Origin of the sequence: Streptomyces sp. NRRL S-340 (assembly GCF_000720185.1) — a bacterium.
Classification (GTDB): Bacteria; Actinomycetota; Actinomycetes; order Streptomycetales; family Streptomycetaceae; genus Streptomyces.
Genome location: NZ_JOIY01000005.1, coordinates 1 through 113,908 on the forward strand (window position 1 = coordinate 1; position 113,908 = coordinate 113,908).

At 74.2% G+C, this 113,908-nt stretch carries 102 protein-coding genes, 1 tRNA gene and 2 pseudogenes (1 of these 105 cut by a window edge); 44 read left to right on the top strand and 61 right to left on the bottom strand.

Translation table 11 applies throughout. The features are described 5' to 3' along the window. A pseudogene (locus IG64_RS04705) lies at positions 1-519 on the bottom strand (maltotransferase domain-containing protein); the annotation flags it as partial. A 63-nt stretch (positions 520-582) separates the two neighbouring features. After that, positions 583-891: a DUF5133 domain-containing protein gene (locus IG64_RS04710; RefSeq protein ID WP_037852285.1), complete on the bottom strand. Its 309-nt coding sequence runs from the start codon at positions 889-891 to the stop codon at positions 583-585. A 339-nt stretch (positions 892-1,230) separates the two neighbouring features. Between IG64_RS04710 and IG64_RS04715 the strand changes: the two genes are divergently transcribed. Both IG64_RS04715 and glgX read left to right on the top strand, forming a co-directional pair. Continuing rightward, on the top strand, positions 1,231-1,743 hold the full coding sequence (locus IG64_RS04715; protein ID WP_037852288.1) for a hypothetical protein: 513 nt from the start codon (positions 1,231-1,233) through the stop codon (positions 1,741-1,743). A 32-nt stretch (positions 1,744-1,775) separates the two neighbouring features. Continuing rightward, positions 1,776-3,893, top strand: coding sequence for a glycogen debranching protein GlgX (glgX, locus tag IG64_RS04720; RefSeq protein ID WP_234438388.1), 2,118 nt, complete (start codon positions 1,776-1,778; stop codon positions 3,891-3,893). 66 nt (positions 3,894-3,959) lie between these two features. On the opposite strand, the gene IG64_RS04725 is transcribed toward glgX, so the two are convergent. Together IG64_RS04725 and IG64_RS04730 are read right to left on the bottom strand one after the other, a co-directional pair. Next, positions 3,960-4,763, bottom strand: coding sequence for a VOC family protein (locus IG64_RS04725; protein ID WP_037852293.1), 804 nt, complete (start codon positions 4,761-4,763; stop codon positions 3,960-3,962). 129 nt (positions 4,764-4,892) lie between these two features. Further along, positions 4,893-5,684, bottom strand: coding sequence for an RNA polymerase sigma factor SigF (locus IG64_RS04730; protein WP_037852295.1), 792 nt, complete (start codon positions 5,682-5,684; stop codon positions 4,893-4,895). A gap of 386 nt (positions 5,685-6,070) precedes the next feature. Here IG64_RS04730 and IG64_RS04735 point away from each other — a divergent pair, with 386 nt between their 5' ends. The 4 genes and pseudogenes from IG64_RS04735 (at position 6,071) to IG64_RS04750 (ending at position 9,321) form a co-directional block, all read left to right on the top strand. Next, positions 6,071-6,598, top strand: a complete 528-nt coding sequence (locus IG64_RS04735) for a MarR family winged helix-turn-helix transcriptional regulator (protein WP_078883790.1) — start codon at positions 6,071-6,073, stop codon at positions 6,596-6,598. A 335-nt stretch (positions 6,599-6,933) separates the two neighbouring features. Beyond that, a pseudogene (locus tag IG64_RS04740) lies at positions 6,934-7,767 on the top strand (ABC transporter ATP-binding protein); the annotation flags it as partial. Then, positions 7,727-8,587 carry an ABC transporter permease gene (locus tag IG64_RS04745; protein ID WP_037852297.1) on the top strand — a complete coding sequence of 287 codons (861 nt, stop codon included), beginning with the start codon at positions 7,727-7,729 and terminating at the stop codon, positions 8,585-8,587. The pseudogene IG64_RS04740 and the gene IG64_RS04745, both read left to right, overlap by 41 nt. Before the next feature lie 203 nt (positions 8,588-8,790). Beyond that, a complete protein-coding gene (locus IG64_RS04750) occupies positions 8,791-9,321 on the top strand; it encodes a hypothetical protein (RefSeq protein WP_037852557.1) in 531 nt (176 codons plus the stop codon). A gap of 81 nt (positions 9,322-9,402) precedes the next feature. Here the strand turns inward: IG64_RS04750 and hemC are convergent, their stop codons facing one another. Together hemC and IG64_RS04760 are read right to left on the bottom strand one after the other, a co-directional pair. Further along, a complete protein-coding gene (gene hemC, locus IG64_RS04755; protein ID WP_037852300.1) occupies positions 9,403-10,338 on the bottom strand; it encodes a hydroxymethylbilane synthase in 936 nt (311 codons plus the stop codon). A 55-nt stretch (positions 10,339-10,393) separates the two neighbouring features. Beyond that, positions 10,394-11,377, bottom strand: coding sequence for an ATP-dependent DNA ligase (locus tag IG64_RS04760; protein WP_037852559.1), 984 nt, complete (start codon positions 11,375-11,377; stop codon positions 10,394-10,396). Between the two features lie 211 nt (positions 11,378-11,588). Between IG64_RS04760 and IG64_RS04765 the strand changes: the two genes are divergently transcribed. After that, complete coding sequence (locus IG64_RS04765) at positions 11,589-11,969, top strand: membrane protein (RefSeq protein ID WP_037852301.1); 381 nt, start codon at positions 11,589-11,591, stop codon at positions 11,967-11,969. After that, on the top strand, positions 11,966-12,439 hold the full coding sequence (locus IG64_RS04770; RefSeq protein WP_051812355.1) for a peroxiredoxin: 474 nt from the start codon (positions 11,966-11,968) through the stop codon (positions 12,437-12,439). The genes IG64_RS04765 and IG64_RS04770 overlap by 4 nt, the downstream gene beginning before the upstream one ends. Positions 12,440-12,496: 57 nt before the next feature. Here the strand turns inward: IG64_RS04770 and IG64_RS04775 are convergent, their stop codons facing one another. Beyond that, positions 12,497-13,114, bottom strand: a complete 618-nt coding sequence (locus tag IG64_RS04775) for a DNA polymerase ligase N-terminal domain-containing protein (protein WP_037852564.1) — start codon at positions 13,112-13,114, stop codon at positions 12,497-12,499. A gap of 223 nt (positions 13,115-13,337) precedes the next feature. On the opposite strand from IG64_RS04775, the gene IG64_RS04780 reads away from it, so the two are divergent. Continuing rightward, entirely contained in the window at positions 13,338-14,447 is a 1,110-nt protein-coding gene (locus IG64_RS04780; RefSeq protein ID WP_037852304.1) for a LacI family DNA-binding transcriptional regulator, read from the top strand. On the opposite strand, the gene IG64_RS04785 is transcribed toward IG64_RS04780, so the two are convergent. From IG64_RS04785 to IG64_RS04800, 4 genes are read right to left on the bottom strand one after another with little or no spacing between them, the layout of a single operon-like run. Beyond that, entirely contained in the window at positions 14,410-15,825 is a 1,416-nt protein-coding gene (locus IG64_RS04785) for a glycoside hydrolase family 32 protein (RefSeq protein ID WP_037852306.1), read from the bottom strand. The genes IG64_RS04780 and IG64_RS04785 overlap by 38 nt on opposite strands. Beyond that, complete coding sequence (locus tag IG64_RS04790) at positions 15,822-16,676, bottom strand: carbohydrate ABC transporter permease (protein ID WP_037852567.1); 855 nt, start codon at positions 16,674-16,676, stop codon at positions 15,822-15,824. Before IG64_RS04790 ends, IG64_RS04785 begins: the two co-directional genes overlap by 4 nt. A 14-nt stretch (positions 16,677-16,690) precedes the next feature. Further along, on the bottom strand, positions 16,691-17,653 hold the full coding sequence (locus IG64_RS04795; protein ID WP_037852309.1) for a carbohydrate ABC transporter permease: 963 nt from the start codon (positions 17,651-17,653) through the stop codon (positions 16,691-16,693). Then, a complete protein-coding gene (locus IG64_RS04800) occupies positions 17,650-19,059 on the bottom strand; it encodes an extracellular solute-binding protein (protein WP_037852311.1) in 1,410 nt (469 codons plus the stop codon). Before IG64_RS04800 ends, IG64_RS04795 begins: the two co-directional genes overlap by 4 nt. Before the next feature lie 187 nt (positions 19,060-19,246). Between IG64_RS04800 and IG64_RS04805 the strand changes: the two genes are divergently transcribed. After that, positions 19,247-20,827 (top strand): glycoside hydrolase family 32 protein, encoded by a 1,581-nt coding sequence (locus tag IG64_RS04805; RefSeq protein ID WP_037852569.1) that lies wholly within the window; start codon positions 19,247-19,249, stop codon positions 20,825-20,827. A gap of 186 nt (positions 20,828-21,013) precedes the next feature. Here IG64_RS04805 and IG64_RS04810 read toward each other — a convergent pair whose 3' ends face one another. From IG64_RS04810 to IG64_RS04820, 3 genes are all read right to left on the bottom strand, one after another. Beyond that, complete coding sequence (locus tag IG64_RS04810) at positions 21,014-22,525, bottom strand: metallophosphoesterase family protein (RefSeq protein ID WP_199811507.1); 1,512 nt, start codon at positions 22,523-22,525, stop codon at positions 21,014-21,016. 112 nt (positions 22,526-22,637) lie between these two features. Then, on the bottom strand, positions 22,638-23,396 hold the full coding sequence (locus tag IG64_RS04815; RefSeq protein WP_037852314.1) for a dienelactone hydrolase family protein: 759 nt from the start codon (positions 23,394-23,396) through the stop codon (positions 22,638-22,640). Positions 23,397-23,574: 178 nt separating this feature from the next. After that, a complete protein-coding gene (locus IG64_RS04820; RefSeq protein WP_037852315.1) occupies positions 23,575-24,195 on the bottom strand; it encodes an L-threonylcarbamoyladenylate synthase in 621 nt (206 codons plus the stop codon). 533 nt (positions 24,196-24,728) lie between these two features. On the opposite strand from IG64_RS04820, the gene IG64_RS04825 reads away from it, so the two are divergent. Then, positions 24,729-26,240, top strand: a complete 1,512-nt coding sequence (locus tag IG64_RS04825) for a helix-turn-helix domain-containing protein (RefSeq protein WP_037852571.1) — start codon at positions 24,729-24,731, stop codon at positions 26,238-26,240. Positions 26,241-27,071: 831 nt separating this feature from the next. Continuing rightward, the gene (locus IG64_RS04830) at positions 27,072-28,538 is read left to right on the top strand and encodes an MFS transporter (protein WP_234438401.1); all 1,467 of its coding nucleotides are present in this window, start codon (positions 27,072-27,074) and stop codon (positions 28,536-28,538) included. A gap of 27 nt (positions 28,539-28,565) precedes the next feature. Here IG64_RS04830 and IG64_RS04835 read toward each other — a convergent pair whose 3' ends face one another. The 3 genes from IG64_RS04835 to IG64_RS41470 form a co-directional block, all read right to left on the bottom strand. Then, positions 28,566-29,771: a PP2C family protein-serine/threonine phosphatase gene (locus IG64_RS04835; RefSeq protein ID WP_078883791.1), complete on the bottom strand. Its 1,206-nt coding sequence runs from the start codon at positions 29,769-29,771 to the stop codon at positions 28,566-28,568. Between the two features lie 101 nt (positions 29,772-29,872). Further along, positions 29,873-30,865 carry a Gfo/Idh/MocA family protein gene (locus IG64_RS04840; protein ID WP_078883792.1) on the bottom strand — a complete coding sequence of 331 codons (993 nt, stop codon included), beginning with the start codon at positions 30,863-30,865 and terminating at the stop codon, positions 29,873-29,875. 134 nt (positions 30,866-30,999) lie between these two features. Beyond that, positions 31,000-31,323, bottom strand: a complete 324-nt coding sequence (locus IG64_RS41470; protein ID WP_199811514.1) for a hypothetical protein — start codon at positions 31,321-31,323, stop codon at positions 31,000-31,002. 229 nt (positions 31,324-31,552) lie between these two features. On the opposite strand from IG64_RS41470, the gene IG64_RS04850 reads away from it, so the two are divergent. Continuing rightward, the gene (locus IG64_RS04850; protein ID WP_037852316.1) at positions 31,553-32,371 is read left to right on the top strand and encodes an SAM-dependent methyltransferase; all 819 of its coding nucleotides are present in this window, start codon (positions 31,553-31,555) and stop codon (positions 32,369-32,371) included. 212 nt (positions 32,372-32,583) lie between these two features. On the opposite strand, the gene IG64_RS04855 is transcribed toward IG64_RS04850, so the two are convergent. Together IG64_RS04855 and IG64_RS04860 are read right to left on the bottom strand one after the other, a co-directional pair. Next, positions 32,584-33,504: a helix-turn-helix domain-containing protein gene (locus IG64_RS04855; RefSeq protein ID WP_037852318.1), complete on the bottom strand. Its 921-nt coding sequence runs from the start codon at positions 33,502-33,504 to the stop codon at positions 32,584-32,586. A gap of 129 nt (positions 33,505-33,633) precedes the next feature. Next, positions 33,634-33,867 (bottom strand): DUF397 domain-containing protein, encoded by a 234-nt coding sequence (locus tag IG64_RS04860; RefSeq protein WP_078883793.1) that lies wholly within the window; start codon positions 33,865-33,867, stop codon positions 33,634-33,636. A gap of 440 nt (positions 33,868-34,307) precedes the next feature. Here IG64_RS04860 and IG64_RS04865 point away from each other — a divergent pair, with 440 nt between their 5' ends. The 3 genes from IG64_RS04865 to IG64_RS04870 all read left to right on the top strand — a co-directional run bounded on the left by IG64_RS04865 (position 34,308) and on the right by IG64_RS04870 (position 36,107). Next, positions 34,308-34,853 carry a hypothetical protein gene (locus IG64_RS04865; RefSeq protein ID WP_037852322.1) on the top strand — a complete coding sequence of 182 codons (546 nt, stop codon included), beginning with the start codon at positions 34,308-34,310 and terminating at the stop codon, positions 34,851-34,853. Positions 34,854-35,465: 612 nt separating this feature from the next. Then, entirely contained in the window at positions 35,466-35,708 is a 243-nt protein-coding gene (locus IG64_RS38330; RefSeq protein ID WP_078883812.1) for a WhiB family transcriptional regulator, read from the top strand. Between the two features lie 141 nt (positions 35,709-35,849). After that, positions 35,850-36,107, top strand: coding sequence for a DUF5133 domain-containing protein (locus IG64_RS04870; protein WP_037852323.1), 258 nt, complete (start codon positions 35,850-35,852; stop codon positions 36,105-36,107). 78 nt (positions 36,108-36,185) lie between these two features. Here IG64_RS04870 and tgmB read toward each other — a convergent pair whose 3' ends face one another. The 3 genes from tgmB to IG64_RS04885 form a co-directional block, all read right to left on the bottom strand. Beyond that, entirely contained in the window at positions 36,186-37,142 is a 957-nt protein-coding gene (gene tgmB, locus IG64_RS04875) for an ATP-grasp ribosomal peptide maturase (protein WP_037852324.1), read from the bottom strand. Positions 37,143-37,157: 15 nt separating this feature from the next. Further along, positions 37,158-37,349 carry a putative ATP-grasp-modified RiPP gene (tgmA, locus tag IG64_RS04880; protein WP_037852325.1) on the bottom strand — a complete coding sequence of 64 codons (192 nt, stop codon included), beginning with the start codon at positions 37,347-37,349 and terminating at the stop codon, positions 37,158-37,160. A 121-nt stretch (positions 37,350-37,470) separates the two neighbouring features. Further along, the gene (locus tag IG64_RS04885) at positions 37,471-37,821 is read right to left on the bottom strand and encodes a YkvA family protein (RefSeq protein WP_037852327.1); all 351 of its coding nucleotides are present in this window, start codon (positions 37,819-37,821) and stop codon (positions 37,471-37,473) included. Positions 37,822-37,981: 160 nt separating this feature from the next. Here IG64_RS04885 and IG64_RS41475 point away from each other — a divergent pair, with 160 nt between their 5' ends. Continuing rightward, the gene (locus tag IG64_RS41475) at positions 37,982-39,280 is read left to right on the top strand and encodes a hypothetical protein (RefSeq protein ID WP_051812356.1); all 1,299 of its coding nucleotides are present in this window, start codon (positions 37,982-37,984) and stop codon (positions 39,278-39,280) included. 76 nt (positions 39,281-39,356) lie between these two features. Here the strand turns inward: IG64_RS41475 and IG64_RS04895 are convergent, their stop codons facing one another. The 4 genes from IG64_RS04895 to IG64_RS04910 form a co-directional block, all read right to left on the bottom strand. Then, entirely contained in the window at positions 39,357-41,456 is a 2,100-nt protein-coding gene (locus IG64_RS04895; protein WP_037852330.1) for a xanthine dehydrogenase family protein molybdopterin-binding subunit, read from the bottom strand. Positions 41,457-41,668: 212 nt separating this feature from the next. Further along, entirely contained in the window at positions 41,669-42,661 is a 993-nt protein-coding gene (locus tag IG64_RS04900; protein ID WP_037852333.1) for an FAD binding domain-containing protein, read from the bottom strand. Next, a complete protein-coding gene (locus tag IG64_RS04905; RefSeq protein ID WP_037852334.1) occupies positions 42,658-43,197 on the bottom strand; it encodes a (2Fe-2S)-binding protein in 540 nt (179 codons plus the stop codon). Before IG64_RS04905 ends, IG64_RS04900 begins: the two co-directional genes overlap by 4 nt. Before the next feature lie 444 nt (positions 43,198-43,641). After that, entirely contained in the window at positions 43,642-44,889 is a 1,248-nt protein-coding gene (locus IG64_RS04910) for a hypothetical protein (RefSeq protein ID WP_078883794.1), read from the bottom strand. Positions 44,890-45,326: 437 nt separating this feature from the next. Here IG64_RS04910 and IG64_RS04915 point away from each other — a divergent pair, with 437 nt between their 5' ends. Continuing rightward, positions 45,327-45,560, top strand: a complete 234-nt coding sequence (locus IG64_RS04915) for a chaplin (protein ID WP_037852335.1) — start codon at positions 45,327-45,329, stop codon at positions 45,558-45,560. A 158-nt stretch (positions 45,561-45,718) separates the two neighbouring features. Here IG64_RS04915 and IG64_RS04920 read toward each other — a convergent pair whose 3' ends face one another. Then, the gene (locus IG64_RS04920) at positions 45,719-47,083 is read right to left on the bottom strand and encodes an FAD-dependent oxidoreductase (RefSeq protein ID WP_037852338.1); all 1,365 of its coding nucleotides are present in this window, start codon (positions 47,081-47,083) and stop codon (positions 45,719-45,721) included. A 188-nt stretch (positions 47,084-47,271) separates the two neighbouring features. On the opposite strand from IG64_RS04920, the gene IG64_RS04925 reads away from it, so the two are divergent. Then, on the top strand, positions 47,272-48,195 hold the full coding sequence (locus IG64_RS04925; protein ID WP_037852340.1) for a DMT family transporter: 924 nt from the start codon (positions 47,272-47,274) through the stop codon (positions 48,193-48,195). Positions 48,196-48,452: 257 nt separating this feature from the next. Continuing rightward, the gene (locus IG64_RS04930) at positions 48,453-50,111 is read left to right on the top strand and encodes a catalase (protein WP_037852342.1); all 1,659 of its coding nucleotides are present in this window, start codon (positions 48,453-48,455) and stop codon (positions 50,109-50,111) included. Between the two features lie 117 nt (positions 50,112-50,228). Here the strand turns inward: IG64_RS04930 and IG64_RS04935 are convergent, their stop codons facing one another. From IG64_RS04935 to IG64_RS04945, 3 genes are all read right to left on the bottom strand, one after another. Further along, positions 50,229-51,074: an RNA polymerase sigma factor SigF gene (locus IG64_RS04935; RefSeq protein ID WP_037852345.1), complete on the bottom strand. Its 846-nt coding sequence runs from the start codon at positions 51,072-51,074 to the stop codon at positions 50,229-50,231. A gap of 105 nt (positions 51,075-51,179) precedes the next feature. Next, positions 51,180-52,646 (bottom strand): FAD-dependent oxidoreductase, encoded by a 1,467-nt coding sequence (locus IG64_RS04940; protein WP_051812357.1) that lies wholly within the window; start codon positions 52,644-52,646, stop codon positions 51,180-51,182. Continuing rightward, positions 52,646-54,076 carry a polysaccharide pyruvyl transferase family protein gene (locus IG64_RS04945; protein WP_078883795.1) on the bottom strand — a complete coding sequence of 477 codons (1,431 nt, stop codon included), beginning with the start codon at positions 54,074-54,076 and terminating at the stop codon, positions 52,646-52,648. The genes IG64_RS04940 and IG64_RS04945 overlap by 1 nt, the downstream gene beginning before the upstream one ends. Before the next feature lie 259 nt (positions 54,077-54,335). Between IG64_RS04945 and IG64_RS04950 the strand changes: the two genes are divergently transcribed. After that, the gene (locus IG64_RS04950; RefSeq protein ID WP_234438389.1) at positions 54,336-55,913 is read left to right on the top strand and encodes an MFS transporter; all 1,578 of its coding nucleotides are present in this window, start codon (positions 54,336-54,338) and stop codon (positions 55,911-55,913) included. Between the two features lie 58 nt (positions 55,914-55,971). On the opposite strand, the gene IG64_RS04955 is transcribed toward IG64_RS04950, so the two are convergent. Further along, positions 55,972-57,585, bottom strand: a complete 1,614-nt coding sequence (locus IG64_RS04955) for a right-handed parallel beta-helix repeat-containing protein (RefSeq protein ID WP_037852347.1) — start codon at positions 57,583-57,585, stop codon at positions 55,972-55,974. Positions 57,586-57,766: 181 nt separating this feature from the next. On the opposite strand from IG64_RS04955, the gene IG64_RS38335 reads away from it, so the two are divergent. Further along, positions 57,767-57,940, top strand: a complete 174-nt coding sequence (locus IG64_RS38335) for a CsbD family protein (protein WP_078883796.1) — start codon at positions 57,767-57,769, stop codon at positions 57,938-57,940. 183 nt (positions 57,941-58,123) lie between these two features. Here the strand turns inward: IG64_RS38335 and IG64_RS04960 are convergent, their stop codons facing one another. After that, entirely contained in the window at positions 58,124-58,657 is a 534-nt protein-coding gene (locus IG64_RS04960) for a DoxX family membrane protein (protein ID WP_037852349.1), read from the bottom strand. Between the two features lie 237 nt (positions 58,658-58,894). Here IG64_RS04960 and IG64_RS04965 point away from each other — a divergent pair, with 237 nt between their 5' ends. From IG64_RS04965 to IG64_RS40105, 4 genes are all read left to right on the top strand, one after another. Next, the gene (locus IG64_RS04965) at positions 58,895-59,419 is read left to right on the top strand and encodes a hypothetical protein (protein WP_037852352.1); all 525 of its coding nucleotides are present in this window, start codon (positions 58,895-58,897) and stop codon (positions 59,417-59,419) included. A 371-nt stretch (positions 59,420-59,790) separates the two neighbouring features. Continuing rightward, positions 59,791-60,354 carry a hemerythrin domain-containing protein gene (locus IG64_RS04970; RefSeq protein ID WP_037852355.1) on the top strand — a complete coding sequence of 188 codons (564 nt, stop codon included), beginning with the start codon at positions 59,791-59,793 and terminating at the stop codon, positions 60,352-60,354. Between the two features lie 264 nt (positions 60,355-60,618). Further along, positions 60,619-62,223: a N,N-dimethylformamidase beta subunit family domain-containing protein gene (locus IG64_RS04975; RefSeq protein ID WP_234438390.1), complete on the top strand. Its 1,605-nt coding sequence runs from the start codon at positions 60,619-60,621 to the stop codon at positions 62,221-62,223. A gap of 261 nt (positions 62,224-62,484) precedes the next feature. Then, positions 62,485-63,558: a hypothetical protein gene (locus tag IG64_RS40105; protein ID WP_051812358.1), complete on the top strand. Its 1,074-nt coding sequence runs from the start codon at positions 62,485-62,487 to the stop codon at positions 63,556-63,558. A 20-nt stretch (positions 63,559-63,578) separates the two neighbouring features. On the opposite strand, the gene IG64_RS04985 is transcribed toward IG64_RS40105, so the two are convergent. After that, a complete protein-coding gene (locus tag IG64_RS04985) occupies positions 63,579-63,791 on the bottom strand; it encodes a hypothetical protein (protein WP_037852362.1) in 213 nt (70 codons plus the stop codon). Between the two features lie 551 nt (positions 63,792-64,342). Beyond that, positions 64,343-65,878, bottom strand: coding sequence for a PP2C family protein-serine/threonine phosphatase (locus IG64_RS04995; protein ID WP_037852369.1), 1,536 nt, complete (start codon positions 65,876-65,878; stop codon positions 64,343-64,345). Between the two features lie 46 nt (positions 65,879-65,924). Between IG64_RS04995 and IG64_RS05000 the strand changes: the two genes are divergently transcribed. The 4 genes from IG64_RS05000 (at position 65,925) to IG64_RS05015 (ending at position 69,513) form a co-directional block, all read left to right on the top strand. After that, positions 65,925-66,740, top strand: coding sequence for an SAM-dependent methyltransferase (locus tag IG64_RS05000; protein ID WP_037852371.1), 816 nt, complete (start codon positions 65,925-65,927; stop codon positions 66,738-66,740). A 33-nt stretch (positions 66,741-66,773) separates the two neighbouring features. Beyond that, entirely contained in the window at positions 66,774-67,514 is a 741-nt protein-coding gene (locus tag IG64_RS05005; protein WP_037852374.1) for an SOS response-associated peptidase, read from the top strand. 271 nt (positions 67,515-67,785) lie between these two features. Beyond that, positions 67,786-68,994, top strand: coding sequence for an AI-2E family transporter (locus IG64_RS05010; RefSeq protein ID WP_234438391.1), 1,209 nt, complete (start codon positions 67,786-67,788; stop codon positions 68,992-68,994). A 105-nt stretch (positions 68,995-69,099) separates the two neighbouring features. After that, entirely contained in the window at positions 69,100-69,513 is a 414-nt protein-coding gene (locus IG64_RS05015) for an SRPBCC family protein (protein ID WP_037852382.1), read from the top strand. 116 nt (positions 69,514-69,629) lie between these two features. Here the strand turns inward: IG64_RS05015 and IG64_RS41040 are convergent, their stop codons facing one another. Next, positions 69,630-70,070, bottom strand: a complete 441-nt coding sequence (locus tag IG64_RS41040) for a hypothetical protein (RefSeq protein WP_037852385.1) — start codon at positions 70,068-70,070, stop codon at positions 69,630-69,632. Positions 70,071-70,460: 390 nt separating this feature from the next. On the opposite strand from IG64_RS41040, the gene IG64_RS05025 reads away from it, so the two are divergent. The 4 genes from IG64_RS05025 (at position 70,461) to selB (ending at position 75,179) form a co-directional block, all read left to right on the top strand. Beyond that, positions 70,461-71,015 (top strand): hypothetical protein, encoded by a 555-nt coding sequence (locus tag IG64_RS05025; RefSeq protein ID WP_037852388.1) that lies wholly within the window; start codon positions 70,461-70,463, stop codon positions 71,013-71,015. A gap of 71 nt (positions 71,016-71,086) precedes the next feature. Next, positions 71,087-71,767 carry a hypothetical protein gene (locus tag IG64_RS05030; RefSeq protein WP_037852390.1) on the top strand — a complete coding sequence of 227 codons (681 nt, stop codon included), beginning with the start codon at positions 71,087-71,089 and terminating at the stop codon, positions 71,765-71,767. A 146-nt stretch (positions 71,768-71,913) separates the two neighbouring features. Continuing rightward, on the top strand, positions 71,914-73,359 hold the full coding sequence (gene selA / locus IG64_RS05035) for an L-seryl-tRNA(Sec) selenium transferase (protein WP_078883798.1): 1,446 nt from the start codon (positions 71,914-71,916) through the stop codon (positions 73,357-73,359). 8 nt (positions 73,360-73,367) lie between these two features. Beyond that, positions 73,368-75,179 (top strand): selenocysteine-specific translation elongation factor, encoded by a 1,812-nt coding sequence (gene selB / locus IG64_RS05040; protein WP_051812359.1) that lies wholly within the window; start codon positions 73,368-73,370, stop codon positions 75,177-75,179. Positions 75,180-75,214: 35 nt separating this feature from the next. On the opposite strand, the gene IG64_RS41045 is transcribed toward selB, so the two are convergent. Next, positions 75,215-75,307, bottom strand: a tRNA-Sec gene (locus tag IG64_RS41045). 31 nt (positions 75,308-75,338) lie between these two features. Between IG64_RS41045 and selD the strand changes: the two genes are divergently transcribed. After that, positions 75,339-76,364, top strand: a complete 1,026-nt coding sequence (gene selD, locus IG64_RS05045) for a selenide, water dikinase SelD (RefSeq protein ID WP_037852392.1) — start codon at positions 75,339-75,341, stop codon at positions 76,362-76,364. A 49-nt stretch (positions 76,365-76,413) separates the two neighbouring features. On the opposite strand, the gene fdh is transcribed toward selD, so the two are convergent. From fdh to IG64_RS05125, 15 genes are all read right to left on the bottom strand, one after another. Then, positions 76,414-79,671, bottom strand: coding sequence for a formate dehydrogenase (gene fdh, locus IG64_RS05050; RefSeq protein WP_199811508.1), 3,258 nt, complete (start codon positions 79,669-79,671; stop codon positions 76,414-76,416). Positions 79,672-79,879: 208 nt separating this feature from the next. After that, positions 79,880-80,800 (bottom strand): NrfD/PsrC family molybdoenzyme membrane anchor subunit, encoded by a 921-nt coding sequence (nrfD, locus tag IG64_RS05060; RefSeq protein ID WP_037852603.1) that lies wholly within the window; start codon positions 80,798-80,800, stop codon positions 79,880-79,882. A gap of 224 nt (positions 80,801-81,024) precedes the next feature. Beyond that, a complete protein-coding gene (locus tag IG64_RS05065) occupies positions 81,025-82,053 on the bottom strand; it encodes a 4Fe-4S dicluster domain-containing protein (protein ID WP_051812360.1) in 1,029 nt (342 codons plus the stop codon). Positions 82,054-82,176: 123 nt separating this feature from the next. Continuing rightward, positions 82,177-82,566: a hypothetical protein gene (locus tag IG64_RS05070; RefSeq protein ID WP_037852396.1), complete on the bottom strand. Its 390-nt coding sequence runs from the start codon at positions 82,564-82,566 to the stop codon at positions 82,177-82,179. Positions 82,567-82,664: 98 nt separating this feature from the next. Further along, positions 82,665-83,852 (bottom strand): carboxylate-amine ligase, encoded by a 1,188-nt coding sequence (locus IG64_RS05075; RefSeq protein WP_078883800.1) that lies wholly within the window; start codon positions 83,850-83,852, stop codon positions 82,665-82,667. A gap of 57 nt (positions 83,853-83,909) precedes the next feature. After that, complete coding sequence (locus IG64_RS05080; protein WP_037852398.1) at positions 83,910-84,362, bottom strand: hypothetical protein; 453 nt, start codon at positions 84,360-84,362, stop codon at positions 83,910-83,912. Positions 84,363-84,369: 7 nt separating this feature from the next. Next, the gene (locus IG64_RS05085; protein WP_037852399.1) at positions 84,370-84,834 is read right to left on the bottom strand and encodes a hypothetical protein; all 465 of its coding nucleotides are present in this window, start codon (positions 84,832-84,834) and stop codon (positions 84,370-84,372) included. A 196-nt stretch (positions 84,835-85,030) separates the two neighbouring features. Further along, positions 85,031-85,231: a hypothetical protein gene (locus IG64_RS05090; protein ID WP_037852400.1), complete on the bottom strand. Its 201-nt coding sequence runs from the start codon at positions 85,229-85,231 to the stop codon at positions 85,031-85,033. An 86-nt stretch (positions 85,232-85,317) separates the two neighbouring features. Continuing rightward, on the bottom strand, positions 85,318-86,556 hold the full coding sequence (locus IG64_RS05095; protein ID WP_037852401.1) for a cytochrome P450: 1,239 nt from the start codon (positions 86,554-86,556) through the stop codon (positions 85,318-85,320). A gap of 62 nt (positions 86,557-86,618) precedes the next feature. Continuing rightward, on the bottom strand, positions 86,619-88,013 hold the full coding sequence (locus IG64_RS05100; RefSeq protein ID WP_037852402.1) for an NAD(P)/FAD-dependent oxidoreductase: 1,395 nt from the start codon (positions 88,011-88,013) through the stop codon (positions 86,619-86,621). Continuing rightward, positions 88,003-88,248: a ferredoxin gene (locus IG64_RS05105; RefSeq protein WP_037852404.1), complete on the bottom strand. Its 246-nt coding sequence runs from the start codon at positions 88,246-88,248 to the stop codon at positions 88,003-88,005. Before IG64_RS05105 ends, IG64_RS05100 begins: the two co-directional genes overlap by 11 nt. 207 nt (positions 88,249-88,455) lie before the next feature. Next, positions 88,456-89,139 carry a hypothetical protein gene (locus IG64_RS05110; RefSeq protein WP_037852406.1) on the bottom strand — a complete coding sequence of 228 codons (684 nt, stop codon included), beginning with the start codon at positions 89,137-89,139 and terminating at the stop codon, positions 88,456-88,458. After that, complete coding sequence (locus IG64_RS05115; RefSeq protein WP_037852408.1) at positions 89,136-90,818, bottom strand: multicopper oxidase family protein; 1,683 nt, start codon at positions 90,816-90,818, stop codon at positions 89,136-89,138. The genes IG64_RS05110 and IG64_RS05115 overlap by 4 nt, the downstream gene beginning before the upstream one ends. 586 nt (positions 90,819-91,404) lie before the next feature. Then, positions 91,405-92,250, bottom strand: coding sequence for an ABC transporter ATP-binding protein (locus IG64_RS05120; protein ID WP_051812362.1), 846 nt, complete (start codon positions 92,248-92,250; stop codon positions 91,405-91,407). Between the two features lie 184 nt (positions 92,251-92,434). Beyond that, positions 92,435-93,163, bottom strand: coding sequence for a L,D-transpeptidase family protein (locus IG64_RS05125; protein ID WP_078883813.1), 729 nt, complete (start codon positions 93,161-93,163; stop codon positions 92,435-92,437). A gap of 156 nt (positions 93,164-93,319) precedes the next feature. On the opposite strand from IG64_RS05125, the gene IG64_RS05130 reads away from it, so the two are divergent. Then, positions 93,320-93,532 (top strand): hypothetical protein, encoded by a 213-nt coding sequence (locus IG64_RS05130; RefSeq protein ID WP_234438393.1) that lies wholly within the window; start codon positions 93,320-93,322, stop codon positions 93,530-93,532. A gap of 85 nt (positions 93,533-93,617) precedes the next feature. Here IG64_RS05130 and IG64_RS05135 read toward each other — a convergent pair whose 3' ends face one another. Further along, a complete protein-coding gene (locus IG64_RS05135) occupies positions 93,618-95,288 on the bottom strand; it encodes an MFS transporter (protein ID WP_078883801.1) in 1,671 nt (556 codons plus the stop codon). A 177-nt stretch (positions 95,289-95,465) separates the two neighbouring features. Then, entirely contained in the window at positions 95,466-95,936 is a 471-nt protein-coding gene (locus IG64_RS05140) for a MarR family winged helix-turn-helix transcriptional regulator (protein ID WP_037852415.1), read from the bottom strand. Between the two features lie 211 nt (positions 95,937-96,147). Between IG64_RS05140 and IG64_RS05145 the strand changes: the two genes are divergently transcribed. Both IG64_RS05145 and IG64_RS05150 read left to right on the top strand, forming a co-directional pair. Further along, positions 96,148-96,717, top strand: a complete 570-nt coding sequence (locus IG64_RS05145; RefSeq protein WP_037852417.1) for a TetR/AcrR family transcriptional regulator — start codon at positions 96,148-96,150, stop codon at positions 96,715-96,717. Between the two features lie 140 nt (positions 96,718-96,857). After that, positions 96,858-99,548, top strand: coding sequence for a SpoIIE family protein phosphatase (locus IG64_RS05150; protein ID WP_078883802.1), 2,691 nt, complete (start codon positions 96,858-96,860; stop codon positions 99,546-99,548). Between the two features lie 6 nt (positions 99,549-99,554). On the opposite strand, the gene IG64_RS05155 is transcribed toward IG64_RS05150, so the two are convergent. The 3 genes from IG64_RS05155 to mdlC form a co-directional block, all read right to left on the bottom strand. Further along, a complete protein-coding gene (locus tag IG64_RS05155) occupies positions 99,555-100,949 on the bottom strand; it encodes a condensation domain-containing protein (protein WP_037852422.1) in 1,395 nt (464 codons plus the stop codon). A 142-nt stretch (positions 100,950-101,091) separates the two neighbouring features. Beyond that, the gene (locus IG64_RS05160) at positions 101,092-101,934 is read right to left on the bottom strand and encodes a hypothetical protein (protein WP_234438394.1); all 843 of its coding nucleotides are present in this window, start codon (positions 101,932-101,934) and stop codon (positions 101,092-101,094) included. Positions 101,935-102,232: 298 nt separating this feature from the next. Next, positions 102,233-103,840 (bottom strand): benzoylformate decarboxylase, encoded by a 1,608-nt coding sequence (gene mdlC / locus IG64_RS05165; RefSeq protein ID WP_037852425.1) that lies wholly within the window; start codon positions 103,838-103,840, stop codon positions 102,233-102,235. Between the two features lie 328 nt (positions 103,841-104,168). Here mdlC and ctaD point away from each other — a divergent pair, with 328 nt between their 5' ends. Together ctaD and IG64_RS05175 are read left to right on the top strand one after the other, a co-directional pair. Next, complete coding sequence (gene ctaD, locus IG64_RS05170) at positions 104,169-105,848, top strand: cytochrome c oxidase subunit I (protein WP_051812364.1); 1,680 nt, start codon at positions 104,169-104,171, stop codon at positions 105,846-105,848. After that, entirely contained in the window at positions 105,845-106,213 is a 369-nt protein-coding gene (locus IG64_RS05175; RefSeq protein WP_051812366.1) for a hypothetical protein, read from the top strand. Before ctaD ends, IG64_RS05175 begins: the two co-directional genes overlap by 4 nt. Positions 106,214-106,371: 158 nt before the next feature. Here IG64_RS05175 and IG64_RS05180 read toward each other — a convergent pair whose 3' ends face one another. Continuing rightward, positions 106,372-107,055, bottom strand: a complete 684-nt coding sequence (locus IG64_RS05180; protein ID WP_037852430.1) for a GPR1/FUN34/YaaH family transporter — start codon at positions 107,053-107,055, stop codon at positions 106,372-106,374. Between the two features lie 255 nt (positions 107,056-107,310). On the opposite strand from IG64_RS05180, the gene kdpF reads away from it, so the two are divergent. Genes kdpF through IG64_RS05205 form a run of 4 tightly spaced genes read left to right on the top strand, consistent with a single transcriptional unit; the run spans position 107,311 to position 111,876 of the window. Further along, complete coding sequence (kdpF, locus tag IG64_RS37865) at positions 107,311-107,400, top strand: K(+)-transporting ATPase subunit F (RefSeq protein ID WP_037817630.1); 90 nt, start codon at positions 107,311-107,313, stop codon at positions 107,398-107,400. Between the two features lie 8 nt (positions 107,401-107,408). Beyond that, positions 107,409-109,070 carry a potassium-transporting ATPase subunit KdpA gene (gene kdpA / locus IG64_RS05195; protein WP_037852433.1) on the top strand — a complete coding sequence of 554 codons (1,662 nt, stop codon included), beginning with the start codon at positions 107,409-107,411 and terminating at the stop codon, positions 109,068-109,070. Between the two features lie 32 nt (positions 109,071-109,102). Further along, complete coding sequence (gene kdpB, locus IG64_RS05200) at positions 109,103-111,202, top strand: potassium-transporting ATPase subunit KdpB (RefSeq protein WP_037852613.1); 2,100 nt, start codon at positions 109,103-109,105, stop codon at positions 111,200-111,202. A 5-nt stretch (positions 111,203-111,207) separates the two neighbouring features. Continuing rightward, positions 111,208-111,876 (top strand): potassium-transporting ATPase subunit C, encoded by a 669-nt coding sequence (locus IG64_RS05205; RefSeq protein WP_037852436.1) that lies wholly within the window; start codon positions 111,208-111,210, stop codon positions 111,874-111,876. Positions 111,877-111,944: 68 nt separating this feature from the next. On the opposite strand, the gene IG64_RS05210 is transcribed toward IG64_RS05205, so the two are convergent. The 4 genes in view from IG64_RS05210 to IG64_RS42795 are tightly spaced (at most 12 nt apart) and all read right to left on the bottom strand, a layout consistent with a single transcriptional unit that may run on beyond the window. After that, a complete protein-coding gene (locus IG64_RS05210; RefSeq protein WP_051812368.1) occupies positions 111,945-112,568 on the bottom strand; it encodes a GTP-binding protein in 624 nt (207 codons plus the stop codon). After that, positions 112,549-112,923 (bottom strand): DUF742 domain-containing protein, encoded by a 375-nt coding sequence (locus IG64_RS05215; RefSeq protein WP_037852439.1) that lies wholly within the window; start codon positions 112,921-112,923, stop codon positions 112,549-112,551. The genes IG64_RS05210 and IG64_RS05215 overlap by 20 nt, the downstream gene beginning before the upstream one ends. Further along, the gene (locus IG64_RS05220) at positions 112,916-113,347 is read right to left on the bottom strand and encodes a roadblock/LC7 domain-containing protein (protein ID WP_037852441.1); all 432 of its coding nucleotides are present in this window, start codon (positions 113,345-113,347) and stop codon (positions 112,916-112,918) included. Before IG64_RS05220 ends, IG64_RS05215 begins: the two co-directional genes overlap by 8 nt. Before the next feature lie 12 nt (positions 113,348-113,359). Beyond that, positions 113,360-113,908: the final stretch of a nitrate- and nitrite sensing domain-containing protein gene (locus IG64_RS42795; protein WP_037852443.1), read on the bottom strand. 2,370 nt of this gene lie beyond the right edge of the window; the window shows 549 of its 2,919 coding nt (coding positions 2,371-2,919); its start codon lies off the right edge, out of view — the gene reads right to left on this strand; the stop codon is at positions 113,360-113,362.

Here is a 113,908-nt window from a genome sequence, read left to right on the forward strand (position 1 = left end):
GCGTTCGACCTGGAGGGGCAGCGGGTCGCAGGCGGTGACCAGCTCGCGCAGCGGGTGGCGGGCCAGGACCGCGTCCACCTCCGGCGTCAGCGCCGCCGCAAGCCGGGTCATCACCGGCAGCGAGTCGTCGTTCATCACCCGCACGGCCGCGAGCACGGTCTCCCGCTGCGGTCCCTCGGGCACCCCGGCCGCCGCCCGGCTGAGCAGCTCGGCGCCCTCCGCCAGCACCAGCCCGGCGTCGATGCCGGCCGGGACCTTGATGTGTGCGACGTGCCGCCAGGTGGCGACAGGGTCGCTCCACGCCTCCACGTGGTAGGTCCAGCGTCCGGTCGCGTCCGGTGTGACCTCCGCGCCCCAGCGGTCGGTGCCCGGCGCCAGCTCCCGCATCGGCGTCCACGGGCCCGGACGGCCCCCGGGATCGCGCAGGACCACGTTCGCCGCGACGGCGTGACTCGGGGTCGAACTCATGGGTGTCACCTCCACCGTGCTTGAGGCCGGGCTGACGCCCGGCCGGGAACCAGGTACTTCTCGGTCTGTCGCGGTGCGGTGGTCCCCCGCGGGGCGGGGGGACGGTGTGTGGCCCTACGCGCCGGCGGGGGAGCGCCGGTCCTTCGCCGGCCGGCGCCGGGTCCGTCCCGGGACCACGCCGACGTGCGGCCGGGCGGTGCCCTGTTCCCGCAGGTAGGTGACGAGGTTGGTGCGCAGGTAGCGCTCGGCCGCGTCCGCCGCCTCCCGCGCGCAGCGCTTGCCCATCAGCACGCACAGCGTGTAGCCCGAGTCCTCGAAGGTGGCCCGCACCCGGCGGTCGTCGGGAGACGCGAGCATCGCGCGTTCCCACACCCGGTAGTGCCGCAGATGCCGGGCTACTTCGGCTTTGGCAGGTAGCAGCATGGCGCCGTTCACCTTTCGGGAGCGCTCGATGGGCACGTTTCCCCGACGGTCGGGGCGGTGACCGCGCACGCGAGGCACGCGTCCCGTTCACGGCGCTCGAGACTTTCACTCATGGTGCACGTTCAACGACACAGCGTCCTGTTGGATCTTCAACCAGCTCACCCGCCCGGCGGACACCGGCCCGGTACCCCGTCCCACCCGCTCGTGTTGCACGAATGGCGTAGCGCCCGCACTGTGGATCTGACTCAGAGGCAACACATGCTCACGCTTCGTGCTCGGGGAACCGGCCCGCAAGGGCGGGGATGGAGCGCGGGCCTCGCCGGTGAGGAGCCAACGACGATGAAGACCGCAGTGCCCTGCTACTACCACCTCGACGTGGAAGTCAGCCCGGAACGGGTCGGACAGGTCAGGCGCATCCTGGCCGCTCACCTCCGGTTCTGGGACCTGGAGGACCTGGTCGACCCCGTGTGCGGGGGTGCCGAGATGCTGCTGAAAGCCATCGACGAGCACGCACGGGACAAGCACACGTCCATCGAGATGTGGTGGACCGGCCAGCACCTCATCACCGCGGTCGGGGAGAACAACCACGACCTGCGCCCGGACCAGGACCTGCGCACCTGCCTGGCCCGGATCGCGGCCACCAGCGACGGATGGGGCTGCTGCGCCTCCGAGACCGGCAGCAAGATCATCTGGTTCTCGCAGCGGGCCCGTGCCGGGGTGCGCGTCCCGCTGGTCCCGAAGGCTCCCGCCCCGACCCTGCGCGAGGGCCTCAAGCCGCCCCGCGCGCTGCCGGTCGCCGCGCTCGCCTCGCCGCTCAGCCGCCCCGAGGGCGTCCTGGAGGCGGCCCGGTGACCCGGCGGACGAACCGTGGAAAAGGGGTGCCCGTGCCCGTGTGGAGCGGGTACCCCTACCCGCTGGGCGCCGCCTACGACGGGGAGGGCACCAACTTCGCCCTGTTCAGCGAGGTCGCCGACCACGTCGAGCTCGTCCTCGTGGACGACGCGGGCACCCACCGCCGGGTGCCGCTGACCGAGGCCGACGGCTTCGTGTGGCACGGCTACCTGCCCGGCGTGGGGCCGGGCCAGCGCTACGGCTACCGGGTGCACGGTCCCTGGCACCCGGCGGCCGGCCACCGCTGCAACCCCGCGAAACTGCTCCTGGACCCCTACGCCAGGGCGGTGGACGGGCGGATGGACGACCACCCCTCGCTCTACGAACGCGCCCCGCACGGCCCCGACCCCTCCGACAGCGCCGGGCACACCATGCTCGGCGTGGTCACCGACCCGGCCTTCGACTGGGGCGAGGACCGTCCGCCCCGGCGCGCCTACTCCGACACGGTGATCTACGAGGCCCACGTGCGCGGCCTGACCCGCACCCACCCGGACGTCCCCCCGGAACTGCGCGGCACCTACGCCGGTCTCGCGCACCCCGCGGTCGTCGAGCACCTGACCTCGCTGGGGGTCACGGCCGTCGAGCTGATGCCGGTGCACCAGTTCGTGCACGACGGCGTGCTCCAGGGCCGCGGCCTGTCCAACTACTGGGGCTACAACACGATCGGCTTCTTCGCGCCGCACAACGACTACGCCGCCCACGGCACCCGAGGCGAGCAGGTCGCCGAGTTCAAGTCGATGGTCAAGGCGCTGCACGCGGCCGGCCTCGAAGTGATCCTCGACGTGGTCTACAACCACACCGCCGAGGGCAACGAGAAGGGCCCGACGCTGTCCTTCCGCGGCATCGACAACGCCTCGTACTACCGCCTCGTCGACGGCGACTGGGCGCACTACTACGACACCACCGGCACCGGCAACAGCCTGCTGATGCGCCATCCCTACGTACTCCAGCTGATCATGGACTCGCTGCGGTACTGGGTCACGGAGATGCACGTCGACGGCTTCCGCTTCGACCTCGCGGCCACCCTGGCACGGCAGTTCCACGAGGTGGACCGGCTCTCCGCGTTCTTCGACCTGATCCAGCAGGACCCGGTGATCAGCCGCGTCAAGCTGATCGCGGAGCCCTGGGACGTCGGCGAGGGCGGCTACCAGGTGGGCAACTTCCCGCCGCTGTGGTCGGAGTGGAACGGCCTGTACCGGGACGCCGTACGGGACTTCTGGCGCGGCGAGGAGCACACGCTCGGCGACTTCGCGTCCCGGCTGACCGGTTCCTCCGACCTCTACGCGCACAACCGGCGCCGCCCCCGCGCGAGCGTCAACTTCGTGACCGCGCACGACGGTTTCACGCTGCGCGACCTGGTGTCGTACAACGACAAGCACAACGACGCCAACGGCGAGGGCAACCGGGACGGCGAGAACACCAACCGGTCCTGGAACTGCGGGGCTGAGGGCGGCACCGACGACCGGGCCGTCCTGGAGCTGCGGGCGCGCCAGCAGCGCAACTTCATCGCCACCCTGCTGCTCTCCCAGGGCATCCCCATGCTGTGCCACGGCGACGAACTGGGCCGCACCCAGGGCGGCAACAACAACGCCTACTGCCAGGACAACGAGGTCTCCTGGATCGACTGGCGGCTGACCCGCGAGCAGCGCGAACTGGCGGACTTCACGCGGTACGTCATCGGTCTGCGCACCGCCCATCCGGTGCTGCGCCGCCGCCGCTTCTTCCAGGGCGAGACGGCCACCCGCGACGACCAGCCGCTGCCCGACCTGGTGTGGATGCTGCCGGACGGCCGGGAGATGGCGGAGGAGGACTGGCGGCGCTCCGACGCCCACTCCGTCATGGTCTTCCTCAACGGCGACGCCATCGCCGAACCCGACCCGCAGGGCCGGCCCGTGGTCGACGACTCGTTCCTGCTGCTGCTCAACGGCTACTGGGAACCGGTCGACTTCCGCCTGCCCGGCCCCGCCTACGGGGAGCGCTGGACCACGCTCGTCGACACCGCCGAGCCGCAGGGGCCGCCGGACGAGGCCGAGCACAAGTTCTCGGGCGACCTGCGCGTGGAGCCCCGCAGCCTGGTCCTGCTCTCGCGGCCCCCGAGAACGGCCCGCTGACACGCGCACCGCGGCCCCGCCCCTGCTCCACCGCAGGGGCGGGGCCGCGGTGCGCGACCGGTGCGGTCAGGCCTCCCTGCGCGAGGTCACCGTGAACTGCGCGCCGTCCGGATCACGCAGGACGGCCTCCTCGCTGCCCTCGCGCAGCACGCTGCCGCCGTGGCTCTCGGCCGCGCGGGCGCAGGCGGCGACGTCGGCCACCCGGAAGTGGATCTGCCAGTGCGGCCGGATGGTCGGGTCGGGCGCCGCCTCCAGGGCCCCGGACTCGATGCGGGCGACGATCTCGCCGTGGCTGCGCAGGACCACCTCGTTCCCCTCGTAGCGGACCTCGCAGCAGCCGGGCCGCTCCGACGCCCAGTCCAGGACCTCGCCGTAGAAGATCGCGGCGTCGAACGCGTCGCGCGTGTGCAGCCGGATGAAGGCGGGCGCGGCCTTGCGCCAGGTCTCCCAGTCGGTGAACAGCTCACCTTCCCAGATCCCGAAGGTCGCGCCGTCCCGGTCGGCGAGCAGCGCCGCCCGGCCGGGCGGCAGGGAGATCGGGCCGACCGCCGACGTGCCGCCGCGCTCCTGCACCCGGGAGACGGCCCGGTCGGCGCTCGGAACGGCGAAGTACGGCGTCCAGGCCACCGCCATCTGCCACATGGACGCCACCGCCGCGATCCCCGCGACCGGCGCACCGTCGGCGAGCGCGATGCGGAAGCGGTCGCCGAGTCTGGCCGAGCGCCACTCCCAGCCGAGCACGGCCCGGTAGAAGTCCTCCGTGGCCTCCAGATCGCGGCTGGTCAGGCTGACCCAGCACGGCGCGCCGCACACCGTGTGCGTGGAGAGGGGGCCGGTCGTGGGGCGGGCGGCTGTCGTGTCGTGGTTCATGGCACGTCCTGGTCTCGTCGACCGGTGGCCACCGGTCTGTCACCAGTGTCCGACCGGAACCCGCAAGGGCGCCTGCCGAGTACCCCCCGCGTACCGCCGAAACGGCACCGGGGGGCCTCGGCGCGCAGGTCAGCCGGTCTCGGCCAGCAGTTCCTCACGCAACTGGGCGAAGCAGCCGCTCAGCAGCCGCGAGACGTGCATCTGCGAGATGCCGAGCTGCTGCGCGATCCGGCTCTGCGTCATGCCCCCGAAGAAGCGCAGGTAGAGGATCATGCGCTCGCGCTCGGGCAGCGCCTCCAGACAGGGCCGCACCGCCACCCGGTCCACCACGAGGTCGTAGCGCGGGTCGGACTCGCCGAGGCCGTCGCCGAGCGCGTAACCGTCCGTGCCCGGGACCTCCGCCTCCAGCGACAGCGCGGCGAAGCAGTCCAGGGCCTCCATCCCGGTGCGCACGTCACTCGCGCTCAGGTGCGTGTACGCGGCGATCTCCGCCACGGTCGGGGCCCGGCCCGGCGTCGTCTGCGCCAGCTCCTTCGCCGCCCGCCGCACCCGGTTGCGCAGGTCCTGGACCCGGCGCGGCACGTGCAGCGTCCACATGTGGTCGCGGAAGTGCCGCTTGATCTCGCCGGTGACCGTCGGGACGGCGTACGCCTCGAACGCGTAGCCGCGCGCCGGATCGTAGTGGTCGACCGCCTTGACCAGGCCGAGCGCCGCCACCTGGTACAGGTCCTCCAGGGCCTCGCCGCGGCCGCGGAAGCGGACCGCGATCCGCTCGGCCATGGGCAGCCACACCTGGACCAGCTCGTCCCGCAGCGCCTTGCGCTCGGGCCCGTCGGGCAGCCCCGCCAGCCGTTCGAAGGCGGCTGCGGTGTCGGGGGCGTCGTCGTGCGGGTGGGTCTTGGTTCTGCCGGTGGTACGCATGCGCTGCGCCTCCCTCAGCAGGTGCTGGATGGACGGACACCACGGGAGGCGCGGGGCAGTCCTGCACGGAATGCGTCGGGGCCCGGCGCGCCGGCTCCCACGGGCGTGCCTCCGGTCCGAAGCACTGAAATGCGGATTCCCGGAGCCGGTCGTTCCGAAACAATTCTCCGAATGCGGTGACGGTATGCGACCGCGCGATTCTAATTCGTCGCCGCCCGGTCGGGAATTCTGTCGCGGAAAGTCAGAGACGGGTGAAAGCAAAGGCCGCTGAAATCTACGGCGGAAAATGATGTGCATTCAACCAAGGCTTGGGGCTGGTGCTCGCCGCGCTCGGTTTGACCCGCTTTTGGGGATGCTTACCTCTGCTACAGAGGTAACGTCGGACCATGGAACCGGAATCCGGCCCCGCCCCCGTGGCCGCACCCGTGTCCGATCCCGGGCCCGTGCCCGTCCCCGGGCCCGCACCGGACGCCTCCGCCGAAGAGCTGGCCGACGCCCTCGTGGCGGTGCAGCGGCTGATCCGGCGCAGGCTGCGGGCCGGGCTGACCGTGGCCCGGCTGCGCGGCGCCGAGGTCGAACTGCTGCGCCTGGTCGAGTCCCGGCCCGGCATCGGCGTCTCGGAGGCGGCCGAGGAACTGCACCTGGCGGGCAACTCCGTCTCGACGCTGGTCAACCGGCTGGTCGGGGACGGGCAACTGGTGCGGGAGACGGACCCCGCCGACCGCCGGGCCGCCCGCCTGCTGCTGACGGAGGCGGCCGGGGCGCGGCTGCGGAACTGGCGCGCGCGCCGCGCCGCCCTGGTCCGCGCCCAGGTCGACCGGCTGGCCCCGGCCGACCGCGACGCGCTGCGCGCGGCGGTCCCGGCCCTGCGCAGGCTGGCCGGGAACCTGCGCGAGGAGGCCGACCGCCCATGACGAACGACATCCCCGGCGAGCCGGCCGGCGACGCCCGCGACACCGCCGACGCAGAGGCCGGCGACACCCGCGACACCCGCGACACCCGCGGCGCCCGCGACACCCCCGACGAACCGGTCCACGACGCCCGCGACACCGCCGACGCACCGGCCCCCGGGATCAGGGACACGTCTGGCGAACCCGAACCGGCCTGCGAGGCCGAGGCCCGCTCGGCCCGAGAGGCCACGGCGCGGGCGGTCCGCGAGACCACCGCCCGGACAGTACCCGGGGCCGCCGCCGCAGCGCCCCGCGAGGCTGCCGGCGGACCGGTCCGCGACGAGAGGGCCCGGACCGTCCCCGACGCCGTCACCTGTGCCGGGCTCGTCTACGCCTTCGGCGGGACGCGCGCCGTGGACGGGCTGGACCTGACCGTGCGCCCGGGGGAGGTGTTCGGGCTGCTCGGGCCCAACGGGGCCGGCAAGACCACCGCGATCCGCTGCATCACCACCCTCCTGCCGGTCCCCGCCGGCATGGTCCGTGTCTTCGGCCACGATCCGGCGGGCGACCGGATGGCCGTACGCCGTCTGCTGGGCTACGTCCCCCAGCAGCTGTCCGCCGACGCCGCCCTCACCGGCCGGGAGAACGTCACCCTCTTCGCCCGCGTCTTCGACGTCCGGCGCCGCGAACGCGCCGCCCGGGTCGCCCAGGCGCTCGCCGCCGTCGGTCTCGCGGAGGCCGCCGACCGGCTGGCGAAGACGTACTCGGGCGGCATGGTCCGCCGCCTCGAACTGGCCCAGGCCCTGGTCAGCGCGCCCCGTCTGCTGATCCTCGACGAGCCGACCATCGGTCTGGACCCCATCGCCCGCACCGGTGTGTGGGAGCACATCGACGCCGTGCGCGCCGCCACCGGCATGACGGTCCTGGTCACCACGCACTACATGGACGAGGCCGACCAGTACTGCGACCGGGTCGCCCTGCTGCACCGCGGCCGCGTCCGGGCGCTCGGCACCCCCGCCGAGCTGCGGCAGGGTCTCGGCGAGCGGCGCCGCGCCCGGGGCGGCCCGGCCGCCGGCGCGCCGCCCACGCTGGAGGACGTCTTCCGCGACGTGGCCGGCAGCGGCCTGGACGACACCACAGGAGATTTCCGCGATGTCCGAAGCACCCGCCGCACCGCCCACCGGGTCGGCTGACCCCGCCCGCGCGGACGGCATCGGCCTGCTGGTGCGGCCCCCGCGGGCCCGCGCGGGCCGGCTGCTGCTGCCCGCCCGCGTCGCCGCCATGTGCGCCGTGGAACTGCAAAAGCTCCGGCACGACCGCACCGAGCTGTACACCCGTGCCGTCCAGCCCGCCCTGTGGCTGCTCATCTTCGGCCAGACCTTCTCCCGCATCCACGCGATCCCGACCGGCGGCCTGCCCTACCTGGACTTCATGGCGCCCGGCATCATCGCCCAGTCCGCCATGTTCATCGCCATCTTCTACGGCATCCAGATCATCTGGGAGCGTGACGCGGGTGTCCTCGACAAGCTCCTGGTCACGCCCACGCCGCGCGCGGCGCTGGTCACCGGCAAGGCGTTCGCGGCCGGGGTGAAGTCGCTGATCCAGGCCCTCGTGGTCGTCGTCATCGCCGCGCTGCTCGGGGTGGCGATGACCTGGAACCCGCTCCGGCTGCTCGGCGTCGCCGCGGCCGTGCTCCTCGGCTCGGCGTTCTTCTCCTGCCTGTCGATGACCATCGCCGGCATCGTGCTCAGCCGCGACCGGCTGATGGGCATCGGACAGGCCATCACCATGCCGCTGTTCTTCGGTTCCAACGCCCTGTACCCGGTGGCCGTCATGCCCGGCTGGCTGCAGGCCGTCAGCAAGGCCAACCCGCTCAGCTACCAGGTCGACGCCCTGCGCGGCCTGCTGCTCGGCACCCCCGCGCACCTCGCGCCCGACTTCGCCGTGCTCGTCGGGGCCGCCGCGGCCGGCGTCGCCGCGGCCTCCGCGCTCCTCGGCCGGCTGGCCCGGTGACGGCCGCCTGGCAGGCCGCCGCCGAAGTGATCTGCGGCACGCTCGCCCCGGCCCCTCCGGCCGTCCGTCCGGCGATTTCTCCAGCGCACGGCTTGATCACCGATCAATGCGAGGGAATTCCCTGTCCACGGCGCATTCCGTGCATTTGACAGTGCACTCGGCCCACAGATAGGAAGCAGCTCTTGGAAGTCGAGAGGTGCACCGTGTACGAGCCGAACGTGGTCGGGGACTGGCAGGAGTACGAGGAGCATGCCGGCCTGCGCGTCCGCGTCCACCGACTGGAGCAGGCCGAGCCGCCCCGCGGACGTGACGACGCCGCCGACGGGCTGACGTACTTCCGCATCCGGGTCACCGTCGAGAACCGCGGTACCGAGCACTTCGGCGTCCACCTGGAGGACGGCCAGATCGACGTGCGGATCGGGCCCGACGGGGAGGGCGCGTTCGTCGACTGGCGCAACTCGCAGTTCATCGAGGGCTATGACGTACACCCGCTGCGCCGTGCCACCGCCGTGCTCTACGCGGCCGGCCCGGAGGAGTTCCTGACCCAGGTCGACGTCCAGGTCCAGCTGCGCGTCGACGACGAGTGGACCGACCGCCGTCTGTGGAGCGGCGGCATCGGCGTGCACGAGGGGCCCGTCGGCGCGGGCGCGTGCTGTCCGGGCGGGCAGGGCGGCCTGGCCCACCAGATCAGCGTGTTCCTGCGCGACCAGGCGGAGCCGGGCGCCACCGGCTGACCCGGCCGCCCGGCCCGCTCCCGCCCCGGCAGTCCGGTCCTGGGTCCTGCTCCGCCCGCTCCGTGCGCCGTTGCCGTGACGTCAGTGCGGAATGCCGTCGATGATCTCGCGGGCGCCCTGACGCAGCAGGGCCACGGCGACCGACGTGCCCAGCGTCGCGGCGTCCAGCCGGCCGGCCCACTCGTGGGCGTTCAGCCGGGTCTTGCCGTCCGGGGTGAACACACACGCCCGCAGGGACAGTTCGCCGCTCCGGTCGACCTGCGCGTACCCGGCGATCGGGCTGTTGCAGTGGCCCTGCAGCACGTGCAGGAACATCCGTTCGGCGCTCGCCGCGCGATGCGTGTCGCCGTCACCGAGCCCGCTGACGGCCTCGATCAGCGCGTCGTCGTCCTCGCGGCACTGCAGGGCGAGGATGCCCGCGCCGATCGGCGGCATCATCGCCTCCGCGGACAGCACCTCGGTGACCACGTCCTGCCGTCCGATGCGCTCCAGACCGGACGCGGCCAGCAGCAGCGCGTCCGCCTCACCGGCCGCCAGCTTCTCCAGCCGCCGGTTGGCGTTGCCGCGGAAGGGCACGCACGTGAGGTGCGGGTGGGACGCGGCCAGCTGGGCGATCCGGCGCACCGCCGACGTACCGATCCTGGTGCCGGGCGGCAGCTCGTCGAGGGTGAGCCCGCCGGGGTGGACGAGGGCGTCACGGACGTCGTCCCGCTTCAGGAACGCGGCGAACGTGGTGCCCGCCGGCAGCGGCCGGTCCGCGGGCACGTCCTTCAGGCAGTGCACCGCGAGATCCGCCTCACCCGCGAGCAGGGCGGCGTCGACCTCCTTGGTGAACGCCCCCTTGCCCTCGACCTTCGCCAGGTCGCCCAGCCACTTGTCGCCGGTGGTCTTCACCGGCACCACCTCGGTGCGCACACCGGGGTGCAGGACGGCCAACTCGGCGCGGACGCGCTCCACCTGAGCGAGCGCCATGGGCGAGTCGCGGGAGACGATACGGATCAGTTCGGGCACGGACATGCGGGACACGATAGACCTTCGCCGCGCCCTGTGAGCCCCGGGCCCGGCCGCTCCCTCACGGCCGCGTGTCGTCCGGCAGGTCCGCCGCCGCGTCCTCGGGGGCGAGGTCGGGGCGCAGCCGCAGCCACGACGGCTGGCGCAGCATGCCCGCCCGGGTGCGGACGCTGTAGCGCACCTCGCCGACCAGACGGGGCAGCACCCAGTGCGCCCCCGGTGCGGCCGGTACGGGGGCGAACGGGCACACGGGGGTGGCCAGCGCGGCCAGCAGCCCGGCCAGCTCCGTCCGCTCGGCCTCGCTCCAGCCGGTGCCCACACTCCCCACGTAGCGCAGTCTCCCGCCGCCGCGCTGGCCCACCAGCACCGCGCCCGGCAGACCGGTGAGCCGCCCCTTGCCGGGCAGCCAGCCGCCCACCAGCACGTCCTCGCTGCGCATGTTGCGGATCTTGATCCAGGCGCGGGAGCGCACCCCCGGCTCGTAGACCGAGTCCAGCCGTTTGCACACCAGCCCCTCCAGCCCGTGCTCCCGGGTCGCGGCCAGGGCGCGGGCGCCGTGACCGACCACGGCGGTGGGCGTGGACCAGTACGGCCCGTGCAGAGCGAGCGCCTCCAGCCGCTCGCGGCGCCGGACGTAGGGCAGCGCGAGCAAGGGGTCACCGCCCAGGTGCAGGACGTCGAACAGCACGAGGTGGACGGGGACCCGCGCCGCCCGGCGCGCCGCGAGAGCGGGCGCGTGGGCCAGTCCCATCCGGCCCTGGAGCAACTGGAAGCTCGCCCGGCCCTCCTCGTCCAGTGCCAGCACCTCCCCGTCCAGCACCGCGGGCGTGGCTCCGAGCGCCCTGCCGAGCGGCGCCAGTTCGGGATAGGCGGCCGTGATGTCCTGCCCGGACCGGGCCCGCAGCAGCACCGAACCGTCGCCCGGCAGGTAGACCACCGCCCGCTGACCGTCCTGTTTCGTCTCGTACGCCCAGCGGGCGTCCTGCGCGGCGGCCGGCAGGGGGCCGGGCGTGGCGAGCATGGGCGCGATCAGTGGCAGGGTCACGGCTGAGGTGTCGACGCGCGGGCCGCCCGCCACGCGCCCCGCGGTCCGCTTTCCCCTGATCGGGCGCGGCCCCCGGCCGGCCGGGCCGCCCCGCCGTACCTACTGTCCAGTAGGATCGCGCCCCGGATCCGCCCGGGATCCGCCCCCGATCTGCCGTGGCCCGACGCGGACCTGCCGCGGGGCGGCGGCAGGTCTCCTGGAAGGAGGAACCGTGTCCCGGTCCCCACGCTCGCCCCTGCTGCTCGCCGGCCTGCTGGCCACCGCGGGTGCCGCCCACTTCGCCTCCCCCCGGCAGTTCGACGCGATCGTCCCGCGCGCCCTGCCGGGCAGCCCCCGCGCCTGGACCTACGCCGGCGGCGCCGCCGAACTCGCGCTCGCCGCCGCCCTGGCCGCGCCCCGCACCCGCAAGGGCGCCGCGCTGGCCACGGCCGCCTTCTTCGTCGGGGTCTTCCCCGCCAACGTGAAGATGGCCGCGGACTGGCGCCACCGGCCCGCCCGGCAGCAGGCCGCCGCCTTCGCACGGCTGCCGCTCCAGGTGCCGCTCGTGCTGTGGGCCCGGGGCGTCGCCCGGGGCGCGGAGCGCGCCGCGTGAGCGGGCGCGGCGCGGTGCGCGAGGGCGACACCGTCGAGGACTTCGCGCTGCCGGACGAGACGGGCACCACGAGGACCCTGACCGCGCTGCTGGCCGAGGGTCCTGTCGTGCTGTTCTTCTACCCGGCCGCCCTCACCCCCGGCTGCACCGCCGAGGCCTGTCACTTCCGGGACCTCGCCGCCGAGTTCGCCGCGCTCGGCGCGCGGCCCGTCGGCATCAGCGGTGACACGGTGGACCGCCAGCGGGAGTTCACCGGGCGGCACGGCCTCGGCATGCCCCTGCTGTCCGACCCGGAGGGCGCCGTCCGCGAACGGTTCGGCGTGCGCCGCGGGCTGACGCTCGCTCCGACCCGACGCGCGACCTTCGTCATCGCCCAGGACCGCACCGTCCTCGCGGTCGTCCGCAGCGAACTGCGCATGAACACCCACGCCGACCGCGCCCTGGCCGTGCTGCGCGCCCACCGCGCCTGAGCGCGGCGGCCCCGCGGCGGGCACGGCTGCCGGGGAGGGTGCCGCGGCCGGGGCCGCTCACTCCTCCCCGCCCTCGGCGGCGACCTGCGCCAGCGTACGGCCGGTGCGCACCGAGCGGGCCCGCCGCGGATCGGGGGTGCCGTGCCCGCCCCCGGCCCGGCCCTCGGCCTTCTTCACCAGCAGCCAGGCCTCCTCCCCGCCCTCGTCCCGGCCGTCCCGGAAACGGGTGAGGGCGTACTCGCCGCGCAGCTTGGAGCCGTGCAGCCGGAAGGTGGCGTGCCCGCGCTCCAGCGACTGGGCGAAGTCCACGGGGCGCCCCCTGCGGTCGTGGCTCAGCGGCTCGTACGTGCCCCGGTCCCAGACGACCACGGTGCCGCCGCCGTACTCGCCCTTCGGGATCACGCCCTCGAAGTCCTCGTACTCCAGCGGATGGTCCTCGGTGGGCACCGCGAGCCGCTTGTCGTGCGGGTCGCCGGAGGGGCCCTTGGGCACCGACCAGGATCTCAGCACGTCCCCCACCTGGAGCCGGAAGTCGAAGTGCATCCGGCGGGCGTCGTGGATCTGCACCACGAACCGGGGACCGGGTCCCTCACCGGTCCGCCGGCCCGACGGCTCCCGGGTCCGCCCGAAGTCCCGCTTGCCCCGGTACTCACGCAGCCGCTCGTCCCTGACCACCTCGGCCTCCTCACGTTCGCGCCACCCGGCCACACCGGGTACCCCCCTGGCCGGAAGGGACCCGTGCGCCTGCGTGACCGCGTCGGAACCTTCCCGCCGGTGCCCGGGGCCGCGGCCCGGTGCGTCCGGCGGCTCACGGCGGGCGGGCCGACCGCCGGGTGGCGCCGCGGCCGTCGCCGATAGGGTGAGCGGTGATCGACGGGACGGGCGGGAATCGGGGACGATGACGGCGGACGGCAGCGGCGGCGGCGCCGAGGACAGGAACGGCGGCAGGGAGGGCGCGCGGCCCGCCTCCCGCGACGTCACGCGGCCCACCTCCCGCGACGTCGCACGGCTCGCCGGTGTCTCGCACACCGCGGTGTCCTTCGTGTTCAACGGCCGGGCCGAGGGCAACCTCTCGCCCGCCACCCAGGAACGCATCCGGCAGGCCGCCGCCCAGCTCGGCTACCGCCCCGACCCGGTCGCGCGCGGCCTGCGCAGCCGCCGTACGGCGGTGCTCGGCCTGGTCACCGACGAGATCGCGTCCTCGCCGTTCGCGGGAAGGCTGCTGCGCGGGGCCATGGAGGCGGCCTGGAGCAGCGACCACCTCATCCTCACCGTCGACACCGGCGGCGACCGGGCCAAGGAGGACGCGGCCGTCGCCGAGCTCCTCGACCGGAGGGTCGACGGGATCATCTACGCGGCCATGTCACTGCGCCGGGTCCGGGTCCCCGAGGGGCTGCACCGGACCCACTCCGTGCTCGCCAACTGCCTTCCCGAGGACGGCTCGCTGCCCGCCGTGGTCCCCGCCGAGCGGGCCGGGGGCGGCGGTGCCGCCCGGCTGCTGCTCGACCACGGGCACCGCCGGCTCGCCGTGATCGGCGGCCTCGACGACATCGCGTCGCGCGAGCGGCTGCGCGGCTTCCGCGACGCGCTGCGCGCCGAGGGCGTCACCGTCCCGCCCGAGTGGGTGGTGCGCACCGGGGGCGAGATCTCCAGCGGGTACGAGGGCGCGGTCAGGCTCCTGGAGGGCGCCCCCGCCGGGCAGCGGCCCACGGGGGTCTTCTGCTACAACGACCGGGTCGCGGCGGGCGTCCTGCACGCCGCGGCCCGGCTCGGCATCGAGGTGCCCGCGGGCCTGTCCGTGGTCGGCTACGACGACCAGGAGCACATGGCCGCCTTCCTCACCCCGGCGCTCACCTCCGTGGCGCTGCCCCACCGGGCGATGGGCGAGACGGCCGCGCGGCTGCTCCTGGAGGCCCTCGCCACCGGCCGCACCCCGCCGGCCACCACCCGTCGGCTGGCCTGCCCGGTGGTCAGCCGCGCGTCGGTGGGACCAGCGCCCATCCGGTGACCTCCGCGGCGGGGGCGTCGACCGTGAGTTCCGGGACGTCGCCGGGCCGCCGGTAGACGCGCTCGGTGAGCGTCGCCCGGCCGGCGGCGAAGAGTTCCACGAGCGAACCGTCGACGAGGACCCGCACCGTCAGCCGCGGCCCGCCCGGCACCCGCACCGTGCGGGGCCCGGAGCCCTCGCGGCCCGCACGGGGGCGCTCGCCGCCGTCCAGGGTGACCGTGCCCGCGGCCGGGTCCAGCCGCACCGACAGGTCCGCGCGCCCGTCCGGGGACCGCAGCAGGGTCGCCGTCGTGCGCCCGCGGGCGGTGACCGTGAGGTCGTAGGCGTCCGGGAGCCGGACCCGGCGGCCCGGGCGCGTGACGAACGGTTCCGGTGCGCGCAGCAGGTCGAGTTCCGGGGCGGGGAGCACCCGCAGGGAGCCGTCCGGGCGGGTGCCCACGACCCGGGGGGCGGTGAGGACCCCGGCCCACCCCGCCCGTTCCACCTCCGCGGGCGCGCGCGCCTCCCACGACCAGCCCCACATCAGGGTCCGGTCCTCCTCCTGGAGGACCGCGGGCGCGTAGAAGTCGCGTCCGTGGTCGAGCCGGCCCCCGCCTCGCGCCGCGAACCGCAGCCCGCCCCGGCCGTCGGGGACCAGGTCGCCGGTCAGATGGCCGGTGGCGCACGGATCGCCGTCCCACAGCGACACGGCCAGCACCCAGGTGTCCTGCGCCGTCCGGAACAGCTGCGGGCACTCCCAGCCCACCGCCCCGTCGCCGAACACGGCGGCGGCGACCGGGTCGGATCCGTCGAGCAGGACTCCGGCGAACCGCCAGTCGGTCAGGTCCTCGCAGTCGTACAGCAGCACGGACGGCGTGCCGTCGGCGTGCCCGGCGCCGACGAGCGCCCAGCGCCGCCCGCCGTGCCGCAGGACGAACGGGTCGCGGAACATGACCACGTCCAGGCCGGCGGGCGGTGCGGACACCACGGGTCCGGGCAGCGGCCGCCACTCGGTGAGCCGGTCGTCGTCGGGGTCGGCGGCCCTGGCCAGGCAGATGGCGCCCACTCCGGCGTGCCGCTGGTCGATGCCGGTGTAGACGGCGGTGGGCGTGCCGGCGTCGTCGACCACGCACCCCGACCAGCAGCCCGCCTCGTCGGGGCCGCCGGGGACGGGGGTGAGGGCGAGCGGGTGGTGTTCCCAGTGGGCGAGGTCGGGGCTGGAGGCGTGGCCCCAGTGGATGTCGGCGTGCACCGGCGCGCCCGGGTTGTGCTGGTAGAAGAGGTGGTAGCGGCCCCGCCAGCGGAAGGGCCCGTTGGGGTCGTTCATCCAGTGGGCGGGCGGGCGGACCCGGAAGCGCGGTGCGTCGGGGCCGGTGGCGGACCGGGGGGCGGGGCTCAACGGTTGACTCCTGCGGAGGTGATGCCCTCACGCAGAGGGCGCTGGCCGACGACGAACACGGCGACGGCGGGGAGCATGGACAGCACGACACCGGCGAGGACCACCGAGACGGAGCCGGTGCCGAGGTTGCCCTGGAGGGAGACCAGCCCCAGCGGCAGGGTGTAGTTCTGGGCGGAGGTCTCCAGGATGAGCGGGCGGAAGAACTCGTTCCAGTGGTAGTTGAAGGCGAGCACGCCGACGATCGCGAGGCCGGGCGCGGCCAGCGGGGCGTAGACGGAGCAGAAGATCCGCCAGGGCCCGGCGCCGTCCAGCATGGCCGCTTCGCCCAGGTCCCGGGGCATGCCGAGGAAGTACTGCCGCATCAGGAAGGTGCCGAACGCGGTCGGGAAGGCCGGGACGATCAGGCCGAGCAGGGTGTCGGTCAGGCCCATCGACTTCAGCACCAGGAACACCGGCACGATCGTGACCTGCAACGGCACCATCATGGTCGCCAGGACCAGCCCGAACAGCGGCTTCTTGAACCGGAACTCCAGGCGGGCGAAGGCGTATCCGGCGAGCCCCGCCGTGATCATCTGGCCCACCGCGATCAGCGCCGTGACCAGCGTGGAGTTCAGGGCGAGCAGCCACACGTCGAGCTGCTCGAAGACCCCGCGGTAGGCGGCGGCGCTCGGGTGGGCGGGGATGATGCGCGGGGGCAGGTCGAAGGACTGGGCGGGGGTGCGCAGCGAGGTGGAGACGGTCCACAGGACCGGCCCGAGGGTCAGCAGGGCGCACAGGGTCAGCCCGGCGATCCGCGCCCACGGCGCGAGGAGGTGCCGGGCGCGGCTGAGGGAGGGGGACGCTTGGCTCATGGCGGTCACCGGGCTCACTGGTAGTGGACGAAGCGCCGGCTGAGCCGGAACTGGAGGGCGGTGACCGCCATGACCAGGACGAACAGCAGCACGCCCACCGCGGACGCCTCACCGAAACGGAGCTGCTCGAAGGCCTTCTCGTAGATGACCATGACGACCGTCCGGGTGGCGTCGCCTGGGCCCCCCTCGGTCAGGACGTACGGCTGCTCGAAGACCTGGAGGGCGTTGATGATGCCGACCACGGACGCGACGAGCAGCGTGGGCGACAGCAGCGGCAGCGTGACGGCGAGGTGCTTGCGCAGCCCCCGGGCGCCGTCCAGGGAGGCTGCCTCGTGGATTTCCTTCGGGATGTTGTTCAGCCCGCCGACGAAGAGCAGGAAGGAGAAGCCGAACTGCTGCCAGACGTAGACCAGGACGACCGTGGCCAGCGCCGCGTGCTCCGACGTCAGCCACGGTACCGGGGCGATGCCGGCCAGCCCGAGCAGCCAGTTGACGACACCGAAGTCCTGGTTGAAGAGGTACTTCATCACCACGGAGATCGAGGCGGCGGACAGCACCAGCGGGAAGAAGAACGCCGAACGGAACACCGACCGCAGCCAGGCGGGCATCCGCCCGTCCACGGTGAGGGCGAGCGCGAGGGCGACGGTCAGCTGCAGGGCGACCGCGAGCACCATGAAGACGAGCGTGTTGCGGAAGGAGACCAGGACGGTCGTGTCCCCGAGGGCCTCGCGGTAGTTGGCGCCGCCCGCGAAGCCGGGGGAGTCGATCACGTTCCAGTGGAAGAGGCTGAGCACCACCGAACCGGCGATCGGCACCACGGTGAAGACGACGATGCCGAGGACCGTCGGTGCCAGGAACAGCGCGGCCAGCAGCCGCGTGCCCCGCTCGCGCGTGGCGGGCCGGGCGGCGGCCCGGGCGGCGGGGGCGGCCGGTGCGGCCGCTCGCGTCCGCCGGGACGGGAGCCGGGTGTTCGTCATGCGTCACGCTCCATGGCCTTCTCCAGGTCGTCCTGCATCCGGCGCAGCGCGGGGCCCACCGCGCGCGGCGCGGCGAGGGCCGTTCCGGTGTGTTTGAGCAGGACCTGCGTCACCTCCGCGACCTGGGGCGGCGCCGGGACGGGGCCGGTGTCGGGGAACTTGTCGAGGGTGTCGTAGAAGATCCGCCAGTGCGCCGGGCCGGTCACGGCGTACCGGGCGGAGGTCAGCATCGAACGGCGGGCCGGGGTGGTCTGGTTGGCCCGGAACAGCCGGGTGAGGGTGTCCCGGCGGACGGCGTACTTGATGAACTCCCAGGCCGCGTCCTGCTTCTTGGAGGTGCGCAGCAGCGCGTAGCCGGCGGCGCCGAACTGGTGGCGCCTGCTGAGCCGGCGAGGGAAGTAGCGCACGTCGTAGGCGTCGGGCCTCATGCCCGCCAGGTGCAGCCCGCCCGCCCAGAAGCCGCCCGCCGGGGTGACGCCGACCCGGCCGGTGGAGAACACCCCGACGAGGTTGCTGCCGTTGCCTCCCTCCGGACGGGTGCACAGGCCCTCCGCGACGAGGGAGGCGAGATAGTCGTACGCCTCCTCGACCGGGGCGTCCGTGGCCTGCGGAGTGGTCCACCGGAAGCCGCCGCCCCGGCCGGCGCGCTCGGCGGCGGGGTAGAAGGTGTTCCACAGCCAGTCGCCGCCGGGTGCCCGGGACTCGGCGAGGAGGTTGGTCCCGTTCGCGAACAGCCAGGGCACGACGCCGCCCCACAGGCGGTTGGTCCAGAAGTACGGGGTGAAGTGGGCGCCGCCGGAGCGCTTCATGCGGCGCAGCAGCGCGGTGAAGTCGTCCCGGGTCCAGTCGGCGGGCGGCAGTTCGGCGCCCGCCCGCCGCAGCACCTGCCGGTTGAGGTACATGTCGGCCGCGTTGAACTCGACCGGAAGCTGGTACAGGCTCCCTTCGTACATCATCGACTCCACCAGCGAGGGGTGGACGTCGGCGAAGTACTCGCGCAGTTCCGCCGCGTCGCGGCGCACCCAGCCGTCCAGCGGGACGCCGAGCCGCTTCGCGAACAACTGGACGCCCTCGGTGGCGACGTAGACGAGGTCGGGGGCGGTGCCCGCGGCGATCTGGGTGAGGACCTTGGCGAAGAAGTCCGGCCAGTCGACGGCCTGGACGGCGTCGATCCGCACGTCGATGCCGGGGTGCAGGGCACGGAAGCCGTCGCGGAGGGCGCGCACGGCGGCCGGGTCGAAGGCGGAGCCGAGGGTGGCGACGACGAGGGAGCCGTCGTCGCGGCCCGGGATGTCGGCTCCGGTGAGGCGGTCCCAGCTCGCGGCGGTGCCGGCCAGGGCGGCTGCCCCCGTGCCGTAGGCGCCGTACCTGAGCAGCGCCCGGCGGGAGGGTAGGACGTCGGTCATCGTGGACCTAACTCGTGTTAGCAGGCAGGTGACGCCCCGATGATGAAAACCGTGCGACTCCCCTGTCAAGGGGCGCGAACGCTTGACCTTTAACGAGTTAGGTCTACAGTCCTGGACCCATGAGCCGCCGCCGGCCGGGCCCGCCGGCGGCGCACCCCTGCCCGTCCGAGGAGAGGAACCTCGCGTGGTGCGTGACATGACCAGGAGAGCGCTGTTCGCGGGAACGGCCGCGGGAACGGCCGCGGCGCTGCTGCCCGCGGCCCCGGCGGCGGGCGCGGGCCGGCCGGGCGCGGCGGTGCCGGCGGGCCCCCGGCGGCCGGACGCCGTCCCCGCCGCCCGCTACCGTGCCGGATACCACTTCACCGTCCCCGACCAGTGGAAGAACGACCCGCAGCGCCCCCTGTGGATCGACGGCGAATACCACTACTACTACCTGTACAACGCCGACTACCTGGCAGGCGAGGTCGGCACCGCCTGGCGCCTGGCCACCAGCACCGACCTGGTCTCCTTCCGGGACCGGGGCGTCGCCGTGCCCAAGGACACGACGCCCAACGGCGACCTCTGGTCCGGATCGGCCGTGGTGGACACCCACGGCACCGCGGGGTTCGGCGCGGGGGCGGTGGTCGTCATCGTCACCATGTCACCGGGCGGCGGCACCGATCACCAGGAGCAGTTCCTGTACTACTCCACCGACGGCGGACGGACCTTCACCCCCTACGGCACCGGCCCCGTCCTGCCCAACCCCGGCGTGGCCGACTTCCGCGACCCCAAGGTGATCCGCGACGAGGAACGGGGCCGGTGGGTGATGGCCCTCGCCCAGAACGACACCATCGGCTTCCACCACTCCGCCGACCTGAAGTCCTGGACGCCCGCCGGCGGCTTCACCCACCGCGGCCTCGGTGTCCTGGAGTGCCCCGACCTGTTCCGCATCACCGCCGCGGACGGCACCGCCAAGTGGGTGCTGGGTGTCAGCGCCAACGGCAAGGCCGCCGGACTGCCCCACACCTACGCCTACTGGACCGGCTCCTTCGACGGCGGCGCCTTCACCCCCGACGCCGCCGACCCGCAGTGGCTCGACCACGGCTGGGACTGGTACGCGGCCGTCACCTTCGACCGGCACCGCGCGGACGGCACCCCCGACCCGGCCGTCCGGTACGCGATCGGCTGGCTCAACAACTGGGACTACGCCCACACCACCCCCACCATCGACTGCGACGGCTTCAACGGCACCGACTCGATCGTCCGCGAAGTCGTGCTGCGCCGCGACGACTCGGGCACGTACCACCTGGCCTCACGGCCCGTCGCCGCCCTCGACTCCCATGTCTCGCGCACCGTGCGCCTGGGCGACCTGAGCGTCGAAGGCACCCGCCTGCTGGAGTACACCGGCGTCTCCTACGAGGTGAGCTGCGAGATCACCGCGGACCACCCGACGGGCGCGGGCCTGCAACTGCGCCGCTCCCCGGACGGCAACCGCCACATCGACGCCGGGATCTGGGGCGACTACGCCTTCCTCAACCGCCGCGCCACCGTGAACCCCGACGGCTCGGGCACCTGGCAGGAGAGCCGCACGCCGCTGGGCGCCGCGGGCCGCCCGGTGCGCCTGCGCATCCTCGTCGACCGCACCTCGGTCGAGATGTTCGTCGACGACGGCCGTCACGTGCACTCCTCGGCGGCCTTCCCCTACCTGGTCGACGACCGGCTCGCCCTCTTCAGCGCCGGCGGCCGGGCCGTGTTCCGGAACACCGTGGTACGGGAGTTCACGGTGTGAGGCCCTGTCGCCGTCCGCCGCGGAGCCTGCCGCGATCGGTCCGGACCGTGCCGGGCGGCCGGCGGAGCACCGGAGCACCGCGGCGCGGCCACTGGGTCCGGACCGACCCGCCGGCCGCGGCGGTCCCGCGGGCCGGGAGCACCGCGCGGCGCCGGGGCGCGCCGGACCCGGGAGACCGCCGGGCGCTCAGACCCGAGGGGGCAGCGGGATGACCACCTCGTCCTCGACCGGCGGGTCGACCTCCTGCGCGCGGTTGCCGGTCGCCGCGAAGCAGCGCAGCCGCACCGCATCCGGGCTGACGTCCAGCCGCAGGAACGACTTGAAGAAGGGCGGGCTGTAGGTGACCGAACCCGGCGAGAAGAGCTGGGTGTAGATCTTGCGCACCGGGAGGCGGAACCGGGCCCGGCGGTCGGGGCGGCGGCCGGCGCCCAGCAGGCTCGCGACCAGGCGGACCCGCCGGGTGAGACGGACCGGGCCGCCCGGCGTGCGGGTGGGCGGTATGCCGAGCCGCTCGGCGATCACGGCCATCCCCTCCGCCTCGGTGAGCGTGAAGAAGCGGCGCAGCCGCAGCCGGCGCGCGTACAGGGAGCTGTAGAACGCCAGCGAGTCGCCGCGCAGCGGGTAGCAGCGGAAGTCGGCCTCCGTCACGTTCGCGACCGACACCCGCGGGATGGTGTGGGTGGCGTGCATGAACGCGCCGCCGCCCCCGCAGACCACGTACTGGACGGTGCGGCCGTCCACGTCCACCGGATAGCGCTGGTAGTTGTGGATGTCACCGCCGATCGCCGCCACGTAGTGGTGGGCCGGGTCGCGGACGATGTCGTCGACGGTGCCCCCGCCCTCGATGGGGCAGGGGTGGTGCTCGCCGTCCACGTACAGCGGGGAACCGGTGACGAGGATCTTCGGGCGGGGCCCGCGGGACACCTCCCGGAGCCAGGCGCCCTGCTCCGCGTCCAGGGTGCCGAGCAGGCCCGTGTCGATGCCGACGATCCGCAGCGGCCCGGCGTCGATCGCCCAGTACGGGCCCGGCTGGACGGCCTGCTGTCCCGGCGCGGAACGCAACTTCCGTGCCTCCGCGAGCCGTTGCTCGTCGGCGGGGCGCGGCCGGTGCCACAGCAGCGCACGCCACCAGGCCCGGCTCAGCGCACGCGGCCGGGGCTCCGGCGGCAGCGGCGGCGCGTCGTCGCAGAAGACGCGCATGAACCCGCCGAGGTCCTCGTACCAGTCGTGGTTGCCCGGAATCGCGTAGACGGGCGCCGGATAGTCGCGGTAGGGCCGGAAGAACTTCGTGCCGTAGTCGTCCGTGCTGCCGACCGGGTAGATCACATCGCTGGCGAGCACGGCGAACGACGTGTCCCGGGACGCCTCCAGGAAGCCCGGCACGACCGCGTACTGCGACTCGCCGCCCTCACCGGTGTCCCCGATGACCATGAAGGAGAAGCGGTCCGCCTCCGTACGCCGGATCACCTTGTCCGCAGGGGCCCCGGCCGCGGCCTGCTGCGCCACCCACCGCGAACGGGTCTGCCCGGTGGGGTCCCCGAACCAGGAGGCGGCCACGCCGTTGCGCGCGGCCCACAGGGTCCGGGGGTTCAGCCACGACAGTTTCTGGACGCGGTCCGGCATCAGCCGGGCGTAGGTGCCGCGTTCGGCGCCGTTCCAGCCGGCGCCTTCGACGGTATCGCGTGAGGAGTCAGACACGCGGTGCACCGTAACAACCTGTGCGCCGCGCGCGACGGGCGGGTGGCCGGGACAGGGCCCGGCCACCCGCCCCCAACTGGCCTGCGGCGGACGGGAGCTGAGCCGCCGCCGGTCAGCCGAACGTGCGCCGCAGCAGGTCGAGCAGGGCCGTCCAGTGCCGTTCGTCCGCCTTGGCGTCGTAGGCGTCGGTGTCGGCCTGGGTGAAGCCGTGCGAGGCGCCCGGGTAGACCTCGCAGCGGTGCCGGACGCCGGCCGCGGTGAGCGTGTCCTCCAGGCGCTCGATCTGCTCGGGCGGCAGCGAGGGGTCGTCGTCGGCGTGCCCGAAGTACAGCTCCGCGGTGACGTTCGCGGCGCTCAGGTGCGGGCTGTCGGGACCGTCGGTGGCCAGCCCGCCGCCGTGGAAGCCGGCCGCCGCCGCGACCCGGTCCGGGTACGCGCCCGCGGTCAGCAGGGACAGCCGGGCGCCCATGCAGTAGCCGGTCACGGCCACCGGGCCGTCGGCGGCCGTGGGATGGCCGGCGAGCATACGGAGGTAGGCCCCCGCGTCACGCCGTGCCAGTTCCGGCGTCAGGGCCTGCATGAGAGGGATGATCCGGCCGAAGACCTCCGGGCGCTGGGAGAGGTCGATGAACTCCGGCAACTCCACGACGGGCGCCCGCCCGTGACGGTAGAACACATTGGGCACCAGCACGGTGTGACCGGCGGCGGCGATCCGGTCGGCCATGCCCTTGACGTGCGGACGCAGACCGAACGCATCCGTGTAGAACAGGACGGCCGGGTGCGGAAGTCCGTCCGCGGGGTGGGCCAGATAGGCGTCTGCCGTGCCGTCCTCGGTGGGGATCTCGACGGTCTGTCCCTGTACGGCGCTCATGGGGCTGCCTTCCTGCGCGGCCGCCGGTGAGGACGTCACCGGCGGTGAGGGGTTGCCCGGGGCGCCCGAGATCTCGGATCCGGGCGCGGGGGGTCGGGCGGATCGTGGTCATGGTGGCACGCGCCCGCCCGCCGAGGCGGAGACGGGCCCGCACGGCCCGCGACCGGGGCCGGACCCCTCACTCGAACCGTGAGGTGTCGCCCGCCCCCCGCCGCACGATCTCGGCCTCGCCGCCCGAGAAGTCGACGACGGTCGTCGGCTCCGTACCGCAGTCGCCCGAGTCGACCACCGCGTCCAGCACGTGGTCGAGCCGGTCCTTGATCTCCCAGCCCTGCGTCATCGGCTCATCCTCGTCGGGCAGCAGCAGGGTGCTGGACAGCAGCGGCTCACCGAGTTCCGCCACCAGGGCCTGGGTGACCACGTGGTCCGGGATGCGCACCCCGACGGTCTTCTTCTTGGGGTGCTGCAGCATGCGCGGCACCTCCCGCGTCGCCGGCAGGATGAAGGTGTAACTGCCGGGCGTGGCCGCCTTGATCAGCCGGAACACGTCGTTGTCGATCCGTACGAACTGGCCGAGCTGTGCGAAGTCCTGGCACACCAGGGTGAAGTGGTGCCGGTCGTCCAGGCGGCGGATCGCCCGGATCCGGTCGACGCCGTCGCGGCTGCCCAGCCGGCAGCCGAGGGCGTAGCAGGAGTCGGTCGGGTACGCGATCAGGGCGTCCTCCCGCAGGCCGTCGGCGACCTGCCGGATGGCGCGCGGCTGGGGGTTGTCCGGGTGCACGTCGAAGTACTTCGCCATCCGCCGAGCTTATGCCGTGCGCCCGGCCGCCGCCGCACGGACGGGCCGTCGGACACGGGTGCCCCGGCTGTTGTCCGGGGTGACGGAGGGGCGTTGGTGCGGGTGCGGGCGCTGTGCGCCCGCCGGCGGGGGCGAGGTCCGTGCGGCCGGCCGGTGGCGGTGCGGGCCGAGGGCGGGGCGGGGTGTGGTGGCGGTCGAGGGCGGTGGCGGGGGCCGTGCCGGTCCGCAAATTCGCCGTGTTTCCCGCGCGTACTCGGCCCGAGGCGGGGAACCAGAGCTGTGTACCGCTCGGGCGCTGTCCCCCCCCCCGGCCCCCGGGCGCGCGGCTTCGCCGGTCGCTCACCACCCCCCCGTGACCCACCGGCGAAGCCGCCCCCTTCCGTCAGCCCCCCACCTCGCCGACCTGCGCAGCCCGTACGCGCGGGAGCCTCGCACAGCGCGTCAACAGCCGCCGCTGGTAACGTCCCGGACCGAGAACGCCGAGGTCAGTGCGGTGTACTGCGGTGTACAAGGAACGGGAGGAGACAGCCGACATGGCCGGCGGACAGGACGCAGCCGTCCCGGCGCACGAGCGAGGCGGCGGGCACGCCACCTGGGCCGAAGAACTCCTGGACCATCTGCGGCCCACCGGGCGCGACGTGCGCAAGGTCGTGGCCTGGCTCGCCGACGCCGCCCACGGCACGGCCTGCCTCCTGGACGCCGACGGCACCCTCCGCGCCGGGGCGGGCGTGCCCCTGGCCGACGACGTGATCGCGGACCTCCGCGCCGGCCGGTTCGCCTCGGCGGCGCTCCAGGACGCGGGGCGTCACGTCCGCGCGGTGCGCGTGGGCAGCCCGCAGGCACCCGCGGCCGGTGTGCTCGCCGTCTCCCGCGTCACCCCCTTCGACCGGCGGACCGCCGAGATGCTCACGCGCGCCGCCGGTGTGGTCGAACTGCTGCTGCGGGCCGACGAGACCGCCGAGACCGGGCGCCGGCTCGAACAGGCCACGGCCGCCCTGCGCCTCGCCATCCTGCAGCTGCTGATGGTCGAGGACATCGTCTCGGCCCGCCGGGTCGCCGCAGGGCTGTGGCCCGGCCTGCTCGACACCGACACCGCGCACGTCTACGTCCTGGAGGCCCACCCCGACGAACGCGAGCGGCTGACCGCCGAGTGCCTGGACGCCACCGGCGGGCAGGCACTGGTCGTCCGCTGCCCGGCGGTGGACGGCCACGTCATCGTCATCGCCCCCGCCGAGACCACCGGCCGCGAGCTGCGCACGCTGGTCGGCGCGCGCCCGCAGACCTTCCTCGGCGGCAGCATCCGGCACAGTCTGGCCCGGACCGCCACGGCCTACGGGCAGGCGGTCAGCGCCCTCGCGCTCGCCAGGTTCCGCCCGGACGGCACCGCCGTGTACGCCGAGCGCACCCACCCCGAGCGGCTGATGGACCACGAGGCGCTGCACGCCTGGTCGGGGCGGCTGCTGCGGCCCCTGGACACCCTCGCCCACCACACCCGCGCGGAACTGGTCGCCACCACCCGGCTCGGGCTCGAGTTCCCCGCGGTGAGCGCGGCGCGGATCCTCGGGGTGAGCCGCAACACCGTCCGGGCCCGGATGGAACGGGTGGAGGGGCTGCTCGGCGCGGACTTCTCCCTGCTCACCGTGCGGGCCGCCGTCCACCTCGCCCTGAACACGCAGGCGGGCCTCGTCCCGGAACCGGCCCCCGGACCGGCTGCGCGGGCCCGCCGGGCCGGTCTGGGCGAGCTGCTGACCGGGCCGGCGCTGCGCACCTGGGCGCGGGAACTCCTCGGGCGCCTGGCGGCGGACACCCGGGACCTGCGCGGCACGCTGCGCGCCTGGACCGCCGCCGGGGGCAACGCCGAGCGTGCCGCGCAGTTGCTCGGCGTCCACGCGCAGACCGTGCGCGAGCACGTGCGCGGTGTGGAGCCCGTCCTCGAACGCCAGCTCCTGGCCGTCGGCAGCGACCTCTACGAAGTCGTGCTGGCCCAGATGGCGGCGGGCGACCTGGACCCGCCGGCCCTCGATCCGCCGCCCGCGGCCGGCTGACCCCGCCCGGCCCGCCCCGGCCGGCCGCCCTCCGACCGCCCGCACCGGCCGGCTGGCCCCGCACGCCCGCCCGAGTGGCTGACGGCCGGTCCGGCCTGCCCCGCCGTCGCTCCCTGTCCCGCCGACGGCCGCCCTCTGTCCCGCGGACGGCCGCCCCCGTGCTCGCCCTGCTGCCCGCCGGTCCCGGTGTCCGAGGGGTCCGACCGGCGGCGAGGCAGGGCGGCAGCAGGGCTCAACAGGGGCATTCCGGACTCACCTGTGCACGGGTGAGTCCTCCGGTTGCCCGAAAGGGCACTGACGCGGTTTTGACGCCCGTAAGCGCCACGTAAGTTCAACGGGCCGAGGGGGTCACGCGGGGGCCGGACGGGCGGGCGGGACCGGAACGGGGGACCGGTCCCGGCCCGCGCACGGCACGGACCCCGCACCCCCGGCTTCCTCGGTCCCGGCCCCGCAGCTCCCGCCTCTGTGAGCAACACCACCGCGTCGGCAACACCGGTGCGGCGAGGCAGAGTCGGGTGCCCCCGCGGACCGCGCCGGCGGCCGCGCGCACCGACCGTCCCGTCCCGTCTGTGATGATGGGCAGCCGCTGTGCCCGACCACGTCTCACCGTCGAGCCGCCCCCGGCGGCACAGCACGGCAAGCCGTCCGGTCTCTCACGCAAAGCGTCCTTCCGTGGCCTCATCCACCTCTGCTTCCTCCGCTTCTCCTGCTTCCTCGTCCGTGCCCACGGCCGCCTCCCGGCGCGTGGTCCTGCCCTCACCCCGGCGCCCGGTGCGCCGAGCGGCCGAGGAGGCGGACCGTGCCCCCTGGCGGGCCCTGCGCCACCGCAGCATGCGCTGGTGGTCGGCGGCCAACCTGGTCTCCAACGCGGGCACCTGGATGCAGCTGACCGCGCAGAACCTCCTCGTCCTCCACCTCACCGGCTCCGCCGCGGCGACCGGCCTGTCCCTGTCCGCCCAGGCCGCGCCCGGGCTCCTGCTGGGGCTCCTCGGCGGCGCCGCCGTCGACGCGTGGCCGAGGCGGTTCACCGCCTCGGTGAGCCAGGCCCTGCTCGCCCTGGTCGGCTTCCTGACCGCCGCGCTCGTCGTCACCGGCCACCTGACCGTGCCGGTCCTCATGGTGCTCGCGGCGGTCACCGGTCTGATCGCCACCGTGGACGCGCCCGCCTGCGCCCTGCTCGGCAACGACCTCGTCCCCCCGAAGGACGTGCCGTCGTCGATCGCGCTGGGCTCGGTGGTGAGCGGCGCCGGCCGGGTGGGCGGCACCGCCCTGGCCGCAATGGTGGTCAGCTGGTGGGGGCCCGGAGCCGCGTACGCGGCGAACGGCATCTCCTTCCTGGCCGTCGCCGCGGTGATCCCTTTCCTGCGCCCCCACCCCGAGGCCGGGCAGGAGGCGTCCGCCTCCCCGCCGTCCCGGCGGCGGCCCGCCGCCCCGGCACCGTCCCGGCGGGGCACCGGAGCCCGCGACGGCCTCGGCTTCTTCCTGCGCCGCCCCCGGCTCGTCGCCCTGGCCGGCATCACCGCGATCAGCAGCGTCTTCGGCAGGAACTACGGGCTGACCCTCGCGGTGCTGGTCACCGGGCCGCTCGGCGGGGCCGCCGGGGCGTTCGGCACGGTCTCCACCGTCCTGGCCGTCGGAGGCGTCGTGGGCGCGGTGCTGGCCGGGCGCCTGCGCAGTCCCTCCGTACGCCTGGTGGGCGCTCTCGCCGCGACCGGCGCGGTGCTGCAGATCGCCGCCGGCCTCTCCCCGGACCTGTGGGTCCTGCTGCTGCTCGTCGCCCCGATGGCGGTGGTGGAGTCGGTCTCCGACACCGCCGGTACGACCGTCCTGCAGACCGACCCGCCGGCGCACATGCGCGGCCGCGTGCTCGGCGTGTGGCGCACCGCGAGCACGGGCTGGAGCCTGGTCGGCCCGCCGCTGCTGGGCCTGCTGATGCAGGCCGCGGGGGCCCGGGGCGCGCTGGTGCTGGGCGGCGTCCTCATCGCCGGCACCATCGCCACCGCGACCGTCCTGCGCGACCGTCGCGCACGCCCCGCGCCCGCGTCCACGCCCGTCTCCGCGACCGCGCTCGTATCGGTTCCCGCGCCCGTCTCCGCGCCGGCACCCGAGTCCGTATCCGCGCGGCACCCGGTCGTACCGGCGGCTGCCGGGCTGCCTGGTGCGGCGCCCGAGTCCGCTCCCGTGCCCGTCCCCGTGATCGTGCCCGTGTCCGTTCCGTCGCGGCACCCGGCGGCGGCCGCGCCCGGCGAGCCCGGCCACGACGGACTGCGCGCCGCCGACTGCGCCCAGGGCGCCTGAGCGGCACCGGGACCGCCCCCGTGGCCCTCAGCTCGCCCCAGCGGTCCCACCGGCCTCACCAATCCGCCCTCGTCCCGCAGCCGCGGCCGCCGCAGCTCCCGTGCCCGCCCCCGGGCCCGCTCCCGCCTCGCGCGAGGGGCACGGCGTGAGGACGAGCATCGTCACGTCGTCGCGGATCGTCCCGCAGTGCGTGAGGAGGTCGGCCAGCACCCGCTCGGCGAGGACGGCCGGATCGCCGTCGGCGAGCCGGGGCAGCCGGTCCAGGAGCGGGTAGAACGCGCCGTCGCCGTTCCGTGCCTCGGTGACGCCGTCGGAGGCCAGGAACAGCACGTCACCGGGGCGCAGCGGCTCGACGTGCCCGTCCGGCGAGGGAAGCCCGTCGGACAGTCCGAGGCCCAGGGGCGTCCAGGGCGTCACGGCGAGCTCCGTCGCGGTCCCGTCCCGCAACAGGACCGGGGGCGGATGGCCGCACGTCACCACCCGCACCGACCGCGCGTCGCGGGCGAACTCCAGCAGCACGGCCGTCGCGAACAGCTCCGCGTGCCGCACCTCCGCCGAGTCCACCACCAGCCGGCGGTCCAGCGCCGCCACGACCTCCGTCAGACCCGGCCGGTCCAGCACCGCCTCCCGGAAGCTGCCCAGCAGCGCGGCGACCGTGGACACCGCAGCCAGCCCGTGGCCCTGCACGTCGCCCATGACCGCCCGGACGCCCCGCGGACCGCGGCGCACGTCGAAGAAGTCCCCGCCGACCAGCGTGCCGCGCTGCGCGGCACGGTAGAGCCCGGCGCAGCGCACCGGCCCGACCCGCTCGGGCAGCGGCGGCACCACGGCCCGCTGCGCGGCCTCGGCGACCGTGCGGTGCAGGTCGAGCTGCGCGTCGCGGCGGCTGCGCACGTACGACAGCAGGACGCTCAGGGCGGCGACGAAGCAGACCGTCTCCAGGTCGGTGTTGCCGGGATGGTCCAGCCGGAAGGCTGGCACGCTGAGCAGGGCCACCACGACGCCGCCGAGCAGCGCGGTCGTCAGCGGCCCGTACGACAGCACGGCGAGCGGCGGGATGGCACCGAGCAGGAACCCGATGTCGAGCGGGTTCGGGCTCAGCAGGGTCGCCACGCACACGCCGGCGGTCAGGGCGGCCGGCAGGACGCGCACCCAGCGGGGCGGCGGGGCACCCCGCAGCCAGCCCCGCCGGAGCGGGTCCCGGCGCGACACCAGGGCAGGCGGCTTCACCACACCACCACGCTGCTACGCCGCCCCGGACCCCGCACCCCGGACGCGGCGCTCCAGAAGGGCGTGTGAGCCCGACCGCACCCCCAGCCGCTCCGTCGGACCCCTCAGCGGGCCCCGTCGCCGGCGCCTTCGCGGGCCCTGACGCCGATGCCGTCACGGGTCTGGTCGCCGGTGCCGTGACGAGGCTGTCCGGCGTCCGCCGCCCCGCAGCCGTCTGCGGTGCGGTCCAGCAGTGTCTCCACGTCCGCCAGGATCTCCGTCACGCGCAGCCCGAAGGCCGCGTCGCACGGGTGCGGGCGTCCGGTGCGCGCCGCGCCGGCCAGTGCGTCCGCCGCCCGGGTGAAGGCGGTGACCGCCTCCTCGGAGCCCTCGGGCAGGACCGCCGCCCCGGCCGCGCCCCGCACCTCCACCGCCGCCCCGGCCGCCGCGGGCGGAGCGGTCAGGCTGAGGGTCAGGGTGCTGGAGGCGCCGCCGGTGTGGTCGAGGACCGCGTGCACGGTGTCCCCGGGACCGGGCGCGGCGGCCGACACCCGCCGTACGTCACCGAGGACCGGCAGCAGCACGGACAGCGCGTGCGGGCCGACGTCCCACAGGGCGCCCTTCTCCCGCCGCCAGGGCGAGGCAGCGAACGGGCTGTCCCCGCAGAACACCGCGCCGAGCCACTGCGCACGCCCGGTGAACCAGCCCCCGCGTTCCGCCTGTTCGTCGATCCACGCCTGCGGTGCCGCCTGGAACCGGGTGGTGAAGAAGACCACCGAGGCCACCTCGGACCGCCGGACGGCCTCGGCCACGGCCCGGCCGCCTGCCACCGTCGCCGCCAGCGGTTTGTCGAGCAGCAGGTGGCAGCGGGCGCGGGCGGCGCGCACCGCCAGCTCGGCCTGGACGTCCGGCGGCAGCGCGACGGCGACCGCGTCGACGTCCGCGAGCAGCGCGTCGACGTCGTCGTAGGCGCGGGTGCCGTGGCGGGCGGCCAGTTCCTCCGCGGCGTCCGTCCGGCGCCCCCAGACACCGGCGAAGTCCAGGCCGTCGTGCCGGCTCAGGGCGGGTGCGTGCACCATCCGGGCCCAGGGGCCGGTGCCGAGCAGTCCGATGCGCATACCGCTGCCTCTCCACAGAGTCGAACAGGATGACGACCGGAATCCGCAGCGGCCCGGTCCCGGCCGAGGGTGTCACAGCGCCCGGGGCGCCGGTGCGGGGGAGTCCGCCCTCGTGCGGCCGCCCCACCGGCGTCTCAGGCAGCCTTGTCCCGCCCCGCGGGCGCGCCGGCCTCCCGCCGCGGCGCCGCGCCGCCGCCCGCTTCCTGCGGCGCACCCGTCTTCCGGCGCCCGGCCACGTCATCCGGCCCGTGCGGTTCCTCCTGCTCCGCCGTCCCGGAAGCGGCGGGACCCGGGTCCCGCGCGCCCTCCCGGCGGCCGCCGGCGATCAGCCGCAGGTGCCCGCGGTGCCGGGCGGGCCGGCCGTGTGCCGGCGCGGCGCCGGACATCCGGTCCTCGATCCGGTCCATGACGAGCAGGAGCACACCCACGAGCGGCAGCAACAGAACAGCGACGACCACCACGACGCCTCCCTCTCCGACACAGGAGGCGGGTGCTCCGAACCGCGCCTTCGATGGGTCCGGCGACGTGAAGAATGTGTGACGATCGGGCCGATCGGGACGATCGGACAGGGGGTCGCGGCCCTGCGTCCGGCCATGGACTGGTTCGGTCAAACACGCATTCCCTAGGATGTACTCTCAGTCAAACCGGCCCAGTTGGCGCGGTGGATTCGGCGAATCTGGGGGATCGATGCCTACGGAGAACCAACTGTCCACGAAGATCGACGAGAACGTGCCGACGGCCGCGCGCATGTACGACCACTACCTCGGTGGCAAGGACAACTACGCGGCGGACCGCGTGGCGTGCGAGGAACTCGACAAGGTCGTCCCCAGCACCCGCAGGCTCGCCCTGAACAACCGCCGCTTCCTGCAGCGGGCGGTCAGAACGCTCACGCAGGAGTACGGGATACGCCAGTACCTGGACCACGGCTCCGGCCTGCCCACCCAGGACAACGTCCACCAGGTCGCCCAGCGCATCGCCCCCGACACGCGCGTGGTCTACGTGGACAACGACCCGATGGTGCTGGTGCACGGCCGTGCCCTGCTGCAGCAGGACGAGCGCACCGCGGTCATCCACGCCGACATGCGGGACACCGACCGGATCCTCGCGCACGAGGAGACCCGGCGGCTGATCGACTTCTCCGAGCCGGTGGCCGTGCTGTTCAACTCGGTGTTCCACTGCATCCCGGACAGTGACACCGACGGCCCGCTCGCCGTGGTCGAGCGGGTCCGCGAGCGGCTCGTGCCCGGCAGCATCATGCTGATGTGCCAACTGGTCAGTGATGATCCGCAGGTCCGTGACTTCGTCACCGACTTCATGGCCCAGGCCACCCAGGGGCACTGGGGCCGGGTGCGCCAGGAGAAGGACGTCGCCGAGTGGTTCGAGGGTCTGGAGATCCTGGACCCCGGCCTGGTCGAGGTCTCCACCTGGCGCCCCGACACCGAGGTGGCGCCCCGTCAGCTCACCCACGAGTGGGTCGAGTTCGGCGGCATCGGCGTGGTCAGGTAGCGGACCGCGGCGGCCACGCGCCGACGGCGACGCCCCCGGACCACTGACACAAGTGGCCTCCGGGGGCGTGTACTTGCGGCGCGGTACTCGTCCGTGCGCGGCACATGCCGCCACGCGGCCGGGGCGGTACCCGGCCGCGTGGCGCTTGCCCGCGTGTCCGGGCGGCGCCTGCCCGCGTGGCACGGGTCCTGGCGGCGCGCGGGTGGGTCCGGTCAGCGTCCCGCGTAGCGCTCGTCCATGGTCCTGCGGAGCAGCGCCAGCGACTTCAGGGGAGTCAGTGCCTCGTCGGCCAGCCGGTCGAGCGAGATCCGGTACTCCTCCGTCTCGTCCCGGTCCTCGAGGAAGTTGGCGCTCCTGATGTGCTCCAGGTAGACGACGTCCGGCAGGTCGAGCCCGCCGAAGCGCAGATACGTGACGGGTATCGCGGGCGCCGACGCGTTCGTCGCGTCCAGCGGAACGATCTGCACGGTCACGTGCGGACGCTGGGCCAACTCGACGAGCCGGGCGAGCTGTTCGCGCATGACGGCGTGGCTGCCCAGGACGCGCAGCAGCACCGACTCGTCCATGATCGCCCACAGTTGCGGCGCGTCCGGACGGGACAGCAGCTCGGCGCGCTTGGTGCGCAGTTCGACCCGGCGCTGCACCTCGCCCGCGGAGGCGGTCGGCAGGCCGCGCTCCACCACGGCCCGGGCGTAGGCCGGGGTCTGCAGCAGGCCGGGCACGTACTGGATCTCGAAGGTGCGGATCGCGGCCGCGGCCTCCTGGAGGCCGACGAGGCGGTCGAACCACTCGGGCATCAGCCGCTTGTCGTAGCGCTGCCACCAGCCGGGCTCCCCGGCGCGGTGCAACAGCTTCAGCAGGACCGAGGACTCGTAGTCGTCGGTGCCGTACAGCCGCAGCAGGGCGCGGACGTCACCCTCCGTCGGAGGCCGGCGGCCTTTGCCCGACTCGATGCGCGAGAGCTTCGCCGCGCTGAATCCCAGCTGCCGGGCCGCCTGTTCCTGCGACATCCCGGCGTCCTCGCGGAAACCGGCCAGCTGGACGCCGACCAGCATCTTCAGCAGAGTCGGCGCCGGCTCGGCACGGTCGAGATAGGGTTCCAGACGGGAGAGGCGATGCGGCTCGGCGGACATCCTGACTCCCCAGTGGACCGGCAGACTTGAGGCTTACACTATCGCACCGGTCCGCCGCGGAGGGCATCCGTCCGGACGAGGATCGGCAACTCGCCAACTCCCTTCCGCTTCCGCGCGGATGGGCGCGGATCACCCCAGCAGGTGGTCGAACTCGCCCTCCTTCGCGCCCGCCAGGAAAGCGGCGACCTCGGCCGGGGTGTAGACCAGAGCGGGGCCGTCGGGGTCACGGGAGTTGCGCACCGCGATGTCCCCGCCGGTCAGCGCGGCGACCTCCACGCAGTTGCCCTCGGCGTTGCTGTGCCTGCTCTTGACCCAGCGGGCGTCCAACGCACTGGCCCGCACTCCGTTCGACACTGGTGGCACCGCAGTCTCCTCGCTGTTCCCGTTCCGTCGTGAGGTGTGCACGGCTCGCCGTCGGTCTCCGGCGGCGCCCCACCGGATCCTTCCCCTCGTCGCGCACTTTCACGAGAAATTTCGCGTGCAATTGCACGCGGACGCTGACAGTGTGGATAATAGCCGGAGCGTCAACCCCTCGGTGGGCGCGCCTCGGTGACGTCGCATCAGGAGGCTCCAGTGCCCTCACCTGCGATCCTCCCGCCCGGAACACCGGGCGTGACCGCCGCCGTCGCGCCCCGGCCGGTCCCCGCGTCCGCACCGTCGCACAACGCCGCGCACCGGTGCGGCGGCGGGCCCGGACCCCGGCGCGCGCCGCGGGCCGGGCGCCCCGGACCGTGAGGCGCCGGCGCACCCGCCCTGCCGAAGGACCCTCCCCCCATACGACCGCCGCGGAAAGGCCCGACGCCATGCGTACCGCACCGACGGACCAGCCGAGCACACAGCGCACCGACCGTGCGATCTCCACGGCCGGCGCGGCCGCCACCACGCCTCTCGCGGCACTGGGGCAGGTGCCCTGGAGCGACATCAGGGACTCCACCGGCTCCGCGGCCGGCGTCCCCGCCCTGCTGCGCACGGTGGCCGGGGACGACGCGGACGCCGCCCGCGCGGCCCTGGACGAACTGCGCACGCGTGTCTGCCAGTACGGCTTCGTGGTCGAGCAGGCGACCGCCGCCACCGTCCCGTTCCTGTGGGAGCTGGCCCAGACGCCGCGGGTGACCTGCCGGCCGCAGATCATCCAGCTGCTCCGGAACATCGCCGACGCCCGCCAGTGGGAGAGCGTCGCGGCCGTCTACCCCAAGGTCCTCAACCACCGGGAGAATCCGGTGGTGTGGGAGCGGCGGGCACGCCAGGCCGTCCGTGCGCGCTCGGGTGCCCTGCGCACGCTGCTCGCGGAACAGGACGGCGAGATCACCCGGGCCACCACGGAACTGGCCGACGCGCTCGCCGGGTGAGTCCCTCCGCGACCGGTCCCGCGTCACGCCCTGCGCCGCAGCGGGCGGCCCTCCCGCGGCGGCGATCCGCCGCAGCCACGGCACGGGACGGCCACGGAACGCTCCGCGGCGCCCGGCGGAGCCGTCCAGGTCCTGTCCGGCGGCACCGGCCGGGAGAACGTAGCCTCGCGCCGCGGCCAGGCCGTCTGATACGCGAGTACGGCCAAGGGCGGGAGGGCGCGCCCCGGCTCCCGGTGCGTTCGCCGGTCCCGGAGAGGCCGCCCTGTGAGGACCCGCCGGGATCCGGCCAGGTCCGCGGAGGATCGCCGCCGGTCCTGCCCCCGTGCCGCAAACCGTCCGCCCGTCGCGGCTTCTGACCCCGTGTTCTCCGGTGTGTCCGGTGCGTGCCGCTCGCCCAATCTTGGCCGAAGGCCGGAAAAGCCCCTATATTGCGGATACCTCTGGCGGGTCGTGCGGCGTCCTGTCGCCGTCGGCGGGGGCTGCCCGCGGAGGTGCGGCCGAATGTGCAGCGGAGGCCCCGGTGAGCGTCACCCAGCGAATCGAGCGCGGCGCGCGGCCGTGCCGTCCGGCCCGCACCTCCCGCCCGGCGTCCGCCCCACCGCGGGCCCGGTCATGAACCGGCGCGAGCGCGGAGCCTGCCGCTTCGAGGCCCCCGAGCGGTGCTTCCCGCCAGGAGAAGGCGTCCGGCCGCCGCGCCGGATACGCCAGGCCCGCGCGGTGTGTACCCGGTGCCCCGTGCCGCGCGAGTGCAGGGCCTGCGCCGCGCGCCACAGCGGGTACGACGGTGTCCGGGGCGGCACGGCCGCGGGGGAGTGCCGGACCGCGGCGCGCGGTGGCGGGGACGGCGGCCGGTGACGGCCGGGACCCGCCGTCGATCCATGGGTGATCCATCGGAAATCGACTGAATCTGGTCAATCATGTGCCGCGAGGCGGTCGGCATGCATGGCACGGCGTGCCTGGGGCATACGCAGGAAAAATTCGAGAGAGGGGCGCTCCGTGCTGGTTCCGGACCCGAAGATCGTCAGAACGTTGCTGACCCGGTACGCATCACTGAAGATCGCACAGGCGGAGAGGGAGCGGGCCGAGACGGCTCGGGAACTGGAGGACGTGAGCTACACGTTGTGCGTCATGATGGGCACCACCAGCATCGACGAGGCCATCGTCCGGGCGGACGCGCTGCTGCTCGCCACCGGCCGGGCGGCGGGCGTCGCCCCGGAGGCGGACGGCGACAGCGGCCTGTCGCTGGCCGTCTGACTCCCGGACGGGGGGACGAGGGAGGCGCCCGCGGCCCTCGGTGGCACTGCGTGCCGGTCCGTGATGCGGTCACGAGGGTCACGAGGCGGCCCCGGGTGCCGCCGGCCGGGCCAGCCACTCGGCGATCGTCCGGGCGATCGGCTGGCCCGTCTCCACCTCGACGAACCCGAACTGCCCGGCCTGGTTGCACTCCAGGAACCACCACAGGCCGTCCGCGTCCTGGGCGAAGTCGAAAGCTCCGTAGGCCAGCCGGGCCTCTGCGAGATAGCGCCGTACGGCCGCGGCCACCCGCGGCGGCACCTCGGCCGGCAGCCACGGCGTCCCGGCGGAGGAGAAGCGGACGTCGACCTCGTCCGGGTCCGCGTCCGCGGGTGTCTCCTTGCGGGCGGCCAGCAGCGTGTCACCCACGGCGGTCAGACGGATGTCCGCCCGCTTGGCCACCCGCTGTTGCAGGAGGGTGGGCCCGTAGGCGACCGCCCCGAAGTCCGCCTCCGGCGCCACCCGGCTGGTCGGCACCGCCCGCGGGGGCTCCTGCGGGTGCGCCCCGGAGACCGGCTTGACCACCAGGTCGGGGTAGCGCGCGGCGAAGTCCCGGGCGGCCTGCGGGAAGGTGGTGATCAGGGTGGCGGGCACCGGCAGCCCGCAGTGCTGGGCGAGCCGCAGCTGCCAGGGCTTGACCCGGGCCCGGCGCGCCGCGTCGGGATCGTTCATCCAGCGCGCCCCGCAGCCGCGCAGCATGCCGTAGAGCGCCTGCGCCGACTCCTCGGTGAGCCAGGCCGACGGCTCGGCCGCCCGGGCCGCCGGAACGCCGGGCCTGCGCACCCAGACCGAGCGCAGCCCGCCCAGCCCCACCAGCCGTCCCGCGCACGACAGATGGCCGTGGAAGGAACCGCGCACGTACTCGCCCGACAGCTCGGCGCCCGCGGTCAGATCGGCCGGATCGAGCCGGACCACCGGGACCGAGGAGGCGTTGAGGTGGAGCACCACCATGTCCGCCGTCACGTCCTGCTCGCCCGTGAGGATCAGTACGGTCATCGTCGCCGACCGTGTTCAGTCGTCGAAGTGCGTCTTGGAGCCCGCCGTGGAGGTGGTGGTGCCCAGTTCCCTCAGCAGCGCCCGGTCGCACGCGGCGATCCTGCCGTCGGGAAGCACGTTCAGCTGAAGTCCGGAGTCGTAGACGTACGGCGTACCGGCCTCGCACTCCACGGCCGGACGTGCGTAGTTGAGCGCGAACGGTTGCATCGTCTCTCCCCTGTCGGTGCAGCCGCGATCAAGCGGTGGTCGTCCTTGCGGTCTCGCTTGGCCCGCTGACTATGTTTCGGGTTCCGGAGACTTATACGAATCGAACGGGTGAATGGTTTCCTTACGGAGCGTGATCATGCGCGTCCGGCAGCCCCCGGAACCCGGAACGCCCCGGCCGGCGCCCCGCCAGGACCCCGCCCGCCCCTGCCGCACCGGCGGCTCCGTGCAGCGTGCGCAGCGCGAGCAGCAGGACACCGATGTCGTCGAGGTACACCGGATCGGGCAGCAGGTCGACCGGCAGCACGAAGTAGAGGACCGCCGCCCAGAAGACCCAGCGCGGCCCGGTCGGCAGCCCGGCGCGCCGCAGGACACGCCGGGTGCGCACCAGCCGCACCAGCACGGCGACGGCCCCGGCGAGCACGGCGGCCGCGAGGACCGCGGCGACCAGGAGCACCTTCGTGGTGGAGTCCACCGCCCGCTCTCCTCCTCCTGCATCGTCGTCCCGGGCGCCCTCACTCAGGTGCCGCCCCCCGGTGGCGCCCCCGCGGAGCCCGCTCTATCAATGGTCAGGGTAAGTCGCGTGCCGCATTTCGGGGGCGCAGGAGCGGCCGCACCCCTGCCCTGGAGCCCAGATGACCACCCGCTCTTCACCACCCCAGCCGAACCAGTCCGTCATCGCCTTCACCGAGGAGATCCACCGGTCCGGTCCGCCCGGCGGCCCCGCCGGCGGCGGTGAGACGGACGGCGCGGACGGCGAGCCCGCCCATCGTCCGGTCCGGTACGCCGTCGGCGGCCGGCCCCTGGACGAGGTCGTCCGGCTCGTCACCCTCCTGGGACAGTCCCCGCGCTACGCCGACACGGCCGGGCGGGTACTGCGCGCCGCCGCCCTCGACCGCCCCGTGGAGGAGGTCGCCCGGCTGGTCGCCGAGCTGACCCGGCCGCCGCGCCCGGCCGAGAGCGCCGACGACACGATCCGGGCCGCCGTCGAGCACCGCCGTCTCGACGAGGTCGCCCGCCTGCTGGCGCTGCTGCACCAGGCGCCGCAGCAGCCGCACTGCGCGAGGGAGGCCGTCCGGGCGGCCCTCGGCACGCGCACGCCCGAGGAACTGGTGGACCTCATCGGCGGCCTGACCCGAAGGAGCGCCCCCGCGCCCGCCACGGGCCCGGCACCCGCCACGGCCCCCGCGGCCACCGCGGCCCCGGCACCCGCCACGGCCCCCGCGGCCACCGCGGCCCCGGCACCCGCCACGGCCCCCGCGCCGACGCCCGTGCCCGCCGAAACCGCCGCCGTGCCCACGGCGGCCGCCGCCGAGGAGCCGTACACCGTCCGAGCCGCGCTCGTGGACGGGGGAGCCGCCGCGGCCGAGCCCGTGGACGAGCGCCTGGAACTGCCGCCCGGTGATACCGGTGTCATCGGTGATGTCGGCCACACCGGGGATCCCGTCCTCCTGGACGCCGTTCCCGGCCGCGAGGCGGATGCGGAGACGGCGCAGGCCCCGGACCCACAGGACGACGGCGGCCGGCCGGCGCGGCTCGTGTTCTGGCCCGGCTGGGTCGCAGCCGCGGCCCTCGTCGTGTGCGGCGCGGCACACTTCCCGCTGCGCCGGGCCGGCACCTCCGGCCTCGTCTACGGCATCGCCCTCACGGTGTCCCTGCTGTGCGGGGCGCTGGCGCTGGCGCTGCTCGTGCGCGCCGGGGTGGTGCTCCTGGTCGCGGGATCGGTGGTGCCGGCGGCGCTGGCCGCGCTCGGCTACGTCGAGGGCAGGTTCGCGCCGGCCGGGATGTCCCGGGCCCTCGCCGTCACGGTGGCGCCGCCGTCGAGCGCGGGGCTCACCGCCGGATGCGCCGCGCTCGCCTCGCTGGCGGCCCTCACCCTGCTGCTGATGGTGCACGTGGCCGAGCGCCACCCGGTGCCACGCCCCGAGGCCTGAGCGCCGGCGCCACCGGCGGCAGCACCGGTTGCGGGACGTCTGCGGCCCGCGGGGCCGCAGACGTCCCGCAACCGTGTCAGCCGGCCAGTCCGGCGAGCACCTTGTCCGGCGTCAGCGGCAGTTCCCGGAAGCGGACCCCCGTCGCGTGGTGGACGGCGTTGCCGACGGCGGCGGCGCTGCCCACGATGCCGATCTCACCGATCCCCTTGCTCCCCATCGGGTTGAGCCGGGTGTCGTTCTCGTCGATCCAGTGCGCCTCCACGCGCGGGACGTCGGCGTGCGTCGGCACGTGGTACGACGCCAGGTCGGACTCGACGAAGTCACCGAACACGGGATCCATGGTGCTGCCCTCGGTCAGCGCCATGCCGAGCCCCATGGTCATGCCGCCGATGAACTGGGAGCGCGCGGTGCGGGCGTTGAGGATCCGCCCCGCGGCGAAGACGCCGAGCATCCGGCGCACCCGGACCTCGCCCGTCACCGTGTCGACGGTGACCTCCGCGAAGTGCGCCCCGAACGCGTGGCGCGCGTAGGAACTCTGCGCGTCGGCCTGCCCGGTGGTGTCCGCACGGGCGCTGAGCCCCGATCCGGGCGGGGGTCCGGCGTGGTCGGCCAGGCGCGCCGCCAGCCGGGTGCACGCCTCGTGCACGGCCCAGCCCCACGACGCCGTCCCCGAGGAGCCACCGGCCAGTGACGCCGGCGGCAGGTCGCTGTCGCCCACCTCGGTGCGCACCGACTCCAGCGGCACGCCGAGCGCGTCCGCCGCCACCTGCGCCAGTACCGTACGGGCCCCGGTGCCGATGTCGGTGGCGTTGATCCCGACCACGAACGTGCCGTCGGGCAGCGCCCGCGCCTGCGCGGCGGACGGCTGCACGTACACCGGGTAGGTGGCGGCGGCGACGCCCGTGCCGACCAGCAGGGGGCCCTCACGCCGCGACCGGGACCGCGGATCGCGCCGCGCCCAGTCGAACCGGCGGGCGCCCTCGCGCAGACACTCCACGAGGTGCCTGCTGCTGAAGGGCTTGCCGCTGTCCGGCTCCCGGTCCGGCTCGTTGCGCACCCGCAACTCCACCGGGTCCATGCCCAGCTCGGTGGCCAGTTCGTCCAGGGCCGACTCCAGGGCGTACATGCCGGGCGCCTCGCCGGGCGCGCGCATCCAGGACGGGGAGGGCACGTCCAGGGGCACCACGCGGTGCGTGGTGAGACTCTGCGGCGCGGCGTACATGACGCGGGCGGGGACCGCCGCCTGCTCCACGAACTCCTTGACGCGCGAGGTGTGGGTGGTGGCGACGTGGGTGAGGGACGTCAGCCGGCCGTCGCGCTCCGCGCCCAGGCGGAGCCGGTTCAGGGTGGGCGCGCGGTGCCCGACGACCGAGGGCAGGAGCCGCCGGGGCAGCGCCACGGTGACGGGCCGCCGGGTCACCCGCGCGGCCATCACCGCGAGCACCACGTCGGGGCGCGCGGTGCCCTTGGACCCGAAGCCGCCGCCCACGTGGTCGGCGACGACGGTGATCCGGTCCTCGGGTACCTCGAACATCTGGGCGAGCGTGTCGCGTACGGCCGTGCTGCCCTGGCTCGACGTGTACACGATCAGCCGGTCGTCGTCCCAGTGAGCCGTGCTGGTGTGCGGCTCCATCGGATGGTTGTGCAGCGGCGGCACCCGGTAGGTGACGTCGACCCGGACGGGCGAGGAGGCGAAGGCGCTCTCCGGATGGCCGTGTTCACGGCGGCCGGGGAAGCCGCCGTTCGCGGTCTTCGGTTCGTAGATCCCCGGGTGGTTCACCGTCAGGGTGACGTCGTGGTCCTCCCGCTCGTAGGTGACACGGACCGCCCGCGCGGCGGCCCGGGCCGCCTCCGGCGACTCCGCCACGGCGAGGGCGACGATCCAACCGCGGTGCGGCACGCCGGGTCCCTGGAGCACGGCGAGCGCCGCGTCCTCCGGCTCGGCGAGGCGGGGCGCGTTCTCGGGGGTGAGCACGGCCAGGACGCCGGGCAGGGCCAGCGCGGCCGCGGCGTCGACCGCCGTGACCCGGCCCCGGGCGACCTCCGCGGGCACGGGCCAGGCGTGGACCCGACCCGGCAGCGGGTGCTCGGCGGCGTAGCGGGCACCGCCGGTGACCTTCAGGCGCCCTTCGCGGCGCTCGACGGGAGCGCCCAGCGCGGTACCGGTGCCGGCCATGGAGTCCTCCTGTGACATGACGGTCGGGGCTGACAGGTGCGGTGCGGGTGCCGGGCCCGGTGGGCCCGGCCTCGGCGGGGGCGGCGGCCCCGGACCGGCCGTGGCGGCCGGCGGCCTCGGATACCGCGTGGCCGGGGGGACCGGTGGGCTCCGGCCGGCGGTGGCGGGCGGTCCGGGTCCCCCGGCGGTGACGGGGTGGCCCGGTGGGCCGCTCAGACCGTGGCGGGCGCGGCGAGCCGGGTGAGGACGTCCACGGCGAGGTTGCGGGCGAGGGGCACCTTGTAGGCGTTGTCCCGCAGCGGCCTGGCAGCGGCCAGTTCCAGGTCCACCGCGTCCGCGAAGGCCTCCGCGGTGGCCGGGCCGCCCACCAGCGCCTCCTCGGTGCGGCGCGCCCGCCAGGGGCGGTGGGCCAGCGCGCCGAAGGCGATGCCCGCCTGTGCCACGGTGCCCTCCGACACCCGTAGCACCACCGCGACCGACGCCAGCGCGAACGCGTACGACGCCCGGTCACGGGCCTTGCGGTAGGCCGACGGCAGATGCGCGGTCGCCGCCGGGAGCACCACGGCGGTGATCAGTTCGCCGGGGCGGATCTCGGTGTCCCGCTCCGGCTGGTCGCCGGGCAGCCGGTGGAACTCCGCGACCGGGACACTGCGGGCGCCCTCCCGCCCGTACAGCTCCACCCGTGCGTCCAGGGCGGCCAGCGCCACGGCCATGTCCGAGGGGTTGGTGGCGATGCACCGCTCGGAGTAGCCGAGCACCGCGTGGTCGCGGTGCTCGCTCTCCAGGGCGCCGCAGCCGCTGCCCGGCTGACGCTTGTTGCACGGCTTGGACAGGTCCTGGAAGTACGGGCAGCGGGTGCGCTGCAACAGGTTGCCCCCGGTCGTCGCCGTGTTGCGCAGCTGACCGGAGGCACCCGCGAGCAGCGCCTGGGACAGTGCCGGATACCGGTCGCGGACCAGGGGATGGGCAGCGAGGTCGCTGTTGCGGACGGTGGCGCCCACCTTCAGCGAGCCGTCGGGCAGCTCCTCCACCGCGTCCAGCGGCAGCCGCGAGACGTCGACGAGGAAGTCCGGTCGTTCCACGCCCAGCTTCATCAGGTCGACCAGGTTGGTGCCGCCGCCGAGGTAGCGGGCGCCGGGGTGGGCGGCGAATGCCTGCGCGGCCTCGTCCGCGCTGCCCGCCCGCAGATAGCCGAAAGGTTTCACGGGGCGATGTCCTCCACGGCCTCGACGATGCGCGGATAGGCGCCGCAACGGCACAGGTTGCCGCTCATCCGCTCCCGGATCTCCTCGGTGTCCAGCGGCACGGGACGGCCGGAGGGCACGGCGGGGTCGGTGACGTGGGAGGGATGACCGGCCGCCGCCTCGGCCAGGGCGCCGACGGCGGAGCAGAGCTGCCCCGGCGTGCAGTACCCGCACTGGAAGGCGTCCCGGTCCAGGAAGGCCCGTTGCAGCGGGTGCAGTTCCTCGCCCTCGCCGGCCAGGCCCTCGACGGTCGTCACCTCGCAGCCGTCCAGGGCGACGGCGAGCAGCAGGCAGCTGTTCGCGCGGCGCCCGTCGACCAGGACCGTGCACGCGCCGCACTGGCCGTGGTCGCAGCCCTTCTTGGCGCCGGTGAGATCGAGATCCTCGCGCAGGACGTCCAGCAGGACCCGGCGGTGGTCCAGTTCGAGGGTGTGGGGCTTCCCGTTGACCCGGAGCGTCGTTCCGGAACGGTGCCCGGTGCGGTGGTCGCTTTCCATGACCTGGATGACCTCCCGGACGGCGGGGCACGAAGGGGCGCGGACGCGCCCGGTACGGACGGGCGCGGCGCCGGTGGGCACACGGTGGCGGGCGCACGGTGCCGAGGGGGGTGGGCCGCGGGCGCCGCTGCCGTGCGGACCGCGTATCCAGACTGCGGCACCTGACACGTTCCGGCACGCCGGAGGACGCGGGATGACGCCGGACCGCGCCGTCCGGTGCCGGTCCGCTCCTGGAGTACGCCGGTCCGCGCCGGACGCCGCCGGCCCGCACCGGAAATCCCCGGAGCGCGCCGGAGCGTCCTGGAACCGGGCCGCGGTTGTCGCCCGGTCCGCCCGCCCGCGTGTGCGCGCCGCCGGAGCGGGGAGAGGGACGGCCGCCGGAGCCGGGGCGGGCTCCCGGGGAGCGGAAGTGCGGCGTGGGCCGCCGGGGCCCGCAGCGCGGAGTCAGTCCCGGCTCGGGCCCCCGCCCGTCCCGTCGGGCGGCGGGACGTCCCCGTCCCGGGCGGGGGCGGTGTCCGGCGCGGCGGCGCCCTGTCCGGTCGGGGCCGCGGGGGAGGAGCCGGGCGGCGTGGTCTGCGCGGCGGCGTCCGCGCGCCGTGACAGGGCGGATCCCTTCAGCCGTTCGAGGCCGCGCGCCAGGTGCTGGAACGGTGAGCGGCCGGAGGGGCCGGACGGCCGGCGGGCCGGCGGGGCGTTCTCGCCGGCCGACTCGCGGTAGACGGCGAGGGCCTCGTTGGCCCGCTCGGCCGCGTCGCGGTACAGGTCCCGGGACTTCGTCATCGCGTCGAGGGCCTCGGCGTACATGGCGACCAGCTCGCGCGCGTGGACGAGCTGCTCCTCGAGGGTCATCAGGTGCCACTGCTCCCGCAACGCGGTGAGCGCCTGGTCCCCGCCCTCCGGCAGCGGCCTGGGCAGCGCGTCGAAACGCCGGACGGCGTCGAGGACCTCCACGGGTTCGTTGCCGTCGAGGAAGACGCTGCGCACGGAGAACCGCTCCGCGTCGTAGCCGGGGGCCGCCGGAGCACCGGGCAGGACGACGGCGCCACCGCGGGGGACCCGGGACCCGTAGTCGTCCAGCACCCAGTTGACGGCCCGCAGCCGGTGCGGGGCGGCGCGGTGTTCCACGACCCGGTGCCGCAACCCCTCGGGCAGCAGCCGCACCAGCGCCGACCGGCCGCGCTCGTCGGGCGTCATGGCCTCGTGCACGACCAGGTGGACGCACCACGTGTCGCGCGCCGCGTGCCGCAGGACGCGCCGCAGTTCCTTGTCGTCCTCGGGCAGCGGGTTGACGTCCCCCAGCCGCAGCCCGGTCACGGCCTCGTGGGCCCAGCCGTCCGCGCCGCGCTCCTGCGGCCAGAACATGGTGACGGGCGACGGCCACCGCGGGTCCCACGGCTGCTCCGCCTCCGCCACCAGCACCCACTGCTGCTCCTCGGGGGCGCCGCGCAGGGGCGACAGCGCCAGGCGGGCCCGTACGGTCACCTCGCCGGGGGCGAGCCAGCGGGCCTCGAAGACGTGCTCGCGCGACCGGTCGACGTCGTCCGGCTCGGCGTGGCTGTGCAGGACGCCGTCGGCCGTGAGCTTCTCCAGGTGGCGCCGCACGGTGTCCGCGGCGGCAGGACCGGGGTGGCGGCCGCGGGCGCACCAGACGGTGGGCGGCGCCGCGGGGCGGGAGGCGGAAGAGTTCGACATGGGCCAATCTGCGGGCGGGGACGGCGTTCGCTCCCCAGTATCACCGCTGCGGATCAAGATCGGTGCGGCGGGGCCCGCGACCGGTGCGGCGGCCGCGTCCCGCCCGGCGCCGTCAGGCCCCCCGCGAACGGCTCCACCGGAGGTCAGGCCGCCCGCGCGCGGCCGCTTCCCCGCGCTGTCCGTCCCGCGCCGGACGTCCGCGGCGCCGGCGGCGGGCGGGGGGCGCGACGTTGACGCGGCGGGGCGGCGGCGGTGGGCGCCGGTGCCGTGAGTACGGCGCCAGGGCGGTGCGGGCGCCCGCTTCGCCTCCTCGTTCGGCCCAACCCGCACCCGGGGAGGCTGACGTGGCTACTCCGTTCGGCCGCCGCCTCCTGCCCCGGGCCGCCGGACGCCCTCACTGTGGAGGCACGTACCACTTCGAACGACAGGAGTTCTCCATGAGGATCCGAATGACGGCCGCCGCGGTCCTGGCGGGCGCGGCCCTGATGACGTGCGCGGGCACCGCCGCTGCCGACGCCGGCGCGGAAGGCGTCGCGGCCAACAGCCCCGGTGTGCTCTCCGGCAATGTCATCCAGGTCCCCATCGACCTCGACCTGAACGTGTGCGGCAACTCGATCAACGTGATCGGTCTGCTCAACCCCGCCGCCGGGAACACGTGCGCGAACAAGTGACCGCTCCTCGGCGCGGAGCGGTGCACCCCGGCCCCCCGGGGCGCGCCTGACGAACGAGCCGTGCCACCTTCGCGGTGGCACGGCTCGTTCGTGTCCGGGCCCGGGCCGCGGGCGCCGCGCGGGGCGCCCGGAGCCGTCGTCGCGGCCCGGGAAGCCGCCTAGGCGCCGCTCGCCTTCAGCATGTCCTCCCGCTCGACGATCTTCACGCGTTCCCGGCCCTGCGGTTCGCCCAGGGCCTTCTCCGCGGCGTCGAGGCGGTACCAGCCCTCCCAGGTGGTGAAGCGGACGTCGCGCTCGGCGAGGAAGGCGTCCACGGCCTCCGGCTGGGGCGAGGAGGGGGTGTGCAGCCGGCCGGCCGCGTAGTCGTCCAGCAGGTTGGCGACCGTCTCGTTGGCGTCGCCCTTGGTGTGGCCGATCAGACCCACCGGGCCGCGCCGGATCCAGCCGGTCACGTACGCCGACTGCACGTGCTCGCCGGTCTCGCCGATGATCCGGCCGCCCTCGTCCGGGACGGTGCCCGAATCGTCGTCCCAGGGCAGCTTCGGCAGCCGGTCGGAGAGGTAGCCCACCGCACGGTAGACGGCCGTGACGTCCCAGTCCTTGAAGGAGCCCGTGCCCTTGACGTTGCCGGTGCCGTCCAGTTCGGTGCGCTCGGTGCGCAGCCCGGTCACCCTGCCGTCCTCGCCGAGGATCTCCGCCGGGGACTCGAAGAAGTGCAGGAACAGCTTGTGCGGACGGTCGCCGACGTCGCGGATCGCCCAGTTCTCCAGCGTCTTGGCGACCATGTCGGCCTGCTTGTTGCCGCGCCGGGTGGCGATGGAGCCCTCGTCGTAGTCGATGTCCTCGGGGTCGACGATGACCTCGATGTTGGGGGAGTGGTCCAGCTCGCGCAGCTCCATCGGGCTGAACTTCGCCTGCGCCGGGCCGCGCCGGCCGAACACGTGGATCTCCAGCGCCTTGTTGGCCTTCAGGCCGTCGTACACGTTCGGCGGGATCTCCGTCGGCAGCAGCTCGTCCGCGGTCTTGGCGAGGATCCGCGCCACGTCGAGGGCGACGTTGCCGACACCGAGGACGGCGACCTTCTCCGCCTCCAGGGGCCAGGTGCGCGGCACGTCCGGGTGGCCGTCGTACCAGGAGACGAAGTCGGCGGCGCCGTAGGAGCCGTCCAGGTCGATGCCGGGTATGGACAGCGCCCGGTCGGCCGTGGCGCCGGTGGAGAAGATCACCGCGTCGTAGAAGGCGCGCAGGTCGTCCAGGCTGATGTCGCCGGGGTAGTCGACGTTGCCGAACAGGCGGATCTGCGGCTTGTCCAGCACCTGGTGGAGCGCCGTGACGATGCCCTTGATCCGGGGGTGGTCGGGGGCGACGCCGTAACGGATCAGGCCGAACGGCGCCGGCATCCGTTCGAAGAGGTCGATGGACACGCCAGGCTCGGCGGCCACGCCGGACTTGAGCAGGGCGTCGGCGGCGTAGATACCGGCGGGGCCGGCACCGACGATGGCTACCCGCAGGGGGCGCGGCATGATCAGGTTCCCTTCGAGCGGTGATACGACGACTCGACGGCAACCCTAAGCTAAGGCAAGCCTAAGTGAGTACACGGGTCCGGTCTATGAGGTCATAAGGGCAACTTATGGGAAGGCCAAGGTGCGGTGATGGGTGCTCGTAGGCGCCGCGGCAGGACGGGAGGCCGTCCGTCGGGCATGGTGGACCTGTGATCGGGCTGGCCGTGTTCTTCGCCGTCATGGGCGCCGCGAGCAACGCCGTGGGCACCGCCTTCCAGCGGAAGGCCGCCTCCACCGTGCCCACCGGCGGCGGGCTGCGGCTGCTCCTCGCCCTGGCCCGGCGGCCGGTGTGGCTGGCCGGCATCTGCGGGGTGATCGCCTCCGCCATGTTCCAGGCGCTCGCCCTGGTCAACGGGCCGATGGCGCTGGTGCAGCCGCTGTTCATCATGGAGCTGCCCTTCGCCCTGCTCATCGCAGGCTCCCTCATGCGCCGCGGTCTGCCCGCCGCGGGCTGGTGGGCGGTGGCGCAAGTGGTCGGCGGGCTGGCGCTCGTCCTGGTCTCGGCCGCCCCTTCAGGCTCGCACGACCAGGCACCCATGGTGCGCTGGGTCCCCGCGCTGATCGCCTGCCTGGGTGCGATGGCGGGCGCGGTCGTCCTGGCCCGCGCCCGGCGCTCTCCGCTGCTGCGGGCCGCCGTCCTGGCCGCCGCCGCGGCCGTCGGCAACGCGCTGACGGCCGCCATGCTGAAGTCGGCCAGCGGCATCCTGGACGCCGACGGCTTCGCCGCGTTCCTCGCCACCTGGCAGACCTACGGGTTCGCCGTCGTCGGGGTCAGTTCGCTGCTGCTCCTGGAGAACGCGCTGCAGGCCGGTTCGCTGGCGGCCTCCCAGCCCGCGCTGACCATCGGCGACGCGACGGTGAGCCTGCTGCTGGGCGTCACCCTGTTCGGCGAGCACATCCGCACGGGAGTGTGGCTCCTGCCCGAACTGGCGGGTGCCGGGCTCATCGTCTGGGGTGTCCTGCGGCTGATCCGGGTCGTCCCGCACGCGCAGCAGACCCTGGCCGGCGAGTCTCCGTCCGGCGACGCCGTCAGCCCGGCCGGCCGCGGCGCGCCGGGCTCCGCGGACGGCTGACCCCGGCGGGCGCCCCGCGAGGACGCGGCGCCGTGCCCCGGCGGGGCGAGGGGCCGGGCGGGCGGCGCGGCGAACGGGCTAACACCGGCCGTGCGGCAGGCACAACGGTGCAAAAGTGGGCTTATCCGCGTGGATGCGGGCAGACCGGGTATCCGTCGGTGCGTGTCCGGGCCGCCGCCCGCAGTGCGGGACGGGCCTTCCCGGCCCGGTCCGCTGCGCGACGCGGTCCCGATTCGACGTCGAAGGAGTCCACGGGCATGACGGACGCATCCAGCAGGGGGCCCGCCCCGGGCGACGACCGGAAGGTCCTCACCAACCGGCAGGGCCATCCCGTCTACGACAACCAGAACCAGCGGACCGTCGGCGCCCGGGGCCCGGCCACGCTGGAGAACTACCAGTTCCTGGAGAAGATCAGCCACTTCGACCGCGAGCGCATCCCCGAGCGGGTCGTGCACGCGCGCGGGGTGACGGCGTACGGCTACTTCGAGGCGTACGGCGCCTGGGGGGACGAGCCGATCGGCCGCTACACGAGGGCCGCGCTCTTCCAGGAGCGCGGCAGGCGCACCGACGTCGCCGTGCGCTTCTCCACGGTCATCGGCGGCCGGGACTCCTCCGAGGCCGCCCGCGACCCGCGCGGCTTCGCGGTGAAGTTCTACACCGAGGACGGCAACTGGGACCTCGTCGGCAACAACCTCGGCGTCTTCTTCATCCGGGACGCCATCAAGTTCCCCGACGTCATCCACGCCCTCAAGCCCGACCCGGTGACCTTCGAGCAGCAGCCCCGGCGGATCTTCGACTTCATGTCGCAGACGCCCGAGTCCATGCACATGCTGGTCAACCTCTTCAGCCCGCGCGGCATCCCCGCCGACTACCGCCACATGCAGGGCTTCGGCGTCAACACCTACAAGTGGGTCAACGACGAGGGCCGCACGGTCCTGGTGAAGTACCACTGGATGCCCAAACAGGGCGTGCGCAGCATGACCGAGGAGGACGCGGCCAACGTCCAGGCCCACTCCCTCGGCCACGCGACCAAGGACCTGTACGAGGCGATCGGACGCGGCGAGTACCCCGAGTGGGAACTGCTCGTGCAGATGATGGACGACCACGACCACCCCGAGCTGGACTTCGACCCGCTGGACGACACCAAGACCTGGCCCGAGCAGGACTTCCCGCCCCGGGCCGTGGGCCGGATGGTGCTCGACCGGATGCCGCAGGACTTCTTCGCCGAGAACGAGCAGATCTCCTTCGGCACCGGCGTCCTCGTCGACGGCCTGGACTTCTCCGACGACAAGATGCTGGTCGGCCGCACCTTCTCCTACAGCGACACCCAGCGCTACCGGGTCGGCCCCAACTACCTCCAGCTGCCGGTCAACCAGCCCAAGCACGCCCAGGTGCGCACCAACCAGCGCGACGGGCAGATGACGTACCACGTCGACGGCGGCGGGGCGAACCCGATCGTCAACTACGAGCCGTCGATCACCGGCGGCCTGCACGAGGGCACGTACCCGGCGCACGAGGAGCAGGGGCCCGAGATCCGCGGCCGGCTGACCCGGGCGCGCATCCCGCGCGCCAACGACTACCTCCAGGCCGGCCAGCGCTACCTGCTGATGGAGCAGTGGGAGCGGGACGACCTCGTGAAGAACCTCGTCGGTCAGCTCTCCCGTTGCGACCGCCCGGTGCAGGAGCGCATGGTGTGGCACTTCCTGCTGGTGGAGAACGACCTGGGACTGAAGGTCGGTGAGGGCCTCGGCATCCCGCCCGAGGACGTGGCAGGGCTGGAGCCGCTGGCGGGCCAGGACCTCACCGACGAGGACCGCAAACGGCTGTCCGCCCTGGGCAAGAACCCGCCGCGCGACGTCGAGGGCCTGACCATGACCCACTGCGTGTCCGACGAGCGGCACACCGTGACCCGCTGACCGGCCCGCCGCCGCGACGCGAGGGGCCGGGCGCCACCGCCCCGGAGGGAGGCGGCGCCCGGCCCCTGTGGTCTGTCCGCTCGCACCCGCACCCGTTCGCAGCGGTGCCGCGCCGCGTCAGCGCACCGTCAGCAGTCCCTGCCGCAGCCGGCCCAGCAGCCGGTTGAGCAGGCGGGAGACGTGCATCTGGGAGATCCCGAGCCGCTCGCCGATCTGCGCCTGGGTGAGTTCCTCGACGAACCGCATGTGGATGATCTGCCGGTCCCGCTCGTCCAGCTCCGCCAGCAGCGGAGCGAGGCTGTGCAGGTCCTCCACCAGCTCCATGCTCATGTCCTCGGCGCCGATGAAGTCGGCCAGGACGCTCTCGCCGTCCTCGCTGCCGCTGACGGCGGCGTCCAGGGACGCGGAGGTGTACCCGTTGGAGGCGACGCGGGCGTCGATGACCTCCTGCTCGGGCAGGTTCATCAGCTCCGCCAGCTCCTTGGTGGTGGGCTTGCGCCCGAGCCGGCTGCTCAGCTCCTCCGTGGCCTTGGCCAGCTCGACCCGGGCCTCCTGGAGCCGGCGCGGCACGTGCACCGCCCAGGTCGTGTCGCGGAAGAAACGCTTGATCTCGCCGACGATGTAGGGCACCGCGAAGGAGGTGAACTCCACCTCGCGGGACAGCTCGAACCGGTCGATCGCCTTGATCAGGCCGATCATGCCGACCTGGACGATGTCCTCCATCTCCTGCGGACCCCGGCTGCGGAAGCGGCCCGCCGCGTACCGCACCAGGGACATGTTCATCTCGATCAGCGTGTTGCGGGCGTACTGGTATTCGTGCGTGCCCTCTTCCAGGTGCGCGAGCCGGTCGAAGAACACCCGCGACAGGGCGCGCGCGTCGGTCGGTGCGACCTGGGAAGGATCGGGCACCTCCGGCAGCTCCGTCCGAGCACCAGTAGCCTTCGCCTCCGTGGTCACCGCCATCGTGCGGCCCTCCCTCTCAGCCGATGTTCTCTGCCGGACGTGACCGCCCCGTTACGCAGGGGCGGGCTTCGCAGCGTGTACCCGGCTTCCGAAGCCTCACACCTATTATTTCCCGGCCCGGCTGGTTCCACCTGTCGGGAGGGTGCCGGGAGCGGCCGTCCGCAGCCGGGCGCCCTGGCGGCCCAGCTCCTGCTGGACCAGGGCGTAGGGCACCTCCCGCGGGGTCCGCCCCAGCCGGGTGGCCAGCGCGGCGCAGACCCCGGCGGCCTGTCCGGTGGCCATGGCGATGGGCATCACCCGGTACGACGAGTGCGCGACGTGCGAGCCGGAGATGCAGCGCCCGGCCACGAGCAGCCGCTCCGTGCCGGCGGGCAGCAGACAGCGCAGCGGGATGTCGTAGAAGCGCCCCCGGGGCACGCGCCGGATGACGGTGCCGCTGCCCTCCGGGTTGTGGATGTCGATGGGGTAGGCGCCGTGCGCGACCACGTCCGGGAAGACGCGGGCGTCCAGGATGTCGTAGCCGGTCAGCCGGTAGTCCCCGAGGACGCGGCGGGTCTCGCGCACCCCGATCTGGGTGCCGCTCTGCACGGCGTACGACTCCTCGAACCCCGGCACGCGCGAGCGAAGGAACCGGTCGATCTCGGCCATCTGCCGTCGGGCCGTCCACTCGGCACGGCTGAGGTCCCACACGTCGATGCCCAGGGCGCCGGTGACCCGGGTGCTGTTGACGGAGAGTTCGTGCGGGTGCGGGGTGCCGAAGAACAGCATGTCCTCGCGCGGCAGGCGCAGCTCGCCCGCCTCGGTGGCCTCGCGGACGAGGTCCCACAGTCCGTGCACGCCCCGCCACTGGTCGGGGTGGGCCCGGACGTACTCGGCGAACCGCGGCCGCGCGAAGTCCGCGACGCGGAACATCAGGGTCATCGGCTGGACCCGCCCGTCCTCCTGGCGTCCCAGCTCGAACGGCGCCCCGCAGGAGGCGGCCACGTCACCGTCGCCCGTGCCGTCCACGACCACGTCCGCGTCGATCACCACGGGCCCCGACTTGGTCTCGAACACCACCCGCCAGCCGTCCTCCAGCGGCAGCGCGGCCGACGCGAAGGAGTGGAACAGCATCCGCACCCCGGCCTCGTCCAGCAGGTCGAGCAGGACCAGCTTGAACAGCTCCGGGTCGAACGGGACGGTGTAGCCGGTCTCCAGGGACGGCGGCACGCAGCCCCCGCACGCGGTGAGCCGGTCGAGCAGACGCCACAGGAACCCGGCGACCACCGGCTCACCCTCCCCGTGGTCGGTGGGCAGCAGCCGGTCCCCGGCGCCGTCGGCGAACACCGCCTGCCGGTGCTCGTTGTGGAAGGACATCAGCGGCATCACCAGGGCGACGGTGGCGTTGCCGCCGAGGAAGGCGTAGCGCTCCACGAGGATCACGTCGGCGCCCGCGTCGGCCGCCGCGTACGCCGCCGCCGTGCCCGCGGGGCCGCCGCCCACCACCAGCACGTCGGTGCGCCCCGCGTGCAGCGCCGGGCGGGCGGGGACGGTGACGGTGCGCGGCTCCTCGGGCCGGTGCAGGACGGGCATCACGCCTCCTGTCCGGCACCGTGGCTGGTCACCGTGCCGTCCCCGGGCCCCGCGCCGAGCAGCCGCAGACCGTGCGGCCCCGGCGCTCCCGGGCCGGCGACCGGACCCGCCGGATCCACCGGATCCACCGGCCGCACGCCCTCCCGGCCCGCGCCGCCCGTACCGCCCTGCTCCAGCGGATCGATGCCGCCCGCGCCCGTGTCGCGCTGGTCCGTCCGGTCCGAGGTTTCCCGGCCCGCGGGGCCCTGATGCAGCTGATCCGAGCCGCCCCGGCCCTGGGCGTCCCGGTCCATGGCGTCGAGCAGGGCCCCGCAGCGGGCGCAGGTCTCGGAGGCGAGTTCCCGCAGGTCCCGGACCCGGGCGGTGAGGTCCACCCGGCGCTGCGGGAACTCGTCCCACAGCCGGTCCACCTCCGCCAGCAGCAGCCCGACCTGCTCGCGCGCCACACCGACCAGCGCCGGGGCGCCCAGCCTGCGCGCGAAGTCGAACACCTTCCCGGCGTACGGCAGCGGCAGCACGGGCAGCCCCGAGACCGCCGCGAAGATCAGGAAGTGCAGGCGCATGCCGACCACCAGGTCCAGATGGCTCATCAGGCCCAGCACCTGCCCCGGCGTGTACGCGCTGTGCAGGATCCGTCCCCGGTCGGGCGCGGTCATCCGGGAGAGCACGGCGTGCGCGTGCCGGACGTCGTGGCGCTCCATCGGCATGAACACCACATGCGCGTCCAGGCGGCGCACCAGGAAGTCGGCGACGTCCGCGAGCAGCGCGTGGTAGTCGCCCTCGTCCAGCTTCTCCGCCGCCCTGCCCGGCTCGCGCACCGACATCCCGACCAGCCGCGCGTTCGCCGGCACCCCCTCCTGCCGCATCATCTCGGCGGTGAACGGCTCCGGCGGCAGCAGCAGCGCCGGGTCGGCGGTGACCACCAGGTCCCGTTCGACGCCCACCTCCTCCAGCACCAGCCGGGACTCCTGGTCGCGCACCACCACCTCGTCCATGTCCGCCAGCACGGTGCGTACGGCCTCCCGGTCGTCGCGCTCGCGCAGCGGACCCGCACCGACCGCGTAGGCGAACGTGCGCACGCCCCGCACCTGGGCCGCGCGGACCAGCTTCAGATACCGGCGCGCCTCGCCGTCGTAGAGGATGCCGCCGCCGCCGAGGACCAGCAGGTCCAGGCCGGCGAGCACGTCGGTCACCTGCTTCTGCGGCACGCCCTCCCAGTCCACCACCTCGTCGGCCGCCGGCTGGTGCGCCCGGGTGTGCTCGGCGTCGCGGCTGAAGACGATCAGGCGGGCCCGCGGCCGGTGGGACCGCAGGCAGCCGAGGACGCACTGGAGGATGGCTTCGTCGCCGATGTTGTAGCCGCCGTAGGAACCCAGCAGGCCGATGCGCGGCCCCCGCGAGCGGGGCGGCCGGGGCGGTGAGGTGGTCATCCGGAACTCCCGTTCCGTGGGGCGGGCGGAGCGCGGGCCGAGTTGCCCCCACCCCACGAGGAAAACACCTCCGCGGCCGTCCGGCAGCCGCTGCCCGTCCGGCCGTGTCGGTCACGGGCGCTGGAGTGGCCCCGGCGGCGGGAAGCGGCGATCGTGTCCGTGAGGGTGTTCCGCTCCGTGCCTCGGGGGAACGCGCCCCTGGGGCGCGCTGGACGACGAGGGCCGGTGCGCGCTCGAGCCGCGACCGGGAGGAGCGTTCGTGAACAGGCAAGTGCGGTCGGGCGGTGGCCGCGGCGATCCGGCGGGCACGCCCGACCCCAGGCGCTGGAAGGCCCTGTGGGTCACCCTGGCGACCGGCTTCATGAGCCTGCTCGACGTGACGATCGTGGCCGTGGCACTGCCGTCGATGCAGCGGGACCTGGGGGCCTCGGCGGCCTCCGTGCAGTGGGTGGTGTCCGGGTACGCCCTCGCGTTCGCCCTCGTCCTGGTACCCGCGGGGCGGCTGGGTGACGCGATGGGCCGGCGCCGGATCTTCCTGTGCGCCCTGGCAGCCTTCGTCGTGTGCAGCGCCGCCGCGGGCGCCGCGCCCACCATCACCTGGCTGGTCGTGGCGCGCCTCGCCCAGGGTGCCTGCGCCGGCTGCCTGGCCCCGCAGAACTCCGCGCTGATCCAGCAGATGTTCCGTGGGGCCGAACGCGGGCGCGCCTTTGGCCTGTTCGGCGCGGTCGTGGGCGTCTCCAGCGCGGTGGGACCGATCACCGGCGGCCTGATCCTCGCACTGGCGCACGGAACGCAGGGCTGGCGCTGGATCTTCTACGTCAACGTCCCCGTCGGCGCCCTCGCGCTCCTGCTGGGCCTGCGGCTGCTGCCCCGCGTGGCGCCCGGCCGCAGGGAACGGCTGGACCTGCCCGGGGTGGCCCTGCTGGGCGTCGGCGTGCTGGCCCTGATGCTGCCCCTGGTGTTCGCGGAGAGCGGCGGACTGGGCAGGCTGTGGTGGCTGTTCCTGCTCGGTCTGGTCCTCCTCGTCTGCTTCGTCCGGTGGGAGAGCAGGGTGGCGGGACGCGACGGGCAGCCCCTCCTGGACCCGAGGCTGCTCACCGCCACCCGCGGCTACGGGCTGGGCACGGCCCTGGGCGCGCTGTACTTCGTGGGGTTCAGCGGCGTGTGGCTGGTGTTCGCGCTGTTCTTCCAGAACGGCCTCGGCTACGAGCCGCTGCGCTCGGGCCTTGCGGTGACACCGTTCGCGATCGGCTCGGCGGCCGCCGCGGTGATCTCCGGCCGGCTGGTGGAACGCCTGGGCCGGCTGCTCACCGTCTGCGGGCTGGTGGCGGTGGTGGCGGGACTGGGCGCGACCGCGCTGATACTGCGCTGGGCCCCGTCCGGTGCCCTCACCTGGCTGGCCGCACCCGCCCTGCTCGTCGGCGGACTGGGCAGCGGCTGTGTCATCTCCCCGAACGTCACGATGACGCTGCGGGAGGTGCCGGTCCGGATGGCGGGCGCGGCGGGCGGCGCCCTCCAGACGGGCCAGCGGCTGGGCGGCGCCGTCGGCACGGCCGCGCTGCCGGGCCTGTTCTACACGGTGCTCGCCGCCACGGCCGGGGACTACCGCGCCGCGGTGTCACTCACGGTGGGCTTCGCCCTCGTGGCCATGCTCGCGTCCCTGACGGTGGCGGTCCTCGACTGGCGCCGCGACCACCACGAACGGCCTCCGCGCCGGTCGCCCGGACCCTCCGGCGGCCCTGTCCGCCCTCACCCGGACGACGAGCCCGCTCACCCGGACGGTCGTACCGGGCGGACGCGGGGACGGGACACCTGCGAGGACGCCGGCCGCGGGTGAGGCCCGGCACCCGGCCCGGTACCGCGAGCCGTACGCCCGGGTTCGCCGGCCGGCGCCGTCACGCGCCGTCGTCCCGCCACACCCCGCCCGAGGGCCGGGCGTCGAAGCGGGTGGCCTCGCGGGCGTTGCCGCTCAGGTCGTTGTCGAGGACGCGGCCGTCCGTCCAGCTGCCGTCCTCGGTGATCCGCATGCCGTGGGTCTGCGTCCTGACCGGCTGGTCGTCCCCGATCCGGTTGCCGTCCATCCGCGGCCGGAGCACGGCCGCCTCGACCGCGAGCCCGGCCCGCACCGCAGGGGCGGCGGGCAGCCGGTAGGGGGAACCGTCCCCGGGAACGCCCTGCGGCCAGGCGGTGCCCGCGCCGGGCCGCAGCGGCGCCAGGTGCAGTTCCGTCCGGGTGTTGCGGGTGACCAGGGCGCTGCGGCCGCCCACCGAGACCTCCTTGCCGAGGTGTCCGTCGGCGGGCCAGTCGGCGTTCTCGTCGGTCAGCGACAGCTCGGAGCACCGCACGCCGCCGCCGGTGCTCCCCACGGCCCCCGCGCACCGCCGGCCGTTGTCGCGGATCCGGTTGCCGAGGATCGCGCAGTCCCGCACCGCGGCACCGATACGCACGCCGTCCAGGCCGTTGTCCCGGATGTCGTTGGCCTCCAGCACGATGTCCGCCGCCGCTTCCTCGTCCCCGCCCGCGAGGTTGTGCTCCCAGTAGCCGTACCGTCCGTTGCGGCTGATCCGGTTGCCCCGGAAGGCGTACGGTCCCGGGGTGTTGCCCAGCGCCACACCGTCGCGGACGTTGCCGTCGATGACACAGCCCGTGACGATGCCGCCCCGGCCGCCGATGCCCGAGGTGCCCTGGGAGGACACGTCGAACCCCGCCTGGTGGTTGCCGAGCATGGTCGAGGACGTGACGAGGAGCCCGTCGGCCCCCCAGTCGGAGATGCCGAAGCGGTTGTCCTCGGTGTGGCAGGCGGTGATCCGGATGCCCGCGGGAGGCTCCCACTCCTCGTTCTGCAGTTCGAGGAAGATCCCGTTGGTGCCGTTGCCGGTCGAGGTGCACGCGGTGACCGTCAGCCGCTCGACCCGGCCCCAGCCGCCGATCCCGATCCCGATGCCGGCCCCGCCCATCTGCTCACCGCTGTCCTGCCGCCCGCACCGCTCGGCCAGCACACCCTCCACGACCGTGTCCTGGAGGAAGTCGCAGCCGAACCCGGTGGCCGCCGTGTCGTGGACGTACAGGTCGCTGAAGCGTCCGCGCAGCACGTACTGCAGACCGAGCCCCTTGGCCAGCGGGTCGTACTCCTCGGTCGTCACCCCCGAGCCGTCGATCTCGAAATGGGCGAAAGTGACGTCCGCCAGGTGGTTGTCCGGACCGGCTCCGTGCTGCTGGGCGGTGAACCAGGCCAGCGGCACGGGCGTCGTGCGGTCACCGGGGTTGCGCAGCACGAAGCAGGTGGCGCCCCGGCCCTCGCCGACCAGCGAGACGCCGCTGCGCCAGAGCGTGGGCCGGTCGCGCATCAGGTACCGCCCGGCGGGCACGCGCAGCACGCGCGGGCGCCCGTCGGCGGCACAGGCCGTGCCGAGCGCGTCCACCAGACGCTGGAACACGGGCTGGTCATTGGTGACCCCGTCGCCCGCGAGACCGCGCTCGCGGGCGTCGACCGTCAGGGACTCCGTCATGGCAACGCTCCTTCCGGGCTGCTCGGCACCGGGTACCCAGGCGCCGCCGGCGGCCACGGCCCGGCCGCGTCCCCGCCCGCCCGGCGGGCACGTGCGGGCGGGGGGCGGGTGAGGTTTGCTGCGCCGCGCTCCGGACACCCGGCGTCATGACACCGATCTCGACCGCTGGGAGTGAGTGACAGTGGCTGGTGACCAGAAGGCCAAGGGCAAGAAGGAACAGATGAAGGGCAAGGCCAAGGAGACGGCCGGCCGCGCTGTGGGCAACGAGCGGATGACCGCCGAGGGCCGCGCCGAGAAGGCCAAGGGCGACGCACGTCAGGCCAAGGAGAAGGGGAAGGACACCCTCAAGCCCTGACTCCCCCCTGCCCTTGCGGGCTCCCCGGATCCGATCCGGGGAGCCCGCAAGGGCATGTCCGCTGCATGCCCGGGTCCAGAGGCACCGACCACGGCTCCACGCTCACGGGGCTGGACGGACTCGGGGCTGGGCGGCTCACCGCCCAGCCCCGTGACGTCATCTGCTCGTCCGGGCGCGCCGCCCTCAGACCGGCCGCTTCGCCCGGATCCCGCCGATCGTCGCCGCCGGGACCGCCGTGGCCCGCACCGAGCGGCGCACCAGCCCCGCCCCGCGCCGCACCTCCCGGGCGCCGTGCCGGCCCCGCCACAGCCACGACGGCGCGCCACCGGTGTCGTCGGCGGCGATCAGCAGACCGCCGAGCATGGAGAGGTTCTTCAGGAAGTGGATGCGCTGCTGGGCGCGTTCGCCCGCATCCTCCGCCTCCCAGAAGCGGTGCCCGGCCAGGGTGGTGGGCACCAGCGTGGCCGCCAGGGCCAGGGCGGAGAGCCGGGGCAGTCGTCCCAGGCCCAGCAGGACACCGGCGGCCACCTGGACACCGCCGCTCAGCCGTACCACCTGTTCGGTCCGGTCCGGCAGGATCGCCACGCGTTCGGTGAGCGGGCGTACGACGGGCTCGGCCAGCGGGGTGACGCCCTCGGGGTTGCGTACGGAGTTCATCCCTCCGGCGACGAACATGGAGGCGAGCAGGGGACGACCGGCCACGCGCAGCAGACTCATGGTCCTCTCCAGACGTGTGGGGGTGTACGGCCTCCGCCGGGTTCCCGGACCCGCCGGATGCATGCGAGCCGGAGGGCCCGGCCGGATCGGCCGGATCACCGGGCAACCTTCTTCGTCTTTCGGAAGTGTGGCAATTTTCCGGGACATTACGGAACCGGCGAGCGGTGTGGGCCGGTCTTACCTGCCGACCGACGTGCCGGGAACCGCCCGGCCCCATGGACTGGGGGAAACACTCACATGCCCACGCGTGTTCGCAACCGACGCGGCCTGATCGCCGCCTCCGCCCTCACGGCGGCCCTCTCCCTCGCCGCCGTGACACCGGCCCTGGCCGGCACCGCGGCCTCCCACCCGGCACCTGCGGCCCCCGGCACCGCCCGGCCGGCGTCCGGGCCGCCCACCGCCGTCCAGGGCGACCCGCGCAGCGTCACGCAGCGCGTCGCCGACTTCTACGGCGCCTACATCGACACGGTCTGGGACGGCTCCGACCCAGCCGCCGCCCGGGCGCTCAAGGCCTTCTACCTGTCCGCGGACGCGCGCAGGAAGGTGGCCGCGTACGAGGCCAGGGAGCACGCGGACGGCATCCTCTTCGCCCAGAACGTGCCGGTGAAGTGGAAGGTGGCCTACGCCGGTTCGGGCGGCGGCCACGCCACCAGCAGGGTCACGCTCACCTGGAGCGACGGCCGGAACGCCCAGGTGACGAAGATCGACGTGCGGTCCGATCTGAGGACCCGCAAGATCACCGACCTGAAGCCGGTCCGCTGACGGAGCCCGTCGACGTGTGCCGCCGTCCCCGCGGGCCTGCCCGCCCCCGGGACGGCGGCACGGCCGCGTCCCCGCCGGTCCGTTTCCGGCCAGAGCAGCCGCCGGGGTCCCGCGGTTCCGCCGCCGCGCCCGGGGCACTCGGCGGTCCGTGGCCGCCGTACGACGCCTCCACCCGCCGGGCCGCCCCCGCCCCGCGCGGACCGGCCCCGTAGCCGGCCACGGCCTGCGCCGCGCACACTCCGAGCCGGAGGGCAACCCGGACGCGCCCGCTCGCGTGAGTCTTCGTCCGGCGGTGTGTTCCGGTCCGCCCCGGGAACCCGGCGGCCGGTCCACCGGTGACACACCACCTTCGAGGAACGAGGAGCGCTGCCATGGGACACGGCGGAGACGTCATCCAGGAACTGACCACCGACCACCGTGAGGTGGAGGAGATCTTCGCGCAGATCGAGGCCCTCCCGACGGGGGACAAGAGGCGCAAGGACCTGGCGGACCAGGCCACCATCGAACTGGTCCGGCACTCCGTGGCGGAGGAGATGTACCTCTATCCGGCCGTGCGCCAGTACCTCCGGGACGGCGACGCTATCGCCGACCGGGAGGTCCACGACCACGCCGAGGCGGAGCGGACGATGAAGGACCTGGAGGGCTGCAAGGCCGACGACGCGCGGTTCGACCAGCTCATGGGCCGTCTGATGCGGGAGATCCGCGAACACGTGACGGACGAGGAGCAGAACCTGTTCCCGCAGCTGCGGGAGGCGGCCACCCCCGAGGAACTGGAGCAGCTCGGCGAGAAGGTGCGTACGGCCAAGAAGACGGCGCCGACGCGGCCGCACCCCTCCGCCCCCGACACGCCGCCCGCCAACAAGCTCCTGGCACCCGGCGCCGGCATGGTCGACCGGATCAGGGACGCGCTGTCCGGACGCGGCAAGACCGGCTGACGCGCGTGGCAGTCCCGGCAGCGCGCCGGTGAGTCCGCTCGCGGGGCCGCCGTGACCGTACCGGTCCCGGGCCGCCCGTCGCGACACGCCTGCCCGAGCCCGCGCGCGACGGCGTGGGCCCGCACCCTGGGAGGACGGGTGAGTCCCGACCACGGACAGCCGCGCCACCCGCGGCGACCCCACCGGCGCCAGGACCTCCAGAGGGACCCGAGGGACCTGACCGCCCCGGCGGACCTGACGGCCCCGGCGGATCCGCCGGACTTCATGGATCCGACGGACCTCACCGCCCCCGCGCACACGGACCGCGGGACCCCGGCGGACGACGACGGGGGGCACGGCACCCGCGGGCTGCCGCGCAGGGCCTTCCTCGGGGTGTGCGCCGGGGTGGTCGGGCTCGGCGCGACGGCCGCCTGCGACTCCCCGGCCTCCCGCCGCACCCCGCCCGCCGCGGACCGCCACCGGCCCGAGGCGGAACGGGACCGCGCGGGCAGCGGCGACTGGCGGATCACCTCGGCCGGCCCGCCGGACGCCGTGGCGGGCTACACCGACCGCGTCAGCGTCGTCCCGGGGGAGGAATGCGGGCTGCACGTGTCGACGACGGCGGCGTCGTTCCGGGTCTCGGCGTTCCGCGTCGGCTGGTACGGGGGGACGTACGCCCGTCTCGTGTGGCGCTCGGCGCCGGTGCGGGGGCACACACGCCCGCCCGGCCGCCTGCTGCCCGCGACCCGGACCGTCCGGGCGCAGTGGCCGCGCACGCTCACCGTCGGCACGGACGGCTGGCCCGAGGGCGCCTATCTGCTGCGTCTGGACGCGGACAACGGCCACCAGCGCTACCTCCCGCTGATCGTGCGCTCCGCCCACGGCGCCGGCCGCACCGTCCTGCTGCACGCCCCGGCCACCTGGCAGGCGTACAACCGGTGGGGCGGCTACAGCCTCTATGACGGAGCCTCGGGCGCCTACGCCACCCGCTCCCTCGCCGTCAGCTTCGACCGGCCCTACGACAAGGACGGCGCCGAGAAGTTCCTGACGTACGAGTGGGCGGCCGTCGTCCTGGCCGAACGGCTCGGCCTGCCCCTGGCGTACACCACCGGCACCGACCTGCACCGCGACCCCGGGGTCCTGCGGGGAGCCACCGCCCTGATCTGCCTGGGGCACGACGAGTACTGGACGCCCGAGCAGCGCCGGCACGTCACCGCCGCCCGGGACGCGGGCACCAACGTGGCCTTCCTCGGCGCCAACACCTGCTTCCGCAGGGTCCGCCTGGAGGCCGGTGAGGCGGACGAGGGGCGCACCGTCGTCTGCTACAAGTCCTCCTTCCGTGACGACCCCTGCTACCCGTCCCGTCCGGACCAGGTCACCACCGACTTCCGCCAGGCCCCGGCCGCCGATCCCGAGTCGTCCCTCACCGGGGTGCTCTACGAGGGCTACCCGGTGGACGCCCCCTACGTCGTGCAGGCGGCGGACCACTGGCTCCACGAGGGCACGGGAGTGCGCGCCGGCGCGAGCTTCGCCCACCTGGTCGGGGTGGAGTACGACCGGGTCACCCCCGGCGCGCCCGTCCCCGCCCCGCCGGAGATCACCGCTCACTCGCCGCTGGTGCACGCCCGGGCCCGCAGCCACAGCGACTCGGCGTACTACACGGTCCCCAGCGGCGCGGGCGTCTTCGCCACCGGCACCATGCGCTGGGTGGAGGCGCTGATGGCGGGAACCGGTGAACTGGGCCGCGACCACGGCATGGACGCCCGCACCCGCGCCTTCGTCACCCGCACCACGGAGAACCTGCTCCGGGCGTTCGCCGAGGGCCCCGCCGCCCGCCACCGCCCGGCACCACGCCCCAACGTGCACCGGCTGTACGGAACGACGGCGTGAACCCACTGTCCCGGCCGTCCCGGCCGCCCTGACCACCGACCCTGCGGCCCGCAGGGCGGCGCCCAGGCGGGACGCCAGGACGGAGAGTCCGAGGCGGGGCCGCCGGACGGTCGGGGAGGACCACCGGACGGTCGGGGGAGGAGCGCCGGGGAGGGCAGTCCGAGGCGGGCCGCCCGGAAGCCGTGCGGGCTCCCCGCCGCGCACCGCGGCCTCCCTCGCTCCGCCGGGCGCGTGCGCTGCCCGGGGCGGACACTGGACCGCATGACTCCTCGGTCCGTGTTCAGGGGCCGGCCGGTCGGGCGCCGGGCGGTGCTGCTCGGCATGGCGGGGACCGCGTTCGGGGCGGCGGGCTGGACCGGCGTGTCCGGCTGTGCCGCCGCCGGACACCGCGGCACCGCACCCGGACACGGCGTCACCACCCGCGCACCGGCCGCTGCCACGACCGGCCCGCCCGCGCCCCCGTCCGGCGCCGCCTCACCGGCTCCGTCCGGTGCCGTTCCCGCGCTGCCCCGCACCAGGCCGTGGCGCCCCACGTCGGCCGAGGTCGAACCGGCGGCGAAACTGAGCGCCGTCGAGCTGATCGAGGCACTGGGCGCCTGGCCGAGCGGCGGGGGCGGTCCGGCCGCGGCGCGGGCCAGAGCGGCCGCAGCGCACCAGCGGCCGGCGCTGGCCGCCCAGGCAGGCCCCCTGCTGCCCGCGGCCGACGAGGCGGTGCTCCAGGTGATCGACGCCCAGTACGGCGGGATCCTCGCCGGCTCGGCGAGCGTGCTCGTCGTGTGCCGGCAGTGGACCCGGCGGGGAGCCACCGTCACGACGGGCGGTACGACGGTCGACGTACGGCTCGCCCGGAGCGGCCGCGGGTGGATCGTCACCGCCCTGCACCCGGCCCGGCCGGGCCCGCCCGAGGCGGCACCCCCGGCGGCGGTGCGCAAGGTGCTGGCCGACCCGCGGATCGAACTGCCGCCCGCCGCCGCGGCGGACCTGCGCGACGGCCGCGTCCACGACAGCGTGCTCACCGCGATGCTCCGGCTGGCCGGGACGTACCGGATCTCCGTGAGCGTGGTCCGCTCCGGGCACCCCCTGGACGTCTTCGGCACCAGCCGTCCCAGCGACCACCCGCGCGGGCGGGCCTTCGACGTGTGGCGGATCGACGGCCGGCCGGTCGTCGACCCGCGCACCCCCCGCTCCCTGGTCGAGCACTTCATGCGGGACGCGGCGGACGCCGGTTCCTACAACGTCGGCGGCCCGGTGCGGCTGTCCGGCGGGATGCGGCCGGACCAGTTCTTCAGCGACGCCACCCACCACGACCACGTCCACGTCGGCTTCCGCACCTGAGCCCCCGGGGGCGGGGCGGGTCAGGCCAGCGCGAGCACCAGGGCGGCCACGAAGGTCAGGGCCGCCACGGGCACCACGACCAGCAGGGCGCGCTCGGCCCAGGCCGTCGGGTCCCCGCCGTCCACCGCAGAACGATCGTTCTTCCGGCGTCCCGGGCCCGGCCCGGCGAGGGCCCGGCCGGAACCGAGCAGCGAGCGGCACCAGGGACAGTCACCGTCCTCCCACGTCTCCATGCCGCGCTCAACGACCGGCCGGGGGCCCGGGCAACGCCTCCGGCGGCCATCGTGATGCGGCCGTCACCGGTCCGTGAGCAAGCGGTGCCCGGGAGTGCCCGGCCGCCCGCGCCCGCGACCCGGCCCACGTCCCGGCCGCCGGGTCGCGGGCCGTCGGCGGCTGCGGCCTCACAGGCCCGGGATCCCGCGGGGAACCGGCACCGCGGGCACCGCCCCGTTCCCGCGCGCCCGCGGCCCCGGCACCCCGCCGGCTGCTCCGGCGCCCCACGGCCGCAGGAGCGGCGCGCCCGGGCCGCCGTCCACCGGGGAGAGCGGAGGCGCGTCCGCCCGCGAATGCGTGACGGGCGCGCACGGCGGCCGGGAGAGGGGGCGGTCGGGGGAGGCCGGCACGGTGCGGGAGCTGCTGTCCATGCCGGGGCAACGGCGGACCCGGGGCGTCCGTACGGGCCCTGCTCCCGCCCCTCACCGCATCAGGTGAGGACACCGCTCCAACGGCCGCGTCCGCTCATGCGACAAACAGCCCGCACGGGGTGCGGCACGGCGGGCGCCGCTCACTCCCGGCCGGGAGTGAGCTCGGCCAGCAGCAGCGTCCGGTCGTCGGTGACGTCGTCGCAGCCGGAGCCGGCCAGCAGCCGCCGGCACAGCGAGGGCAACGCGTCCGGCTCCCCGGGGTCCGGTATGCCCTGCGCGCCGTCGTCGAGGGCGCGGGCCAGGCGGGTGATGCCCTGGTCGATGTCATGCGTGCGGGACTCGACCAGCCCGTCGCTGTAGAGCAGCAGCAGGGCGGGCTCGGACAGGTGCAGCACGGTCGGTTCGTACCGGCCCGTGCCCAGTCCGAGCGGCAGCCCCGGCGTGGCGAGCGAGACCGGCACCGCCGGGCCGCCGGGCCCGCGCACCAGCGGGGGCGGATGCCCGGCCCCGACGAAGGTGCACGTGCGACCGTCCGCGTCCCACTCCGCGTACATGCAGGTGGCGAACGGCGCGCCCGGGGTGTCCCCGGCGACGCCGTCCAGCCGGTGCAGCAGTTCACTGGGGCCGATGTCGAGCCCCGCCAGGGTCCGTACGGCGGTGCGCAGCTGGATCATGGCGACGGCCGACTCCGGTCCGTGGCCCATCGCGTCGCCGACGATCAGCCCGAGGCGGCGGCCGGCCCGGGGCAGGACGTCGAACCAGTCCCCGCCGATGACGTTGTCCTGTCCGGCGGGCCGGTAGCCGTGGGCGACCCGGCAGCCGTCGAAGGCCTGCCCGGTGTCCGGGAGCAGGCTGCGGCGGATGGCCAGGGCGGTGCGGCGCTCGCGTTCGTAGCGCCGGGCGTTGTCGAGCGCGACGCAGGCCCGGGAGCCGAGCGACTCGACGGCCACGGCCTCGCCGCGGGCGAACGGCTCCCGGTCGGGGCCGCGGGTGCAGGCGATGAAGCCGACGGCCGTACCGCGCAGGCGCAGCGGCACGATGAGGAAGGACGCGGTGCGCAGCAGGGCGTCCACGCCCGCGTGGTCCGGCGCGGTCTTGCGCAGCCGTTCGACGGTGTGCTCGTCCACGCCGTCGAGCAGTTGCGTCTGCCCGGTCGCGATGGCCCGTGCGTACGGCGTCTCGCGGGGGAACACCAGCACCTCGTCGGCCGGGAGCAGGTGCTCCCAGTCCTCGGTGGCGTCCGCCCCTATGCGCAGGGCGAGCCTGCGGGCCTCGATCTGCGGCGGGTCGGCCGTCCTGCGCGGCTGCTCCTCCAGGAGCCAGCGCTGGAGCAGGTAGACCGAGGCGGCGTCGCAGAAGCCGGGCGCCAGCGCGTGCACGACGTGGCGGCCGGTCAGCCGCAGATCGAGTTCCGAACCGATGGCGTCCGCGGCGGGCGAGAAGTGCCGGCGGCGGACCGCGGCCGAGGGGTGGGGGCGTTCGGACTCACGGGCGACGCGGGGTTCGGTGGGTTCTGTGTTCCGCAGGGTCGTTGCCTTCCGGGTGGGGCCGGTGTCGGCGTAGGGCGGTCCGGGCGTGCGGTCCGTGCGGTCGGAGCGGGTGGCCGGGCGGGCCGGGGGAGCGGGCGGGTGCTGGTGGTGGGCGGGCGGGCAGGCGGTGGCGTATGCCGTGGGCAACTATATGATGCCCAGTCAAGGTCGCTGACGAGCAGGGGAGTTGGTCATGCCCGACGAGCGGGACGGTCTGCCGCGGGGTGTCGATCCGGGCAAGGCCAGCGTGGCCAGGATGTACGACGCCATGCTGGGCGGGGAGCACAACTTCGCCATAGACCGCGAGGCGGTGGCCGCCTTCACGGCGATCGACCCCCAGGTGCGCACCCTGGCCCGCGCCAACCGCGCCTTCCTCGGCCGCGCGGTGCGCTTCCTGGTGGACGCGGGCGTCCGCCAGTTCATCGACCTGGGTTCCGGCATCCCCACCCAGGGCAACGTCCACGAGGTCGCCCAGGCGGCCGCCCCCGGCGCCCGGGTGGTCTACGTGGACAACGACCCGGTGGCGGTCGCGCACAGCGAGGCACTGCTCGCCGACGATCCGGACGCGGCGATCGTGGCCGCCGACATCAGACGCCCCGAGGAGATAGTGGGCGCACCCGAGGTGCGCAAGCTCATCGACTTCGAGCAGCCGGTAGCCGTCCTGATGATCACGATCCTGCACTTCGTCACGGCGGAGGAGGATCCGGCCGGCATCGTGGCCGCGTTCCGGGACGCGCTGCCCGCCGGGAGCTGGCTCGCGCTGACCCACGCCACGGACGAGGACCGTCCGGACACCGCGGCCGCCGTCGGACAGTTGTACCGCGACCGGGCGACCTCCCCCGTCACGGCCCGCTCCCACGACGCGATCGCGGCCCTCTTCGACGGCTTCGACCTGGTGGAGCCGGGACTGGTCCACGTCCCGCTGTGGCGCCCCGACCGGGAGGACGAGATCCCGCGCGACCCCTCCTCGTACTGGGTGTACGCGGGTGTGGGCCGCAAGACCGCGTAGGCGGGCGCGCGGGGCCCGTGGCAGGCTGGCCGCATGTGCGGCCGCTACGTCTCCACCCGCGGACCCGAGGAACTGGCCCGGCACTTCGGGGTGAGCCGGTGGAACCCCGAGCAGACGCTGGAGCCCAGCTGGAACGTCGCGCCGACGGACGGCGTCTGGGCCGTCCTGGAGCGCCCCCCGCGCGGGGAACGGGCGACGGCCGCGGCCCGGCGCGAGCTGCGGGTGCTGCGCTGGGGACTGGTTCCGTCCTGGGCGAAGGACGTGAGGACCGGCGCCCGGCTGATCAACGCCCGGGTGGAGACCGTGCACGAGAAGCCCGCCTTCCGCCGCGCCTTCGCCGCACGCCGCTGCCTGCTGCCCGCCGACGGATTCTACGAATGGCAGCCGGCCGGGACCGAGGGCGCCAGGACGCGCAAGCAGCCGTACTTCATCCACCCGCTGGACGGCACGGTGATGGCGCTCGCCGGGCTGTACGAGTACTGGCGCGACCCGTCGGTGAAGGACGACGACGACCCGGCCGCCTGGCTGACGACCTGCACCGTCATCACCACGGACGCCACCGACGCGGCCGGCCGGATCCACCCGCGCATGCCGCTCGCGCTCGCCCCCGAGCACTACGACGCCTGGCTCGACCCCGGCCGCCGGGACCCCGGCGGGCTGCGGGAGCTGCTGACCCCTCCGGCGGACGGGCGGCTCGACGTCCGGCCCGTCTCACCGGCCGTCAACGACGTCCGCAACAACGGTCCGGACCTCCTGGCCGAGGCCGCCCCCTGACGTTGCGCTCACCCACTTCCTCCGCCCGTGCGCGAAGGCGTGCTCATTCCCCCGACGCGGCCCGCCGCCACCGGCGTCCCGGTCGACGCCCGCCTGGGCCGGACGGGGAGCCCTGTCCTGCGATGACCGGCACCCTGGCGCGTTGCACCCAGGCCCCAGCCCGGCCGCACCGTACCGTGCTCTGGACGTGACCGGCGGCCGCCTGCTCGGGACGTGACGGGCGGCCGCGGGCCCCGAGGCGGCCGGTGGTCGCGTGCTCGGGGCGTGACCGGTGGTGGCAACGGGAGGCGCGGTGGCGGGTGCGGGCGGTCCGGCGGCCGGGCGGGGCCGCGGGCGCCGGCCGGGCGAGGCGGTCCTGGGCAGCAGACCGGCGTACTCCGCACGGCTCGCGCCGCGCTTCCGCCCGGTGCGGACGCCGCCCGCCGACGAGCACCCCCGGGCCGAGCGCACGGTGCCCTGGCTGCGTGTCGCCGCTTCCTACGCCTGGCGCCTCATTCTCGTCGGTGCCGCCGTCTACGGCGTCTTCACCGTCCTGGGCCGCTTCCAGCTCATCGCCGTGGCCCTGTTCGTGGCGCTGGTCGTCACCTCGGTCCTGCGCCCCTTCGCCGACCTGCTGAACCGGCTGCTGCCCAGGCCGCTGTGCGTCGCCGTCGTCCTCGTGGGCAGCCTCCTCCTCCTGTCCGGCCTGCTGGCCTTCGTGGGCGAGGCGGTGGCGGGCCAGTGGGGGCAGCTCACGTCCGAGCTGACCGGTGGCATCCACCGGATCGAGCAGTGGCTCCAGCGCCCGCCGTTCCGCCTCAGCCCCGGCAAGCTCTCCGCACTGCAGGAGCAGTTCCTCTCCTACCTGGCCGCCCACCGGGCGAGCCTGGTCAACAGTGCCGTCAGCGGCCTCGGGCGCGTCGTCGAGCTGGTGACGGCCGCCGCGCTCGCGCTGTTCACCTCCGTCTTCTTCATCCACTCCGGCGAGCGCCTGTGGCGCTGGGCGCGCGACCAGCTGCTGCCCAGCGGGGCCCGGGAGGTGTGGGACCGGGGCGGCCACGCGGCCTGGCGCGCGTTCGCCGGGTACACCCGCGGCATCATCATCGTCGCCGCCACCAACGCCGTACTCGTCGGTGTCGCCCTGTTCGTCCTGCGGGTGCCGCTCGCGCTGCCGCTGGCCCTGCTGGAGTTCTTCGCCGCCTTCATCCCGCTGGTCGGCTCACCGGTCGCCCTTGCGGTGGCCACGGTCGTCGCGCTCGCCGGACGCGGTCCGGTCACGGCGCTGGCCGTGATCGTGCTCATCGTCGTCATCGGCGAACTCGAAGGCCACGTCCTGCATCCAGTGGTGATGAGCTGGGCGGTCCGGCTGCACCCGCTCGTGGTGGCCGTCTCCGTCATCGCGGGCAGCATCGTCGCCGGGGTGATCGGCGCGATCGTGGCCGTCCCCTTCGTCTCGGTCGTCTGGGCCGTCCTGCGGGCCCTGCGCCCCGGACCGGCGTGACGCCGCTGCGGCCGGCTCCGCCGCGGGCAGCGCGCGCGGGCTTTTCGGCCGGGCCAGAACGGGCACGCGGTCCTGTACGACTCCGAGCCGAGGGACGGTGCCGCGATGTCCGAATACGAACGCTCCCGCACGATGCCCGCACAGCCCGAACAGGTCTTCGACCAAGCCGCCGACGTCGGCCGGCTCGACGCGTGGATGCCCGACGCGCTGCACGTGCGCGCCGAGGAACCGCCCGCCGTCACCGTGCACGAGGACGCCACGGGCGAGGACACCTCGGCCCTGCTGCGCGCCGAACGCGACCAGATGCGGATCGAGTGGGGCACCCGCGAGCAGGGCGGCTACACCGGCTGGCTCCAGGTCGCCGGCATCGGCAGCGGCGCCAGCGAGGTGACCGTGCACCTGTCGTTCTTCGAGGACAGCCACGACCCGGGGGAACGGGCCGCCTGCGAGGCGCTCGACAGCAGCCTGCGCAGGCTGGAGGAGCAGGTGCGGATACGGGTCGACAACGCGGCTGGCTGAGCCGTGCCCGGACGGGGTGATGCGCCCCGTCCGCCGCACATGCGCACACGCACAAGACACGCCACGGCGTGCGGTCCGGACCGCACGCCGTGGCTCGAATGGTTGTGGGTTCTCGGTCAGCGTCCGCCGCCACCGTGACCGCCGCCGCCACCGTGGCCGCCGCCGCCACCGTGGCCGCCGCCACCACCGTGGCCGCCACCGCCGTGGTCACCGCCACCGCCGTGGTCACCGCCACGTCCGCCGTGGTCACCACCACGACCGCCGTGGTCGCCACCGTGGTCGCCGCGTCCGTTGTCACCGCGTCCGTGGTCACCGTAGTCCCCACGTCCGCCGTGGTCACCGTAGTCGCCACGGTCGCCGCGGTGGTTGCCGTAGCCGCAGTCGTCCCACCAGCCGCCGTGGTCCGAGCAGTCGCGGCTGTATCCCGAGTGGTGGTTGGAGTCGTAGTTGGAGTCGTGGGCCGATGCGGTCCCGGCCGCGCCGATCGCGGCGCCGCCGGCCATCATGATGCCGGCCGCGGACACGGCGAAGAGGCGCCTGACGCGCTGTGCTCGCATGGGTAATACCTTTCCTTCCATCGTCTCGCGCAAGGGAGACAGCGCGAGAATGATGGCCGCGCCCAGTCGAAGAGGATGTGCGGCGCGGTCGTGGGCGTCGCCACCGGATGTGAGAAGCACGTCCTGGTCTCCGGCGCCGCCGTGCCACCCGTGCACCTTCCACGGGTGGGCGCCGCGGCAACGGGCCCCGCAGTGGAGACCTCGCCGGAGGGGCGTGCCCCCGGTTGCGGCTCTCATGGATAGACGCTAGTCGCCCGTTCGCGTGACGGCATCTTGAGCGGCGGGTGCGGAGCGCGAGAAAAATCAGGGCGAAAAAAGGTGAAACCCGACAGTCGCGCATAATGCCACCGATGTCGGGCACGCGAAGCAGTGCCCAAGGGGGTGCATCACATGTCCACGGGAACACTTCTCGCCATCATCATCCCGATCGTCGTCGTCCTGGCCCTGATCGCCGTGGCGGTTTCGCTGCTGACGCGGCGCCGCCGTCTCCGCAAGCGCTTCGGCCCCGAGTACGAACGGACCGTCCAGGGCGCCGAAAGCCGCAGGGCGGCCGAGCGCGAACTCAAGGACCGCGAAAAGCGGCACGACTCGCTGGACATCAAGCCGCTGCCCGCCGTCTCCCGGGACCGCTACACACGCGAGTGGAGCAGCGTCCAGGAGGAGTTCGTGGACCGGCCCGAGGACGCGGTGCACGACGCGGACCGGCTGGTGACCTCGCTGATGCACGAGCGGGGCTACCCCACCGGCGGATTCGAGCAGCAGGCCGCCGACCTGTCGGTCGAGCACGGCCGGACGCTCGACCACTACCGGGCCGCCCACGAGATCGAGACGCTGAGCACCAGCAGCAAGGCCACCACCGAGCAGTTGCGCGGCGCCATGGTGCACTACCGCGCGCTCTTCGACGAACTGCTCTCCGACGGAGGCCGGGCACCCGCCCGGTCCTGACACCCGGCCTGCCACCCCGGCCGGCGCCCGCCGACGACACCGACGACGCCGGCCCGGCAGGGAGGAACACCATGCACAGAGACAAAGACCAGCCGAGCCGCTTCAGCGGCGGCCTGTCCACCGAGGACCTGGCGCAGCAGCCCTCCGGCACGCCGGAACGGACCGGCGCAGAACCGGGGACGGCCTCCCGCGAAGCCCCTGTCTTCCCGGGGGAGAGCACCGGCACGCCGTCGCCGGGCAAGGCCGGCACGGCCACGAGCCCGCAGGGGGACCGAGCCGGCCGGACCGCGGGACAGGAACGGTCCGCCGGCACGGCCGGAACCGAGGACACGGAGGCGGCCCCGGGCACCAAGATGCCCGGCGCGGCGGGGACCGCGGAGACGGCAGGAGGCGAGGACACCGAAGAGGGCCCGGAAGCGGCAGAAGGACCGGACACCGCCCGGACCCCGGAGACGACCGGGCCCGCCGGTGACGGCGAGGACGCTCCCCGCCTGCTGAGCACCGAGGACGAGCAGGGGTTCCGCGACCGCTGGCACGAGACGCAGAACAAGTTCGTCGACGACCCGCGCGAGGCCGTGCACGCCGCCGACACCCTGGTCGCCGACGTCATGCAGACCCTGGCCGCTACCTTCGCCCGGCACAAGGAGGAGCTGGAGGGGCAGTGGAGCCAGGGCGAACAGGTGGACACGGAGGAACTGCGCAAGGCGCTGCGCCGCTACCGGTCCTTCTTCAACAGGCTGCTCAGCACCTGACGCCCGGCTGCCGAGCACCTGACGGCCGTCCGCCCGGAGCGGACAGCCGTCCGCTCGGCGCCCGGCGGTCCGAAGCGTCGGACGTGTCCTCCGCCGCCGCCGGGGTACCGGCGTGTCGTGCGGAGGACCGCCGTCGCTGAGGGACGATGGGCCCGCCAGGACGGCCGGGAGAGCGGGCTCGGAACGGAGGGGCTGCGGTGGACCAGCGGGTCGCGGGGCAGCGGGAGCGTGGCACGGCCGCGGCCACGGGGGCGTCCGGGACCGGCACCCACGGCGCCACCGCCCGGGAGCGGCCGGCGCCGGACACCCGGCGGCGCATTCCCCGCACCGACGCCGTCCTGCGCGACCCGCGGCTGCTCCAGGCCGCCGGCCGGCTCGGGCCGCGGCCCGTGAAGGCAGCCGTACGGCAGGCACAGGAGCAGGCGCGCCACGGCACGGTGGCCCCCGAGGACGTCGCGGACACCGCCCTCGCGCTGCTGCCGCCCACGGCCGGCGGACTGCGCCCGGTGATCAACGCCACCGGCGTCCTGCTGCACACCAACCTCGGCCGGGCGCCCCTGTCGGCGGCGGCCCGGCAGGCGGTGCAGGACGCGGCAGGACCCACCGACGTGGAACTCGACCTGAGCGCCGGTGTCCGCGCCCGGCGCGGCCGCAGCGCCCTGGCCGCACTGCGAGCACGCGTGCCGTCGGCGCCGGCCGCGCACGTCGTCAACAACGGCGCCGCCGCCCTCGTCCTCGCGGCGACCGCGCTCGCCGCCGGGCGCGAGATCGTCATCAGCCGCGGCGAGATGGTGGAGATCGGCGACGGATTCCGCCTGCCCGACCTGCTGGTCTCCACCGGTGCCCGGCTCCGCGAGGTCGGTACCACCAACCGCACGGCGGTCGACGACTACGCCGAGGCCGTCGGCCCGGAGACCGGATTCGTCCTGAAGGTCCACCCCTCCAACTTCCGTATCAGCGGCTTCACCCGCGCCGCCGCCACCCGCGACCTGTCGGCGCTCGGCGTCCCGGTCGTCGTCGACATCGGCTCCGGCCTGCTCGCCCCCCACCCGCTGCTGCCCGAGGAACCCGACGCCGCGACCGAACTGCGGGCCGGCGCGGCGCTGGTGACCGCCAGCGGGGACAAACTGCTCGGCGGCCCCCAGTGCGGACTGCTCCTCGGCGACACCGACCTCGTGCACCGCCTCGCCCGGCACCCGCTCGCCCGCGCGCTGCGGGTCGACAAACTGACACTCGCCGCCCTGGAGGCGACCCTGACGGGCCCCGCGACCCCCACCGCCGCGGCCCTCACCGCAGACCCCCGGGAGCTGGCCCGCCGCGCCGGGCAGCTCGCCGCCGACCTGAGCGGTGCCGGCCTCGACGTACGGGCCGTCGACTCGGCCGCCACGGTCGGCGGCGGCGGCGCACCCGGCGTGACCCTGCCCAGCGCGGCCCTCTCCCTGCCCGAATCCTGGGCCGCGGCCCTGCGCACCGGCCCGCTGCCCGTGGTGGGGCGGGTCGAGGGCGGGCGGTGCCTGCTCGACCTGCGGGCCGTGCCGCCCGAGGACGACGCACGGCTGGCCGAAGCCGTGCGCCGGGCCGCGGAAAGGTAGGCGGCGCCATGCGGGTCCTGGCCACCGCCGGCCACGTCGACCACGGCAAGTCCGCCCTGGTGCGCGCCCTGACCGGGATGGAACCCGACCGCTACGAGGAGGAACGGCGCCGCGGGCTCACCCTCGACCTCGGCTTCGTGTGGACCCGGACCGCACCGGGCGGCGAGTACCTGGCCTTCGTCGACGTGCCCGGACACGAGAAGTTCGTCGCCACCATGCTGGCCGGGGCCGGGCCCGTGCCCGCCGTGCTCTTCGTGGTCGCCGCCGACCAGGGCTGGCAGCCCCAGTCGCAGGAGCACCTGGCGATCCTCGACGCGCTCGGCGTCCGGCACGCCGTGCTCGCCGTGACCCGCAGCGATCTCGCCGACCCCGAGCCGGTGCGCGCCGACGCCGTCCGGCGGCTGGCCGGCACCTCCCTGGGCACCGTGCCCTCCGTCGCGGTGAGCGCGGTGACCGGCGCCGGCCTCGACCGGCTGCGCGCCGAGCTGGCCCGCCTCGCCCGTACCCTGCCCGAACCGCCCGCCGACGCCGACGTACGGCTGTGGCTGGACCGTGCGTTCACGGTGCGCGGACACGGCACCGTCGTGACCGGCACGCTCGGCGCGGGCACCCTGCGCGTGGGGGACCGCCTGGTGGCCTCGGACGGCACCACCGCGCTGCGGGTACGCGCGCTGCAGTGCCTCCAGCAGGAACGCACGGCCGTCAGCGGGGTGGCGCGGGTGGCGGTCAACGTGCACGGCCCCCTCGACGGGGCGCTGCGCCGCGGGGACGTGCTGCTCACCCCGGACCGCTGGCTGCTCACCGACCTGGTCGACGTCCGCGTCGGCGGTGAGAAAACCGGTGACCTGCCGCGGACGCTGAGACTGCACCTCGGCACGGCCGCCGTCGCGGTGACCGTGCGCCCGCTGGGCGAGGACACCGCGAGGCTCACCCTGAGCCGGCGCCTGCCGCTGCGGGTGGGCGACAGGGCGGTGCTGCGCGAGCCGGGCGGCGGCCGGGTGCCCTGCGCGGCGACCGTCCTCGACGTCCGGCCCCCGCGCCTGGAGCGGCGGGGCGCGGGCCGGGCCCGCGCCGCACAGCTGGCCGCGCTGACCGGCCGGCCCGACGGCGCCGCGGAACTGCGCCGCCGCGGCCTCGTCCGCCGCTCGGAACTGCTGGCCATGGGCGTGCCCGCGCCCACCGCGCCGGTGACCGGCGACTGGCTGGCCGACCCGGAGCACTGGGCCCGGCTGCGCGAGCGGCTGGCCGCCGAGGTCGAACGGTACGCCGAGCAGCACCCCATGGAGCCGGGCCTGCCCGCCGAAGCGGCCCGGCGGCTGCTCGGCCTGCCCGACCGCACCCTCGTGGACGCCCTGGCCCGCACCCCCGGCGCCACCGGGCTGCTCGGCAAGGAAGGCCGCTTGTACGTCCCCGCCCGGGCCCACCCCGCACTGCCGCCGCCCCTGCAGGCCGCTGTCGACGCCGTGCGCGAGGAGCTGGAGAAGACGCCCTTCCGCGCCCCCGAGGCCGACCGCCTGGCCGAACTCGGTCTGCACCGCAAGGCGTTGGCCGCCGCCGTCCGGGCGGGCGCGCTGCTGCGCGTCACCGAGGGAGTCGTCCTGCTGCCGGGCGCGGACACCGAGGCCGCCGCCGTGCTGCGCAGGCTGCCGCAGCCCTTCACCCTGAGCGAGGCGCGCAGGGCACTGGGCACCACCCGGCGGGTCGCCGTGCCGCTGCTGGAACTCCTCGACGCCCGCGGGCACACCGAACGCGTCGACGACCTGCACCGCCGCTGCCGACCGGAAACAACGAAGGACCGGGAAGCCGCGGAGGACGCCTGAGAAGGCCGCGGAAGACACCTGAGAAGAAGGCGGGACGGAGGCGGACGGGAATCGAACCCGCCTGCCCGAGATCCTCGGACACCTCGGTTTTGAAGACCGGGAGGGCCACCAGGCACCCACACGCCTCCACCGCCCGCCAGGCTACCGGAAGGACCCGGCATGACCGCCAGCAGCGAAACGCCCGTACGGCTCACGCAGTTCGCCCACGGCGGCGGCTGCGCCTGCAAGATCCCACCCGGTGAACTGGAGGACCTGCTCGGCGGACTGACCCCGCCGCTGCCGGCACCGGAGGACATCCCGATGCTGGTCGGACCGGCCACCGGCGACGACGCGGCGGTCGTCGCCCTGCCCGCCCCGGACGGCTCCGCGGCCCCGGCGCTGGTGTCCACCGCCGACTTCTTCACCCCGGTCGTCGACGACCCGTACGACTGGGGCCGCATCGCCGCGGCCAACGCCCTGTCCGACGTGTACGCCATGGGCGGCCGCCCGGTCCTCGCCGTGAACCTCCTGGCCTGGCCCCGTGACGTGCTGCCCTTCGAGCTGGCCCGCGAGGTGCTGCGCGGCGGCCTCGAGATCGCCGCCGAGGCCGGCTGCCACGTCGGCGGCGGCCACAGCGTGGACGACCCGGAACCCAAGTACGGCATGGCCGTCACCGGTCTCGTCGACCCCGGCCGGCTGCTGCGCAACGACGCCGGCCGGCCCGGCCTGCCGCTGTCCCTGACCAAACCGCTGGGCCTCGGCGTGCTGAACAACCGCCACAAGGCCACCGGGGAACGGTTCGCGCAGGCGGTGGCGGCCATGACGGCCCTCAACCGCGACGCGGCGGCCGCCGCCGTCGCCGCGGGGGCCCGCTGCGCCACCGACGTGACGGGCTTCGGCCTCCTCGGCCACCTGCACAAACTGGCGCGCGCCTCGGGTGTCACCGCGGTGCTCGACACCGCCGCCGTGCCCTACCTGGACGGCGCCCGGGAGGCCGTACGCGACGGCTACGTCAGCGGCGGCACCCGGCGCAACCTGGAGTGGGTGGCCCCCTTCACCGACTTCGGCGCCACCGACCCGGACACCCGGCTGCTGCTGGCCGACGCCCAGACCTCCGGCGGCCTGCTCGTCGCCGGGGAGGTGCCCGGGGGCGTGGTGATCGGCGAACTGATCGCTCCCGGCCCGCACTCGCTCGTCCTGAGATGAGCGGACGAGGAGCCGGCCGCGACGGGACCGCCCCGGGGCCGCGGGCCGGTCAGGGCTCGGTCCCGGTGCGGTCGTCGATGCCGGCCCGCTGCCGGTAGGCGCGCACCAGCGCCGGTGCGGCCGGGCCGCGGGGGCGGCGCCCGGGCCGGATGTCGACGGCGAACGCCTTGGTCTCCTGGATGTGCGTGTTGGGGTCCAGGGACAGATGCACCAGCTCGTTGGCGGCGTCACCCGTGCTGAGGCCGTTGGGGCCCCAGTGGTAGGGCAGCCCCACCTGGTGCAGGGTGCGGCCGTGCACCCTCAGCGGCGGCACGCGGCCGGTCACCAGCACCCGCGCCTCGACGACCCCCCGGGCACTGACGATCGTCGCCCACCCGGTGTGTTCGAGCCCGCGCTCGGCGGCCAGTTCCGGCGACACCTCGCAGAAGAACTCCGGCTGCAGCTCCGCCAGGTAGGGCTGCCAGCGGGACATGCCGCCCGCCGTGTGGTGCTCGGTGAGCCGGTAGGTGGTGGCCACGTACGGGTACACCTGCGAGCCGGGCTCGTCGCCGCTGGGCTGGTAACGGTTGTCCGGGACGGACGGCATGACCTGCCGCACCGGGTTGCGCTGCCGGCTGTACAGCAGGTTCGGGACGGGCGAGTCCTGCGGTTCGTAGTGGGTCGGCAGCGGCCCGTCGGTGAGCCCGGAGGGCACGTACAGCCAGGCCTTCCCGTCGGCCTGCATGACGAACGGGTCGGTGCCCGAGAGTGCTTCGGGGCCGGTGGCGTCCGGCGGGGGCCGGTGGCCGGGCTCCTTGTCCTTCTTGAAGTCGGGGATGTCGTGGCCGGTCCACTCGCCCGCGTCGGCGTCCCACCACACGAGCGCCTTGCGCTCGCTCCACGGCCTGCCGTCCGGGTCCGCCGACGCCCGGTTGTACAGGATGCGGCGGTTGGCGGGCCACGCCCACCCCCACTCGGACGCCACCCAGTCCTGCTCGCCGCCGGGCCTGCGCCGCGCCGCCTGGTTCACCCCGTCGGCGTACACCCCGCAGTAGATCCAGCAGCCGCAGACGGTGGAGCCGTCGGACGCCAGCTGCTCGTACGAGGCCAGCGGCCGGCCCTCGGCGTCGCGGCCGTTGATCTCCGCCAGGACCTCCTCCGCGTCGGGCTCGGCCCGCTCGCCCTTCGTCGCGTAGTCCCACGTCAGGTCCAGCACCGGCCGGTCCACCGGATCGGCCGACCCGGCCAGCTTCTCCCGGATGATCCGCCCCAGGTGGTAGGTGAACCACAGGTCGCTGCGCGCCTCCCCGGCCGGCTCGACGGCCTGGTGGTGCCACTGCAGCAGCCGCTGCGTGTTGGTGAAGCTGCCGTCCTTCTCGGTGTGTGCGGCGGCCGGCAGGAAGAACACCTCCGTGCCGATGTCCTCCGTGCGCAGCTCGCCGGTCTCGATCTCCGGGCCGTCCTTCCACCAGGTGGCCGACTCGATCAGGGAGAAGTCCCGTACGACGAGCCAGTCCAGGTTGGCCATGCCCAGCCGCTGCAGCTTGGAGTTGGCCGAACCGACCGCCGGGTTCTCACCCATGAGGAAGTAACCCTTGCAGACCCCCTCCAGCTGGGCCGTCACCGTCTCGTAGGTGGAGTGCGAGCCGGTCAGACGCGGCAGGTAGTCGAAGCAGAAGTCGTTCTCCGCCGTCGCCGCCTCACCCCAGTAGGCCTTGAGCAGGCTCACCATGTAGGCGCGCATGTTGCCCCAGTAGCCCTTGCGGGCGGCCTCGCCGCGCACGAAGGCGTCCAGGTCCTCGTTGCGGTGCGCGTACGGCATCGGGATGTACCCGGGCAGCAGGTTGAACAGGGTGGGGATGTCGGTCGACCCCTGGATGGAGGCGTGCCCGCGCAGCGCCATGATGCCGCCGCCCGGCCGGCCGATGTTGCCGAGCAGGCTCTGCAGCACGGCGGCGGCCCGGATGTACTGCACCCCCACGGTGTGCTGGGTCCAGCCCACCGAGTAGGCGAACGCGGTGGTCCGCTCGCGCCCGGAGTTCTCCGTGACCAGCTCGCACACCTGCCGGAACAGGTCCTGCGGCACCCCGCAGATCCGCTCCACCAGTTCGGGCGTGTAGCGGGCGTAGTGCCGTTTGAGCACCTGGAACACGCACCGCGGGTGGCTCAGGGTCTCGTCCCGTTCGGGCTCGTCCTCGCCGATGGCGGGGCCGCCCGAGCCGTGGGACTCGCTGCCCGCCGCCTCGCTGACCGGGGCGCCGCCGGTGCGCTTGTCGTACTCCTCGTCGCGCTGTCCGGAGGCCGCCTGCATCTCGGTGCCCTCGTACTGCCAGCTCGTGTTGTCGTAGCTGCGGCTGTCGGGATCCAGCCCGGAGAACACCCCGTCCAGGTCCTCGGTGTCGCGGAAGTCCTCCCGCAGCACCACCGGCGCGTTGGTGTACGCGACGACGTAGTCACGGAAGTACGCGCCGGTGCTCAGCACGTGGTTGATGATCCCGCCGAGGAAGGCGATGTCCGAGCCCGCGCGCAGCGGCACGTGCACGTCCGCGAGCGCGCTGGTGCGGGTGAACCGCGGGTCCACGTGGATCACCTTGGCGCCGCGCGCCTTGGCCTCCATCACCCACTGGAACCCGACCGGATGGCACTCGGCCATGTTCGAGCCCTGGATGACGATGCAGTCCGCGTTCTGCAGGTCCTGCTGGAAGGTGGTCGCGCCGCCGCGGCCGAACGAGGTTCCCAGACCGGGAACGGTGGAGGAGTGTCAAACACGCGCCTGGTTCTCGATCTGGATCGCCCCGAGCGCCGTGAAGAGCTTCTTGATGAGGTAGTTCTCCTCGTTGTCCAGCGTCGCTCCGCCCAGACTGGCGATGCCGAGCGTGCGCCGGGTGCGCGTGCCGTCGACCTCCCACTGCCAGCCCGTGCGCCGCGCCTCGATGACCCGGTCGGCGATCATGTCCATCGCCGTGTCCAGGTCCAGGCGCTCCCACTCGGTGCCGTGCGGACGCCGGTGCAGCACGTGGTGCTCGCGGGCGCTCCCGGTGGTCAGCTGGAGGCTGGCCGAGCCCTTGGGACACAGCCGCCCGCGCGAGATCGGGGAGTCGGGGTCGCCCTCGATCTGCGTGACCCGCTCGTCCTCGACGTACACGTTCTGGCCGCAGCCCACGGCGCAGTAGGGGCAGACCGACTTCACGACCCGGTCGGCGGAGGCGACCCGGGGGGTGAGCCGCGCGGTGGGCCCGCTCTTGGCCGCGGCGCCCCGGCCCAGCGGGTCGGTGCCGGTGAGCTGGCGGTAGACCGGCCAGGAGTCGATCCAGGTGCGTACACCCATGACCTGGCCCTCCTCTCCGGTTACGGCGCTCCGTGGAGCGGCGCGGTTGCTGCGGGGTACCCCGCCCGTGCCCGGTGAAACCGGATCCGCGGCGGCGGGGTGCGGGGCCGTACGGCCCCGGGCGCTCATCCGTCACGTCCGGCCGCCGGCCGGTCACCCGTCCGGCGGCGGCACGGCGGGGGCCGTGCCGCCGCCAGCCGTGCCGCCGTCAGCCGGCGCGGGCGCGCAGCCGCTCGCGCTGGGGTACGACCGTGTAGCGGGGATCCTCGGCCGAGGCCACGCCGGCGTGGAACACCCCGAAGCGCAGCGCGGCCGAACCCGTCAGCAGCGCCACCCCCGCGACCGCCGCCGGCACCCGGCCGCCGCGCCCGCGCCGCCCGGTGCCGCTGCCCGCGTACGCCGCCAGCGCGGCGCCGCCCGCGGTCAGCAGCTCCGCCGCCCGCAGCAGCCGGTGCGGCCGGCCCTGCTCGAACGGCTCGGCCGCCAGGCCCATCCCGCGCTTCATCCGCCGGAAGGCGCCCAGCTCCAGCGCGGCGCCCAGCACGGCCATCCGGCGCGCGGGTCCGGCCTGCCGCAGCGGCGCGCAGAGGAGGGCCAGCCCGGCCGCCGCGCTCGCCCCCGACCCCGCGAAGACGAACGGCAGTTCCCGGTAGCCCTCGTGCCACGACGGCACCGCCGTGTCGGAGAGCAGCACGGCCGTGTACGTGGCCACCGCCGGACCCAGCACGGCGGCCCCGGCGGTGGCGCCCGCCCCGGCGAACCGCGCGCGGCCCGTGAGGTCGGCGGCGACGGCGGCCAGGGTCAGCGGCGCGTACCCGGCCAGCAGCCACGAGCCCGTGTTCATCGGAGAGGTGGGCTTGAACACGCGGAGCATGTTCAGGAAGCGCGCGGGCCTGCCGAGGTCGTGCACCAGCGCGCCCAGGGACAGGCTGATGGCACCCGCCGCGCCCAGCTTCGCCACCCGCGCCAGATCCGGCCGCCCGGTGCCCTGCCCGCCCGCCGCCAGCAGGGACGACGCGCCCGCCAGCCCGCCGAGGTAGAGGTACCCGGCGATGTCGACAGGCTTCCAGGTGGGCTTGTTCAGGACCGGTTCGCCGTAGTACGAGGAGAACGCCGCGTCGGGCACCACCGGCTGCTCGCCGCGCCCGCGCCGGCCGCGTCCGGACCGGCCGGTGCGCCCGGAGCGGTCCGTGTGTCCCGGCCGGCCGGCCGGTGCGGGCGCCGGGGCCTGCCGGCCGGGGCGCGCGCCCTGGACACCGCCGCGGGTCACGGCCGCTCCGCCGTCCGTTCCGTCGCTCGCGCCTGGATCCCGCCCGCCGTCCGGTCCCGTCCGCCTCGCGTCGCCCGGTCCGCTCATCGGGGCCTCCTCACGAAGCTCGCGACGCCCAGGGCGGCGAGCGAGGCGGCGGCCATCGCCGCGTGCTTCCACATCGCCGGCAGGTCGCGGGTGGTGACCACCGGGTCGGGCGGCAGCCCGTAGACCTCCGGCTCGTCGAGCAGCAGGAAGAACGCGCCGTCGCCGCCGACCCCGTCCTGCGGGCTCTCGCCGTAGAGCCGGGCCCCGGTGACGCCGGCCGCGTGCAGCCGCTCCACCCGGTCGGCGGCCCGCTCCCGCAGTTCTTCCAGCGGGCCGAACTGGATGGATTCGGTGGGGCACGCCTTCGCGCAGGCCGGTTCCATGCCGACCCCGAGCCGGTCGTAGCACAGGGTGCACTTCCAGACCCGGCCGTCCTCCTCACGCTGGTCGATGACCCCGTAGGGGCAGGCCGGCACGCAGTACCCGCAGCCGTTGCACACGTCCTCCTGGACCACCACGGTGCCGAACTCGGTGCGGAAGAGCGCTCCGGTGGGGCAGACGTCCAGGCAGGCCGCGTGAGTGCAGTGCTTGCAGACGTCGGAGGACATCAGCCAGCGCAGCTCCGTCCGCCCGTCGGGGGTGGGCGGGGACACCGGGGGACCAGGGGGGACCGGAGAAGCAGGTGGAGCCGGGGCGGCCCGGGGGGTGTCCAGGGCGCGGGCGGCCTCGAACACGTCGAACCCCTCGGCGCCCGCCGCGCCTTCCGCGGGGCCGGCCGGCCTCGTCTGTTCGATGAAGGCCACGTGCCGCCAGGTGTTCGCGCCCAGGCCGCGCGTGTTGTCGTAGGACATGCCGGTGAGTCCCCGCCCGTCCTCGGGCACAAAGTTCCACTCCTTGCACGCCACCTCGCACGCCTTGCACCCGATGCAGACGGAGGTGTCGGTGAAGAAGCCCATCCGCGGCGGGGCGTCGGGGTATCCGGCGGCCCGGGCCACGTCGGGCTGCGGTCCGGACAGCAGGCCGCCGGACGCGGCCGGCCGGCCGCCCTCCGCCCGGCCCACCGCCGCGGTGTCGCGCTCGCTCATGTGCGGCCTCCTCGCTCGGCGCCCGTAGGGCACGCTCCGCCGTCCGGGGCGGTGCGGCCGACGGGCCCGCCCCGGGTGCCCGCCGGGCAGGTCTGCGAAACCGGGTCCTGGGTGCCCGGCCCGTCAGGGCTGCGGGCCGTGCGGCCGGTGCGCGTTGTGCCAGGCGATGGCGCGCCGGATCTCCGGTGCGTGCAGGCCCGTGCGGCAGCCGAGCTGCCCCATGGTGAGCACCGGGGTGCCGCCGCTCAGAGCGCGGTCGATCTTCGCCGCCCAGAGTTCCTCCTGGACGAAGGGGCGGTGGCGGTAGCGCTCCTGGACGGCGGCGAAGTGCGTCTCACTGCACGCGGTGACCAGGCGCAGCCCGTCGAACCAGTCCCCGGTGGGGTGCACGGCGGACGAGTCCGGCACGTACCCCCGCACCGCCTCGTCCGCCGGGAAGGTCAGGGCGCACAGGTCGCACAGCTCCAGCGGCACGGGTACGGCGGACCGTACGCCCTTCCTGCGCTTCCACATGGCGACTCCCCGGGCTGCAGCGCGCTCGACACAAGGAGTTGCCCGTCCGGCGCGTTCCGAAACGCCCCGGCGGGGAGTGCCGGGGCGAAGTCCGCCGCTCACGTCCCCCGGCCGGTACCGGGGCCCGGCGCGAGCGGGCGGGAGGCGGCGGCGCCCGCGGAACGGCCGTGGCCGCCCGGGCGGGCAGCCGCGGCGGGCCGGGCCGCGGCACCGCGGGTCTCGGCGGCCAGCAGCCGTACGGCGGCGGCCTGGCCCAGCTGTTCGGCCCTGCACCGCAGCCGCCGCGCGGCGCTGCCGTCGGCCAGGGCCGCGTCCAGCAGTTCACGGACGGTGTCCCAGTCGCCGGACGCCTCCAGCGCCGGACGGAACCGGGCCCGCATGCCCGTCAGGACCGTCCGGGCGGGGGCGGCACGGCGGGTGACCGGATCGACCAGCGGGCCTTCGAGGCCCGAGCGCGCCGCCTGCCAGGTGGCGGCCCGCAGCCACTCGTGATGACCGTCGCACCCGGGCGGGTCGCGCCGGGCGAGCAGGGCGCAGGCGTCGTGGACGAGCGCCCGGAAGAGCCCGGCCACCAGCACCACCGTCGTCACCCGCGGGCAGGCGTCGCAGATGCGCAGTTCCAGCGTCGGCAGGTGTGCGGAGGGCCGGACGTCGTAATAGACCATTCCCGGGTCGCTGATGACCCCGGAGCGGATCAGGTCCCCCAGCAGGGCGTCGTAGGAGGCGGCACCGGAGTGGCAGCCGGCCGGCCCTGCGGTGGGCCAGCGCTGCCACAGCATCGTCCGCCAGCTCGCGTAACCGGTGTCGGCGCCCAGCCAGAACGGGGAGCTGGCGGAGAGCGCCAGCAGCGGGGGGAGCCAGGGCGCGACCAGGCACATGGCGCGCACGGCCGTGTCGCGGTCGGGTACGTCGACGTGCACCTGCGCGCTGCAGACCAGCTGCTCGTCGGCGACCCGCCGGTACCGCTCGGCCATGGCCCGGTAGCGCGGGTCGTCGGTGACGTCGCCCGGGGTGAGCACGGCCAGCGGGACGGTGCCTGCGGCGACCACGGCCAGTCCGAGCGGGGAGGCCGTCGCGGCGAGCCGGTGCCGGGACGCGGTCAGGTCGGCGAGCAGGCCGTCCAGGGTGTCGTGCACCCCGCTGTTGCTCTCCACGACCGACCGCTGCAGCTCGGGCGCGAACCCCGGTCCGGCCAGCCGGCCGAGGACGTCGCCGGCCCTGGGCACCAGCCGTCCGCTCCCGGCCTCCACGAGGTGGAACTCCTCCTCGGCCCCGATGCGCAACATCACGGTGCTTCCCCGCTCTCGTGGACCGGGCGGCCGCCCGGTGCCGGCGCCCGCCGGTCAGCGCATGGCCCGGTACGCCGCCGTGGTGGTCAGGCCGTACACCAGGTGCGGCACGACGTCGGACACCCAGGACGCCAGGTCCCACGAAGCGGGGTCGGTCAGCCGCAGGACGGTCGCGGGCGCGTTGGCTCCGGCCATGACGGCGGCGCCCAGCAGCGGCCCGGCCGTCCAGCCGGACAGCGCCGGGCGCCGGTGGCCGAACAGGCCGTAGGCCACTCCTGCGCCCACCCCGGTGGCGTAGCCCATCAGCGCCCCGGCCGCCTGGGTGCGGTTCTCCTTCTCCTCACCGCCGCCGAGCGGGATCCGGACGCGGCCGGCGAGCCGGCCGGCGACCTCGGCCGGGATGCTGCTGGACGGTCTCCCGCGCAGCAGCATGTCGCCGTACGTGACCACGTCCAGCGCGAGCGTTCCGGCGGCGCCCGCCAGCAGACCCTTGGTGATCGGGTGCATCACGGGCTCAGTTCCACAGGGAGTAGGTGACCACGCGCCCGTACCCGTCCGGCCGGGGCCCGGGGAAGGCGAGGCTCAGCCGGGTGAAGTGCTCGAACCGCGGGTGCTTCTTCCAGGGCTCGGCACGGTCCAGGCGCACGACGACCGGGTACGAGTGGAAGGTCCCGGCCGCGCAGTACGGCTTGCAGTCGTTGACGAGGTTGACGCCCTCGGCCACCGCCGAACGGCCGTTCCACTTCGTCCAGTGCAGCGAGGACAGGCGGCTGTTGCCGTCGCCGCAGGCCAGGATGAACGCGTCGGGGCGCGTCTGCGGCTTCCAGAGGCAGTCGACGAACACGGGCTGCCGGTGCGTGGTGTGCGAGGCTCCCGCTCCCCCCGGTGCCGCCTGTGCCGCGGAGGCCGTTCCCAGACCCGCGGTGAGCAGGACGGCTGCACCGAGCGTGACGGCGGTCCTCACTGTGTGTTCGCCCATGTCCGCTCCCAACCGTTGACGTCAGAAACTCATCAACGACGCTACGACGGGGCGAGAGGTTGCACCACTCGGACGGAGCAGCGCTGTCGGTGCCGGGCGGAGAAGCGCTGCCGGGCCGGCCGGGAGCGGGATCACCCCCGGACCGGCCGGAGCGGACCGCCGGGGCGGTGCGCTCGCGCCGGACGGAGCCGTGCCGTCAGCCGGGGGACCGGTGCCGCGCGCTCAGGCCGGGCGACGGGCCGCCGTCGTCCGGGGCGAACTGGCAGGTGTCGCACAGCTCGTGCTGACCGTCCTGGGTGACGACGGTCCCCCAGCCCAGACAGTGCTCGCAGTCACGAGCCAGGTCCAGGTCGGGGTGCGGCGGCGGGGTGGGGCTGTGGTGGGCTCCGTACGCCATGCGGGGGCGGCTCCTCGAAGTCGCGACGGGGATACTCATTCATTTTGTCTGATTTTTCTGTGTTGTCCAGAAGCTTTCCGGGCTCGTCAGGCCAGCACGCCGTCGATCGCGACGTTCAGGTGCCGCGGGCCGCGCAACACCGCGTTCTGCCGGTAGGGCGGCGGGTCCTCGACGAGCCGGGGGTTGTCCAGGCGCCGGGCCAGCTCGGTGAGGGCGATCTGCGTCTCCAGCCGGGCCAGCGGCGCGCCGAAGCACACGTGGACACCGCTGCCGAACCCGAGGTGCTGGATGTCCCCGCGGTCCGGGTCGAACCGGTCGGGGTCCTCGAAGCGCTCCGGGTCCCGGTTGCCCGCGCCCAGCACGAGCCAGATCCGCGAGCCCTTGGGGATCGTCACCCCGCGCAGCTCGATGTCCGTGATGCAGGTCCGCGAGGGCACCAGCTGCACCGGGGGCTCGTAACGGAGCAGTTCCTCGACGATGTTGACGCTGAGCCCGGGGTCCTCGCGCAGCCGCCGCAGGTGCTCCGGGTGGCGCAGCAGGGTGAGCATGCCGTTGGTGATGAGGTTGACCGTCGTCTCGTGGCCCGCGATGAGCAGCAGCACCGCCGTGCTGAGCACCTCCATCGTCGACATGGCCCCGTCCGGGCCGTGACCGGTCATCAGGTCGGACAGCATGTCGTCGCGGGGCTCCTTGGCGCGCTGCTCCGCCAGTCCCGCCAGGTACATGCCGAGCTGGAGCCGCGCCTCCTGCGCGGCGCGCTGGACCGGCGCCTCGGGATCGTCGCGCGAGTCCGGGTCCAGGCCGGCGACGATCGGGTCGACCCAGGCACGAAAGCGCGGCTCGTCCTCCCGGGGCACCCCGAGGAGACGGCAGATCACCGTCACCGGGAAGGGGTACGCGAACTGGTCGACGAGGTCGACCTGCCGGGCGTCGCCGAGCCCGTCGAGGAGTTCGGCGACGATACGTCCGAGTTCCTCGCGCATGGAGTCGATCCGGTGCGGCCGGTGCGGCGGCCCGAACGAACTGTTGGCGATCCGCCGCAGCCGGTCGTGCTCGGGCGGGTCGAGCCGGATGAAGCTCGGCGGCAGGCCCGTCGCCTCCGGCTCCGACAGTTCGCCGGCGCCCGGCGCGGCGAGCTTGCCTGCGTCGGAGCTGATCCGGGGATCGTGCAGCAGGCCCAGGATGTCGTAGTAGGAGCTGATGACGTACGGGCCGCCCTCCTCCTCGTGCAGCACGGGCGTCCTGCGCAGTTCCGCGTAGAGCGGATACGGGTTGGCGCGGCTGGAGAAGTCGGTGATCCGGCGCATGAGCGACGGTTGCGTCATGGGAGGTCCTCGGGGTGTCCTCGGGTGGGGCAGGGGCGGGGCGCCGGCCGGCGGCGCGGTGGTCAGTGGCGGGCCGGGGTGAAGACCATGCGCCGGTCGGCCGGTGAGTACCCGCTGAGGGTCACCGTCGGGCCGTGCGTCGGCAGGGACGGGTCGGGGAAGTCGGCCGGCACCGGCCTGCGGCCCTCGGGCCGCCGGTCCAGCGTCGGGTACTCCACCGGGAACGGCGCGCCCATCTCGATCTGCCGCTCGTAGAACTCCAGCCACCGCGTGTTGTCGAAGCTCACGGCCGCGATCACCCGGCCCTGGTAGCCGTAGACCCCCACGAAGCGGCGCTCGGCGAGCGAACCCTGGGTGATCATGATCTGCTCGCCCATGGACGGCACGCCGACGGACTTGATGTTCACACCGAACTGCGACGACCAGAACGCGGGCACCCAGATGTGCGGTCGCCGGTCGGAACTGGCGCTGATCATGTTGTGCGCCGCCACCTCGGCCTGCGCGACGGCATTGCCCCAGTGCTCCAGGGACAGGAACTGGTAGCCGAACAGCGGGTGCGGGGAGCGGGCCACGTCCCCGGCCACGTACACGTCGTCGGTGACGATGCCCCGGAAGTCGAACGCCCGGCACCCCGCGTCGCAGGCGATGCCGCGCGGACCGGCCCCGAGCCCGGAGCCGGTCAGCCAGTCGGTGTTGCGGGTCGCGCCCAGGCACACCACCACGACGTCCGTCTCGACGACGCTGCCGTCGGACAGGTGGGCGGCCCGCACCCGCCCGACCGGACTGCCCTCCAGACCGGTGACCATGACGCCGGTGCGCAGGTCGACCCCGTTGTCGTGGTGCAGTTCCGCGGCGACCGTCCCGACCACGCCGCCGAGCGCGCCCACCAGCGGGGCGTCCGCCCGCTCGGCCACGGTGACGGGGATGCCCTGGTCGCGGCAGGCGGAGGCGATCTCCGACCCGGTGAACCCGGCGCCGATCACGAAGACCCGGCGCGGCGCGGCCTTCAGCCGCCGGTGCAGCCGCACGGCGTCGTCCCGGGTGCGCAGCACGAAGACCCCGTCGAGCTGGGCCTCCTCCTCCTTCGGCCAGGGCCGGGCCCGGACCCCGGTCGCGATCAGCAGCCGGTCGTAGGGCACCTCGTCGCCGTCGGCGAGCCGGACCCGCCGGCCCGCGAGGTCGAGTCCGGTCGCGGCCACGCCCAGCCGCCACGTCGCGTCGACGTCGACGCGACGGGGAAGGTCCGTGCGGTCCGGCGCCGCCTTGCCGAGCAGGACCGCCTTGGACAGCGGAGGCCGGTCGTACGGCTCGTACGGCTCGTCGCCGATCATGGTCAGCGACCCGGCGAAGCCCTCCGCGCGCAGGGTCTCGGCGGCCCGCAGACCCGCCAGCGAGGCACCCACGACGACGATCCGGCCCTCCCGGCGCAGCCACTCGTGGAACTGCTCAGCGGGCATCGGACGCCTCCTGTCCGGCGGTGGCGGAGCGCGCGCCGCCCCCGTCCGTGCCGTCCGCGGTGATCGCCTGCACCGGGCAGGCCGCGACGGCACGGGCCAGCTTCTCCCGGTGCTCGTCGTCGGCCCACGGGCTGTACACCAGCGACTCCTCACCGTGCATCGTGAACACGTCCGGCGCGAGGAAGGCGCACTGGGCATAGCCCTGGCACTTGTTCAGATCGACGACAAGCCTCATTGGCGACCCGCCCTTCCGGCGGCCAGGTCTTCGGGCGCCGCCCGCTCGGCGGCGCCCTCGGACGGCGGTCATCTCCCCCACGACAGGATCCACAGCGCGAGGGCTCCGCCGCGCGCCGGAGCCCGCCGTAGGAGTGACGGGCCATCCGCCCGCGCGGGCCCACGGGACCCGTACGCGGGGAACGCGCCGGCGGCCGCTGCGCGGCTCTCAGGCCGCCGGGGCGGCGGGACCGGCGCGGCGGCCGGCCGCCGCCAGGACGTGGAGGCTGAGCACCAGCGCCCAGGCCGGGAAGGCCAGCTCGGCCCAGGGCACCCGGGAGGAGGCGAACAGCAGCGTCAGCGCGGCCAGCAGTCCCAGCACGGTCAGCCACCGCGGCAGCACCCGCAGCCGGTGTCCCATCACCGACAGGGAGCAGGTGAAGACGGCCGCCATCCGCATCGCGTACCCGGTCATCAGCTCGTACGCCAGACGGCGGCCGAACTCCCAGGCGGCGGGGGAGGGCGCGGGGCCGGCCGCACGCGCGGTGGCGAGCGCGGCGGTGGCCGCGGCGGCCGCCCCGAACATCATGGCCACGAAGACCAGCCCGCTGCCCAGGAAGACGGTCGCCAGGAACTTGTCCTCGGCCGCTCCCACATGGGTGCGCACCACGCCGACGAACCACAGGAAGAAGATCCCGGCCAGCGGCACGAGACCGAGCGCCGCCCGGACCGCGTCACGCCGCGTGGAGTCGGTCAGGGCCGGCGCGGTGACCGAGTCGGCACCCTCCGGCAGGCCCAGCCGGATCAGTACGACGGCCGCCGCGAGCAGCAGCGCGAACAGGACCCCGGCCAGCCCCGCCGCCCGCGGAGCGCGCAGCGCCTGCTCCGCCGGCGTGACCGCGGTGCTCGTCACTTGCGGTAGCCGAGGATGGTCATCATGCCGGACTCGGAGTGGTACTGGTTGTGGCAGTGCAGCATCCACAGGCCGGGGTTGTCGGCGTCGAAGTCGGCGACGAGTTTGCGGTGCGGCAGCACGATCGCGGTGTCCTTGCGCGTGCCGATGTCGCCGAGGCCGGCCAGCGCGAAGGTGTGGCCGTGCAGGTGCAGCGGGTGCCACATGTCGGTGGAGTTGATCAGCGTGAGCCGGACCCGCTCGTCCTTGCGGACGGGATGGCGGTGCTCGGTGGAGTACGGCTGGTGGTCGAAGGCCCAGTCGTACTTCTTCATGCTGCCGGTGAGCCGGATACGGATGTGCCGGTCCGGTTCCCGGTCGCGGAAGGCCACCGACTCGTGCGGCCGCAGGGCCCGGGCGGGCAGGAGGCGGCCGTCCAGCTCGTCCGGGTGCACCGAGGGCGAGGGCAGCCCCTTGCCCTTGTCGGTGCGCAGCACGGCCAGCGCCCTGGCCTTGCTTCCCTTGCCCTCGGCCAGGGCGACCAGCGGGAACATCCCGTCCTTGACGGTGACGACCACGTCGTAGCGCTCGGCCATGCCGATGAGCAGCGCGTCCGTGTCGCGGGGCTCGACGGGGTAGCCGTCGGTGTGCGTCACCGTCATCCGGTGGCCGCCCAGGGCCACCCGGAACGCGGTGTCGGCGCCGGCGTTGATGAGCCGCAGCCGGACGCGGTCCCCCGGCTTGGCCCTGAACACCTGGGCGGAGTGCGGCAGATGCCCGTTGACCAGGTAGTACGGGAAGTCGACGTTGCCGCCCATGCCGTCCAGGAGACGGCTGTGGGAGTGGCGCAGGACGCGGGAGGGGCCGCCGCCCGACTTCCCGTACGGCGCGCTGCGGCCGGCGGAGGCGTGATGACCGGCGGAACCTTCCTGCTGGGAGCCGCCGCCCATGTCCATGCTCATCGGCGGACGCTTGCCGCCGTGCAGCTGCGCCAGTACGCCGTCGGGGGTGGAGCCGTCCACCCCGTCCACCCAGTCGTCCAGGACGACGACCCACTCCTTGTCGTAGGACAGGGGCTCCTTGGGGTCGTCCACGACCAACGGCGCGTACAGCCCCCGGTCGGGCTGCATGCCCTCGTGGGAGTGGAGGAGATAGGTGCCCGGGTAGGAGACGGCGAAGCGGTAGCGGAACTCCTCGCCCGGCTTGATCCCCTCCTGCGTGAGCCCCGGCACACCGTCCATGTCGCAGCGCAGGCGCACCCCGTGCGAGTGCAGCGTCGTCGCCACCGGGAGCCGGTTGACCAGCGTGAGGTCCAGGATGTCGCCCCTGGTCACGCGGATCACCCCGCCGGGCACCGAACCGCTGTACGCCCACGTCCTGACGGAGCGTCCGCCCAGGTCGAACGTGGTCTCCGCGGCCGTGAACCGGAAGGTGCGCACCGGCCCGGTGCCGCGCTCGCGCTCGGTGGCCAGCACCTCGGGGTCGGACGGGTTCACGTACCCCTTGGGCCCCTTCGGCACGAAGGGGCGGGAGCGGCCGTCCGCGGTGCCGGATCCCGGTGCGGAGCCCGAGCCCCGGGCGGTTCCCGGGTGCGGACCCGCCTCCGACGGGGAGCCTGACCCGGAGCAGGCTCCCAGGAGGCCTGAGCCGGCAGCCATGATCGAGGCACTGAGCAAGGTGCGCCGCGTAGGTGTGTGCATGAATGAATAACACACGTTTTATGGCGATATGTGGGAGAACCGGGGCGGCGCGTCCGGTGATCCGGGCGGTCAATTTCCGTGCGGCAGCGCCCGGCATCCGGGGAGGGTCACCCGGTCGGCCGAAAGCGGACGCGAGGGGAACGCGTCGCCGTTCAGGGTGACTTGGCCGGAAAAGGCGCGCCGACCGGGTCCGGAGCGCACGAAGAAGCGGCGGCAGGCACCGGGACCCCGGCGCCTGCCGCCGCCTGTGTCAGGTCAGTTGGCCCGGGCGGCCGCTCTCCGGGCGTTGTTGTACAGGCGCAGCAGGTGCTTGGCGACGGGGCACGGCGCACCGTCCGCGCGGCACTGGCGGCACGTCCGCATGTGCTGTTGGTGTTCAGAATGCGCTTGCTGCAGAGCATCGCCCTGGGACGGCATGAGGATCCTCGCACGGGGGGTCGGACGGAGTGGAGCGCTCAACTTGGCTGTAGGGAGCACCTGAAGCCAAAGTTGATCACGTTACTCCCGGTAGTGGAAAGCGGCATCCGGCCACGCTGAGCCACTGACCGTCACGACCCGGACCGTCACCCAGGGTCACACGCCCAGGTCAGACCTGTCGACCGGAGTAGGCCCACCAGCGGCCCTCGTGCCGGTTCACCGCGATCGGCCGGCCGAAGCAGGACGTCAGCCAGGGACCGGTCAGCACGTCCGCCACGGGCCCGCGGGCCAGGATCCTGCCCTCGCGCAGCAGCAGGGCGTGGCCGACGGCGGGGGACAGCTCCTCCAGGTGGTGGGTGACCGTCACGGTGGCCAGTCGCGGGCGGCCCGCGGCCAGCCGCTGCATGGCCTCCACGAGGTCCTCGCGGGAGGGCAGGTCGAGGGCGTTGAACGGCTCGTCCAGCAGGAGCAGGGCGGGGTCGGCCATCAGCGCCCTGGCGATGAGGACACGGGCCCGCTGTCCGCCCGAGCAGACCCCGTACGGCCGGTCCGCCAGGTCCTTGATCTCCAGCTCGGCGAGGAGTTCGTGCGCCCGCTCGCGCACCTCCTCGTCGTAGGACCGCCACAGCGGCTGGACCGTGCCGGTGTGACCGGTCAGCACGACCGTGTGTGCGCCGAGGTCCTGCGGCACGCGCTGCGCGGAGGTGACGTGCCCGATGAGGGCCCGCAGTTCACGCACGTCGACGCGGCCGAGCCGGGCGCCCAGCACCTCCACACTGCCGGTGGTGGGGTGCATCAGCGCGCCGAGCAGGCGCAGCAGCGTCGTCTTGCCCGCGCCGTTCGCGCCGAGCAGCGCCCAGTGCTCCCCGGGCCGGACGGTCCAGTCGATGCCGTCGAGGATCACCTGGTCGGTCGTGTACCGGCGCACGCCCACGTCCCGGAGCGCCACCACGGCACCCGGGTCCGCCGTCCCGTCGTCCTTCACGGGCCGTCGTCCCGTTGTCTCCTCGGCCATCCCAGGGCTCCCCTCGACGCGTTCGGCCCCCGTCTCATCGGCACCCCAGACGTTAGATGCATCCGGCACCTTGTCGCCGGTCCGTCCGGTTCGTGGACGCCTGCACCGGCGGGGACCGGCGGACGGGCGTGTGCCGGCCGCGGCGGGCACCGGCGGGAGGGCGTGCGGCGGTCGGGCAGCCCGGTCAAGCGGCGAGGTGGCGGGAGTCGCCCATGACCACCACCGGGTGGAGGCGCGGGTCGAGCGTGCGCAGCAGGTAGCGCATCGCGTCCTCGGACTGGCTCACGCACGCGGACGTGCCGCCGCCGTGGTCCATGTGCAGCCAGATGCTGCCGCCCTTGCGCTGTCCCTCGGGCCGCGTGGGGTCGTTGGGCGCGGTGCCCCGGACGCGGTTGTAGTCGATCGCGATGACGTAGTCGAAGTCGTGCCAGGAGTTCTTGTTCCAGTAGTGCGGCGCCTGGAACGAGGCGGACCGGGTGTACGGCAGCCGGCTCCCGGGGTCGGCCAGCACACCGCCGGCGTCACTCAAGGTGAACACGCCCACCGGGGTGCGCTGGTCGCCCTCGTGGTGGTCGGTCGTCCAGCCCTTCCTGCCGTTGTGTGCCGCCCAGGAACGCAGTTGCTCCCAATGGGAGCCGGTCCTGGTGAAGAGCTTCACCGTCGAGTCGGGGGAGTCGGGGCCCGCGCCGTAGACGGCGACCACCTGGCGGGTGCCGGCCGGGACGCGCCGCCACATCCCGTCGCCGATGCCGGGGACACGCGTCGGCGCCGCGGCGCGCGGCGTGCCGCCCGGCCCGCTCGCGCCGCCCTTGCCGTGCGGGCGGGCCGAACTGCCGCAGCCGGTCAGACAGATCGCCAGGGTCGCGCAGGCCACCGTCGCGGCGGCCGTCCGTATCGCACCGCTTTTTCGCATGGCGCCCATGATGGCACCGCGTTCCGGCCGCCCCGCCGCCGGGTCCCGGCCCCCGCGCCGTCACCCGAATGGCCGTCTGCGGCAGCGTGCCCAGGGCCGATCGGGTGTCTCCTGGAGTGAGAGAGGCGTCCATCAAGGGAGCCGATCATGTATGAGATGTGTGCAGGAGTCGAGAAACCGGGCGGCGCACTGGTGTGGCATGTCATGGCCAAGAACACGGTGACCACGCTCTGCGGCCAGCGGCTCGGCCGGCGTGTCGACGGGGCGAGCGCGCAGCGGGCCGGTCACTGTTCCACGTGCATGGCCTTGTTCGGGAAGCTGATGACCGCTCCACCGGCCGTCGGCTCCCCGGTCGGCACGGACAACTAGCGGTCCGTGTCGCAAGGGCCCTGTTCGCCGGGGAAGTTCTCCCGGCGGACAGGGCCCTTCGGCGTGCGGGGCGCGCGACGGGGTGTCAGCTCCTGCGGGTCTGGCCTCGGCTGCGGTCGTGGTCGGTGCGGGGCTCGCGGTCGAGGGCGTGCTCGCCGTTTCCGTGCGTGTCGTCGGTCCTGTTGCCGGTGCGGTCGCCTCGGTCGCGCAGGCCGAGGACGGCGGTGAGGGCGCCTGCCGCGCAGAGCACGCCCGTGGTCAGGGCCGCGGTGTGCAGACCGCCGACGAAGGCCTGGCCGCTGCCGGCCACGACCGCCTCCTTCAGCGGACCGGGCATCGCGCCGGACACGGGGGCGACCCCCATGGAGACGGCGTCCTTCGCGCCCTCGAGCTGCCGTGCGGTGTCCTGCGGCACCCCGGCCGAGGTGAGGGCGGAACCCAGCGTGGCGCCGACGCGGCTGCTGATCAGGGACACCAGGACGGACGTCCCGAGCGCGCCGCCGACCTGGAGCGAGGTGGCCTGCAGCCCGCCCGCGACCCCGGCGTCCGCGACCGGCGCGTTGCCCACGATGGTGTCCGAGGAGGCCGACATCACCATGCCGACGCCCAGGCCCAGCGCGATGAACGGCGGCCACAGCGCCCCGTACCCGGAATCGGCGCTCCAGGTGAGCATCAGGAAGGAGGCGGCCGCCTGCAGCAGCATGCCCAGCGGCATCGTCAGCCGGGCGGAGAAACGCTCGGTCAGGGCGGCGCCGAGCGGTGAGGCGACGACCGAGGCGAGACTCAGCGGCAGGGTCCGCACGCCCGCCTCGACCGGGGAGAAGCCGCGGACGTTCTGCAGGTAGAGCATCACGAAGAAGATGGAGCCCAGCAGGACGAAGAAGTTGAGCCCGGTGATCACGGTACCGATGGTCAGGGCCCGGTTGCGGAACAGCCGCATGGGCAGCAGCGGTGCGGCCACGCGGGTCTCGTGCCGCCCGAACAGCAGCAGTGCGACGATCCCGGCGCCGATCGAGCCGAGTGTGGCGGCCGAGGACCAGCCCCACGTCTCGCCCTTGACGACGCCGAGGACGACGAGCAGCGCACCGGCGGCGAGCAGCAGTACACCGGGGATGTCGAACTTCTCGCCGCGCGCGGAGTCGTTGCGGCTCCGGGGCAGGACCAGCGCGCTCACGACCAGTGCGGCCACGCCGATCGGGGCGTTGACGTAGAACACCGATTCCCAGTCGACGTGCTCGACGAGCAGGCCGCCGACGATCGGGCCGAGCGCGGTGGAGACGGACGAGACCATGGCCCAGATGCCGACCGCCATGCCGAACTTGCGCGGCGGGAAGACGGCGCGGAGCAGGCCGAGCGTGTTGGGCATGAGCAGGGCGCCGAAGAGGCCCTGGAGCGCGCGGAAGGCGATGACCGGGACGATCGCGCCGGACAGTCCGATGGCGACGGAGGCCAGGGTGAAACCGGCGACACCGGCGAGGTAGACGGTGCGGCGTCCGAAGCGGTCGCCGAGTTTGCCGCCGAGGATGAGCGCGGCGGCGAGCGCGAGCAGGTAGGCGTTGGTCACCCACTGCAGGTCGGCGGTGGTGGCGTCAAGGTCGCGGCCGATCTCGGGGTTGGCGATGGAGACCACCGACCCGTCGAGACCGACCATGAACAGGCCGAACGCAACGGCGACGAGGGTCAGCCACGGATTGGCGCGGCGGCCCGCCGCCCGCTGGGGCGGAGCTGCCGGCAGGGTCGCACTGGACGAGGACATGATGAGGACTGCCTTGTTTCGTGTGTCGTACGAGGACAGGGGGCGCGGGCGCGGCGGCAGGTGTGCCGCAGCGCGGCCGGCGGATGGGGGCGGCACAAGCGCGGGAAAAGGACCCGGAAGACCCGGAGGCCCGGAAGCAGCGGGCCCGGAAGTGGGGGGCGCCCTGCAGGGCGCGGCTCAGTCCTGGCCGCAGGCGGGCCGCAGGCGGGCGGCGAGCGAGCGCAGCGCGCCCACGGCGGAGCCCAGCGCGGCCATCTCGCCCTCGCCGAGGTGGCGCATGGCGTCGGAGAGGTGACGCTCGGCGAGCGCTGCCGCCTCGGCGAGCCGCTCCCGCGCGAGATCCGTGCAGTACAGGTGGGCGACGCGCTTGTCGGCCGGGTCGGAGCGGCGCTCCAGAAGTCCCAGGCCGGTGAGTTGGGAGACGAGCGCGCTGACGTTGTTCGGCTTCATCAGCAGGATGCCGGCCGCTTCCCGCACGGTGACGCCCTCCTGCTCGGCGGTGAGCCGCAGGAGCGCGAGCTGGCCGTCGGGGAGTTTGTCGTGCGGGAAGTCCGCGCGGATGCGGTGGTCCAGGGCCCGGTGCACCGCCGACACGGCGACCGCGAGTTCGGCGGCGGCGCTGTCTGCGGGGGTACGGGGTCCGGGCACGGGGCGACTTTATATATGAGGCTATAGGTATGTCAACATAGATGACGGCGCCGGGCGAGTGTCCGGTCACCGCACTGACCGGGCGCGGTGCGGAGGCCGCGGGGCCGTCTCGCGTGAAGGCTGCGGCCTGGGGCGACCCCGCCGCCCACTCCTGCTTGCCTAAAGTATTTAGGCATGTGCACAATCCCTTCAGGAAGCAGGAGGGATCACTGTGCCACGCGCTGGACTCACCACCGACCGCCTGGTCCGGGCCGGGGCGGAGCTGGCCGACGAGGTCGGCTTCGACCAGGTGACCGTCTCGGCGCTCGCCCGGCGGTTCGACGTCAAGGTGGCGAGCCTGTACTCGCACCTGAAGAACTCGCAGGACCTGAAGACGAGGATCGCCCTGCTCGCCCTGGAGGAACTGGCCGACCGGGCGGCCGACGCCCTGGCCGGACGGGCCGGCAAGGAGGCGCTGGCCGCCTACGCCGACGTCTACCGCGCCTACGCCAGGGAGCATCCCGGCCGCTATGCCGCCGCACGGCTGCCGCTGGACGCGGAGACCGCGGCCGGGAGCGCGGGAGTGCGCCACGCCCAGATGACGCGGGCGATCCTGCGCGGATACGGCCTGACGGAACCGGACGAGACCCACGCCGTCCGGCTGCTGGGCAGCGTCTTCCACGGCTACGTCAGCCTGGAGCTGGCCGGCGGCTTCCGGCACAGCGCCCCCGACTCCCAGGAGACCTGGGCGTGGGTGCTCGACCGCCTGGACACGCTGCTGCGCGACCTCACCGCGTCCTGAGACCCGCCCCGTGAGCCTTCCCCCGGCCGCCAGGCCCGGGCCGCGAGCGGGGCGGCGGGCGCGTCTCACCAAGTGGTACCGGCCAAGGATCATGCGCCCAGGTCGTGACGACTTGGGAGGGTCGATGCTACAAAGGCCGGATGGCAGACCGTTTTGCCCGTCTTCGACGGATATCGGGGCGGTCGCTGGTGGGAAAGAGTCCGCGAAGCGTCGCAGGACAGGTGTTCGTGCTGCAGGCGGCCCTCGTGGTGCTGCTGGTGATCTGCGCCGTCTTCGCCCTCGTCCTGCAGTCCCAGCGGGACACCAGCGCCGAGGCCCAGCGCCGCTCCACGGCCGTCGCCCAGACCTTCGCGCACTCCCCGGGCCTCCTGGCGGCGCTCCGCGCCCCCGCGCCCTCGGCCGTGCTCCAGCCCCTGACGGAGGCCGGACGCACCGCGGCGGGCGTGGACTTCATCGTCGTCATGGACACGCACGGCATCCGCTACACCCACCCCCTGCCCGACCGTATCGGCAAGCGCTTCGTCGGCACCATCGGACCGTCCCTGGAGGGGAAGGTCCGCACCGAGAGCGTGCACGGGCCGCTCGGGCAGGAGGTGCAGGCCGTCGTCCCCGTCGAGGACACCCGCGGCCACGTGGTCGCCCTGGTCTCCGCCGGGCTGAAGGTCAAGCACGTCACCGGGCAGGTGTACCGGCAGATCCCGATCATCCTGACCGCCGGAGCCGTGGCGCTGGGTGTGGCCACCGCCGTGACGGCGCTGGTGGGCAGGCGGCTGCGCCGCCAGACCCACAGCCTCGGCCCCGACGAGATGACCCGTATGTACGACCACCACGACGCGGTCCTGCACTCCGTGCGCGAAGGGGTGCTCATCGTCGGCGAGGACGGGCGGCTGCTGCTGGCCAACGACGAGGCACGGCGGCTCCTCGGCCTCCCGCCGGACGCGGAGGGCAGGAACGTGAGCCATCTGCCCGGACTGCAGCCCGAGACCGTGGCGCTGCTCGCCTCCGGCCGGGAGGCCACCGACGAGGTCCACCTGGCCGGAGGGCTGCTGCTCGCCGTCAACCAGCGGCCCACCGACCGTGACGGAGGACCCGCGGGCACCGTCGTCACCCTGCGTGACTCCACCGAACTGCAGGCACTGGCCGGCCGGGCCGAGACCGCACGGGAACGGCTCCGGCTCCTCTACGACGCCGGCCTGGGCATCGGCACCACCCTCGACGTCGTGCGCACCGCGGATGAACTGGCCGAGGTCACCGCCGGCCGCTTCGCCGACTTCGTCACCGTAGACCTCGACGACGCCGTGCTGCGGGGTGAGGAGCCGGGCCCCGCGGCCACCGGCATGCGCCGCGTCGCCGTGCGCGGCGTACGGGACGACGCTCCGCTCTACGAGCAGGGCCGGCTGATCGACTTCCTGCCCTCCACACCGCAGGCCCGCGGCCTCAGCAGCGGCCGGCCCGAACTGGTGGCCGACCTGTCGTCGGCGGCCGGCTGGCAGGCCCAGGATCCCGAACGCGCCGGACGCATCGTGGACCACGGCATCAACTCGCTCGTCACCGCGCCGATCCGGGCCCGCGGCGCCGTGCTGGGCGTGGCCAACTTCTGGCGGTCCAAGGAGCACGGCCCCTTCGAGGAGGAGGAACTGTTTCTGGCCGAGGAACTCGTGGCCCGCGCCGCCGTCAGCATCGACAACGCCCGCCGCTACGCCCGCGAGCACGCCCTGGCGGTCACCCTCCAGCGCAGCCTGCTGCCGCGGGCCCTGCCCGACCACGGCGCCGTCGAGGCCGGACACCGCTACCTTCCCGCCCAGTCCGGCGTCAGCGGCGACTGGTTCGACGTGATCCCCCTGCCGGGCGGCCGGGTCGCGCTCGTCGTCGGGGACGTGGTCGGCCACGGGCTGCACGCCGCCGCCACCATGGGCCGCCTGCGCACCGCCGTGCACAACTTCTCCGCGCTCGACCTGCCCCCCGACGAACTGCTGAGCCACCTCGACGACCTGGTCGGCCGCATCGACCAGGACGAGGCCTGCCCGGAGAACGCCGCGGACATCGTCGGTGCCACCTGCCTGTACGCGGTCTACGACCCCGTCAGCCGGCGCTGCGCCATGGCACGCGCCGGACACCTCGCGCCCGCGCTGGTCCGTCCGGACGGCAGTGTCGACTTCCCCGACCTGCCCTCCGGGCCGCCGCTCGGGCTGGGCGGCATGCCCTTCCGCACGGCCGAACTGGACCTGGAGGAGGGCACCCAGATCGTCCTGTACACCGACGGACTGATCGAGGACCGCCACCGCGACCTGGACGAGGGGATGGAACTGCTGCGCAAGGCCCTCGCGGGCCACCCCGAGCGGACGCCCGAACAAAGCTGCCAGGCCGTACTGGACGCGCTGCTGCCCGCCCGGCCCAGGGACGACGTCGCCCTGCTCGTCGCCCGTACCCGCGCGCTGCCCGCCGGGCGGATCGCCGACTGGGACGTACCGCCCGACCCGGCCGCCGTCGCGGAAACCCGCCTCGCCGCCTGCGCCAAGCTCGACGAGTGGGGCCTGGCCGACCTGGACTTCAGCCTGGAACTCGTCCTCAGCGAACTCGTCACCAACGCCATCCGCTACGGCTCCGCGCCCATCCACGTCCGCCTGATCCACGACCGCGCCCTCGTCTGCGAGGTCTCCGACGGCACCAGCGCCTCCCCGCACCTGCGCTACGCGGCGACCACCGAGGAGGGCGGCCGGGGCCTGTTCCTCGTGGCCCGGACGACCGAGCGCTGGGGCACCCGGTACACCCCCGAGGGCAAGGTGATCTGGGCGGAACTGGCGCTGCCCGGCGGACCTCCGCCGGCCTGAGCGCCCTCACCCGGCCTGCGAGCGGGCCACCGAGACGATCACCTCCCGCAACTGCTCCACGTACAACCGCATGTTCTTGTACGCGATGTCGGTGTCCGGATAGCGGCTCGCGAACTGCAGCCCCTCGTGCAGCCGGTTGACCCACGCGCACACCTGGTCGCCGTAGGACACCCTGATCAGGCCGTAGGCCTTCAGCTCCGACCAGCGCTCGGAGCCCGGGATGTGCCGGGCGTCGACGAACGAGACGATCGAGTACAGGTCGGGGGAGGTGGGCCGGAAGTCGGACCCCAGCAGGCGCAGCACCCGGGCCAGCGGCATACGGGCCAGGGACCTGCTGGCGCGCAGTTGCGCGCTCACCGTGCGCAGCAGTGCGGGGAAGTCCGCCGCGCCCGCGGTGTCGACCTCGATCGGCGCGCCGCCGACGTACCACCCCACGGAGTCCATCCACTGCGACTTCCTGCGGGTGTGGAAGGGGACGACGGTCCGGTAGACCGGCTGACCGCCGATCTCGTGCACGATGAGACTCGTGGCGGCCAGGACGCCGACCAGGCTCCCGCCGTAGGGGCGGCAGTACGCTTCGAATCCGGCCGCGTCCCCGGCGTTCACGAGCATCTCGTGCATGAGCTTTTGCCGGGGAAGCGGACCGCCGGGCTCCAGTCCGAGATCGAGCGGGAAGTTCGGCAGCCGGCCGTCGCACCGGCCGATGAACTCCCGCCAGCGTTCCACGACGGCGTCGGCGCCGTCGAGTTCGTCGGCACTCGCCCGCTCGGCCCGGCAGAAGTCGACATAGCTGCTGACCGGCCCGGGCTCGGGACGCTCGCCGGCCCTCCCGGCGGAGTACAGCTCATGGATCTCGGCCGGGATCCGCTGCACGGAGTAGGAGTCCACGTTGCTGTGGTCGAACGCCATGTAGACACTCGCGCCGTCGTCCCTGACGACCGCGCAGAAGAGGAAGTTCGGCCAGCGCAACGCGTCCGCCGTCACGTCGAAACGGTCCTGCAGGTGCCGTGCCAGCGCCTCCGGCTCGGGGAAGTACCCGACGGTCTCACGCCGCAGCGCCACGTCGCCGGCGTCCAGCGTGAACCGGCGCATGTCGTCACCGGCCCAGCGGAAGCCGCTGCGCAGCGTCTCGTGCCGGAGCATCCAGCCGCGCAGGGCCTCCCCGAGGGCGTCCAGATCGACTCTGCCGGGGACGTCGAACGCGGTGCCCAGCCAGGTCGGTACGAACAGTCCGCCCTCGCGGACGGCCCGGGCCGTCCTGATGTGCGACTCCTGGATGTACGCCGGCGGTCGGTGATCGTCGGGCAGAGCGGACGCGGCCTCGACGGCCGCCGGGTCGAGTGTCCACTCGACCAGCAGTCCGGGCCGGACCTCGCAGCGCTGGATGTCGGTCATACGCAAGGGAAGCCTCCGTCGCAGAGGGGGTACAGGGAAGCAACTGCGTACGGGCGCGGGGGGTTGCGGGTCGCCGGGTGCCGATCGGCGCCGGCGGCCTTGCGGCGGGGCGCCGCCCGTTCGCGGGCACCGCTCGGCCGGCCGTGTCTCAGCGTGCGGGCAGCCGGTCGTAGGTCCTGAACGTGTAGGTCGCGTCGTAGCTCATCAGGTTGCCGCTCCGTGCGGGCAGGGCGAGCCGCTCCTCGAGCGCCTTCGTCAGCGGACCGCAGTGCTCGGCGGCCGGAGCGGCGAAGGTGTCGTCGTACGCCGAGAACCTGATCAGGGGCGGGTCCGTCGAGATCCACTCCGAAGGGCTCGGCCGCTTCAGGGCGAAGTCGACCGGCTCGGCCGCGCCGATGGCGCAGTCCCGGGGCAGCAGGGGGCCTGTCAGACGGAAGCGGAGGCTGAGCCGGCCCGTGTAGAAGTCGGCCCGGCCGCCGTACTCGGGGTGTATCGCCAGGCCGAGCAGGGGCGTGCGTCCGGCCGCGGCGCTGCCGGTCAGCCCGCCCGGGACGGGGGTCGCCGCGCTGTGCATCGCTCCCCACACCTGTCCTGGCGAACCGTCGGGCAGCGGGCCCTCGGCGTGGGTCATCGTGATCGGCGCGAGCGTCACCGCGAGGTTTCCCATCGCCAGCCGCGGTGAGGCGGTGTGCACTTCGCACCGCCAGGCGGCCGGATCCACCCCCGCCGGAAGAGCGGGACAGTCGTCGAAGCCGGCCGGGAGTTCATGGGTGGCCCGCCCGCTCCGCACGGGCTGCGTGTTCTGCGGGCTCCGCGCGGGCTCTGTGCTCTGCGCGGCGCTCGCGGGAAGGGCGCTGGCCAGGCCCAGCAGGGCCACCGCGCCGGCCAGGGCCGCACCGGTGCGGGGCGCGAGCCGGGACCGGCGCCCGGCGCGACGGGGACCGGGCGCGGTGCGCGGGGGACGGGGGTCGTGAACAGTGGTCTTCGGCATGTCCCAAGCCTGCCGCTGCCCACCTCTCCGTCACCATCGGTGACGTCCCTGCCCATACCCTGAGCCGACCCTGACACCCTGTCAGGGAGGGCCCCGGATCCCCGCGGCCCCTCGTGCGGCGCCGGCCCTGTGCGCGGCAGGACGAACACCGCGGCGCAGCCGAGGACGGCGGCCGCGGCGAAGCGGCGGAAGCCGTCCGGTGGGGTCGCGGCCGTGCCCCCGGCTGTGGGGCCGGCCGAGGTTTCGGCTGTGTTGCCGGCCGTGTCCCTGGCTGTGGTGCCGGCCGGGGCGGTCCGGGTCAGGAGGGGGCCGTGAGCACCGTGTCCACCTGGATCAGCCGGGGCCCGTCCGGGCGTTCGGCGAGGGCGGCCCGCAGCTCCTCGGGTGCCTCGACGTGCCGGGCCGGGACGCCGTAGCCCTCCGCGATCCGGGTGAAGTCCATGCCGGGGAGGTCCAGACCCGGCGCGTCGGGCACCCCGAGCAGTCCGCTGAACCAGCGCAGCGCACCGTACGTCCCGTTGCGCAGCAGGACGACGGTCAGCGGCACCCGGTACCGGGCGGCCGTCCACAGGGCGGTGATGCCGTAGTTGGCCGAGCCGTCCCCGACGACGCCCACCACCGGCCGGTCCGGCTGCGCCATCGCGACCCCGACGGCGCCGGGCAGCCCGAATCCGAGCCCGCCGGCGGCCGGGAAGTAGTAGGAGCCGGGCCGCCGCAGGTCCATCTGGCGCCACCAGGAAGCGCTCGTCGACGTCGACTCGACGACGTACGCGGTGTCCCCGGGCAGTCCGTCGCGCAGTGCGGCGAAGACCTGCTCGGGGTGCAGGCGCCGCCCGTCACCGCGGGCAGGCGCGGGGACGGGCCGGTACGGGCCGGCGGCCCCGCGGGGACCGCCGGGGTCCTGCGGGGCGGCGGGGGAGCCGAGCCGCTCGGCCAGCAGCGTGATGACCGCGCCCGGGTCGGCGACCAGCGCCTCCCCCACGGGGGCCCGGGCGGCAGCGGCGGCGTCCTCGGTCACCTGGACGAGCCGTGTGCCCCGCGGCAGGTACCGGCCGGGCAGGTGCTCGTGGTAGCGGAAGACCGGAGCCCCCAGCACCAGCACCAGGTCGTGCCCCTCCAGGGCCTCGCACACCGGTGCGATCCCGGCGGGGAGGACTCCGCGGAAGAGCGGATGCCGGTTCGGGAAGGGCAGCCGGAACAGCGAGGGCGCCGCCCACACCGGGGCGCCCAGACGCTCGGCCAGCCGCACCGCGTCGTCGAAGAGCCCGTCCGCGTCGATGTCGCCGCCCAGCACCAGCGCCGGCCGGCGCGCCGAGGCGACCTGCCGGACCAGTCGGCGGCCCTGCTCCGCGCTCGGCTCGGCAGCCCGCTCGACCTGCCGGTCCAGCACCTCCAGCGCGTTGTCGTCGGCGTCGGCCGCCCAGTCGTCGTACGGCACGGACAGGTACGCCGGCCTGCGCCGCAGCCGCGCCTCGAAGACGGCCTGCGCGAGCGCCCGCGGCACGTCCCCGGCGCACGCCGGTTCCGCCGCCCAGCCGACCAGCGGCTTCATCAGGGCCGCGGCGTCGGTGTTGGCCAGGTTCGCCTCCGGGCCGACGGCGGGACGCACCTGCTGGCCGGCCACGAGGACCAGCGGTGTCCGCGCGGCGACCGCGTTGGTCAGCGCGCCCATCGCGTTGCCGGAGCCGGCGGCCGCGTGCAGGCTGACCAGCGCCGGCCGCCCGGTGGCCTGCGCGTACCCGTCCGCCATGCCGACCACCGCACCCTCGTGCAGCCCGAGGACGTAACGGAAACCGGCACCCAGACCGGCGAGGAACGGCAGCTCGTTGGAGCCGGGATTGCCGAAGACGGTGGTGAGGCCCTGGCGCCTCAGGAAGGCGTGGGCGACGTGACGTACGCAGGACACCGGATGCTCCTCTCGGACGGGGCGCACCGCACACCGGGCGGCGCTCCGGCACGGGCACCGGCACATGTGCCGCACCCTCGGCATGGAGTTCACCGCATCCGGACCGCGCGCGTCCCGCTCTTCGACGAGCGCCGCATCGCAACGGTCGCCGCCGACGCCTCGACGGAGTAGGCCGACCGGGTGCAATTGCGCCGGGGGTTGGGCCGTCCCGGGGACGGCGGAGAGCGTTTCGCGCCCCCCGGGACGCAAGGATTGTGAAACGAGCCCTGCGGGCAGTCCCGCGGAACTCACGCATCCGTGTCTTGAGAGAAAGCGTGTTACGGGCCGCATGACAGACGTTCAGCACATCACACCGGAAACCGCCGGTCCCCGTCGTCGCGTGCGACCCGGAGCCGTGGTGGTGAAGTGGGTCACGACGACCGATCACAAGACGATCGGATCGCTCTACCTGATCACCTCGTTCGTGTTCTTCCTGGTCGGCGGCATCCTGGCGCTGGTGATGCGCGCCGAGCTGGCCCGCCCGGGCCTGCAGATCGTCTCCACCGAGCAGTTCAACCAAGCCTTCACGATGCACGGCACGGTCATGCTGCTGATGTTCGCGACGCCGCTCTTCTCCGGCTTCACGAACTGGATCATGCCGCTGCAGATCGGCGCTCCCGACGTGGCCTTCCCCCGGCTGAACATGCTCGCCTACTGGCTGTACCTGTTCGGCTCGCTGATCGCGGTGGGCGGGTTCCTCACCCCGGACGGCGCCGCCGACTTCGGCTGGTTCGCCTATTCGCCGCTGAACGACGCCCATCACTCGCCCAATGTCGGGGGCGACATGTGGATCATGGGCCTGGCCCTGTCGGGCTTCGGGACGATCCTCGGCGCGGTCAACTTCATCACCACGATCGTCACCATGCGCGCGCCGGGCATGACCATGTTCCGCATGCCGATCTTCACCTGGAACGTGATGCTCACCAGCGTCCTGGTGCTGTTCGCCTTCCCGGTCCTGGCGGCCGCGCTGCTGGTGCTGGAAGCGGACCGGAAGTTCGGCGCCCACGTGTTCGATCCGGCCAACGGCGGGGCGATCCTGTGGCAGCACCTGTTCTGGTTCTTCGGTCATCCCGAGGTGTACATCATCGCCCTGCCGTTCTTCGGCATCGTCACCGAGATCATCCCGGTCTTCGCCCGCAAGCCCATCTTCGGCTACATGGGCCTGGTCGGGGCGACGATCTCGATCGCGGGTCTCTCGGTGACGGTGTGGGCGCACCACATGTTCCCCACCGGCGCCGTGCTTCTGCCCTTCTTCTCCTTCATGAGCTTCCTGATCGCGGTGCCGACCGGGGTGAAGTTCTTCAACTGGATCGGCACGATGTGGAAGGGCTCGCTCTCCTTCGAGACACCCATGCTGTGGGCCACCGGCTTCCTGGTGACCTTCCTCTTCGGGGGTCTGACCGGTGTCCTGCTGGCCTCGCCGCCCCTGGACTTCCACGTCACCGACAGCTACTTCGTTGTGGCGCACTTCCACTACGTCGTCTTCGGCACGGTCGTCTTCGCGATGTTCGCCGGTTTCCACTTCTGGTGGCCGAAGTGGACCGGCAAGATGCTCGACGAGCGGCTGGGCAAAATGACCTTCTGGATGCTGTTCGTCGGTTTCCACACCACGTTCCTGGTGCAGCACTGGCTGGGCGCAGAAGGCATGCCCCGCCGCTACGCCGACTACCTGGCGGCCGACGGCTTCACCGGGCTGAACATGGTCTCCTCCATCGGCTCCTTCCTGCTGGGCCTGTCGATGCTGCCCTTCCTGTACAACATCTGGAAGACGGCCAAGTACGGCAAGCCGGTGGGCACCGAGGACCCGTGGGGCTACGGACGCTCGCTGGAGTGGGCGACCTCCTGCCCGCCGCCGCGGCACAACTTCGTCACCCTGCCCATGATCCGCAGCGAGTCCCCGGCGTTCGACCTGAACCACCCGGAGGTGTCGCTGGCGGACCGGCAGGAGAACCTGGGTCTGCCGGCATGACGGACGCGGCCGGACGCACGGGCGGGGAGCCGCTCAGCCCCGCCCACCTGGTCAACCAGGTCGAGGGCTACCTGCTGTGGCAGGCCCGCGTCGCCGAGGCCGAGGAGCGGGCCCGGGCCTTCACCGAGCCGTTGCAGTGGCTGACCACCGCGCAGCGGGAGGAGATCGAGGAGCACTACGTCCGCGACTGTCTCGCCCGGGCACGGGCGGACCTGCAACGCGTCGCCGACCGCTGCCGGGCGCTGCGCGGCGAGTACGAGGCACGCTACCGGCGGCTGCGCGCGCGCTGCCTCGCGTTCTCGATCGCCGGGCTCACGGTGGTCGCCGCCGCCGTGCTCCTGGCGGTGGCCGCCACCCAGAGCTGACCGCGCGCCGGGCGCCACCCAGAGCTGACCGTGCCCCGGTCGGCCACCCAGAGCTGACCGTGCCCCGGGCCGTCGCCGAGGCTGACGGCGCCCCGGGGCCTCGTCGGGGGCCGCCGCCCGCGGCAGGCCGTTGCGTCGCGGTCCCCGCCCGCCCGTGCTCACAACTGGCCGCGGACGCCGGGATCCCGTGGCGGGCCGGTCCGCCGGCCGCCGTCCACGTCGTCCTCCATGACCCGCCGTGCCTCGCCGCGGCGCCGGATCGGCAGGACCGTACGGCGGTGCAGATCCTCCAGGAGGAAGGCGGTGCCCGCGTACAGGGCGAGCGCCGCCAGCAGCAAGGCCGCCGCGGCATCGGCGAGTTCGAGGAGCCGCACCGCGCCGAGCTGGTAGGACGCCGCGAGGCAGACGCGCAGCGCCGACACGCTGAGGACGACCCCGAGCAGCGTCTTGCCCAGGAAGCCGGCCACCGCCAGCGGGACGAGCATCAGGGCGAACGCGCTCAGGAACATGCCGACGGCGACGCTCCTGTCCTGCTGCGGCGCGGCGATGTGCAGCACGCCCAGCGCCGCCCACGAGGTGGCGAACAGCCCGAGTGCCGCCGCCGCGGCGGTGTCCCGGCTCAGGAAGGCGATCACCGCGGCGAGGAACTCCAGCGGGAAGACGAAGACCGCGAGCAGGACGCCCGCCGGACGCACCTGGTCACCGCCGACCAGCCCCAGCGAGATCCCGGCGAGCAGCACCATGCCGACGCCGAAGGCGAAGAACCCGAGCGGCAGGGGGTTGCCGTACGGCCTGACGGTGACGGTGGCGGCCCGGGAAGGGCCCGCCTCGGAGCCGGTCACGCACGCCGCGTACCCGCCGGCCCGAGGGGGAAACGCCGCGGCGGCGACGACGTCAGAGCTGCGTCAAGGCCGAGGTGAGCGCCGTAAGAGAGGCGTCAACGCGGGGCCGGACCGGGCCGAAGAGGGGTTTTCCTCTAGTCGTCCGAAGCATCCGCACCCACTCCAGGAGTTCGCGATGGCCGATCTGGCCTTCGTCGTCACCACCCTCGCCCTCTTCGCGCTGGTGGCCCTCGTCGCCAAGGGGGTGACGAAGCTGTGACCGCCGAGAACGTCGTCGGCCTGGTCGTGGCCGTCGCCCTGCTGGGCTACCTCGTCCTCGCCCTGCTCTTCCCGGAGAGGTTCTGAGCCCCGCCATGAGTCCCGTACTCGCCGGTGTGCTCCAGCTGCTCGCCCTGCTGGCCGCACTGGCACTCGCCTACGTTCCCCTCGGCTCCTACATGGCCCGGGTCTACTCCTGCGACCGGCACTGGCGCGTCGAGCGGTGGATCTACCGGGGGATCGGCGCCGACCCGGACGCGGGGATGCGCTGGCCGGCGTATCTGCGCGGTGTCCTCGCCTTCTCCGCCGCCGGTGTCCTCTTCCTGTACCTGCTCCAGCGGATCCAGGGCGTGCTGCCGCTCTCGCTCGGCTTCCGGTCCGTCGGCCCGGCCCAGGCGTTCGACACGGCCGCGTCCTTCGTCACCAACACCAACTGGCAGTCCTACGCCGGTGAGCAGACGATGGGGCACGTCGTGCAGACCGCGGGTCTGGCCGTGCAGAACTTCGTCTCCGCAGCGGTGGGCATCGCGGTGGCGGTCGCCCTGGTCCGCGGGTTCGCCCGGTCCCGCACCGGTGAGCTGGGCAACTTCTGGGCCGACCTGGTGCGCGGCACCGTCCGCATCCTCGTGCCGCTCGCCGCGGTCGCCGCCGTCGTCCTGGTGGCGTGCGGCGCGATCCAGAACTTCTCCGGCATCCACGAGGTGGGCCAGTTCATGGGCGGCTCGCAGCAGTGGAACGGGGGAGCGGTCGCCTCCCAGGAGGCCATCAAGGAGCTGGGGACCAACGGCGGCGGCTACTTCAACGCCAACAGCGCCCACCCCTTCGAGAACCCGACGCCGTTCACCAACCTGTTCGAGATCTTCCTGATCCTGGTCGTCCCGTTCGCGCTGACCCGCACCTTCGGACTGATGGTCGGCTCGGTGCGCCAGGGCCACGCCGTCCTGGCGGCCATGGCCACGATCTGGCTCGGCTTCACGGCCCTGATGATGTGGACCGAGTTCGCCCACCACGAGGGCGCCCTGCACCTCGCGGGCGGCGCCCTGGAGGGCAAGGAGACCCGGTTCGGGGTCGGCGCCTCCTCGATCTTCGCCGTGGCCACGACGCTCACCTCGACCGGCGCGGTGGACTCCTTCCACTCCTCCTTCACCGGGCTCGGCGGCGGCGTCACCCTGCTCGGCATGATGCTCGGCGAGATCGCGCCCGGCGGCACCGGATCCGGCCTGTACGGCATGCTGATCATGGCCGTCATCGCGGTGTTCATCGCCGGGCTCATGGTCGGCCGCACCCCCGAGTACCTGGGCCGCAAGATCGGCTCCCGGCAGATCAAGCTCGCCGCCTGCTACATACTCGTCACCCCGGCGCTCGTCCTGGTCCTCACCGCCCTGTCGACGGCACTGCCCACCCCGCCGCACTCCGCGCTCAACCCCGGCCCCCACGGCTTCTCCGAGATCCTCTACGCCTACACGTCCGCCGCGAACAACAACGGCTCGGCCTTCGCCGGCCTGAACGCGAACACGGACTGGTTCAACACCACCACCGGCATCGCCATGCTGCTCGGCCGCTTCCTGCCGATGGTGTTCGTCCTGGCACTGGCCGGATCGCTGGCCGGGCAGCGGCCGGTACCGGCCGGCGCGGGCACCCTGCGCACCGAGAAGCCCCTGTTCGCCGGGCTGCTGGTGGGCGCCGTGCTGATCGTCACCGGTCTGACCTACTTCCCGGCGCTCGCGCTGGGCCCGCTCGCCGAAGGGCTGGCGTGATGACCATCCGTACCGAGAGCCACGAGGACTCCATGTCCGCAGTCACCCCCGCCCGGACGCCGCACCGCGACGCCCCCACCGGGCCCCCGCAGGCCACCGGCCGCGTCGGCGCCGGCCTGTTCGACCCCGCGCAACTGCTCAGGTCGCTGCCGGACGCCCTGCGCAAACTCGACCCGCGGATCCAGGCCAGGTCGCCCGTGATGTTCGTGGTCTGGATCGGTTCGGTGCTGACCACCGTCTTCTCCTGCACCGACCCCGGTGACTGGTTCGGCTGGACGATCAGTGGCTGGCTGTGGCTGACCGTCGTCTTCGCCAACCTCGCCGAGGCCGTCGCCGAGGGCCGGGGCAAGGCGCAGGCCGACACCCTGCGCCAGGCCAAGACCGGTACCGTGGCCCGCCGGCTGTCCGCCGGGGGAGAGGAACGGGTGCCCGGAACCGGACTGCGCGTCGGTGACCTGGTGGTCTGCGAGGCCGGGGACGTCGTGCCCGGCGACGGCGACGTCGTCGAGGGGGTGGCGAGCGTCGACGAGTCGGCGATCACCGGCGAGTCCGCACCGGTCATCCGGGAGTCCGGCGGCGACCGGTCCGCGGTGACCGGCGGGACCAAGGTCCTCTCGGACCGCATCGTCGTCCGGATCACCACCCGGCCGGGTGAGACCTTCATCGACCGGATGATCAGCCTGGTGGAGGGCGCGGCCCGGCAGAAGACGCCCAACGAGATCGCGCTGAACATCCTGCTCGCGTCCCTGACCATCGTCTTCCTGCTGGCCTGCGCCACCCTGCCGGCGTTCGCCGCGCACGCCGGCGCCCACCTGACGCTGGTGGTGCTGGTGGCGCTCCTCGTCTGCCTCATCCCGACGACGATCGGCGCCCTGCTGTCCGCCATCGGCATCGCGGGCATGGACCGGCTGGTGCAGCGCAACGTGCTCGCCCTGTCCGGCCGCGCGGTCGAGGCCGCCGGGGACGTCTCCACGCTGCTGCTCGACAAGACCGGCACCATCACCCTGGGCAACCGGCAGGCCTGCGCCCTCCTGCCGGTGCGCGGCACCACCGCGGCCGAACTCGCCGACGCCGCCCAGCTCTCCTCGCTGGCCGACGAGACCCCCGAAGGCCGCTCGGTGGTCGTGCTGGCGAAGGAGGAGTACGGGCTCAGGGAACGCCACCAGGGGGAGCTGGCCTCGGCCGAGTGGATCGCGTTCACCGCCCAGACCCGGATGTCCGGCGTCGACGCCGACGGCCGGCGGATCCGCAAGGGAGCGGCCGCCTCGGTCGTCGCCTGGGTCGAGGAGCGCGGCGGCACGGTCGCCCCGGACGCCGGCGCCCTCGTGGACGGCATCTCCGAAGCCGGCGGCACCCCGCTGCTGGTCGCCGTCGAGGACGCGCGCGGCGCCCGCGTGCTCGGCGTCGTCCACCTCAAGGACGTCGTCAAGGACGGCATGCGGGAACGGTTCGGCGAACTGCGCCGCATGGGCATCAGGACCGTCATGATCACCGGTGACAACCCGCTGACCGCCAAGGCGATCGCCGAGGAGGCCGGTGTGGACGACTTCCTCGCCGAGGCCACCCCCGAGGACAAGATGGCCCTCATCAAGCGCGAGCAGGCGGGCGGCAAGCTGGTCGCGATGACCGGCGACGGCACCAACGACGCACCGGCGCTGGCCCAGGCGGACGTCGGCGTGGCGATGAACACCGGCACGTCGGCCGCCAAGGAGGCCGGCAACATGGTCGACCTCGACTCCGACCCCACCAAGCTGATCGAGATCGTCGAGATCGGCAAACAGCTCCTGATCACCCGGGGCGCGCTCACCACGTTCTCCATCGCCAACGACGTGGCGAAGTATTTCGCGATCATCCCGGCGCTGTTCGCCGCGGTCCATCCGGGCCTCGACAAGATCGACATCATGCACCTGGCCTCGCCCGGCTCGGCGATCCTGTCCGCCGTCGTCTTCAACGCGCTGATCATCGTGGCGCTGGTGCCGCTCGCCCTCAAGGGCGTGCGCTACCGGCCCATGGGCGCGGACCGGATGCTCCGCCGCAACCTCGCCGTCTACGGCATCGGCGGCCTGATCGCGCCCTTCGCCGGCATCAAACTGATCGACCTGCTCCTGTCCCTCATACCCGGAATCGGCTGACCGCCATGAACAACTCCCTCACGAACACCGCCCGGTTGCTGACCGCGGGTCTGCGCGCCCTGCTCGTGCTGACCCTGGTGACCGGCGTCCTCTACCCGCTCGCCGTCACCGGCGTCGCCCAGGGCCTGTTCCCCGGCAAGGCCAACGGCTCCGAGGTCAGGGCGGACGGCAGGGTCGTCGGCTCCGCGCTCATCGGCCAGTCCTACGAACTCCCCCTGAAGAAGGGGCAGCGGACCCCGCAGGCCGACCTGAAGTGGTTCCAGGGCAGGCCCGCGAACGGGCTGGCGGCCAACAGCGTCAACACCCGTCACTCGCTGCTGGTGTCCGGCGCCACCAACCTGGCCGCCGACAACCAGACGCTGATCGAACATGTCCGGGACGCGCGGGCGGCCGTCGTCAGGGACAACTCGGTGCCCGGTCACGCGATCCGGCCCTGCGAGGTCCCCGCCGACGCGGTCACGTCCTCCGGATCGGGCCTGGACCCCGACATCTCCCCGCAGTACGCCCGGCTCCAGGCACGCCGGGTCGCCGTACGCAACGCGCTGCCGTTCGCCCGGGTCGAGCGGCTGGTCGCGGACCACACCGAGGGGCGCACCCTGGGCTTCATGGGCGAACCCCGGGTGAACGTCCTGCGGCTCAACACCGCCCTCGCGGATCTCGTGGCGCGGCACTGAAGCGCCCGCCCCGGCCCAGGCGGGGCGGCACCGAGGGGCGGTGCGGGCACGGTGTGCCCGCACCGCCCTCAGCCGGTCAGCGACCGCTGCGGTCCGTGATGGGCGCGGGCCTCCGCCGCGGCGCGGGCTGCCTCGAGGACACCGAGCAGGACCTGCTTGCCGGAGGCGCGGTCGCGCACGTCGCACAGCACCACCGGGGTGGCCGGGTCCAGGTCCAGCGCCGCCCGTACCTGTTCGGCGGTGCAGTCGCGCCGCCCGTGGAAGCAGTTGATGCCCACGGCGAACGGGATGCCGCGCTCCTCGAAGAAGTCGATCGAGGCGAACGAGGCCTCCAGCCGCCGCGTGTCGGCCAGGACGACCGCGCCGAGCGCCCCCGTGGCCAGGTCGTCCCACATGAACCAGAACCGGTCCTGGCCGGGCGTGCCGAACAGGTACAGCACCAGTTCCGGGCCGATCGTGATGCGGCCGAAGTCCATCGCCACCGTCGTGGACGCCTTGGCCTCCACCCCCGACAGGTCGTCGACACCGAGGCTCGCCTCGGTCATGCGCTCCTCCGTCTCCAGCGGAGGGACCTCGCTCACCGCGGCCACCATGGTGGTCTTGCCCACGCCGAAGCCGCCGGCGATCAGGATCTTCAACGCGGTCGGCATGACCGGGCCGGCCATGACGGGGTCAGAGCTGACGGATACCATCCATCACCCTTTCGATGAGTTCCACGCTCGGCCGGCTCTCGCGCCCCGGCGGCGACTGCACCAGGATCAGCGAGGCGTCGAGCAGATCGCCGCACAGCACCTTCACCACGCTCACCGGCAGGTCCAGCAGCGCGGCGATCTCCGCGAGCGCCAGCGCCCGGTCCCGGCACAGGTCCAGGATGTGGGCCGCCTCCGGCTCCAGGTGGCCGCCGCCCGCCTCCCGCGCGGACCGCGCGACGACCAGCGTGATCAGCGTGAACGCGTGCTGACTGTGCTGGGTACGGCCACCGGTGATGGCGTAGGGCCGTAAGTAGCGTCCGGCCTCCGGCTCGTCGGGCCGGCGCGGTTCAGGCATTCTGAACGGGGCCGCCGGCCGGGGACTGCACGCGCGGTGCGGCCGTCAGGTACTGGCCGACCTGCTTGACGAGCGTGCCCATCTCGTACGCCATCATCCCCACATCCACTTCTTCCGAGGCCAGCGCCGCCAGCCGCGCCCCCTTGCCCGCGGCCGTGACGAAAAGGAACGCCTTGTCCATCTGAATGACCGTCTGCTGCACGCTTCCGCTGTGGAAGTGCCGGGCGGCGCCGCGGGCGAGGCTGTGCACGCCCGAGGCCACCGCCGACAGGTGCTCGGCGTCGTCCCGGAGCATGTCCTTGGACTTGCCGATCAGAAGACCGTCCCCGGAGAGCACGATGGCGCAGCGGATCTCCGGAATCCGGTTCACCAGGCCGTCCAGGAGCCAGTCCAGCTGACGTCCGGTCTGTACCTGCTCAGTCATTGCGTAACGTCCTCACAGTTCATGGGCAGGGGGGCCTGCCGCATCGCTCTGCCGCCCGTGCGCACCGTGCGGCGTGTCGTCGTCCTCGGACATCCAGGCCCGCTTGAGCCCCTGGTGGATGGCGCTCATCGCACGGGCCGACGCGTCCGGCGAGATGGCGTCGTCGTCACCGCCGCCCGCGGGTTCGTCCTCGGCGTGCGCGGCCTCCCGGCGCAACTGCTGCGCGAGGCTGGCCCCCCGGACGCGCTGCGGCAGGACCGAGGGGGTCGTCAGCGGGCCGGAGGCGTCCGGCACGCCGTCCGGAGCGAAGGCCTCAGCCGCGGGAGCCGCCGGCGTCACGGCCGCCGCGGAGGGGTGGTCCGTGGCGGGTGCGGGCCGCTCCTGGCGCGGCACCGCGCTGCGCCGCAGGGACGCGTCGGAGGCCGGGGGCGCGGACGGCGCCGGGGGCGCGTACCGGTCCTCCGGAACGTACGGGCCGGCCGGCGCGGTCGGGGCCGCGGGCGCGTACGGGGAGGCCGGCGGGTGCGGGTCCGGTGGCACGGATCCGGCGGGCGGTGCGGG

Bases quoted from the DNA above. Each gene is read 5' to 3' on its own strand.
- IG64_RS04710 (WP_037852285.1), bottom strand. From the start codon at position 891: ATGCTGCTACCTGCCAAAGCCGAAGTAGCCCGGCATCTGCGGCACTAC.
- IG64_RS04715 (WP_037852288.1), top strand. From the start codon at position 1,231: ATGAAGACCGCAGTGCCCTGCTACTACCACCTCGACGTGGAAGTCAGC.
- IG64_RS04725 (WP_037852293.1), bottom strand. From the start codon at position 4,763: ATGAACCACGACACGACAGCCGCCCGCCCCACGACCGGCCCCCTCTCC.
- IG64_RS04730 (WP_037852295.1), bottom strand. From the start codon at position 5,684: ATGCGTACCACCGGCAGAACCAAGACCCACCCGCACGACGACGCCCCC.
- IG64_RS04735 (WP_078883790.1), top strand. From the start codon at position 6,071: ATGGAACCGGAATCCGGCCCCGCCCCCGTGGCCGCACCCGTGTCCGAT.
- IG64_RS04745 (WP_037852297.1), top strand. From the start codon at position 7,727: ATGTCCGAAGCACCCGCCGCACCGCCCACCGGGTCGGCTGACCCCGCC.
- hemC (WP_037852300.1), bottom strand. From the start codon at position 10,338: ATGTCCGTGCCCGAACTGATCCGTATCGTCTCCCGCGACTCGCCCATG.
- IG64_RS04780 (WP_037852304.1), top strand. From the start codon at position 13,338: ATGACGGCGGACGGCAGCGGCGGCGGCGCCGAGGACAGGAACGGCGGC.
- IG64_RS04790 (WP_037852567.1), bottom strand. From the start codon at position 16,676: ATGAGCCAAGCGTCCCCCTCCCTCAGCCGCGCCCGGCACCTCCTCGCG.
- IG64_RS04795 (WP_037852309.1), bottom strand. From the start codon at position 17,653: ATGACGAACACCCGGCTCCCGTCCCGGCGGACGCGAGCGGCCGCACCG.
- IG64_RS04800 (WP_037852311.1), bottom strand. From the start codon at position 19,059: ATGACCGACGTCCTACCCTCCCGCCGGGCGCTGCTCAGGTACGGCGCC.
- IG64_RS04815 (WP_037852314.1), bottom strand. From the start codon at position 23,396: ATGAGCGCCGTACAGGGACAGACCGTCGAGATCCCCACCGAGGACGGC.
- IG64_RS04820 (WP_037852315.1), bottom strand. From the start codon at position 24,195: ATGGCGAAGTACTTCGACGTGCACCCGGACAACCCCCAGCCGCGCGCC.
- IG64_RS04825 (WP_037852571.1), top strand. From the start codon at position 24,729: ATGGCCGGCGGACAGGACGCAGCCGTCCCGGCGCACGAGCGAGGCGGC.
- IG64_RS04830 (WP_234438401.1), top strand. From the start codon at position 27,072: ATGCGCTGGTGGTCGGCGGCCAACCTGGTCTCCAACGCGGGCACCTGG.
- IG64_RS04840 (WP_078883792.1), bottom strand. From the start codon at position 30,865: ATGCGCATCGGACTGCTCGGCACCGGCCCCTGGGCCCGGATGGTGCAC.
- IG64_RS04850 (WP_037852316.1), top strand. From the start codon at position 31,553: ATGCCTACGGAGAACCAACTGTCCACGAAGATCGACGAGAACGTGCCG.
- IG64_RS04855 (WP_037852318.1), bottom strand. From the start codon at position 33,504: ATGTCCGCCGAGCCGCATCGCCTCTCCCGTCTGGAACCCTATCTCGAC.
- IG64_RS04865 (WP_037852322.1), top strand. From the start codon at position 34,308: ATGCGTACCGCACCGACGGACCAGCCGAGCACACAGCGCACCGACCGT.
- IG64_RS38330 (WP_078883812.1), top strand. From the start codon at position 35,466: ATGAACCGGCGCGAGCGCGGAGCCTGCCGCTTCGAGGCCCCCGAGCGG.
- tgmB (WP_037852324.1), bottom strand. From the start codon at position 37,142: ATGACCGTACTGATCCTCACGGGCGAGCAGGACGTGACGGCGGACATG.
- tgmA (WP_037852325.1), bottom strand. From the start codon at position 37,349: ATGCAACCGTTCGCGCTCAACTACGCACGTCCGGCCGTGGAGTGCGAG.
- IG64_RS41475 (WP_051812356.1), top strand. From the start codon at position 37,982: ATGACCACCCGCTCTTCACCACCCCAGCCGAACCAGTCCGTCATCGCC.
- IG64_RS04895 (WP_037852330.1), bottom strand. From the start codon at position 41,456: ATGGCCGGCACCGGTACCGCGCTGGGCGCTCCCGTCGAGCGCCGCGAA.
- IG64_RS04905 (WP_037852334.1), bottom strand. From the start codon at position 43,197: ATGGAAAGCGACCACCGCACCGGGCACCGTTCCGGAACGACGCTCCGG.
- IG64_RS04910 (WP_078883794.1), bottom strand. From the start codon at position 44,889: ATGTCGAACTCTTCCGCCTCCCGCCCCGCGGCGCCGCCCACCGTCTGG.
- IG64_RS04915 (WP_037852335.1), top strand. From the start codon at position 45,327: ATGAGGATCCGAATGACGGCCGCCGCGGTCCTGGCGGGCGCGGCCCTG.
- IG64_RS04920 (WP_037852338.1), bottom strand. From the start codon at position 47,083: ATGCCGCGCCCCCTGCGGGTAGCCATCGTCGGTGCCGGCCCCGCCGGT.
- IG64_RS04930 (WP_037852342.1), top strand. From the start codon at position 48,453: ATGACGGACGCATCCAGCAGGGGGCCCGCCCCGGGCGACGACCGGAAG.
- IG64_RS04935 (WP_037852345.1), bottom strand. From the start codon at position 51,074: ATGGCGGTGACCACGGAGGCGAAGGCTACTGGTGCTCGGACGGAGCTG.
- IG64_RS04940 (WP_051812357.1), bottom strand. From the start codon at position 52,646: ATGCCCGTCCTGCACCGGCCCGAGGAGCCGCGCACCGTCACCGTCCCC.
- IG64_RS04945 (WP_078883795.1), bottom strand. From the start codon at position 54,076: ATGACCACCTCACCGCCCCGGCCGCCCCGCTCGCGGGGGCCGCGCATC.
- IG64_RS04955 (WP_037852347.1), bottom strand. From the start codon at position 57,585: ATGACGGAGTCCCTGACGGTCGACGCCCGCGAGCGCGGTCTCGCGGGC.
- IG64_RS04960 (WP_037852349.1), bottom strand. From the start codon at position 58,657: ATGAGTCTGCTGCGCGTGGCCGGTCGTCCCCTGCTCGCCTCCATGTTC.
- IG64_RS04965 (WP_037852352.1), top strand. From the start codon at position 58,895: ATGCCCACGCGTGTTCGCAACCGACGCGGCCTGATCGCCGCCTCCGCC.
- IG64_RS04970 (WP_037852355.1), top strand. From the start codon at position 59,791: ATGGGACACGGCGGAGACGTCATCCAGGAACTGACCACCGACCACCGT.
- IG64_RS04975 (WP_234438390.1), top strand. From the start codon at position 60,619: ATGGATCCGACGGACCTCACCGCCCCCGCGCACACGGACCGCGGGACC.
- IG64_RS40105 (WP_051812358.1), top strand. From the start codon at position 62,485: ATGACTCCTCGGTCCGTGTTCAGGGGCCGGCCGGTCGGGCGCCGGGCG.
- IG64_RS04985 (WP_037852362.1), bottom strand. From the start codon at position 63,791: ATGGAGACGTGGGAGGACGGTGACTGTCCCTGGTGCCGCTCGCTGCTC.
- IG64_RS05000 (WP_037852371.1), top strand. From the start codon at position 65,925: ATGCCCGACGAGCGGGACGGTCTGCCGCGGGGTGTCGATCCGGGCAAG.
- IG64_RS05005 (WP_037852374.1), top strand. From the start codon at position 66,774: ATGTGCGGCCGCTACGTCTCCACCCGCGGACCCGAGGAACTGGCCCGG.
- IG64_RS05015 (WP_037852382.1), top strand. From the start codon at position 69,100: ATGTCCGAATACGAACGCTCCCGCACGATGCCCGCACAGCCCGAACAG.
- IG64_RS41040 (WP_037852385.1), bottom strand. From the start codon at position 70,070: ATGCGAGCACAGCGCGTCAGGCGCCTCTTCGCCGTGTCCGCGGCCGGC.
- IG64_RS05025 (WP_037852388.1), top strand. From the start codon at position 70,461: ATGTCCACGGGAACACTTCTCGCCATCATCATCCCGATCGTCGTCGTC.
- IG64_RS05030 (WP_037852390.1), top strand. From the start codon at position 71,087: ATGCACAGAGACAAAGACCAGCCGAGCCGCTTCAGCGGCGGCCTGTCC.
- selA (WP_078883798.1), top strand. From the start codon at position 71,914: ATGGGCCCGCCAGGACGGCCGGGAGAGCGGGCTCGGAACGGAGGGGCT.
- selB (WP_051812359.1), top strand. From the start codon at position 73,368: ATGCGGGTCCTGGCCACCGCCGGCCACGTCGACCACGGCAAGTCCGCC.
- selD (WP_037852392.1), top strand. From the start codon at position 75,339: ATGACCGCCAGCAGCGAAACGCCCGTACGGCTCACGCAGTTCGCCCAC.
- IG64_RS05065 (WP_051812360.1), bottom strand. From the start codon at position 82,053: ATGAGCGAGCGCGACACCGCGGCGGTGGGCCGGGCGGAGGGCGGCCGG.
- IG64_RS05070 (WP_037852396.1), bottom strand. From the start codon at position 82,566: ATGTGGAAGCGCAGGAAGGGCGTACGGTCCGCCGTACCCGTGCCGCTG.
- IG64_RS05075 (WP_078883800.1), bottom strand. From the start codon at position 83,852: ATGTTGCGCATCGGGGCCGAGGAGGAGTTCCACCTCGTGGAGGCCGGG.
- IG64_RS05080 (WP_037852398.1), bottom strand. From the start codon at position 84,362: ATGCACCCGATCACCAAGGGTCTGCTGGCGGGCGCCGCCGGAACGCTC.
- IG64_RS05085 (WP_037852399.1), bottom strand. From the start codon at position 84,834: ATGGGCGAACACACAGTGAGGACCGCCGTCACGCTCGGTGCAGCCGTC.
- IG64_RS05090 (WP_037852400.1), bottom strand. From the start codon at position 85,231: ATGGCGTACGGAGCCCACCACAGCCCCACCCCGCCGCCGCACCCCGAC.
- IG64_RS05095 (WP_037852401.1), bottom strand. From the start codon at position 86,556: ATGACGCAACCGTCGCTCATGCGCCGGATCACCGACTTCTCCAGCCGC.
- IG64_RS05100 (WP_037852402.1), bottom strand. From the start codon at position 88,013: ATGCCCGCTGAGCAGTTCCACGAGTGGCTGCGCCGGGAGGGCCGGATC.
- IG64_RS05105 (WP_037852404.1), bottom strand. From the start codon at position 88,248: ATGAGGCTTGTCGTCGATCTGAACAAGTGCCAGGGCTATGCCCAGTGC.
- IG64_RS05115 (WP_037852408.1), bottom strand. From the start codon at position 90,818: ATGCACACACCTACGCGGCGCACCTTGCTCAGTGCCTCGATCATGGCT.
- IG64_RS05120 (WP_051812362.1), bottom strand. From the start codon at position 92,250: ATGGCCGAGGAGACAACGGGACGACGGCCCGTGAAGGACGACGGGACG.
- IG64_RS05125 (WP_078883813.1), bottom strand. From the start codon at position 93,163: ATGCGAAAAAGCGGTGCGATACGGACGGCCGCCGCGACGGTGGCCTGC.
- IG64_RS05130 (WP_234438393.1), top strand. From the start codon at position 93,320: ATGTGTGCAGGAGTCGAGAAACCGGGCGGCGCACTGGTGTGGCATGTC.
- IG64_RS05135 (WP_078883801.1), bottom strand. From the start codon at position 95,288: ATGTCCTCGTCCAGTGCGACCCTGCCGGCAGCTCCGCCCCAGCGGGCG.
- IG64_RS05150 (WP_078883802.1), top strand. From the start codon at position 96,858: ATGGCAGACCGTTTTGCCCGTCTTCGACGGATATCGGGGCGGTCGCTG.
- IG64_RS05160 (WP_234438394.1), bottom strand. From the start codon at position 101,934: ATGCCGAAGACCACTGTTCACGACCCCCGTCCCCCGCGCACCGCGCCC.
- ctaD (WP_051812364.1), top strand. From the start codon at position 104,169: ATGACAGACGTTCAGCACATCACACCGGAAACCGCCGGTCCCCGTCGT.
- IG64_RS05175 (WP_051812366.1), top strand. From the start codon at position 105,845: ATGACGGACGCGGCCGGACGCACGGGCGGGGAGCCGCTCAGCCCCGCC.
- kdpA (WP_037852433.1), top strand. From the start codon at position 107,409: ATGAGTCCCGTACTCGCCGGTGTGCTCCAGCTGCTCGCCCTGCTGGCC.
- kdpB (WP_037852613.1), top strand. From the start codon at position 109,103: ATGTCCGCAGTCACCCCCGCCCGGACGCCGCACCGCGACGCCCCCACC.
- IG64_RS05205 (WP_037852436.1), top strand. From the start codon at position 111,208: ATGAACAACTCCCTCACGAACACCGCCCGGTTGCTGACCGCGGGTCTG.
- IG64_RS05210 (WP_051812368.1), bottom strand. From the start codon at position 112,568: ATGGTATCCGTCAGCTCTGACCCCGTCATGGCCGGCCCGGTCATGCCG.
- IG64_RS05215 (WP_037852439.1), bottom strand. From the start codon at position 112,923: ATGCCTGAACCGCGCCGGCCCGACGAGCCGGAGGCCGGACGCTACTTA.
- IG64_RS05220 (WP_037852441.1), bottom strand. From the start codon at position 113,347: ATGACTGAGCAGGTACAGACCGGACGTCAGCTGGACTGGCTCCTGGAC.